84 protein-coding genes and 2 tRNA genes (1 of these 86 running past the window's edge) are annotated in these 97,804 nt (G+C 33.1%); 48 read left to right on the forward strand and 38 right to left on the reverse strand.

Features of this window, described 5'->3' with window-relative positions:
• The 4 genes from C8P70_RS02510 to C8P70_RS02525 form a co-directional block, all read right to left on the reverse strand.
• Nucleotides 1-1,562, reverse strand: the 5' portion of a protein-coding gene (locus tag C8P70_RS02510) for an aconitate hydratase (protein ID WP_133711781.1). Its footprint begins 700 nt before the window's first position; the window shows 1,562 of its 2,262 coding nt (coding positions 1-1,562); its start codon is at nucleotides 1,560-1,562; its stop codon lies off the left edge, out of view.
• A 39-nt stretch (nucleotides 1,563-1,601) separates the two neighbouring features.
• Nucleotides 1,602-4,364 (reverse strand): bifunctional aconitate hydratase 2/2-methylisocitrate dehydratase, encoded by a 2,763-nt coding sequence (locus C8P70_RS02515; protein WP_133711782.1) that lies wholly within the window; start codon nucleotides 4,362-4,364, stop codon nucleotides 1,602-1,604.
• A gap of 491 nt (nucleotides 4,365-4,855) precedes the next feature.
• Complete coding sequence (locus C8P70_RS02520; protein ID WP_133711846.1) at nucleotides 4,856-6,235, reverse strand: peptidylprolyl isomerase; 1,380 nt, start codon at nucleotides 6,233-6,235, stop codon at nucleotides 4,856-4,858.
• Complete coding sequence (locus tag C8P70_RS02525) at nucleotides 6,219-7,091, reverse strand: hypothetical protein (RefSeq protein ID WP_133711783.1); 873 nt, start codon at nucleotides 7,089-7,091, stop codon at nucleotides 6,219-6,221. Before C8P70_RS02525 ends, C8P70_RS02520 begins: the two co-directional genes overlap by 17 nt.
• Before the next feature lie 335 nt (nucleotides 7,092-7,426).
• On the opposite strand from C8P70_RS02525, the gene C8P70_RS02530 reads away from it, so the two are divergent.
• Nucleotides 7,427-9,019: a peptide chain release factor 3 gene (locus tag C8P70_RS02530; protein ID WP_133711784.1), complete on the forward strand. Its 1,593-nt coding sequence runs from the start codon at nucleotides 7,427-7,429 to the stop codon at nucleotides 9,017-9,019.
• A 63-nt stretch (nucleotides 9,020-9,082) separates the two neighbouring features.
• On the opposite strand, the gene C8P70_RS02535 is transcribed toward C8P70_RS02530, so the two are convergent.
• Both C8P70_RS02535 and C8P70_RS02540 read right to left on the reverse strand, forming a co-directional pair.
• Entirely contained in the window at nucleotides 9,083-9,598 is a 516-nt protein-coding gene (locus tag C8P70_RS02535) for a DUF2892 domain-containing protein (protein WP_133711785.1), read from the reverse strand.
• A 122-nt stretch (nucleotides 9,599-9,720) separates the two neighbouring features.
• Entirely contained in the window at nucleotides 9,721-10,374 is a 654-nt protein-coding gene (locus C8P70_RS02540) for an HAD family hydrolase (protein ID WP_133711786.1), read from the reverse strand.
• A gap of 96 nt (nucleotides 10,375-10,470) precedes the next feature.
• Here C8P70_RS02540 and C8P70_RS02545 point away from each other — a divergent pair, with 96 nt between their 5' ends.
• From C8P70_RS02545 to C8P70_RS02570, 6 genes are all read left to right on the forward strand, one after another.
• Entirely contained in the window at nucleotides 10,471-11,013 is a 543-nt protein-coding gene (locus C8P70_RS02545) for an RNA polymerase sigma factor (protein WP_133711787.1), read from the forward strand.
• A gap of 50 nt (nucleotides 11,014-11,063) precedes the next feature.
• Nucleotides 11,064-11,471 carry a hypothetical protein gene (locus C8P70_RS02550; protein WP_133711788.1) on the forward strand — a complete coding sequence of 136 codons (408 nt, stop codon included), beginning with the start codon at nucleotides 11,064-11,066 and terminating at the stop codon, nucleotides 11,469-11,471.
• A 1-nt stretch (nucleotide 11,472) separates the two neighbouring features.
• Complete coding sequence (locus C8P70_RS02555) at nucleotides 11,473-11,910, forward strand: hypothetical protein (protein ID WP_133711789.1); 438 nt, start codon at nucleotides 11,473-11,475, stop codon at nucleotides 11,908-11,910.
• A 90-nt stretch (nucleotides 11,911-12,000) separates the two neighbouring features.
• A complete protein-coding gene (locus C8P70_RS02560) occupies nucleotides 12,001-13,215 on the forward strand; it encodes an RsmB/NOP family class I SAM-dependent RNA methyltransferase (RefSeq protein ID WP_133711790.1) in 1,215 nt (404 codons plus the stop codon).
• A 26-nt stretch (nucleotides 13,216-13,241) separates the two neighbouring features.
• Nucleotides 13,242-14,183 (forward strand): endonuclease I family protein, encoded by a 942-nt coding sequence (locus C8P70_RS02565; RefSeq protein WP_133711791.1) that lies wholly within the window; start codon nucleotides 13,242-13,244, stop codon nucleotides 14,181-14,183.
• Nucleotides 14,184-14,206: 23 nt separating this feature from the next.
• Entirely contained in the window at nucleotides 14,207-15,214 is a 1,008-nt protein-coding gene (locus tag C8P70_RS02570; protein ID WP_243832647.1) for an endonuclease I family protein, read from the forward strand.
• Nucleotides 15,215-15,238: 24 nt separating this feature from the next.
• Here the strand turns inward: C8P70_RS02570 and C8P70_RS02575 are convergent, their stop codons facing one another.
• Together C8P70_RS02575 and C8P70_RS02580 are read right to left on the reverse strand one after the other, a co-directional pair.
• Entirely contained in the window at nucleotides 15,239-15,913 is a 675-nt protein-coding gene (locus C8P70_RS02575) for a sterol desaturase family protein (RefSeq protein WP_133711793.1), read from the reverse strand.
• Nucleotides 15,914-15,947: 34 nt separating this feature from the next.
• Entirely contained in the window at nucleotides 15,948-16,955 is a 1,008-nt protein-coding gene (locus C8P70_RS02580) for a 3-oxoacyl-ACP synthase III family protein (protein ID WP_133711794.1), read from the reverse strand.
• Nucleotides 16,956-17,097: 142 nt separating this feature from the next.
• On the opposite strand from C8P70_RS02580, the gene C8P70_RS02585 reads away from it, so the two are divergent.
• On the forward strand, nucleotides 17,098-19,515 hold the full coding sequence (locus C8P70_RS02585; protein WP_133711795.1) for an alpha/beta hydrolase family protein: 2,418 nt from the start codon (nucleotides 17,098-17,100) through the stop codon (nucleotides 19,513-19,515).
• 76 nt (nucleotides 19,516-19,591) lie between these two features.
• Here the strand turns inward: C8P70_RS02585 and C8P70_RS02590 are convergent, their stop codons facing one another.
• Together C8P70_RS02590 and trxB are read right to left on the reverse strand one after the other, a co-directional pair.
• Nucleotides 19,592-20,554, reverse strand: a complete 963-nt coding sequence (locus tag C8P70_RS02590) for an ABC transporter ATP-binding protein (protein WP_133711796.1) — start codon at nucleotides 20,552-20,554, stop codon at nucleotides 19,592-19,594.
• Nucleotides 20,555-20,659: 105 nt separating this feature from the next.
• Nucleotides 20,660-21,601, reverse strand: a complete 942-nt coding sequence (gene trxB, locus C8P70_RS02595) for a thioredoxin-disulfide reductase (protein ID WP_133711797.1) — start codon at nucleotides 21,599-21,601, stop codon at nucleotides 20,660-20,662.
• Nucleotides 21,602-21,766: 165 nt separating this feature from the next.
• Between trxB and C8P70_RS02600 the strand changes: the two genes are divergently transcribed.
• The 3 genes from C8P70_RS02600 to C8P70_RS13950 all read left to right on the forward strand — a co-directional run bounded on the left by C8P70_RS02600 (nucleotide 21,767) and on the right by C8P70_RS13950 (nucleotide 22,829).
• A tRNA-Pro gene (locus C8P70_RS02600) sits at nucleotides 21,767-21,841 on the forward strand.
• A gap of 299 nt (nucleotides 21,842-22,140) precedes the next feature.
• The gene (locus C8P70_RS13760; protein WP_243832648.1) at nucleotides 22,141-22,335 is read left to right on the forward strand and encodes an Arm DNA-binding domain-containing protein; all 195 of its coding nucleotides are present in this window, start codon (nucleotides 22,141-22,143) and stop codon (nucleotides 22,333-22,335) included.
• Between the two features lie 224 nt (nucleotides 22,336-22,559).
• Nucleotides 22,560-22,829, forward strand: coding sequence for a hypothetical protein (locus C8P70_RS13950; protein WP_166666162.1), 270 nt, complete (start codon nucleotides 22,560-22,562; stop codon nucleotides 22,827-22,829).
• Nucleotides 22,830-22,916: 87 nt separating this feature from the next.
• Here C8P70_RS13950 and C8P70_RS02610 read toward each other — a convergent pair whose 3' ends face one another.
• Nucleotides 22,917-23,648, reverse strand: a complete 732-nt coding sequence (locus C8P70_RS02610; protein ID WP_133711798.1) for a class I SAM-dependent methyltransferase — start codon at nucleotides 23,646-23,648, stop codon at nucleotides 22,917-22,919.
• 444 nt (nucleotides 23,649-24,092) lie between these two features.
• A complete protein-coding gene (locus tag C8P70_RS02615; RefSeq protein WP_133711799.1) occupies nucleotides 24,093-24,965 on the reverse strand; it encodes an energy transducer TonB in 873 nt (290 codons plus the stop codon).
• 265 nt (nucleotides 24,966-25,230) lie between these two features.
• Here C8P70_RS02615 and C8P70_RS02620 point away from each other — a divergent pair, with 265 nt between their 5' ends.
• Nucleotides 25,231-27,681 carry an ATP-binding protein gene (locus C8P70_RS02620; RefSeq protein ID WP_133711800.1) on the forward strand — a complete coding sequence of 817 codons (2,451 nt, stop codon included), beginning with the start codon at nucleotides 25,231-25,233 and terminating at the stop codon, nucleotides 27,679-27,681.
• A 43-nt stretch (nucleotides 27,682-27,724) separates the two neighbouring features.
• On the opposite strand, the gene C8P70_RS02625 is transcribed toward C8P70_RS02620, so the two are convergent.
• The 6 genes from C8P70_RS02625 to C8P70_RS02650 form a co-directional block, all read right to left on the reverse strand.
• Nucleotides 27,725-29,116, reverse strand: coding sequence for an efflux transporter outer membrane subunit (locus C8P70_RS02625; RefSeq protein ID WP_133711801.1), 1,392 nt, complete (start codon nucleotides 29,114-29,116; stop codon nucleotides 27,725-27,727).
• Nucleotides 29,117-29,143: 27 nt separating this feature from the next.
• The gene (locus C8P70_RS02630; protein ID WP_133711802.1) at nucleotides 29,144-32,293 is read right to left on the reverse strand and encodes an efflux RND transporter permease subunit; all 3,150 of its coding nucleotides are present in this window, start codon (nucleotides 32,291-32,293) and stop codon (nucleotides 29,144-29,146) included.
• 13 nt (nucleotides 32,294-32,306) lie between these two features.
• On the reverse strand, nucleotides 32,307-33,428 hold the full coding sequence (locus C8P70_RS02635; protein ID WP_133711803.1) for an efflux RND transporter periplasmic adaptor subunit: 1,122 nt from the start codon (nucleotides 33,426-33,428) through the stop codon (nucleotides 32,307-32,309).
• A gap of 179 nt (nucleotides 33,429-33,607) precedes the next feature.
• Nucleotides 33,608-34,471, reverse strand: coding sequence for a helix-turn-helix domain-containing protein (locus tag C8P70_RS02640; protein ID WP_133711804.1), 864 nt, complete (start codon nucleotides 34,469-34,471; stop codon nucleotides 33,608-33,610).
• 46 nt (nucleotides 34,472-34,517) lie between these two features.
• Complete coding sequence (locus C8P70_RS02645; RefSeq protein WP_133711805.1) at nucleotides 34,518-35,255, reverse strand: hypothetical protein; 738 nt, start codon at nucleotides 35,253-35,255, stop codon at nucleotides 34,518-34,520.
• A gap of 153 nt (nucleotides 35,256-35,408) precedes the next feature.
• Nucleotides 35,409-35,810 carry an acyl-CoA thioesterase gene (locus C8P70_RS02650; RefSeq protein WP_133711806.1) on the reverse strand — a complete coding sequence of 134 codons (402 nt, stop codon included), beginning with the start codon at nucleotides 35,808-35,810 and terminating at the stop codon, nucleotides 35,409-35,411.
• A gap of 190 nt (nucleotides 35,811-36,000) precedes the next feature.
• Here C8P70_RS02650 and dnaA point away from each other — a divergent pair, with 190 nt between their 5' ends.
• The 4 genes from dnaA to C8P70_RS02670 all read left to right on the forward strand — a co-directional run bounded on the left by dnaA (nucleotide 36,001) and on the right by C8P70_RS02670 (nucleotide 39,513).
• Nucleotides 36,001-37,440 (forward strand): chromosomal replication initiator protein DnaA, encoded by a 1,440-nt coding sequence (dnaA, locus tag C8P70_RS02655; protein ID WP_133711807.1) that lies wholly within the window; start codon nucleotides 36,001-36,003, stop codon nucleotides 37,438-37,440.
• Nucleotides 37,440-37,901: a low molecular weight protein-tyrosine-phosphatase gene (locus C8P70_RS02660; RefSeq protein ID WP_133711808.1), complete on the forward strand. Its 462-nt coding sequence runs from the start codon at nucleotides 37,440-37,442 to the stop codon at nucleotides 37,899-37,901. The genes dnaA and C8P70_RS02660 overlap by 1 nt, the downstream gene beginning before the upstream one ends.
• Nucleotides 37,902-37,987: 86 nt before the next feature.
• Nucleotides 37,988-38,788 carry a class I SAM-dependent methyltransferase gene (locus tag C8P70_RS02665; RefSeq protein ID WP_133711809.1) on the forward strand — a complete coding sequence of 267 codons (801 nt, stop codon included), beginning with the start codon at nucleotides 37,988-37,990 and terminating at the stop codon, nucleotides 38,786-38,788.
• An 11-nt stretch (nucleotides 38,789-38,799) separates the two neighbouring features.
• Complete coding sequence (locus tag C8P70_RS02670; RefSeq protein ID WP_133711810.1) at nucleotides 38,800-39,513, forward strand: SAM-dependent methyltransferase; 714 nt, start codon at nucleotides 38,800-38,802, stop codon at nucleotides 39,511-39,513.
• 4 nt (nucleotides 39,514-39,517) lie between these two features.
• On the opposite strand, the gene C8P70_RS02675 is transcribed toward C8P70_RS02670, so the two are convergent.
• Nucleotides 39,518-41,899, reverse strand: a complete 2,382-nt coding sequence (locus C8P70_RS02675; RefSeq protein WP_166666163.1) for an outer membrane beta-barrel family protein — start codon at nucleotides 41,897-41,899, stop codon at nucleotides 39,518-39,520.
• 172 nt (nucleotides 41,900-42,071) lie between these two features.
• Here C8P70_RS02675 and C8P70_RS02680 point away from each other — a divergent pair, with 172 nt between their 5' ends.
• Nucleotides 42,072-43,115 carry a sensor histidine kinase gene (locus tag C8P70_RS02680; RefSeq protein WP_243832649.1) on the forward strand — a complete coding sequence of 348 codons (1,044 nt, stop codon included), beginning with the start codon at nucleotides 42,072-42,074 and terminating at the stop codon, nucleotides 43,113-43,115.
• Nucleotides 43,112-43,828 carry a LytR/AlgR family response regulator transcription factor gene (locus tag C8P70_RS02685; RefSeq protein ID WP_133711812.1) on the forward strand — a complete coding sequence of 239 codons (717 nt, stop codon included), beginning with the start codon at nucleotides 43,112-43,114 and terminating at the stop codon, nucleotides 43,826-43,828. Before C8P70_RS02680 ends, C8P70_RS02685 begins: the two co-directional genes overlap by 4 nt.
• A gap of 132 nt (nucleotides 43,829-43,960) precedes the next feature.
• Here the strand turns inward: C8P70_RS02685 and C8P70_RS02690 are convergent, their stop codons facing one another.
• From C8P70_RS02690 to C8P70_RS02700, 3 genes are all read right to left on the reverse strand, one after another.
• The gene (locus C8P70_RS02690; protein WP_133711813.1) at nucleotides 43,961-44,725 is read right to left on the reverse strand and encodes a class I SAM-dependent methyltransferase; all 765 of its coding nucleotides are present in this window, start codon (nucleotides 44,723-44,725) and stop codon (nucleotides 43,961-43,963) included.
• 141 nt (nucleotides 44,726-44,866) lie between these two features.
• A complete protein-coding gene (locus C8P70_RS02695) occupies nucleotides 44,867-45,187 on the reverse strand; it encodes a DUF6787 family protein (protein WP_133711814.1) in 321 nt (106 codons plus the stop codon).
• Between the two features lie 94 nt (nucleotides 45,188-45,281).
• Nucleotides 45,282-46,307: a threonine aldolase family protein gene (locus C8P70_RS02700; RefSeq protein ID WP_133711815.1), complete on the reverse strand. Its 1,026-nt coding sequence runs from the start codon at nucleotides 46,305-46,307 to the stop codon at nucleotides 45,282-45,284.
• 47 nt (nucleotides 46,308-46,354) lie between these two features.
• Between C8P70_RS02700 and prfB the strand changes: the two genes are divergently transcribed.
• A protein-coding gene (gene prfB, locus C8P70_RS02705; RefSeq protein WP_133711816.1) for a peptide chain release factor 2 occupies nucleotides 46,355-47,456 on the forward strand; the annotation gives its coding sequence in 2 pieces (ribosomal slippage) (nucleotides 46,355-46,417 and nucleotides 46,419-47,456; 1,101 coding nt in all).
• A gap of 73 nt (nucleotides 47,457-47,529) precedes the next feature.
• Here prfB and C8P70_RS02710 read toward each other — a convergent pair.
• Together C8P70_RS02710 and C8P70_RS02715 are read right to left on the reverse strand one after the other, a co-directional pair.
• Nucleotides 47,530-48,627 carry an inorganic phosphate transporter gene (locus tag C8P70_RS02710; protein WP_133711817.1) on the reverse strand — a complete coding sequence of 366 codons (1,098 nt, stop codon included), beginning with the start codon at nucleotides 48,625-48,627 and terminating at the stop codon, nucleotides 47,530-47,532.
• A gap of 5 nt (nucleotides 48,628-48,632) precedes the next feature.
• Nucleotides 48,633-49,277, reverse strand: coding sequence for a DUF47 domain-containing protein (locus C8P70_RS02715; protein WP_133711818.1), 645 nt, complete (start codon nucleotides 49,275-49,277; stop codon nucleotides 48,633-48,635).
• A 174-nt stretch (nucleotides 49,278-49,451) separates the two neighbouring features.
• Between C8P70_RS02715 and C8P70_RS02720 the strand changes: the two genes are divergently transcribed.
• On the forward strand, nucleotides 49,452-51,095 hold the full coding sequence (locus C8P70_RS02720; RefSeq protein WP_133711819.1) for an acyl-CoA carboxylase subunit beta: 1,644 nt from the start codon (nucleotides 49,452-49,454) through the stop codon (nucleotides 51,093-51,095).
• A gap of 60 nt (nucleotides 51,096-51,155) precedes the next feature.
• Here the strand turns inward: C8P70_RS02720 and C8P70_RS02725 are convergent, their stop codons facing one another.
• The 3 genes from C8P70_RS02725 to C8P70_RS02735 form a co-directional block, all read right to left on the reverse strand.
• Nucleotides 51,156-52,097, reverse strand: coding sequence for a YeiH family protein (locus C8P70_RS02725; RefSeq protein WP_133711820.1), 942 nt, complete (start codon nucleotides 52,095-52,097; stop codon nucleotides 51,156-51,158).
• Nucleotides 52,098-52,165: 68 nt separating this feature from the next.
• The gene (locus C8P70_RS02730) at nucleotides 52,166-53,062 is read right to left on the reverse strand and encodes a LysR family transcriptional regulator (RefSeq protein WP_133711821.1); all 897 of its coding nucleotides are present in this window, start codon (nucleotides 53,060-53,062) and stop codon (nucleotides 52,166-52,168) included.
• A 59-nt stretch (nucleotides 53,063-53,121) separates the two neighbouring features.
• Complete coding sequence (locus tag C8P70_RS02735) at nucleotides 53,122-53,748, reverse strand: 2OG-Fe(II) oxygenase (RefSeq protein WP_133711822.1); 627 nt, start codon at nucleotides 53,746-53,748, stop codon at nucleotides 53,122-53,124.
• A 216-nt stretch (nucleotides 53,749-53,964) separates the two neighbouring features.
• Between C8P70_RS02735 and nhaC the strand changes: the two genes are divergently transcribed.
• The 11 genes from nhaC to C8P70_RS02790 all read left to right on the forward strand — a co-directional run bounded on the left by nhaC (nucleotide 53,965) and on the right by C8P70_RS02790 (nucleotide 65,229).
• Nucleotides 53,965-55,419: a Na+/H+ antiporter NhaC gene (gene nhaC, locus C8P70_RS02740; RefSeq protein WP_133711823.1), complete on the forward strand. Its 1,455-nt coding sequence runs from the start codon at nucleotides 53,965-53,967 to the stop codon at nucleotides 55,417-55,419.
• Between the two features lie 210 nt (nucleotides 55,420-55,629).
• The gene (locus C8P70_RS02745) at nucleotides 55,630-56,268 is read left to right on the forward strand and encodes a peroxiredoxin (protein WP_133711824.1); all 639 of its coding nucleotides are present in this window, start codon (nucleotides 55,630-55,632) and stop codon (nucleotides 56,266-56,268) included.
• Between the two features lie 18 nt (nucleotides 56,269-56,286).
• A complete protein-coding gene (locus tag C8P70_RS02750; RefSeq protein ID WP_133711825.1) occupies nucleotides 56,287-56,595 on the forward strand; it encodes a thioredoxin family protein in 309 nt (102 codons plus the stop codon).
• Nucleotides 56,596-56,617: 22 nt separating this feature from the next.
• Nucleotides 56,618-56,875, forward strand: a complete 258-nt coding sequence (locus tag C8P70_RS02755) for a DUF6952 family protein (RefSeq protein WP_133711826.1) — start codon at nucleotides 56,618-56,620, stop codon at nucleotides 56,873-56,875.
• A gap of 208 nt (nucleotides 56,876-57,083) precedes the next feature.
• Nucleotides 57,084-57,584 (forward strand): thiol peroxidase, encoded by a 501-nt coding sequence (tpx, locus tag C8P70_RS02760; protein WP_133711827.1) that lies wholly within the window; start codon nucleotides 57,084-57,086, stop codon nucleotides 57,582-57,584.
• An 86-nt stretch (nucleotides 57,585-57,670) separates the two neighbouring features.
• A complete protein-coding gene (locus C8P70_RS02765; RefSeq protein WP_133711828.1) occupies nucleotides 57,671-60,145 on the forward strand; it encodes an FtsK/SpoIIIE family DNA translocase in 2,475 nt (824 codons plus the stop codon).
• A 23-nt stretch (nucleotides 60,146-60,168) separates the two neighbouring features.
• Nucleotides 60,169-60,816, forward strand: a complete 648-nt coding sequence (locus C8P70_RS02770; protein WP_133711829.1) for a LolA family protein — start codon at nucleotides 60,169-60,171, stop codon at nucleotides 60,814-60,816.
• Between the two features lie 9 nt (nucleotides 60,817-60,825).
• Nucleotides 60,826-62,256 (forward strand): LptF/LptG family permease, encoded by a 1,431-nt coding sequence (locus tag C8P70_RS02775; protein ID WP_133711830.1) that lies wholly within the window; start codon nucleotides 60,826-60,828, stop codon nucleotides 62,254-62,256.
• Between the two features lie 25 nt (nucleotides 62,257-62,281).
• Complete coding sequence (gene ribB, locus C8P70_RS02780; RefSeq protein ID WP_133711831.1) at nucleotides 62,282-63,418, forward strand: 3,4-dihydroxy-2-butanone-4-phosphate synthase; 1,137 nt, start codon at nucleotides 62,282-62,284, stop codon at nucleotides 63,416-63,418.
• A 133-nt stretch (nucleotides 63,419-63,551) separates the two neighbouring features.
• Nucleotides 63,552-63,636 (forward strand) — tRNA-Ser (locus tag C8P70_RS02785).
• 273 nt (nucleotides 63,637-63,909) lie between these two features.
• On the forward strand, nucleotides 63,910-65,229 hold the full coding sequence (locus C8P70_RS02790; protein WP_071307423.1) for a site-specific integrase: 1,320 nt from the start codon (nucleotides 63,910-63,912) through the stop codon (nucleotides 65,227-65,229).
• Between the two features lie 110 nt (nucleotides 65,230-65,339).
• Here the strand turns inward: C8P70_RS02790 and C8P70_RS02795 are convergent, their stop codons facing one another.
• Both C8P70_RS02795 and C8P70_RS02800 read right to left on the reverse strand, forming a co-directional pair.
• A complete protein-coding gene (locus tag C8P70_RS02795; protein ID WP_071307422.1) occupies nucleotides 65,340-65,594 on the reverse strand; it encodes a MerR family transcriptional regulator in 255 nt (84 codons plus the stop codon).
• A gap of 139 nt (nucleotides 65,595-65,733) precedes the next feature.
• Nucleotides 65,734-66,945 (reverse strand): hypothetical protein, encoded by a 1,212-nt coding sequence (locus C8P70_RS02800; RefSeq protein WP_071307421.1) that lies wholly within the window; start codon nucleotides 66,943-66,945, stop codon nucleotides 65,734-65,736.
• Between the two features lie 295 nt (nucleotides 66,946-67,240).
• On the opposite strand from C8P70_RS02800, the gene C8P70_RS02805 reads away from it, so the two are divergent.
• On the forward strand, nucleotides 67,241-67,648 hold the full coding sequence (locus tag C8P70_RS02805; protein WP_071307420.1) for a helix-turn-helix domain-containing protein: 408 nt from the start codon (nucleotides 67,241-67,243) through the stop codon (nucleotides 67,646-67,648).
• A 284-nt stretch (nucleotides 67,649-67,932) separates the two neighbouring features.
• On the opposite strand, the gene C8P70_RS02810 is transcribed toward C8P70_RS02805, so the two are convergent.
• Nucleotides 67,933-69,636, reverse strand: coding sequence for a hypothetical protein (locus C8P70_RS02810; RefSeq protein WP_071307419.1), 1,704 nt, complete (start codon nucleotides 69,634-69,636; stop codon nucleotides 67,933-67,935).
• 392 nt (nucleotides 69,637-70,028) lie between these two features.
• Here C8P70_RS02810 and C8P70_RS02815 point away from each other — a divergent pair, with 392 nt between their 5' ends.
• The 15 genes from C8P70_RS02815 to C8P70_RS02885 all read left to right on the forward strand — a co-directional run bounded on the left by C8P70_RS02815 (nucleotide 70,029) and on the right by C8P70_RS02885 (nucleotide 88,810).
• Entirely contained in the window at nucleotides 70,029-70,577 is a 549-nt protein-coding gene (locus tag C8P70_RS02815) for a BfmA/BtgA family mobilization protein (protein ID WP_071307418.1), read from the forward strand.
• A 2-nt stretch (nucleotides 70,578-70,579) separates the two neighbouring features.
• Nucleotides 70,580-71,545, forward strand: a complete 966-nt coding sequence (locus tag C8P70_RS02820) for a DUF5712 family protein (protein WP_133711832.1) — start codon at nucleotides 70,580-70,582, stop codon at nucleotides 71,543-71,545.
• Nucleotides 71,546-72,076: 531 nt separating this feature from the next.
• Complete coding sequence (locus C8P70_RS02825; RefSeq protein ID WP_071307414.1) at nucleotides 72,077-73,564, forward strand: transglycosylase domain-containing protein; 1,488 nt, start codon at nucleotides 72,077-72,079, stop codon at nucleotides 73,562-73,564.
• The gene (locus C8P70_RS02830) at nucleotides 73,552-74,187 is read left to right on the forward strand and encodes a hypothetical protein (RefSeq protein ID WP_071307413.1); all 636 of its coding nucleotides are present in this window, start codon (nucleotides 73,552-73,554) and stop codon (nucleotides 74,185-74,187) included. Before C8P70_RS02825 ends, C8P70_RS02830 begins: the two co-directional genes overlap by 13 nt.
• A gap of 353 nt (nucleotides 74,188-74,540) precedes the next feature.
• Nucleotides 74,541-75,353 (forward strand): hypothetical protein, encoded by an 813-nt coding sequence (locus C8P70_RS02835; RefSeq protein ID WP_071307412.1) that lies wholly within the window; start codon nucleotides 74,541-74,543, stop codon nucleotides 75,351-75,353.
• 118 nt (nucleotides 75,354-75,471) lie between these two features.
• Entirely contained in the window at nucleotides 75,472-75,819 is a 348-nt protein-coding gene (locus tag C8P70_RS02840) for a hypothetical protein (protein ID WP_071307411.1), read from the forward strand.
• 334 nt (nucleotides 75,820-76,153) lie between these two features.
• Nucleotides 76,154-77,293: a putative phage abortive infection protein gene (locus C8P70_RS02845; RefSeq protein ID WP_071307410.1), complete on the forward strand. Its 1,140-nt coding sequence runs from the start codon at nucleotides 76,154-76,156 to the stop codon at nucleotides 77,291-77,293.
• A gap of 2 nt (nucleotides 77,294-77,295) precedes the next feature.
• Nucleotides 77,296-77,511, forward strand: coding sequence for a hypothetical protein (locus C8P70_RS02850; RefSeq protein WP_071307409.1), 216 nt, complete (start codon nucleotides 77,296-77,298; stop codon nucleotides 77,509-77,511).
• 223 nt (nucleotides 77,512-77,734) lie between these two features.
• On the forward strand, nucleotides 77,735-78,424 hold the full coding sequence (locus C8P70_RS02855; protein WP_071307408.1) for a hypothetical protein: 690 nt from the start codon (nucleotides 77,735-77,737) through the stop codon (nucleotides 78,422-78,424).
• Nucleotides 78,425-78,473: 49 nt separating this feature from the next.
• On the forward strand, nucleotides 78,474-79,844 hold the full coding sequence (locus tag C8P70_RS02860; RefSeq protein WP_071307407.1) for a hypothetical protein: 1,371 nt from the start codon (nucleotides 78,474-78,476) through the stop codon (nucleotides 79,842-79,844).
• A gap of 735 nt (nucleotides 79,845-80,579) precedes the next feature.
• Nucleotides 80,580-80,804 (forward strand): helix-turn-helix domain-containing protein, encoded by a 225-nt coding sequence (locus tag C8P70_RS02865; RefSeq protein ID WP_133711833.1) that lies wholly within the window; start codon nucleotides 80,580-80,582, stop codon nucleotides 80,802-80,804.
• Nucleotides 80,780-81,760 carry a restriction endonuclease subunit M gene (locus C8P70_RS02870; RefSeq protein WP_133711834.1) on the forward strand — a complete coding sequence of 327 codons (981 nt, stop codon included), beginning with the start codon at nucleotides 80,780-80,782 and terminating at the stop codon, nucleotides 81,758-81,760. Before C8P70_RS02865 ends, C8P70_RS02870 begins: the two co-directional genes overlap by 25 nt.
• Nucleotides 81,761-81,763: 3 nt before the next feature.
• Nucleotides 81,764-85,723, forward strand: coding sequence for an Eco57I restriction-modification methylase domain-containing protein (locus C8P70_RS02875; RefSeq protein WP_133711835.1), 3,960 nt, complete (start codon nucleotides 81,764-81,766; stop codon nucleotides 85,721-85,723).
• Between the two features lie 41 nt (nucleotides 85,724-85,764).
• Nucleotides 85,765-87,045, forward strand: coding sequence for an SIR2 family protein (locus C8P70_RS02880; RefSeq protein WP_133711836.1), 1,281 nt, complete (start codon nucleotides 85,765-85,767; stop codon nucleotides 87,043-87,045).
• Nucleotides 87,038-88,810: an ATP-binding protein gene (locus C8P70_RS02885; protein WP_208293374.1), complete on the forward strand. Its 1,773-nt coding sequence runs from the start codon at nucleotides 87,038-87,040 to the stop codon at nucleotides 88,808-88,810. Before C8P70_RS02880 ends, C8P70_RS02885 begins: the two co-directional genes overlap by 8 nt.
• A 202-nt stretch (nucleotides 88,811-89,012) precedes the next feature.
• On the opposite strand, the gene C8P70_RS02890 is transcribed toward C8P70_RS02885, so the two are convergent.
• The 8 genes from C8P70_RS02890 to C8P70_RS02925 all read right to left on the reverse strand — a co-directional run bounded on the left by C8P70_RS02890 (nucleotide 89,013) and on the right by C8P70_RS02925 (nucleotide 95,960).
• Nucleotides 89,013-89,501, reverse strand: coding sequence for a hypothetical protein (locus tag C8P70_RS02890; protein ID WP_133711837.1), 489 nt, complete (start codon nucleotides 89,499-89,501; stop codon nucleotides 89,013-89,015).
• A gap of 3 nt (nucleotides 89,502-89,504) precedes the next feature.
• A complete protein-coding gene (locus C8P70_RS02895) occupies nucleotides 89,505-90,419 on the reverse strand; it encodes a relaxase/mobilization nuclease domain-containing protein (protein WP_133711838.1) in 915 nt (304 codons plus the stop codon).
• Nucleotides 90,420-90,421: 2 nt separating this feature from the next.
• Nucleotides 90,422-90,721, reverse strand: coding sequence for a plasmid mobilization protein (locus tag C8P70_RS02900; protein WP_133711839.1), 300 nt, complete (start codon nucleotides 90,719-90,721; stop codon nucleotides 90,422-90,424).
• Nucleotides 90,722-90,816: 95 nt separating this feature from the next.
• On the reverse strand, nucleotides 90,817-91,767 hold the full coding sequence (locus C8P70_RS02905; RefSeq protein ID WP_133711840.1) for a toprim domain-containing protein: 951 nt from the start codon (nucleotides 91,765-91,767) through the stop codon (nucleotides 90,817-90,819).
• A gap of 218 nt (nucleotides 91,768-91,985) precedes the next feature.
• Nucleotides 91,986-93,221, reverse strand: coding sequence for a primase-helicase family protein (locus C8P70_RS02910; protein WP_133711841.1), 1,236 nt, complete (start codon nucleotides 93,219-93,221; stop codon nucleotides 91,986-91,988).
• Nucleotides 93,222-93,317: 96 nt separating this feature from the next.
• Nucleotides 93,318-93,617 (reverse strand): DUF3853 family protein, encoded by a 300-nt coding sequence (locus C8P70_RS02915; protein WP_133711842.1) that lies wholly within the window; start codon nucleotides 93,615-93,617, stop codon nucleotides 93,318-93,320.
• Nucleotides 93,618-93,792: 175 nt separating this feature from the next.
• Nucleotides 93,793-94,692 (reverse strand): hypothetical protein, encoded by a 900-nt coding sequence (locus C8P70_RS02920; protein ID WP_074746746.1) that lies wholly within the window; start codon nucleotides 94,690-94,692, stop codon nucleotides 93,793-93,795.
• Entirely contained in the window at nucleotides 94,689-95,960 is a 1,272-nt protein-coding gene (locus C8P70_RS02925; protein ID WP_133711843.1) for a site-specific integrase, read from the reverse strand. Before C8P70_RS02925 ends, C8P70_RS02920 begins: the two co-directional genes overlap by 4 nt.
• Nucleotides 95,961-96,395: 435 nt before the next feature.
• Here C8P70_RS02925 and C8P70_RS02930 point away from each other — a divergent pair, with 435 nt between their 5' ends.
• Nucleotides 96,396-97,733 carry a site-specific integrase gene (locus C8P70_RS02930; protein WP_133711844.1) on the forward strand — a complete coding sequence of 446 codons (1,338 nt, stop codon included), beginning with the start codon at nucleotides 96,396-96,398 and terminating at the stop codon, nucleotides 97,731-97,733.
• Nucleotides 97,734-97,804 lie beyond the last annotated feature (71 nt).

Here is a 97,804-nt window from a genome sequence, read left to right on the forward strand (position 1 = left end):
GGTGCTTGATATCCCGGGTCTTCAACATCAAATCCTTTTGTAGGCAATTCATCTCCTGTTGGAGGCACCAATTTTACCTCTTCTCCATTGTCATTGATTAAGGCATCTGTGATTGGATTAAATCCTAAATCACCGGCTATTGCTAATGCTGCAACCATTTCAGGAGAGGTTACGAAAGCATGTGTATTAGGATTGCCGTCAGCGCGTTTAGAAAAGTTTCGGTTAAAGGAATGAACAATCGTATTTTTTTCTTGTTTATCAGCTCCTTCCCGATCCCATTGTCCGATACACGGTCCGCAAGCATTTGTAAACACTTTAGTTCCCATTTTTTCAAATGTTTCTATAATACCATCTCTTTCGATAGTATAGCGAATTTGCTCAGATCCCGGGTTAATTCCAAACTCAGCTTTAGGCGTAATTCCATGCGCAACCGCTTGTTCTACGATAGAAGCCGCTCTTGACATATCTTCGTAAGAAGAGTTCGTACAAGAACCGATTAATCCCCATTCTACTTTTAATGGCCATCCGTTTTTAGAAGCTTCTTCTCTCATTTTAGAAACTGGTGTTCCTCTATCCGGGGTAAACGGTCCGTTGATATGAGGTTCCAATTCTGATAAGTTAATTTCAATCAACTGATCAAAATATTGTTCAGGATTTGTATATACTTCTTCATCGGCTGTCAGGTGTTCTGCTACTTTATCAGCAGCATCCACTACATCTTGACGACCTGTAGCTGCTAAATATCTTCGCATTGAATCGTCATATCCAAAAGTAGAAGTAGTTGCTCCGATTTCAGCTCCCATGTTACAGATAGTACCTTTACCCGTACAAGACATAGATAAAGCTCCTTCGCCAAAATATTCAACAATAGCTCCTGTTCCTCCTTTTACAGTTAGAATATCAGCTACTTTCAAAATTACATCTTTAGGTGCAGTCCAGCCATTTAATTTACCGGTTAATTTAACGCCGATCAGTTTTGGGAACTTTAACTCCCAAGCCATCCCCGACATTACGTCTACAGCATCTGCTCCTCCTACACCAATTGCAAGCATTCCCAATCCTCCTGCATTAACTGTATGAGAATCTGTACCGATCATCATTCCTCCCGGAAAAGCATAGTTTTCCAAAACAATCTGATGGATAATACCGGCACCCGGTTTCCAGAATCCGATACCGTATTTGTTAGATACAGAGGATAAAAAATTAAACACTTCTGACGACTGATTCAGAGCTGCTTGCAAATCTGCAGAAGCGCCGACCTTTGCTTGAATCAAGTGGTCACAGTGTACAGTTGTCGGTACGGCGACTTTTTCTTTTCCAGCATGCATAAATTGCAGCAATGCCATTTGCGCTGTTGCATCCTGGCACGCTACCCGATCCGGAGCAAAATCAACATAATCTTTACCTCTTTCAAAAGCTTGGGAAGGCAGTCCCTCCCACAAGTGAGTGTATAAGATTTTCTCAGAAAGCGTTAGCGGACGACCAACCAACTCGCGAGCTTTTGCTACGCGATCCGGCATTTTTTCGTACACTTTTTTTATCATTTCTATGTCAAAAGCCATTTTATTGTAGTTTATTTTGTTATTATATTTTGTTGCTATTTACTTAGTAGAAACGGGTTTAAATTTAGTTAAGTTAATGCCCTCTACTGATGTTTTATATTCTTCAATAGTCGGAATTCTTCCTAAAACTGCAGAAAGCACGACTACCGGTGTAGAGGCTAATAAGGACTCTCCTTTTTTGCGTTCAGAGTCCTCTACCACACGTCCTTGGAACAAACGAGTAGAGGTAGCCATTACCGTATCTCCTTTAGCAGCTTTTTCTTGATTTCCCATACACAAATTACAGCCAGGACGCTCTAAATACATAATATTTTCATATTCTGTACGAGCTGTATTTTTGGGCAATAAATCGCTAAATTCAAATCCTGAATATTTTTGCAGGTATTCCCAGTCTCCTTCTGCTTTTAATTCATCAATGATATTATAAGTTGGTGCTGCTACAACTAAAGGAGCATTAAATTTAACTGTACCATTTTGCTTTTCAATATTTTTAAGCATTTGAGAAACAATTTTCAAGTCATCCTTATGCACCATGCAAGAACCTACAAATCCCAAGTCTACTTTTTTATTATTGCCATAGTAGGATAGCTCTCTAATTGTATCATGCGTGTAACGCTTAGAAACATCTTCATTATTTACATCCGGATCTGCAATCATTGGCTCTTCAATGATATCTAAATCAATCACAACTTCAGCATAGTATTTAGCATTGGCATCCGGAGCCAACGCGGGTTTTTCACCTGATTTAATCTCCGCAATTCGCTTGTTAGCTTTGTCAATTAATCCTTGAAGCACTTGATTTTTATTATCCATTCCTTTATCAATCATGATTTGGATACGGCTTTTTGCGATTTCAAGCGACTCTATCAAGGTATCATCTTGCGAAATACAGATAGATGCTTTAGCTTTCATCTCTGCAGTCCAGTCGGTAAATGTAAATGCCTGATCTGCCAGAAGTGTACCAATGTGAACTTCAATAATTCTGCCCTGGAATACGTTTTCTCCTCCAAATTGTTGCAGCATCTGAGCCTGTGTAGCATGCACCACATCGCGGAAATCCATGTGCTCTTTCATGCTTCCCTTAAAAGTAACTTTTACAGATTCCGGGATCGGCATAGAAGCTTCTCCTGTTGCTAAAGCTAAAGCAACCGTTCCTGAGTCCGCTCCAAAAGCAACTCCTTTAGACATTCTTGTATGTGAGTCACCTCCGATAATAATCGCCCAATCATCAATTGTAATATCGTTTAATACTTTATGAATAACATCTGTCATAGAGTGATATTCTCCTTTAGGATCGCGTGCAGTAATTAAGCCGAAGTCATTCATAAACTTCATCAGTTTAGGAATATTAGCCTGAGCCTTTTTATCCCATACAGAAGCCGTATGGCATCCTGATTGATACGCTCCATCGACAATAGGAGAAATAACTGTGGCAGCCATTGCTTCTAACTCTTGCGCAGTCATCAGACCTGTTGTATCCTGAGATCCCACAATATTAACTTCTACGCGAACGTCAGAACCTGCATGTAATATTTTACCCGGAGTTATTCCTACGGCATTTTTGTTAAATATTTTTTCTACTGCAGTAAGCCCTTGTCCTTCAATTGAAATTTCTTTTGAGGGAGCATACACTGCAGAAGCTTCGATTCCTAATACTTTTGCTGCAAAAGTTTGAATTTTTTTACCAAATACAATAGCATACGAACCCCCTGCTTTAATAAACTCCATCTTTTGCGGAGTTAATGCCTTAGAAATATCTATCAGCTCTTTATCTCCGTTATAAAGTTTTTTGTTTTTTGTATTAATGGTAAGCACAGTGCCTGTAGCTACAGAATAAACTTCCTCTAACACAGGCTCTCCTTTTTCATTAAGAACAACTTTGCCGTCAGCATCAATTTTCTTTTCCCAGTTTTTAAGGTCTATACCAATCCCCCCTGTCACGTCAACAGTAGTTAAGAAAATAGGAGAAATACCATTTGTTCCTGCTACTATTGGAGCAATATTTACAAAAGGAACATATGGACTGGCTTGTTTCCCTGTCCAAAGTGCCACGTTATTTACTCCGGACATTCTTGATGAGCCCACACCCATTGTACCTTTCTCTGCAATTAACATCACGCTCTTATCCGGATGAGCACTCTGCAAATCTTTGATTTCTTGTTGTGCCTGCGGAGTAATCATACATTGTCCGTGAAGTTCGCGATCGGAACGAGAATGTGCCTGATTCCCCGGCGATAATAAGTCCGTAGAAATATCTCCTTCTCCTGCGATATAAGTAACTATATCTATTTTTTCCGGTACCGCCGGAAGTTTTGTAAAAAACTCAGCTTTTGCATAGCTTTCTAAAATATCTTTAGCGATTACATTTCCCTGCAAAAATGCTTCTTTTAACCGAGCGGTGTCTGCATCGTATAAAAACACTTGTGTTTTTAATACTTCAGCCGCTTCCTCTGCAATTGCAGGATCTTTACCCAATGCTAAATCCAAAAGTACTTGGATAGAAGGTCCTCCTTTCATATGGGATAATAATTCAAACGCAAACGCCGGAGTTATTTCTTTAACTATTGCTTTACCTAAAATGATTTCTTTTAAAAACTGGGCTTTAACTCCAGCCGCACTAGTTGTTCCCGGCAGTACATTATAAATAAAAAGCTTTAGAGAATCTTCGTGAAATTCATTTTTAACATCTTTTACCTGTGCTATAATTTCACTTAATAATTCGGCTCCGTCAATTGGTTTAGGACTCAGTTTTTGTGTTTTTCTTTCTTCGATTTCTTTGATGTAATCCTTATAAAGGCTCATATTTACTACCTGTTAAATTAAAAGTTGATTTCTTAGACAAATTCCTAATCAACCTATTCAATATTATTTTAGCTATATACCCGGTATGGCTTTAATATCAAAATTTCTCACAAATTTCAAAATTCTTCTGATTTAAATCCCTCTCTTTCCAAATGTCTGTATAAAGTGCTCAATGGTTGAGTTTATGTTATTGACATTACAAAACAGTGTATAACCGACTACTAAATTTTTGTCAGCACAAATTTAAGCAAAGTATTTAATATTCAAAAGTTATTAATGATTCCTTTAAATCGACTAATTATTATTTATAAACATTCTACTTTGATGAATAAAATTCAATAATTTTAATATACCAAACAACATTTATGGATATTATTTATTTTTTATAGCTAAAAATATCATTTTAGAAGCATTCCTCTTTATTTTATAAAAAAACGACATTTTAACCAATTGCTAAAATGTCGTTTTCAATCTTTTATAATATTCAATTCTTATTTTTTCAGCCAATTATTACGGAATTTACACTCAATAAATTCTCCCTGAATACTGATATAAGCATCTTTTATCTTTTTTCCTACCCATTTTTCCATTTCTTCACCTTGTTTTTTTTGCAAAGCGAATCCTTTTACTTTGCTATAATCTTCGGCAAAATCTATTTTATGAGCAGGATATTTTTTATTAATTCGTACAATGCGATAGCTTTTATCTCCTCTTCGATCTGTTTTTATTGCAGGCTGCGAAACTTCTCCTTCACTTAATCCGGAAACTAAAAAATAAAGCTCTCTGTCCTCCATATTATTCAATTCAAACCTCGGATCCATAGTCATAGGGTCTTTCATTACGCCCTCGTTAAACTTGGTTTCTTTTTCGTCAGATGATGCAGTAGCTGCTTCTCCAAATGAAATTTCTCCATTAACAATCTTTTCGCGAATATTTTCAATTTTTTTCTTTGCTTCATCCATAGCCTCTTGTGTAGGTTTCGGAATCAATAGGATATGTCTCAAATCTAACCGCTGTCCTCTTATTTTTTCGAGATAAATAATATGATAACCAAATTCTGTTTCAAACGGTTGAGAGATTTCTCCTTCTGCCATACTGAAAGCTACATCTTTAAACTCTTTAACAAAAGGATCCTTTTTAGTCATAGAGAAAAATCCTCCATTAGCAGCAGAAGCCTTGTCATCTGTAAACAAAACGGCTTTGCTGAAAAAACTGGCGCCATTTTCTAAGACATCTGTTCGCATTTCATTTAAACGGTCAATTACTTTCTGCTTTTGTTCCTTAGAAATTTCCGGTTTTATAACTATTTCTGCTATTTCTACTTCATCTCCCACCATAGGCAGCTGATCTTCTGGAATAGACTTAAAAAACTGACGGACTTCTTCCGGTGTAATTGTTACTTTTTCAACTATGTGCTGCTGCATGTTTTGCGTCAGCTTATTTTGTTTGACAATATCAAAAAAGTATTCTCTAAATTCGTCTTCCGATTTTTTATTGTAAAACTTCAATATTTTATCCATAGAACCAACTTCTTCAACCATTCTATTAATCTGGTCATCCATATAAGTGGTCACTTCAACGTCCGTTACCTCTAAACTGTCCTGAACTGCCTGATAGGCAAAAAGTTTATCTTCTAATAACTTTTCAAACAAATCACAACGAGACATATCTTCAATAGAAACTCTTTGCGCTTTCAGCTCTAAAAGAGTTTTGTCTATTTCTGATTCTAAAATCACATAATCCCCCACTACTCCTACTACCCCGTCAATTTTTCTCTTTTGAACAGATTGTTGTTCTTGTGCATATGCTGTTACTCCGAAAGACAAGGATAAAGCAAACAGCATCCCTATCTTTTTATTTAAAAATCTCATATCTCTTATTCTTTTTTGCATCTTTTAATATATCTTCTTCTATCTCTTTTAACATCCTCATTTTTCGATCATTGAGAACCATTTGCTTTAACGACGGCTTTAAATAATCATAAGGAGTTATACTGCCTCTTTCCAAAACCTGATTAATTTTTACAAAATAAGTACTATGGTCGTCCTGAACTTCAAAATAATTACCGCTTTTTAGATAAGTACTTTTATTATCAACGGTTAAAAAGGGCAATTTTTCGTAAACCTGATTAACATTTACCCAAATAGAATCATTTAAGGCATATGACTTCATTTGCAAAGACATATTCTCCAAATCATCAAACTCTTCTTTTTTGGAAGAAGTAAACTTCTTTTTTATTTTATTGTAATTAGTGTTGTCATTCAGCACATTAACATAAGCCATTTTCACTAACATATCATCTACCAAAAAACTGTTTTTTAAGTTATTGTAATACGTTTCCAGGTCTTTTTCCGATATAATTGTATCTATCGACTGCTGAACCAGTTTTTCCAAATAGGCTTTAATAAGCAAATCGCTTTTAAACTGCTCTACCAAAGCATTGATTTCGCTTTTTTTATCATCGGATAAATTAAATTCAGCTGCCTCGATCAACAGGCGTTTCGTTGCCCATTTGTCAATAAAACTATGCACGATTGCCACGCTGTCTTTATGAGTAGATTTTAAAGAAACTATATTTTGAAGTTCGGATCTGTCCAAATACTCCTTATTAACCCTTGCCACGGGATCTTCGATACTCTGATTTTCTTTTTGATTACAAGAAGCCATAAATAGTCCCCCTAAAAGAAGAACAAGCATAACTCTGTTTTTTATTTTATCTTGTATCATATTTAATTTTTGGCAGTTATTGGTTGAATAAAACTTGCCCATCGTGCAAAAATAGACAATTCATATTTTATAAATCTAATGTTTTACTTGAAATTAACCAGATTCAAATCATTTTATTTTTTCGAATGATTTCACAATATTAATAGTATCAGTTATAACCACACAGCACATTAACAATATATTTGCGTTTGTAAATAATTACTTTTGCCTTTATATACTTATTGTCCGATGTATAAACCTACTGCTTTAAAATCTCTTTTCTTGCGTGCCTTCTATTTATTTCCTATTTGTTTTCTATAAATAATAACTACTTTTGTAGCCTAAAATCAGAAAAAATGAGTTTTTTAAAGGAGATAGAACGCAGACGAACGTTTGGTGTAATTGCGCATCCCGATGCCGGTAAAACAACTCTTACAGAAAAGTTACTTTTATTTGGAGGAGCTATACAGGAAGCCGGAGCTGTTAAAAACAACAAAATAAAAAAGGGCGCGACGTCCGATTTCATGGAAATTGAACGACAAAGAGGAATCTCCGTGGCTACTTCAGTCTTGGCATTTAATTATAAAGATAAAAAAATCAATATTCTGGATACACCCGGACACAAGGATTTTGCGGAAGATACTTTCAGAACCTTAACAGCTGTAGACAGCGTAATTGTGGTAATAGACGTAGCAAAAGGCGTGGAGGAACAAACCGAAAAATTGGTTGAAGTATGCCGCATGAGAAATATCCCAATGATTGTTTTTATCAACAAACTCGACCGCGAAGGACGGGATGCATTTGATTTAATGGACGAAATTGAACAAAAACTCCATTTAAGGGTTACTCCTCTAAGCTACCCTATCGGAATGGGTTATGACTTTAAAGGCATTTATAACCTGTGGGAAAAAAACATCAATCTATTTAGCGAAGACAGCAGAAAAAACATAGAAGATGTAATCCGTATATCCGATTTAAATTCGAATGAACTGGATAAACTGGTTGGCGAGAAAGCTGCCGGAAGACTGAGAGAAGAATTAGAAATCATAAATGAAATTTATCCTGATTTTAATCGCGAAGACTACGTACAAGGCAATTTACAGCCTGTATTTTTTGGTTCCGCTCTTAACAATTTTGGCGTAAGAGAACTTTTAGACGGATTCATTGAAATTGCCCCTTCTCCTCGTGCCAAAGAATCCGATACCCGGTTAGTTCAGCCAGAAGAAGAAAAATTTTCTGGTTTTGTATTTAAAATACACGCCAATATGGATCCTAAACACCGCGACCGCCTGGCATTTGTCAAAATTGTATCCGGAACATTTGAACGAAATACTCCTTACTTACATGTAAGACAAGGAAAAAAGCTTAAATTTTCAAGCCCGAATGCATTTTTTGCGGAGAAAAAAGAAATTATCGACACCTCTTATGCCGGAGATATTGTAGGATTACACGATACGGGAAACTTCAAAATCGGAGACACCTTAACAGAAGGCGAGCTTATGAATTTTAAGGGAATTCCAAGTTTTTCTCCTGAACACTTCCGTTACATAAACAATGCCGACCCGATGAAGTCAAAACAGCTTGAAAAAGGAATTGATCAACTGATGGATGAAGGAGTTGCACAGCTTTTTACGTTAGAAATGAACGGCAGAAAAATAATCGGTACAGTAGGTGCACTTCAATACGAAGTAATTCAGTATCGTTTAGAACATGAATACGGAGCCAAATGTACATACGAAAACTTTCCGGCATATAAAGCTTGCTGGGTCAAACCAGATGACCCTAAAAACGAAGAATTTAAAGAGTTTAAGCGAATTAAACAAAAGTTTTTAGCTCATGATAAATCGGGACAGTTGGTGTTTTTAGCAGACAGTGAGTTTTCAATTCAAATGACGCAAAGCAAATATCCATCTGTCAAACTTCGGTTTACATCGGAAGATATTAAATAACAAAAAGGCACTGATTTTCTTTCAGTGCCTTTTTTATAATTTATTTTGTTCAACACAAGAATATTACATTCTCTTCATTTGTTCTTTCATCATTTTTACTTGCTCTTTCAACATTCCTTGTTTATCCAGCTTCTGGGCTTCACTTAATAATTTAGTAGCTTCCATCTTTCTGCGCTTTGTCATTGCAATGCCGGCAAGCTGTAATTTTGCCATTGCTAAATCCTGATCCATACTTAATCCTAACTCAACGGCTTTTTTCATATATTTTTCAGAAGCGTTTAAATTAGTTTGAGAAGTCATTATTCCCATCAGGTAATTATAATATCCGTTTTGCTTTCGTACCAAAGCCGTTTCCGGATTTTTAATTTTGTCCAACCATTTTTGCGCTCCTTCAAAATCTTGTTTTCTCAATTTAAAAAACGCCAAAATAATAAACTCATTTTTAAAATACAAAAGCACCACGATCAACATCAAAAACAGTAAAAAAATACCATTTCCTATGTTTCCCTCTACAAACTGCCAAACTGCCCATCCTAATAACCCTGTCGCTATTACTAACTTAATATACCTGTGAAACATCTACGTAAATATTGTTTTTTTAAGAATGCCAAAGGTAGAAAAAAAGTTATTATAATAAAAACTATCACACCAATTCTCCTTTCCAACTCTTGGACATAAATTAACCAAGGAATGATATAAAATTACAGACGAATTATATAATCAGCGTCTATGCCATTAAAGTCGCTGATAACATAGTCCGCTAAAGTATAATCCTGCTGTTTTGAATTAGCACTCTTATAGCCTATTACTCTAATATCGGCAGCTTTGGCGGCTTTTATTCCATTTGTACTGTCTTCTATAACAATACATTCATTTTTACCGTGCTTTGATAACCCAGCAGCACTTAAAAATATTGCCGGATCAGGTTTTGACTTCGGAAAATCTTCTCCGCTTAACAAATGAGAAAAATAAGGATATAAATTAAAGCGGTTAAAAACTTTTTCAATAGTACCCTTAGATGCAGAAGTTCCTAAAATTAGCTCCACCCCATTTTGATGAAGTTCTATTATTAAATTTCTCACTCCTGAAATAAGTTCCAAATCTGGTTTGGTATCAAAGGCATCGTTAAACAGTGCTCTTTTGCGGAGGATTAAGCTTTCTACATCTTCCTCTAACCTATATATCTCCTTCAATTTCTGATAGGTGTTTTTAGTAGAAAATCCAGTAAATGAATTATACACTTCAGAAGAAACAGCAATATCAAGCTCATTAAAGTGACTAAAATACGCATATCTGTGTACAGGCTCCGTATCAACTATAACCCCGTCCATATCAAAAATAACAGTTTTTACCATTTTTTAGCGCAAAATTAATCACTTCAGTGTTGTTTAAAAATAATATTAACTACTTTTATCCCTAGCTTTTTTTAACTAACCCGGAAAACTAACAAATTGACTGACGAAAAGGCTTTAATTGAGAGACTAAATCATATTTCGACAAAGAACGAGGCTTTCGGAGAATTAGTAAAACTCTACGATAAAAAGCTGTATATGCATATTCGTTCAATAGTACTGAATCACGATGATACCAATGACATTTTACAGGAAACTTTTATAAAAGTATACCAAAATATTGGCAAGTTTAAAGGAAAAAGCCAATTGTTTTCGTGGATTTACCGCATTGCCACCAATCAAACTTTGGATTTTATAAAACAGAAGAACAAAAACCAAAAAATTTCATCTGAAGAAATCAATCAGCGAATTATTAACAGTATAATCTCTGACCCTTTGTTTGACGGCGATAAAGCAGAAATTTTATTGCAAAAAGCTATTTTGCACCTGCCCGAAAAACAACAGTTAGTCTTTAAAATGCGATATTATCAAGAATTAGAATATACTGCTATTTCCGAAATTTTAGGAACTAGTACCGGAGCCTTAAAAGCTTCTTACCATCACGCAGTAAAAAAGATTGAAGATTTTTTAAAATCACATTAAACCTTTGTCTAAAAAAAAAGTCTAACTCAGTAACGAAAGAGGATTAAATTATGGAACATCAAAATTTACATCAGCGCTCAAAAAAAAATCCGTTTATCGTTCCTGATAATTATTTCGAAAATTTTGAACAACAGCTGTCTGATAAACTGAAGCTTGATAAAAAAGTAAAAAAAACAATCTTTTTTTACCCTAAATACTATACAGCTGCGGCTGCTATTGCTATTTTCCTGTGCATAAGTTTTTTTATTTTTCAGCCTTCCTCAAAGATAATCAATCCGCAAGAGTTAGATGCCTATTTTGAATATCAAAGCTCCTTTGGTTTATCTGATGAGATTATTCACGGCTTTAACCAAGAGGATTTAAGCGATCTTGAAAGTGCAATCCATCTAAACCAAAATGAAATAAACGAATATGTTTTAGGAAATATTGACCTGGAATATTATTTAAATGATCTGTAAAATGAAAAAATATATTATTTTATTGCTAACGATTCTGAGTATCCAAAACAATTGGGCCCAAAATAAAAAATCTCACGAACAAATACGCTCTTTAAAAGTTGCTCATTTAACAACAGCACTAAATCTGACTAAAGACGAAGCTGAAAAGTTTTGGACAGTTTATAATGTTTACGATAACAAAATTTCAGAGTTACACCACAACAGCACAATAAAATTTCTTAAAAAATCATCTTTTGATGAATTAGAAAAAATGAGCGATAAAGAAGCTTCATCCAAAATTCAGGAATTAAACGCTTTTGACGACGAATATTGCTCCACCCGTAAACAATTTCTTCAAGATGTCCAGAAAATACTCTCTGCCAAAAAGATTTTAATTCTGAAAAAAGCAGAAGATGAATTTAACCGACAGCTTTTAAAAAAATATAAAGAAAAAAAATAGCAGCGTTTCTCGTTGCCAAAAATATCGCAAAACTTAAATGTATAGCCTACAAAACCGTATATTTGTAGGCTATTTTTATTTCTAATTATAATGAGACTTCACAAAAACCTTGTATTTACAGTAATCGATTCTATATTAGCTATTTTTAATGATGGAGAATACGCCGATAAAGTAGTTGCCAGAGCTCTTAAAAAAGATAAGCGATGGGGAAGCACGGACCGAAAATTCGTAGCAGAAACAATTTATGAAATCGTACGCTGGAAGAGACTTTATGCTGAAATAGCAGAAGTAAAAGATCCTTTTACAAGAGATGATGCGTGGAGAATATTTGCCGTTTGGGCTGTTTTAAGAGGACATAAGCTTCCAGACTGGAAATATTTTGAAAACACCCCCATACGCCGCATCAAAGGAAGGTTTGATGAATTGAGCAAAATCAGAGTTTTCAGAGAGTCTATTCCCGACTGGATGGACGAGTTGGGCCTTAAAGAATTAGGAGAAAAAAACTGGACTAAAGAGATTGCTGCTCAAAATCAGCAGGCAGATGTAATTCTAAGGGTAAATACTTTAAAAGCAAACCGCAAACAAGTACATGCCATGCTCATGGATTTAGAAATAGAAACCAGTATGCCCGATGAATATCCGGATGCTCTAATTTTGAAAGAACGTGCAAATGTTTTTTTAACCGATGTTTTTAAAAACGGCTACTTTGAAGTTCAGGACGCTTCTTCTCAGTTAGTGGCTCCCTTTTTAGAGGTACAACCCGGAATGCGCGTTGTAGATACCTGTGCCGGTGCTGGTGGAAAAACCCTTCATATTGCCTCGTTAATGCAAAACAAAGGACAAATTATAGCCATGGATATTTACGAAAGCAAACAAAAGCAGTTAAAATTAAGAGCAAAGAGAAATGGTGCTTTTAATATCGAATATCGAATTATAGAAGGTACAAAAACAATTAAAAAACTACATGACAAAGCCGATCGGGTTTTAATAGATGCTCCGTGCAGCGGATTAGGCGTTTTAAAGAGAAATCCGGACAGTAAGTGGAAATTAAAACCGGAATTTATAGATGAAATCAGACAAACCCAAGAACAAATATTACTTGATTATTCCAAAATTCTAAAACCAGGCGGAAAAATGGTATATGCCACTTGTTCAATTCTTCCTTCAGAAAACGAAGAGCAAATCAAAAAGTTTTTAGCGTCAGATTGGGGAAAAAACTTTATCTTTATTAAAGATCAAAAAATTTTGGCAAGCACATCAGCATTTGATGGTTTTTATATGGCCTTGTTAGAAAGAAAATCCTAAAACAAATAAAAGTTGTTGCTCTAATTATGAAAAAAAGTTTTATTGTACTTCTCTCAAGCCTCTTTTGGGTTATCAGTAGTTGTGCTGGAGACTCTTCTGTTACACCGGAAAAAAATCCACCTGAAAAGGAAAACCCAACTCCTCCCGAAAAAGACGATGACAATCCCGATGACGGAGGAAATGACGATAACTTTTTTAAAATTCCAGCCGACCAGATTGCTTATTATAAAAGCGTTGACTTTTCTAAAACAGGATTAGAATTAAAATCACAGTTATCAAGTTTAATTACCACAACGCATACACAAAAACTTTCTTATACGCCGGGAGTTTGGGAAGCTATAAAAGCAACAGATTTAACGCCCGCAGGTAATGAAGTTTATTTGATATACGGAACGCCAAATACGAAAGACAAACCCAGTCAAACAGAAAAATACGCCTATACTCGAGGTAAAAATAAAAACGGAGGGAATCCGGGAAATTGGAACCGGGAACACACTTACGCCCGAGCCAACGGAACGCCAAATCTGAAGAATTCCGACTCAGGAGCAAATACAGATGTACATCATTTAAGAGCGGCTGACGTGGCATTAAATAACGACAGAGGAAACCTCAAATTTACTGACGGCAGTGGTATCGCGCAAAAAGTAAATTCCGGCTGGTATCCGGGTGATGAATGGAAAGGTGATGTTGCCCGAATGATGATGTATATGTACTTAAGATATCCCTCGCAGTGCCAACCCAAAAATAACGCAATCGGATCTGCCAACAGCATTGACCAAAATATGATTGATTTATTCTTAAATTGGAATGCTGATGATCCGGTTTCAGATTTAGAGAAAAAACGCAATGAATATCACGGCAATAAAAACAATACATATGCACAGGGAAACCGCAATCCATTTATTGACAATCCCTATCTTGCCAATGTAATATGGGGAGGAAAAAAAGCTGAAAATAAATGGAAGTAATCTTAAGGAAATAAAAAATTATCATGAAAAAACTCAGTATATTATTTTTGTTTTTTATAAATCTACTGACTATTTCTTGTTCTAACAGCAGTACAAACGGTGACAATCCAATAACTCCTCCACCCACAATTCCTCCTCCCTCTGAAATTGATACCTCACAAAATCCTTTATTAATTCCTGTTGAAAATAGTCAAATTGCCTATTACAAAGAAATTGATTTCAGCATTCGGGGTCTAAAATTGAAAAATCAACTGTCTCTACTTTTAAAAAAGACGCATAAGCATCTCACTTATACACCTGATATTTGGGAAGCGAGCATGATTACAGATATTAATTCTGATAATCCAAAAGAAGTAATTTTAATATATGGCTGGGTAGATAAAACGGAGAAAGAAATTACTCAAAAAAGAACAATGAATAAAGAGCAACGCAATCACGGCGGGTTTAACGATGATAGAAGAAAAAATTTATGGGAACGTGAGCATGTTTTTGCGAAATCCTTAGCCGTACCCAAGTTAATTACCTATGGTTCGGATGAAGATAATATGGGCTTGATCGCTGGAACAGATGCTCATAATCTGAGACCTGTTAATGGAGAATGGAATAACGTCAGAAGCAATAAAAAATTTATAGAAGGATCAGGTAATTCAGGTAGCGTAAACGGGGGCTGGTATCCCGGAGATGAATGGAAAGGTGATGTTGCAAGAATGATGATGTATATGTTTGTCCGATATGGCAACCAATGCCGTCCTGATGTAATTGGAAAAGGTAAACAGATTATTAATGTAAATACCGGTGAAAGAGACGGTATGATTGATTTATTCTTAAAGTGGAACGCCGAAGATCCGGTTTCAGATTTAGAGAAAAGGCGCAATGAATATCACGGCAATAAAAACAATCAGTATGCCCAGGGAAACCGCAATCCTTTTATTGACAATCCTTATCTTGCGAATGCTATATGGGGAGCAGAACAGGAATACCGGGCAGAAAATCTTTGGACTACAAAAGAACAACACCATATCAAAAAATAACCAAAGACTACAATGCATCTTTGGTTATTTTTTTATTTTCTTTTCGAACATCAATTCCTTTACTTTAGCTTTATCTTCTTTTTCTTTGGTTAGGTCAAATGCTGTTCCAAATATATGATCCCAAAAAATATTACTTACACCAAATCCCAAACTTTCATTTTTATAATGATGCAAATGATGGTTTCGCCATAAGGGCTTCATGAATTTAAATGGGGGTGCAAAAGCATGAATTGCATAATGCATAGAAGCATAGAGTAAGTAACCTATTATAAAACCCGGAAAAAAACCAAACACATAACTCCCCAACAGCACGTATTGTAAGACGAATAAAAAGGATGCTAAAATAACACTAGGCAAAGGAGGCATAAATAAACGCTGCCTATCCCGGGGATAATGATGATGATTTCCATGCATAACATAAGCTATTCGCTGTAGTTTTGGATTATCGCTAATCAAATGAAAAACATATCGATGTGCCAGATATTCAAAAAAAGTCCAAAAAAATACACCTGACAAAAACAATAACAGAAGGGAAGTTAAACTTAATAGATAATTTACGTGTCCGATATAAATCAGATATGACAAAATAGGAATATACATCCCCCATATAACCGCAGGATGACCCTTTGTTAAAAATTCTAACACCGGATTTTTAAACAATCTTGCTTGTCCTTTATTATTAATCTTATCAAACTTCATCTGCCATCAAATTTATTAACCTTTTTACTGCAAATTACCAGCGTAATACAACACTTCCCCAAGTAAATCCACTTCCAAAAGCAGCCAGAACTACCAAATCGCTTTTTTTAATCTTTCCTTGCTCCCATGCTTCTGTCAAAGCAATCGGTATAGAAGCAGCTGTTGTGTTACCGTATTTTTGAATATTATTAAAAACCTGATCATCTCTTAAAGCAAATTTTTGCTGAATAAACTGCGAAATCCGCAAATTTGCCTGATGGGGAATTAACATGTCTATATCCGAAACTTGTAAACCGTTAGCTTCCAACCCCTCCTGAATTACTTCGCTAAAACGCAATACTGCATTTTTAAACACATATTGACCGTTCATATAAGGCATATAACTCAAGTCATCGGGATTGTTATCTTTTAGAATATCCGTTACCCAACGTCCTCCCATCCCCGGAGCAATTAAAGCCAATTCTTCAGCGTGTTCTCCTTCGGAATGTAAATGGGTCGACAAAATTCCTGATGTTTCATCTGTTGATCGAGACACTACTGCAGCTCCGGCTCCATCGCCAAAAATCACAGAAACATTTCTTCCTCTCGTTGTCATATCGAGTCCCGCTGAATGAACCTCAGACCCCACTACTAAGATATTTTTATACATTCCGGTCTTAATATACTGATCAGCAATGGACAATGCATATATAAATCCTGAACACTGGTTTCTGATATCTAATGCCCCCACAGTATTTAATCCTAATTCTCTCTGCAATAAAACACCCGGACCCGGGAAATAATAATCCGGACTAAGTGTAGCAAATACAACAAAATCAATATCTTTAGCCTCTACTCCTGCTCTCTTCATCGCAATTATAGAAGCTTTTACTCCCATACCAGACGTTGTATCTTCTTGTAGTTTAGTATGTCTTCTTTCGTGAATACCTGTCCTTTCTACAATCCACTCGTCATTAGTATCCATAATTTTAGCAAGATCGTGATTAGTAACAACATTTTCAGGTACGTAATACCCCAGACCTGAGATTTGAGATCTAAACATTTTGTGAATTTTTATATACTACAAACAAAAATACATTATAAAAATAATTTTTCAAAAAATTAAAATATTCACAAAACGAGTAAACTCCCTCCCAGTGCCAAAAAATATATTATCTTGCTTTTTTAAACTAAGTTAATTTATAATGAGAATTTTAAAAACTACTTTGTTATCTCTTTTTTTGATTACTTCTATGTACGCACAAGAAAACATAACCTATCAAAAGCCCTCTCCCGAAATTTTGCAATTAGCTGAATTTGAGAGAGCCCCCTCAGTAACCATTGATGATAAAATGGAATACATGTTATTGAGTTATCGCAGTACCTACAAAACACTTCAAGATCTTAATCTGGAAGAAATGAGATTAGGAGGTTTACGCATAGATATAAACACCAATATTTCCAGTACAATTACTTACATTAATAATTTGAAGGTGAGAAAAGTAAAGGATCGCGACGAAATTCAAGTTAAAGGACTGCCTGAAAATGCAAGAATCACCTATCTGACCTGGTCTCCGGATCAATCTAAAATTGCTTTTACAAATACAGCTTCCACTGGAGTAGAACTTTGGATAGTAGATATCAAAAGCGCACAGGCAATTCAGCTATCCGATGCTGTTTTAAATGCTAACCTGGGCAATCCCATCACGTGGTTTAAAGACAGCCAGCATATTTTAGCAAATGTAATTCCCGCAAACCGCCCTGCACTCATCGACACAAAAAAACAACTTCCTAACGGTCCTATAGTATCCGTTGGAGAAGAAGGTGTTGTATCTCAAAACAGAACTTATCAGGATTTGCTAAAAAATAAAACAGATGAAGCTAATTTTGAAACTTTGGTAACATCTGAATTATATTCTTTTGATTTAAAAGGAAATAAAACCCTATTTAAAAAAGCAGCAATGTATGCGAGCGAAACTTTTTCTCCCGATGGTGAATATCTAATGATTACAACTTTACAAAAGCCATTTTCATACTTAGTTCCGCTTAGCCGGTTTCCTATGCTGACCAACGTTTATGACAACAAGGGAAATCTGGTAAAGGAAGTAAATAACATTGCTTTAAACGAAATTATGCCTAAGGGGTTTATGGCTGTCAGAGAAGGTAAAAGAAATATGGCGTGGAGAGCTGATTTACCTGCCAGTTTATATTTTACAGAAGCATTGGACGGAGGAGATCCTGCTCGTGAAGCCGAATACAGGGACGAAGTCTATACTTGGGATGCTCCTTTTAACAATAAACCAAAACCAATAGTAAAACTGACTCAACGGTTTGGAGGAGTTATTTGGGGAAATAACGATATAGCCATCATTAAAGACCAGTGGTATGACACCCGGAATATCAGGTCATTTTTAATTAATCCTTCAAAGTTTAATGGTACTCCTACAAAAATTGAGGACAGAAATTTTCAGGATGTATACAGTGATCCGGGAAATTTTGAAACTAAACGAAATGATTATGGTCGCTATGTGTTAGCTATTGATAACAATAAAATGTATTTAATAGGTGATGGATACTCAGAAAAAGGACAATTTCCTTTCATTGATGAATTTGATGTAAGAACTTTAAAAACAAAAAGATTATATCAATCTGCTTATATAGATAAAAAAGAAACGATCCAATCAATAGAAGATATAAAAAAAGGAATCGTTTTAGTCTCTATCCAGTCACCAACAGAGTACCCTAATTACTATTTTAGAAATATCAAAAGCAAAAAAGGATTACAGCAAATTACGTTTAACAAAAATCCTTTCGAAAGTTTAAACGGCGTGTATAAAGAAGTAATCAAATACAAACGAGAAGACGGATTAGAGCTTTCAGGAACGCTTTATCTGCCAGCTGATTACAATAGAAAAACAAAAACAGAAAAACTGCCTTTATTAATCTGGGCTTACCCTACAGAATATAAAGATAAAAACAGCGCCGGGCAGGTAACTTCAAATCCCAATGAATTTACATTTCCGTATTACGGTTCTTTTGTGTACTGGGTTGCCAAAGGGTATGCTGTTTTAGACGATGCGGCTTTTCCGATTGTAGGTGAAGGAGAAGAAGAACCTAATGATACTTATATTACCCAATTAGTAGCAAACGGAAGAGCTGCTATTGATGCAGTTGATGCTTTAGGGTACATTGATCGCACAAAAGTAGGTGTAGGCGGACATTCATACGGTGCATTCATGACCGCTAATCTTTTAACTCATTCCGATTTATTTAAGGTAGGTATTGCCCGAAGCGGTGCTTATAACCGTACTTTAACTCCTTTTGGTTTTCAAACCGAGCAGCGCAACTACTGGGAAGTACCTGATGTGTACAATACCATGTCTCCATTCATGAATGCAGACAAAATGAAAACGCCGATGCTGCTAGTTCACGGAGAGGCAGATAATAACCCCGGGACTTTTACCCTGCAAACCGAGCGCTATTTTCAAGCGTTAAAGGGATTGGGAGCACCAGTGCGTATGGTTATTTTATCTAAGGAAAGCCACGGGTATGTAGCCAAAGAAAATATACTGCACTTACTTTGGGAGCAAGAGCAGTTTTTAGACAAATATCTAAAAGAATAAATGAAAAATAAAAGACTGGTTCAAAACGAACTGGTCTTTTCTTCTTTTCCTCTTCTTCCTGATATATTTTCTAATTTTACTGGTATTTTTTTAGTGCCAGCTTTACGTTTGCACCCGGTTTTATTTCAAGTGGATGAGCAAAGTAAATTGTGCGGCTGTTTTTATATTTGGCTTGTAACAGATAGCCATCTCCCTTAAAATAGCACTCCTCTACTTCTACTTCTAGCACGCCCTTTTGTTTTGAGATCATCAATTGATGGGGATATAACAACAATATTTCATCATTTTTTGTATCAGGAGTAAAATCTGAAATATACAATTCATTTACCTCTCCAAATAACGAAGCTACATATACATCAGAGGGAAATTCGTAAACCTCCTGTGTATCTCCTGCGTCTATTATCCTTCCGTCTTTGAGTACAATTGTTTCATCAGCAAAGCCTAAAACATCCATACTGTCATGGGTAGCTATAATACAGCTTATTCCTTTTTGTTTTAAATAAGAGAATACTTTTCTTCTAAGTGTACTTTTCCTTGAATAATCAATATGACTAAAAGGTTCATCCAACAGTAATAATTCAGGTTCGGATGCCAGTGCACGTGCAAGAGCTACCCGCTGTTGCTGTCCACCACTCAGGTATTTTACCTTCATATCGGCAAAACTTTCTAAATCAACCAAATGAAGCAATTCATTTATCCGTTGTTCTTTTTGTTTGGGATAAAAATTAGACAAGTATTTTCCTATATTTTCAGCGACTGTTGTATAGGGCATTAAGTCAAAATCCTGTGCCAAATAACGCATACTATCTACTCCCGGAACCAGATTATGTGCCGGACCTAATACTTGTTTATTATTCCACAGAATTTCTCCGTTATCCAAATCATAAAGTCCATAGATGAGCTTTAGCAAAGTACTTTTTCCACACCCACTTTCACCCAGTAGCGCTACATTTTTTCCTTTTTCAACTATCCAATCTATATCTTTTATTGTGATATCGTTTGGAGTATAACTAAATGATATATTTTTAAGTAAAAGCATTTATTTGTTTTAACAGTTACAAAGATAACAATATAGCCTTCGTACATCAAAATTACCCTCAACAAAAAAGCCGCTTATTAGCAGCTTTTGAAATAGTTTATTATCTTATTTTGAGGCCAAATAGCGCTCGGCATCTAAAGCGGCAATACATCCCGAACCTGCGGCAGATATCGCCTGTCTGTAATCTTTATCCTGAACGTCTCCACAAGCAAAAACCCCCGGAATGTTAGTTATAGAAGTCTTTCCTTCTGTTATTAAATATCCTGTTTCATCCATAGTTAGCTGTCCTGCAAAAATATCAGTATTAGGTTTATGTCCGATTGCAACAAAAAAGCCGGTTGCTTCAATATCTTTAAATTCCTGCGTAATTCTGTTTTTCACTCTTACTCCTGTAACTACTTGTCCATCACCCAAAACTTCTTCAGTTTCAGTGTTCATTAGTATCTCAATATTTGGTGTTTGTTTTACACGTTCTTCCATAATTTTAGAAGCTCTGAATTTATCACTTCTAACCAACATGGTTACTTTTTTACACAACTTAGACAAATAATGTGCTTCTTCGCAAGCAGAATCTCCTGCTCCTACAATTACTACCTCCTGATTTCTGTAAAAGAAACCATCACAAACTGCACAAGCAGAAACTCCTCCACCTACCTGCAAATATTTTTGCTCAGACGGCAAACCTAAATATTTTGCTGTAGCTCCTGTTGAAATAATTACTGTTTCTGCTTCTATTTCAGTAGTTTCATTAACCCATATTTTTTTTATTTCACCAGAAAGGTCAACTTTAGTAACCCAACCGTCACGTACTTCCGTTCCAAAACGTTGAGCTTGCGCCTGAAACTGCATCATCATTTCGGGTCCGGTTACTCCGTCAGGATATCCCGGAAAGTTTTCAACATCATTAGTAGTAGTCAACTGTCCTCCTGGCTGCATCCCTTGGTATAATACAGGATTCATATTAGCTCTTGCGGCGTATATTGCAGCTGTATACCCGGCAGGTCCAGAACCTATAATCAAACATTTTACTCTTTCTATACTAGACATATTCAATATTATTATTTGTAAACAAAAATACTTTTTTTATTCTATCTGCCTAAGTGATTTTAATTTAAAAACTCAATTAGGAAATAATTTTTATTTATTGTCAAAAATATTTGTTAGAGAGAAAAATGTATTTATATTTGCACTCGCAAAGACAAAATAGGTCAGCGGGGTGTAGCGTAGCCCGGTCATCGCGCCTGGTTTGGGACCAGGAGGTCGCAGGTTCGAATCCTGCCACCCCGACTTTTTCGGCATCAGAATGTGTCTAAATCCGTAAGTATCAATTACTTACGGATTTTTTTATTTTTAAATATATCATAATAATCCATTGTAAATCAATCTAAATGTGAGCTATTAGGTGAGCTATTTTTAAAAGGTAAATTAGCTCACCGAATCAAGTTTAACTAATTGTATTTCAATAAATTAAATACAATTTATTTTAGTTTAATTCAGTGCTTTTTGGTCTTGTTTGAGTACTATTCAGGTGAGTAGTTTTTTAAAACCATATCAAAACAGTTCGGTTAACATTAAAATAGATTGATATGAAAACAAAAAACACATTTGGAATACACTTCATTATACGTGTTTCTAATTCAAACAAAACAGTCCCATCCCTTATATACGCAAGGATAACGGTAAATGGGCAACGAACAGAAATTTCTTTAAAACTAAAAATATCCCCTAATTCTTGGGATAACATTAAAGGAAAAGCAAAAGGAAAAAGAGCTGGACACTAATTTAAAGCTTCTTCGTTCGGGAAAAACGCAGGACTTACTACTTTGGAGTTGCACTTTGAAAATAGTAAAACGGCTTTGAAAACCATCCGACCAAACAGACTTTAAAATCAGCAGTTGCCATTGCTTTACAAGCAACATCTGACGAATTAAGATTTAAAAATCAATTAGGAGAACAGGGCATTAACGTGGTGGTTCGAAGAAATAATACTGGACGTATTTATGGTGTGACATTCATTGACCACAATTCTAAAACGTTGTGGAATGGTTCACGTTTGAGTAAGGGGCTTTCTGCTAGTATCTTTAATGATTATTGGAATAATAATATTAAACCAAATATCAAAGAACCTGCTATATCTCAACCTTCATTACCTACATTAAAGGATGCAGATCTTCTTAAAGAAGATCCTCATCAATTGTTTGACTTTTTAACTATAGACAAACACGAAGGCGGTTTGATTGAAGCGTTAGATGGTTTGCTCATTCCCAAAGCATAGGACGAAGAGCACGAAGAAAAGGATTTTACCAATCGTATGAAGAAAAAGAGAAAATACAAAAGATGAGAAAAGCAATAAAAAAAACATCTACTTTTCCACGGATATTAACAACATCATTGGCCGGCGCAATTCTTCTTTCATTTCGGGTATATTCTTCAGCAATTCTGCATCAGGTATAGGTTCTTTAATTTCTATGATTTTAAATCCCTGCTTTAAAAGTTCATTCAGGTAGGTACTAACCGTTCTGTGATATTTTAATACATTCTTACCTAAAAATGATGTATTCCTTTTATCCTCGTTAAAATATCGGTCAACAGCCCAATGCAACTTATTCCCTGTTCCATCATAAATCCAATCCTGACTGCCTTCTGCTGTAAAAACAGGATGTTCGACAGAAAAGACAAAATTGCCGTTTGGTTTAAGCCATTGATATATTTTACGGATAAGGATATCGTATGCCTTAATATAATGAAAAGTCAGGGAGCTGAATATCACATCAAAACTTTCCGTATAAAATTGAGCATCTTCAATCGCAACCTGCTCATAGCTAACACCATCCAATTGATTTATCTTTTTGGCTTTTTGCAGCATCTTTTCGGATATATCAACACCTTTTACAGATAAAGCACCATTTTCTACGGCATATCTGCAATGCCATCCGTAGCCGCATCCCAAATCAAGCACCTGCTTACCCGAAAAGTCAGGAAGCATTTGTTTTAGTGTATGCCATTCTCCAGCGCCATCAAGCCCTTTTAACGAACGGTTCATTTTTCCGTATTGCTCAAAAAACGATGGCTCATCGTATTTGTTTTCTTTCATTTCGCTATACACTAATTATTCATCATACAAAGATACGCCAAAAGATTTCATTCTACCTTATCAAGCCAAGTACCACCACGTAAAGCCATTGACCGCCAAATTCATTTACATAATGTTTAATATAATAGCCACTTGTTTTGGTATTTTTAGATTATATATTCTACACAATCCATCAGCTAAGTCATATGCCTTTTTTAATGTTTGAATATAAGTTAAAGAGGATACTCGCTCTTTCTTTGCTTAGCCAGTTCAAAGGCTTGCTACTTAAAAGCAGTACGTAGGCTTTTCTAATTCTTTTCATAGTCCAAAGATAAGTCTTTATGCATAACTCAATGTCCATGATAAATTAGTAAGTCCGGTCTAAACGATTATTTGATTCCTTTACTTTTTTTACATTAAAGTATTCTATCAAAATGAGTTTTAATATCTCTTTTTCATCTTGAATTAATGATTAACCTGAATTGTTATTGGCAAAGTAAACTGTGAGCGAACATTTTTTCCATTCTGCATGGCAGCTTTCCAATTGGGCATCGTTTTTAATACGCGAATAGCTTCTGCTCCTGCTCCGTAACCCGGATCACGCAAGATTCTTATATCCGTTAACGAACCATCTTTTTCAACTACAAAAGACAAAATAACCTGAATTTTTTCTACATTCATTCCTAAATCTAAATTTTTAAAACGAGAAACAAAACTTCGGCTGAATTTTGTCATCCCACCAATAGGTTCTGCCTTTATCTGCACAGCATGTATAATTGCATTCCCAGAATCTTCTGTATTTTCAGCGCCATCTTCTCCTAAAACATTTGTTCCAGCATTTCCGTTAATTACAATTTGACCTTCAACATTTCCTTTTATATTTTCTGCACCGACATTTGCATTCGCAAATACTGATTGAGGAGGTAATTCCTCTTTTACTTCTGAAGAGTTTGCAATATCCGGGGTCAAAAATTTTATCTGATCTACAATAGACGCTGGTGCAGCTGGCGGAGCTTCTTCTTTGATTGCCACAGGAATTTCCGCTGCTGCTTTTGGCTCTTCTTCAGGCAAAACCAAATCTTTCAGCTCTACTTCTTTGTCGATAATTTCGGGCAAATATTCTATTGTACCCGTATTCATCGCTATTTCATCTTCGAAATAAGAAGACAAAACTGAAGGAGCTAAAAACAAAACTCCAAAAAGGGCAATCCCGCCAAAAAAAGCGAATGTAGTTGTTCGCGGGCTTTCCATTCTCAATTTATAAGCTCCGTAACGCTTATTCCGATGTTCAAAAACCACATCTAACCAATCTTTTCTAAACAAATCCATCTTAGACATAACTTACCTATATTAAAGATTAAACATTAGTTATTGGTTTTCAATAGCTATAAGCACCAACAACTCTACAAATAAAACCGTCTCATAAAATCAGACTAAAACTATTTAAACAGATTAAATACCATTATTTTTAATAAATATATGAATTATTTTTATATATTAAATAATAAAATTAATTTAAATGTGTATTACGTTTATATTTTTAATCTGCCATCAATAAAAGTTCTTTTGTATTTTTGTTAAACGTAAAAGTTTAATATTAGTTATGAAACCTTCAAAATCCATAAAAGCAAAAATATTTTTCCTGTATATCATTCTGTTCGGAGCGGTTATTTTTTCGGGATTTTATATTTATAAAGAAGCTAAAAAATTTACAATCCCAGAAGAGCACATTGTAGAGGAAAACAACAAAATATTTTTAGTAAGCAGTGCTATCAATAGCTTGTACTCGTCTGAAGCTTATGGAAGAAATGCTATTTTAACCGGCTCGCGCAAGGATATTAATATCTATTACAAAGAACTAGATACAGTTGTAAAACAAATAGACATGATTCAAAGCGGTGTGCAGGATAAAACAATTGTACAAAAATTAAATAAAGTAAAAGAGCTTTTAGACAAAAAAAAGAGCAGTTTTGAAAATCTTATTCAAGCCAGAAAATCAATCGAATCACAAAACGATTATACTCAAGCTTTTTCTGAAGTCCACAATATAAGAGAAGAAATTGAAAAAAACATTCAACCTATTGTTATTCAAACCAGAGATAAAGAAAAAAGAAGTGCCTGGGCAAGACTTTTTAAGGGTGATAATACGGATACCATCAAAACTACGGTTAATTATCCTGATATTTCAGATTCATTAATCAACGCAATGGAACGCATATTCACAAATGCGCAAAAAAAAATAGATGAGCAACAAAAGAGTCTTTTTCTTCAAGAACAGCGTCTTCTTTTAGAAAACAAAAATATTACAAATGAACTAAGAGAAATACTTGAAAATGTAGAACAAAATATTCTTACTCTATCTTATCAAAAAATAAACGAATCTAAAGCCCGGATTAGTACAGCTTCGATAGATATTGCCTATATTGGAGGATCTGCCTTACTTGTAGTTATTATATTGGGCTGGATTATTATAAAAGACATTAATCAAACGCAAGAATACAGATTGGCTCTGGAGAAACTAAACGATGAAAAAGAAGTTTTGCTTCGCAGTAAAACAATGCTTTTGGCAACAGTTACCCATGATTTGCAAACCCCATTAGGCAGTCTGATAGGTTTTACCGATTTATTAGATAATACGGATTTAAAGAACAAACAAAAACAATACGTAAACAACATTAAATCGTCGTCACAGTACATCACTAACCTTGTAAATGATTTAACCGATTTTTCCAAGCTTGAAAACAACAAAATAAGTATTCAAGAAAAAGCCTTTAACTTTGAAGAGCTAGTTAAAAATACCTGCTCTTTATTGGTACCAACCGCAGAAAACAAGAAAATCAAATTAAAATGGGAAATTGCTCCAGACTTAAACCGACACTTTTTGTCAGATCCGTATCGGATTAAACAGATACTGACCAACTTAATCACCAATGCTATTAAATTTACCCAAAACGGCGGGGTGTATATTAGCGCTTTCAAAAAGTCAGATCAAATCATCATTAAGGTTTCCGATACAGGAATAGGGATTGCAGCAGATCAAATTGATAATATTTTCAAAGAATTTAAACAAGCCAACGAAGGAATTGAAAAAAAGTTTGGAGGAACCGGACTTGGGTTAAATATATCCAAACGAATGATTGAACTTCTTAACGGCACCATTTATGTAGAAAGCCAATTGGGGGATGGCTCCACGTTCACAATTGAATTGCCTGCAAAAGAATCTGATTTATCAGAAAATAGTTTTTCTAACAAAACAGATTTTACAGAAAACTTTAAGATTCTAAAAGACAAATCTATCATTGTAATTGATGACGATAAGTTACAATTGCAGCTTATGGAAGAAATTTTAGTTCCTATATTTAAAAATGTAACTATTCTCAATGATTCGACCGAAATAGAAAACACACTCGAAGAAAAGCCTTGCGATTTGATTTTGAGCGATATACAAATGCCTAAATTAGATGGTTTTGAAATGATTGAGCTACTAAAAAACAACGAAAAATACAAGCATATTCCCATCATTGCACTGTCAGGAAAAAGAGATCTGACGATTGAAGATTATCAACAAGCCGGTTTTGTGTCTGCCCATCAAAAACCAATACAAATTACTGAATTACTTTTGCTTATCACCTCTGTCTTATTTCCGGATTTTAAAGCCAAAGAAATATTACTTCAACCGAAAGGTGCAGAGGAAATTAAAGCAAACAAAACATACAATACGGGGTCTTTAAGACAGTTTATTGGAGATGACAAAGATGCTTTACAAAATTTATTGACTATTTTTGTAGAAAGCACTCAAGAAAACCTGTTGGATATCCAATATGCTAAAGATGATTTTGATATAGTAACCATCGGAAATATTGCACACAAAATGCTGCCGATGTTTAAACAACTCGAAATAATTACGATCGTTCCCAGATTAGAAGAGCTAGAAAATCATCAACTAACTTTTACTTCGCAAAAGAAGCTGGATAATTACATTAATTTACTTCTGGCAGATATTAGAACTATTCTTGATAAAATTACTAAAGAAAACACAGATACAATTATCTGATTACCCATAATTTGTAACAATACAGATAATCAGATAAAAAAGCTTATTCCTTCCAGCCGCCACCAAGGGAACGATATAGCTGTATTATTGCCTGCCATTTTTCTCCTTCATTTGTCGCCATTTCTAGTGCTGCATACAGATACGCTTGTTCAGAAGTCAATACATCTGTATACGTTGTTGTGCGATTATAAAGCATTAGTTTTTTAGTATAATCCACGGCTAACGCGAGTTTTTCTACTTGTACTTGACGCAAAGCTCGTTGTTCTTCTGCTATTTGATAAGCATAGAGGGCATTTGACACTTCTTTTCCTGCCTGTAACACACTTTGCTGAAAGCGATACAGCTGTTCTTGGTAGGTAGCTTTTGTCAAAGCCAGTCTGGTTTTATTTTGTCTTTTATTGAAAATAGGTTGGAGTAACCCCCCAGTTAATTGCGCAAATAACCCTGTAGGTGTAAACCAATCTTTCCACAGATAACTTGAATACCCAAAAGAAGCCGTCAGCATTAAATTAGGATAAAACGATCTTTTAACTACTTGAATATCTTCAAAATAGGCAGCTAAAGCAAGTTCTTCCATTTGAACATCGGGACGATTTTGAAGTAATTCTGCAGCCACACCAACGCTTATTTGATTCGGGATACTCTGTATTTCAAGTACTCCACGTTTAATTTCACCAGGTATTCTTCCAAGTAAAACGCTCAACGCATTTTCTATTTCCTGTCGTTGTTTTTGAATAGCTGGAAGTGCAATCTGTGCTTCTAAATAATTAACTTCGCTTTGCACTACATCTGCTTCTGTAACTATAGTAGAGGCTTTTAATTGCTTCATGGCATGCACATCTTGAGCCCTGTTTTCCAATGTACATTCTACGATATCAATTTGTCTGTCTAACACTAATAATTGATAGTAATATTGCGAAATTTGGGCAATTAATTGTGTTTGAATTGCCTGTTGAGCTACCTCTGTTTTTAAAAATTTGTAGTATGCTGATCGTTTAGCACTTGCCAGTTTTCCCCATACATCCAATTCCCATGTAGTACTTGCCTCAACTTCATGTAAAGTAGCGTACTTAAAAAAGCCAAAGCTCTGCGGGTAAGACATTCTCGCTCTTTGCATCGTTCCCTCTACTGTCAAATCTGGAAAAAAAGACGCCTTGGATTGAGATAAGTTGGCACGCGCAGCTTCTATTCGCGTCAAGCTCATCTTTACATCTAAATTATTAGTTAACCCTTCCTCTATCAATCCTTGTAAATATTCATCCCGAAAGAAAGTACGCCAAGGAATTGTAGCACTTGAAGTAGTATCAATGCCTTGATTACTCCGGAAGAGTTCTTGAGGTTGATAATCGGTTTGGTAGGTTGTCTTCGTTATCTGACAAGAAAACAAAATGCTCATCATGCCTAGAGTCGCTACATATTGTGGTGTTCTTTTCATTTTTCTGTATTTTCAATTCAATCTCGTTTATAACATCGCATTTTCTCTTTCTTCTGTTGTTTTCACCCCACTTAATTGCTCTTGAATTCCTTGAAACAACACAAATAAAGAAGGAATAACGAGTATTCCTATAACTGTTCCGGTTAGCATTCCTCCAACAGCCGCGGTACCGATTGATTTATTGCTCAATGCCCCTGCTCCTGATGCTATAACCAAAGGAAGTAACCCAAAAATAAAAGCAAATGAAGTCATGAGTATAGGGCGCAGTCTTACTTTAGCAGCCTCCATAGCGGCTTCTACGAGAGATAGACCACTGGCTCGTCTTTGTAAGGCAAACTCTACAATTAAAATAGCATTCTTAGCAAGTAACCCAATGAGCATAATCAAACTAATTTGTAGAAACACATTATTCTCAATACCAAATAGTTGAGCAAATAAAAATGCACCTGCCAATCCTATAGGAAGAGAAAATAATACAACCAATGGTGTGATATAACTCTTAAATTGAGCACTTAACAAAAAGTACACAAAAACGATTGACAAGACGAAAATAACACGCGTTTGATTTCCGCTCATTCTTTCTTCTCTTGATATTCCTGCATACTCAAAGCCATAATTTTTAGGTAACTTTTGAGCAGCGACTTCTTCAATTGCTCGAAGTGCATCTCCCGAACTAAAACCCTCCCCAGGGCTCCCGTTGATATAAGCAGAATTAAACAAATTGAATCGTGTTAAAAATTCAGGTCCATATACCTTATTAAGGTGGATAAATGACGTAATAGGTGCCATATTTCCTTCTGCATTTTTAACGTATAGCTTAGACAGTGCTTCAATATTTTCACGTTGATGAGGATCGGCTTGTATCACCACTTTATACTGTTTTCCGAATCGATTAAAATTAGTTGTGTAGATTCCTCCTAAATAACCCTGTAACGTCGTTAAAATTTCAGTAACTGTAATGCCCGCCTCTTTTGCTTTTTCAACCTGAATATCTACTTCGTATTGAGGGAAATTTGTATTAAAAGAAGAAGTTGCATATCTAATTTCTGGGCGTTGATTGAGAGCTTCTAAAAACTCCTCTATATGCACTTCAAATAATCGATAATTCCCTTCTCCCGTTTTATCTTGCAGTTGTACTTCAAAACCAGCATTATTTCCAAACCCCTGCAAAGTAGGTCCTGCAAAAAAAACCACTTGAGCATCTTTGATATGTCCCGTTTTTTCAAACAACTGTTGAACCACATGATGAATATTTTGTTTTTCTGTTGGACGTTCCTCCCAATGCTTCAACTTGATAAACAACACCGCATAAGAACTTCCATTTCCACTGAAGAAGTCCATTCCTGACAAAAGAGAAGTAAACTTAACCTCAGGCAAGGTGCTAGCAATACTATCGATTTGTTTCGCAATGCGTTCTGTTTTCTCTAATGAAGTTGAAGGTGATAGAATGATATTACCATAGATAGAGGCACTATCCTCATTCGGCACAAAAGCTGTAGGGGTTGTTTTCGACAGGTAAAAAAAGAGCATCCCAAAAAATAACACACTGCTAAAAGTTAGTATTCTTTTTTTGTTCAAGAAGTGCAATACAGCAACATAACGCTGCGTTATCCGATCAAAGCTACTATTAAATGCAGATTTAAAACGGGAAATAAAACCTCTTTTTTCAGTCGCAATACCAGGTTCCGGTTTAAGTAATATAGCACATAAGGCAGGACTTAACGTTAAAGCGTTTATGGCTGATATAAGAATAGCTACAGCCAGAGTAATACCAAATTCCTTGTAAAACACTCCTACGGATCCGCCAATAAATGCAACAGGAACAAATACAGCCGCCATGACTAAAGTAATTGATATAATCGCTGTTGTCAATTCATTCATAGCACGTAAGGTTGCTTCTTTTGTTGTTGTTACTCCTTCATATAACTTGGCATGTACGGCTTCTACCACAATGATAGCATCATCGACAACTATTCCTATGGATAAAATCAAAGCAAAAAGCGTTAATAAATTAATCGTAAAACCAAATAGATGTAAGAAGAAAAATGTTCCTATAATTGCCACAGGTACAGCAATAGCCGGGATTAACGTTGATTTCCAATCTTGCAAGAACACCAAGACAACGATAAATACCAATACAAAAGCTTCAATCAAAGTTGAGACTAATTTATTGATGGAGGCCAGCAAGAAGTCATTAGAATTGGCATATACTTCGAAAGCTGTTGCCGGGGGTAAGTTCTGTTGTGCTTCTTTCAAGATAGCTTCACATTCTTTAATTATCTCATAGGCATTAGATCCTGCTGTTTGACTTACAGCTATATAAGTCCCCTTTTTTCCGTAAGCAGTGATTGACATTGCATAGGAATAAGCACCAAGGTCAATATCCGCTACCTCTTTTAGGCGTAATAAGCGTCCATCTGCCGTAGTACGAAGAACAATATCGCCAAATTGTTTGGGTGTTTCTAAACGTCCTGTATATTTTAAAACATATTGAAAACTTTGTTGGCTGTTTTCCCCTACTTTTCCAGGAGCTGCTTCTACATTTTGTTCCTGTAGAGCCTGTATGATATCGGAAGGAGTTAATCCGTAATTAGCCATAGCACTGGGTTTTAACCAAATGCGCATGCTATAATCCATTCCTCCATAAATAGAAGCGTCTCCTACTCCGTTGATACGCTTCAATTGTGGAAGAATATTGATGCGAGCATAATTTTCTAAAAATGCTTGTTCATAGCGATCATCTACACTGTACAGAAGGAAACTAAAAATTTCACTACTTAATTTTTTCGTTGTTGTTACACCTTGTTTAACTACTTCTTCTGGTAATTGACTCATGGCTTGACTCACGCGATTTTGTACGTTAACAGCTGCCATATCAGCATCAGTTCCCTGATCAAAGGTTATGGTAATCACTGCAGATCCATCATTACTCGCTTTAGAGTTCATATACGCCATGTGTTCCACACCGTTAATTTCTTCTTCTAAAGGTACGATAACGCTTTTCATTACAGCTTCGGCATTCGCGCCTTGGTAATTAGCGGTTACCTGTACAGTAGGTGGCGCAATTTCCGGATACTGTGTAATGGGTAAAACAAATAATCCCAACAACCCGAGTATGACAATGATAATTGAAATTACAGTTGACAATACTGGATTTTCTATAAATTTCTTCAGCATAATTTCTCTACTTTTAATTCAGTATTTTCATTCCTTCTCGTGCCCCACCAATCTCTTCCTTAATAATAATGTCTCCTTCTTGTAACCCTTCTACGACAATATAGGAATTGCTAGAAGGATATTGATCCAATAGCGTAACGATTCTACTTTCTAAGACTCCATCTTGATTTACCACATAAACAAAGTGTTTGCCTTGGATGTTAAAGGTGGCTAATTGCGGAATAACTATTGCTTGTTTTAGCTCTTCTTTCACGCGAATCGTTCCTGTACTTCCACTGCGCAATAGGTGTTGAGGGTTGGGAAACTCTGCGCGAATATTGACACTCCCTGTCTTTACATCCATTTGCCCGCTCACGGCATTAATTTGCCCTTTTTCTTCATAAAGTTGTTGATCGGATATGTACAATTCAATCGTCGAAAATGTTTGAAAATACTTCAACATATCTTGATTTTCTGCTTTTTGAGCAAATGCGAACCATTCCTTTTCACTCATCGAAAAATAGGCGTTTATTGTCTTAATATCCGATAAAGTAGTTAAGGGCTCGACTGCTTGTGTTTGAACCAAAGCTCCTACTTTATAAGGTAATAACCCAATATAACCATCAAAAGGAGCAGTAATTTTAGTATACCCGACATTAACACTACTCTTATTCCATGCTGCATATACTTGAGATAAGTAGGCTTCTTTAGTCTTTAAGGTTAATTCTGCCGCTTCTAACTCATACACACTTATAATTCCTTCTTGCACTAAAGGTTTTGTTTTATTCACGTGTAATTGAGCTTTATTGACTTCGGCTTGAATCTCTTTTATTTTAGCTTGGGCAGCGATATGTTCTTCTTGGTACTGAGGGGCGTAAATAACAAATAATGTTTGCCCCTTTGACACAAATTGCCCTTCATCTACCTCAATTGATTCGATATATCCGTCGATTTTAGGTCGGATATCTATATCTCGAATGCCTTTTAGAGTAGCAGGATAGTCAGAATAAATAACAACTTTTTCTTTTTGAATGGTCAGCAAGGGAAATTGTTCTTCTCTGGTTGTATCCCCCCCTACTTGCTCTTCTTTATTTTTACAAGAAGATACCAATGAAACTATACAGATAGTTATTAGAAATTTAGAAAGTACATTCATACCTATTTTTTTAAATTAACATCATTCATCAGAAAGATTTCTTCTGATTTTGGTACAAATGTATTTTATAGCCACAATCAAATAAAGGGCTAAAAAGGAGGATTATTAGTCAAAAGGTTAGATTTAAAAATAAACCAGAGAATGTAATTAACAAAAAATAGTCTAAAGGCAAGTTACTCTTATAACGTATTTCTGTATTGTTTAGGGGTTATTCCTTCATAACGCTTAAAATATTTTCCAAAAGTACTTGCATCAGGAAAGTTCATATTTTCGGCGATTGAATTAATAGACAAACTACTGTCTTGTAATAATATCTTGGCTTCTAGCACAACTTGATTTTGAATCCACTCACTTGCAGTCAAACCTGTTTCCGCTGAAACCACTTGGCTTAAATACTTGGGATGCAAATGCAAATGGGCGGCATAAAAAGTAACGCTTCGCTCCGTTTTACAATAGTGAGCAACCGCTTGTCTGAATCGCAAATCAATTGTATTCAGCGCTTTAGTTTTATTTCCATATTTCTCGTACAAATACGCTATTTCATTAATCATACTATACACCATCCCACGCACAACTTCCACATGATGTGACGTTGCAATTTGATTTGCGTGTTCTATGATGCGAAAGATAGTTTTAAAATTATCAAATTCTTCATCAGATAACTCAGAGACGAATCCTCCTAGATTAGATAAGTCTGAAAACGCTGTAAGTACATTATTTTCTACTAATTTGTCTTGTAAGAAGTCTTCACTAAACAAAATGGTTTCCATTTCGTAACTCCTCCTGGTTTTGTCCCATCGTTTAATGGAGGTTGTATCTGCAAAAATAATAGCTGGAGCTTGTATGTGGTATTCTTTTAAATCAATATGAAAGATTATTTCCCCTTCTTGAAGCACACCTATTCCGTAGTAATTACAACGATACGGCTCAGCTGGGTAATACGCTAAATTAATTACGGGCATATAAATGTATCGATCATGAGAATCAAGTTCACTAAAACTGTTCTTTAATCGGTCTAATGTTTCCCATTTTATATTTTTCACTATACAAATGAAATAAAAACTATTTTTATCAAATAGAACTACTGATTTAATTCAATCCTACAAATTTTAAAAAATCATCATAGTTTTGCGCCAAATAGAGCTGATATCCTTCATTTCTCTCAACCTTTATTTTTTCAAAATCAGGCTGAGCAACTAAATAATACAAGAAAGCATCTACATAATCAGGTGATATACTTAAATCCTGTATCAATAATTCTTTGGGATATTCTTCTAAAAACGCTTTTCTTTTAATATCGAGTTTTTCATAAAGAAGTGCCCGCTTCTGTTTTTTCTTTTTACCAGACAACAGGCTAATCAGCCCGTCTATTGTAATACCCAAACCATAATTTGGTCCGGCACTAAAAACAGTCTGATCCTTATTAAACTGCCTTTCTAGAGAAGTAAGCTTTTTGGTATAATCCTGTTCAAAAAAATTTTCTCCAAAATCTTTTCTCGTTATTACAATTTCTTCCAGGCTTTGTCCTTGTCTTGTCATAATTACATTAAAGCGCCCTGAATTTAAATCATCTTCACCTATCACATAATTTACGGTCTGCAATCCTTTACTCACGAAACGAATGGTATCTCCCTGCTTTGATTCAATCATAAAATACCCTGTTTCATCGCTTTTAATTTTTTCAGTACTCCTCTTGTTTTCAATTTCAACAGGAACAACTCTATTGTCATACATACGCACTCTTCCATCTAACAAACTTGATTTCTGTGCCAAACAAGATAATGTGGATATCCCTGTAAAAAATAAAACCCAATGTAATATTTTCATGCTTAAACTTTTTTGTAAATATAATTAATTTACCCGGTTTTATATGCCAAACTATCTTTTATACATTCTCTTTTTTAAATTCAAAAGATGTAGAAATATACGCTATTAGTACTTGAGTTTTTTCTAATATAACCGCATTTAAAAATAGTTAATTTATAATTTTTCTATTTTATTTTTCACATAGTCCGGAGCCGTTGTTGGTCGTCCGGTTTTCATATCAACAAATACCAAAACAGAGTGTCCGATTGTTAATAACTCGTGTTGTTCATTATACAGTTCATAATCAAATTCTATCTTAACCGAAGTCAGTTTTTTGAAGATAGTCCGTACCGTTATCAATTCATCATATCTGGCAGATTTTTTATAGTTCATAGTTAAAGAGACCACAGGAAGCATTACTCCCATCTCTTCCATCTGTTTATACGAAACCCCCAGATTTCTAAGCCATTCCACTCTTCCTATTTCAAAATATTGTGCATAATTACCATGATACACTACCCCCATCTGATCAGTTTCCGCATATCTTACTCTTACTGTAACATCGAATTGTTTCATACTATTATTTATTAAAATTTGTTACTCCGGTTTTTTTATACTACTTAACAAATTATTTTGTTTTATACAAGTGCTAAAAAGTTTTTTTATCCAAAAAATTGTTCACATATTTGTCATGGTAAAAGCAATCGCTCTTTACCTCAAAAAACACTCAAAAGTAGTAACTGTTTTTTAAAATTCTAAATTAATAATGCACGAGTACACAACTAAAACGGCGGAATCTGTATGGAATAATTGTCTAAAATTTATTCAGGACAATATTCAGGAACAGGCTTTTAAAACTTGGTTTTTACCTATTAAAGCTATTGAACTGACAGATAACGCTTTGTACATACAAGTGCCAAGTAAGTTTTTTTATGAGTGGCTGGAAGAACACTATGTGAGTATATTAAAAGTGGCTTTGACCAAAGCTTTAGGTGCAGAAGCTAAACTTTTGTACAAAATCCGGATGGAAAATACTACTGGAAATAAACAGCCCTACACAGAACAGTTACCGAGTGCCAACCGGAGTCCGGTAAAAACTCAAGAGCTGGATATTCCTATTCAAAATAAAGATCCTGAACTCAAAAATCCATTTGTGATTCCGGGAATTCGAAATGTAAAAATAGAATCTCAATTAAACTCCAACTACTCTTTTGACAATTTTTTAGAAGGAGACTCAAATCGTTTGGCTCGTTCCGCAGGATTGGCTGTAGCCAATAAGCCGGGGGGAACATCTTTTAACCCCTTATTGATTTTCGGCGGAGTTGGTTTAGGCAAAACGCATTTAGCTCATGCCATTGGAGTAGAAATCAAAGAATTGCATCCCGAAAAAACTATTCTTTACATTTCTGCCGAAGTATTTACACAGCAATATGTAGATTCTGTACGAAAAAAAACCAGACATGATTTTATCTATTTTTACCAGTTGATAGATGTATTAATTGTAGATGATATTCAGTTTTTATCCGGAAAATCCGGTACACAGGATGTATTTTTTCACATTTTCAACTATTTACATCAAAACGGTAAACAGGTTATCCTGACCTCAGATAAAGCTCCCGTAGATATGCAGGATATTGAACAGCGTTTACTCTCCCGTTTTAAATGGGGATTATCGGCAGAAATTCAACATCCTGATTTTGATACAAGGGTAAAAATTGTAAAAAGTATTTTATTCCGCGATGGTGTTGAAATGCCGGAAGAAATTATTGAATATGTCGCCAAAAATGTAAAATCAAATGTTCGAGAATTAGAAGGAGCTATTATTTCTCTCATTGCACAATCTTCTTTCAACAAAAGAGAAGTTACGCTTGATTTAGCAAAACACGTAGTTGAAAAATTTGTCAAAAACGTAAAGAGAGAAATTTCCATCGATTACATTCAGAAAGTAGTTTCAGACTATTTTCAGATGGACATTGAAACGTTGTGCTCTAAAACCCGAAAAAGACACATTGTTCAAGCAAGACAGCTCGCTATGTTTTTTGCTAAAAAATATACAAAATCATCTTTGGCAAGCATAGGTTCTCAAATTGGAGACCGCGATCATGCAACAGTATTACATGCCTGTAAAACAATTGATAACTTACTTGAAACTGATAAACAATTCAAAAAATATTACGAAGATATCAATAAGAAGTTCAGTTTGTAATGAAAACTAAAGTATTAATGGTTTGCCTAGGCAATATATGCCGTTCACCTTTAGCTGAAGGAATCTTAAAATCAAAATTATCTGATTCTGCTTTTTTAGTAGACTCAGCCGGCACAGGCGCGTGGCACGCAGGCGAACAACCTGATAAACGCTCAATTGCTATTGCAGAAAAATATGGTATTGACCTTACCTCACAGCGAGCCAGACAATTTAAAATAGCTGATTTTGAAATATTTGACTACATTTACGTAATGGATCAATCGAATTATGACAATGTAATAAAACTGGCAACAACTACGGATGCCATTAATAAAGTTAAATTGATTTTAAACGAAGTTCATCCTGATAAAAATCTCGAAGTACCCGATCCCTATTTTGGCGGAGACCAAGGTTTTGAAAACGTATATCATATGTTGGATGAAGCTTGCGAGAAAATTAAATATAAATTAGAGAATATTTAAAATATAAAGAAAGCCAATGCAAATCTGCATTGGCTTTTTGAGTAATTTAGCAACAGATTTAAAATAAACTCTATATTCAGTATACAATGAGAATTAATAATGATTTTATTGAAACAAATCAAAAGAGTTGGAATCAGCGTACACAAGAGCATTTTGAATCAGATTTTTATGATGTAAATAGCTTCTTACAAGGCAAATCTTCTTTAAATCAAATCGAAATAGAATTATTAGGAGATATAAAAAATAAAAAAATTTTGCACCTGCAATGCCATTTTGGAATGGACTCTATTTCACTTTCGAGAATGGGAGCTAAAGTTACCGGAATTGATTTAGCTGATGAAGCAATTAACAAAGCAAAATATTTAGCTGAAATAACAAAAAGCAACACTGAGTTTATATGCTGTAATATTTTTGATCTGCCTGATCACTTAAACGATACATTTGATATTGTTTTTACAAGTTACGGCGTTATCAGCTGGTATCCTGACCTTAACCAATGGGGAAAAATAATTAATCAATACTTAAAACCAAACGGAAAGTTTATTATGGTTGATTTTCACCCTATTTTATGGATGTTCGACACCAAATTTAAAAAAATAGAATCAGCTTATTCAAGTAAAGAACCATTTATAACTAGTTCTGAAACTTATACAAATCATTCCGACAAAAAACAACAATACGAAGAAATAACGTGGAATCACGGATTATCAACAGTTTTTAAAGGCTTGCTGAATAACAATCTACAGATATTAAATTTTGAGGAATACGATTATTCTCCTTGTAATTTATTTGGAAATATGAAAGAAGAGAACGGAGAATTCAGAATACCTGAAATGGAGCATATGCTTCCAATTTTATTTTCCATAATTGCTAAGAAAAATTCTTAATCCAATAAATCATGACAACCTTTGGTACTTTATATTTAATTCCGGTTATGCTGGGCGATACAGCAGCTAATGAAGTATTACCAGCGAGCGTACTGCGCGCTATTGCATTAATTGATGATTATGTGGTGGAAAACAGCAAAACCGCACGCAAATTTATCAAAGCGATGTGTCCGGAGAAAAAACAATCTATCCTTAATCTGTTTGAACTAAACAAACATACCGATGAAAAAGACATTCAATCCTTTATGCATCCATTATTAGAAGGTAAAAATATGGGATTAATGAGTGATGCCGGGTGTCCCGGAGTTGCTGATCCCGGTGCTGTAATTGTTGCTTTAGCACACAAAAAAGGGATTAAAGTGGTTCCTATGGTCGGACCGTCTTCTATTTTACTTTCATTGATGGGCTCGGGAATGAATGGGCAGTCATTTACCTTTAACGGCTATTTGCCGATTGACAAAAGCGAAAAAAGGACAATGCTAAAAAATCTTGAAAAGTGGTCGTTTGAACGAAATCAATCACAAATTTTCATTGAAACGCCGTATCGCAACAATCAGCTGATAGAGGAAATGACACAGATTTTACATCCAAACACCTCATTATGTGTTGCCTGTGATTTGACTTTGCCAACCGAAATTATGTTGACCAAACCTGTTAGCTTCTGGAAAAAACACAAAATAGATTTACACAAAAGACCTTGTATTTTTATTATTCATAAAAAGTAATTTTTTATATTCTATTTAGCTCATCAGTATTACTTGTCTGGCGCTCATTTGTTTTTATATTTGTATTTCCAAAACGATAAGTAAGGGTAACAGATATGCGTTGTGTATCCCAAATATTTTTAAATCGTTGTTTTATCCCATTCATTTCCTGTGAAACCGATTCTCTGCCATTAAAGATATCAGCTCCTTTTACACTTAATTCTAGTTTCTTATCCAACATTAAATATTTTATACTTGCATAAAATTTAGCATAAGGTTTCAATTTATAATTTTGAAACGTTTCTCCAAAGTTTTGAAAATAGCTGATGTTTACAAAAAGAGTTTGAGCAGAATTCAGTACAAAATCATTACTTGTATAAAGAGAAGATGACATTCCCGTATGCTTTTTATCTGAAATAACCGTATTTGCTTCTGAATAGGCTAAATCAAAAGTATTAATACTTGTCCACCAGGCAACTGGTTTTACAGTATAAGATTCTGATATTCCAGCTTGTTTTGAATTGACATAATTCATCCAAATGTAATTATTTTCTTTCGTATCCGGATCTAAAAGAGAAGCCTGATTTACTCCATTCTTTAAACTTGAAAAGTAAATTTTACTATCCAGCGTTTTATAAGTAAAGGTTAGTTCTATATTATGAGTAAAAGCCGGCTCTAAAAATGGATTTCCTTCATTGTAACTAAATTCGTTGTTAATAATCCTAAACGGATTTAAACTTTCGTAATGCGGGCGATTAATTCTTCGAGAATAATTAAGTCCAACACTTTTGTCATCTGTAAGATGATGTAAAATATAAACTGAAGGAAATAGCTTTATATAATCATTTTTGTGCAAATTATCATTTTCTCTTGAATATCCTTTGGTTTGCGTAGCTTCCATTCTCAAACCTGCATGAACTGACCATTTATCACTGAATTCCTTACTGCCTGACAAATATAAAGCTTCATTATTTTCTGTATATTCAAAAAAATTAGACAAATCAGTATCATAAATAAACTCTCCCGTTTCATTTTGTTTAAATGCTGCAATCAGATTTTCGGATTTTGACTGTGAAAATCGCGCTCCTACATTAAATTCCGCAAATTTTAAAGGCAATTCAAAATCTGTTTTTGCTGAAAAATTCCGAATTTTAATATCCACTTGATTAGTTCCTGCATGAGTAGAATTTAAAATCAATTGATTATCCGCATCAAAAGTGGAATAAGAAAAGACTCGATTTGAAGGCGAGTGATAATTGACAAAATCGAAATCAACGGTCATTTTCTTACCCAGTGAATCTAACAGATATTCTGAATATATATTATAAACACTTTGACTGGTTTTATGATCAGAGGTAGCATTATTTTTAAAAAACTGCTGAATTTTTCCGTTTTCATGATCAAAAACAGTTGTAATTTGTGGTTGAATATCGCTAAATCTAATTGTATAAACAGACGTCTTCCCTCCTATTTTCCAGTTATTGGCGATTTGATAATCAAGTGCAAAAAGTGCATTTAAATTATTGTTTTTAGCGTCAGAATAATCTTCATTTTGCCAAAAAGCATCCTTGTAATAAATATCATTATTCCAGTTTATGAGCGAGCGCTTAAAACCAAAGTTTACTGATGTGCGCAATGTAATTTTATTTTTTTGAAGGTTAAACCCTGCATTGTATTGATGCTCATTTCTACGACTACGTTGATACATTGCTCCAATAGTTGAATTCCAGCTGTTTTGATTGATTTTTTTTGTTATAATATTAATTATCCCGCTATTTCCTTCCGCTTCATATTTAGCAGGAGGTGTTGTAATCACCTCTATTTTTGAAAGATTGGCAGTACTTATGCTTTCCAGATAATGTATTAATTCATCTTGATTCATATAAGTTGGCTTGTCGTCAATCAGAACCAAAACGGAATTTTTTCCGGAAATACCTATATTCTGATTATTTACTATAACACCCGGAGTATTTTTTAATGCATCTAAAGCTGTTCCGCCAGAGGAGGAAGTCGTATTTTCAACATAAAAAATAAATCGGTCTGCTTTGCGTTCTACAATTTTTTTATGAGCCTGAATAACAATTTCATCCAAATTGGCAAAAGTAGTAATTTCAACATTTCCCAAGTCAATATCTTTATTCAGAATAATTATTGAGTGATAAACTACTTCATTAAAAAACAAAACATCAAATTGATAATCTTTTTGCGGGACTACAATATCGAATTTTCCGTCATCATCTGTAGTAAATCGTAAGATTGTATCGTTTGCCGTTAGTGATAAATTGGTATATGGTAGTGAATTTTGTCCTTCTGTGATTATTCCAGTTAAACGGTGATTTTGTGTAAAAGCAATGGTAGAAATACACATCATTATACAGATAAATAGGTATAATATAAATTTTGCCATGATGATATTTTTTTGGCAAAAATGCATATCCTATCTTTTTAAAACTTTATATTTCGACCAATCTGATAAATAATCCGACCAACCCATTGATCGGAAAAAAACAGAGCTTCGTCGAATAACCATTATTTATCTGAACTAAAAATCTATTTTTACATTCCAAACAAATGAAACAATGAAGAAAAAATATGTAGTTCTGTTACATCTTTTGTTTTGGTTTTATTTTGTCATCAATTATTTTTTGAGAGTTGATTTCGAAACCGGAACATTAATATTTCCTGACTTTTCTGTTGACATTCATCAACCGGAAATTGGGTTAACATATACTTTCTTTTTTATATATATTCTTGTTTTTTATTTAAATTATTGGATAATTATGCCAAAATTTTTTGACATAAAAAATATACAGAAAGTACTCCTTGCTTTATTCGGATTATTTATTCTATTTACGGGTTTAAGATTTTTGATTGAAGAAATTCTGATTTTAAAATTATTGGGATATCACAATTATGCCCAAGGAGTTTCCGGCAATTTTTATATTTGGGACAATATGTATTACGGCAGTTTGCCTATTATAGCTTCTTCTGTTTTATGGTTTGTTGTCAATACCTTGCATTTACAAAAAAAACAAATCGAATTGATTGAAAGTAAGCGCGAGGCAGAAATTAATTTTCTAAAATCGCAAATCAACCCTCATTTTATTTTTAATACGCTAAACAATATTTACTATCTCGTTTTTGAAAAATCAAATAAATCTCTAAAAGCAATAGAACAATTAAGTGGCTTGATGCGTTATATGACATATGAAAGCCTGAATGACACGCTTCCCATTCAGCAAGAAATAAAGTATATCGAAGATTTTATTCAATTAGAAACCATGCGCATCTCCGGCAGATCAAATATTCTCTTTAACACAGAAATTGAAAATATAGAATTTCGAATTCCCCCACTGTTACTCATTCCGTTTATTGAAAATGGTTTTAAACACGGCATTGTCAATGATGAAGCTAATCCATTTGTAATTAAAATCAGTCAAAAAAATAAAGTATTAACTTTAGAAACTTCTAACCTGATAAATAAATACGCAAAAGATTCTCACACAGGTATTGGTATAGACAATATAAAAAAGCGATTACAGCTCCACTTTCCCAACAATCACACTTTAAAAATTACAATAACGGAAAACATATATCACGCAAAATTAGTCATAACACTATGAAAAAAATATCTTGTATCATTTTAGACGACGAGCCTATGGCAGTTTCCCTGCTATCAAAATACATAGAAAAGGTTTCCATTTTTAATTTGGTAAAAGCAACTACCAGCCCGTTTGAAATAGCAGAGTTAGTGACACATACAAATATTGACGTTCTGTTTATAGACATTCAGATGCCCGAATTAACAGGCATCCAATTAATGAAAATGATTGGTCATAAGTCTAAATTTGTCATCACATCCGCATACAGTGAATACGCTCTGGAAGGATATGAACACAATGTGGTTGATTATTTATTAAAACCTATTTCATTTGACAGATTTTATAAAGCAGTTTTAAAAATAAACGATTTGTTTAAAGATGACTTCTTAAAAATTGCAATCAAAGCCGAAGAAAAAAGAGATAATTTTTTATTTGTAAAAACAGATGGTAAACTGGTAAAAATCAATTTAGAAGATCTTCTTTTCATAGAGGGATTAAAAGATTATTTATATCTGCACTTAAAAAGCGAAAAATTAATTACTCTTGATACTTTAAAAAACTTTGAAACAAAGTTATCTCAAAAAAAATTTATGCGGATTCACAAATCGTACATTGTAAACTTAAATGCAGTAGAAACAGTAGAACGAAATCGGGTTTTTATACAAAATAAAATTATTCCGGTAGGAGAAAGCTATAAGGTCCTATTTCAAAAATGGATTGAGGATTGTGTTTGAAGTAACCAAACATAATAATGAAAGGGTTTCAATTTATAATTTTGAAACGTTTCTACAAAGTTTTGAAAACAACTGATATTTACAAAAAAGAGTTTGAGTCAAAATTAATACAAAACCTTTATTTTCTAAAGACTAGCTAGCCTCAAAAGTCAAAGTATGCGTTTCGTTTGTCGGAGCTTTTAGATATTCATAATTACTGCTAATGGAAATATTAACAAAACCAGCAGATTTTAAAGCTAATTCAAATTCTTTTACTCCCCAATAACGCAAATAGAATAAATCTATCTCGTTTTTTACGAGTCCTTTATTAGCATCCCAATGCTCATACCTTAATTGAGAAAGTACTGTTTGTTCAATATAGTTTATTTCTTCCCTGTCCTCCGTCAAAGTAAGTATTCCATCGGGAATTCTCCATTGTCTCGCTTGCATTGGAGGTTCTGATAGTGAGGCTATCGTGGATAAATCTAATATTAATCTACCTTTTTCTTTTAATGCTAATTTAAAACGTTTTAGAACATCAATAGCTTCATTAACATCTGTTATCAATTGAAAAGAACCTGCTGGTATAATAATAGCTCCAAAAGATTTTGAATAAGTAAAAGTATTAAACATTTCTTTTCTAAATTTCCCTTTTAATCCTCTCTTTTCACACTCTATATCACAATACCTCAGCATTTCAATAGAAGCATCAAACCCTTCCACATCCAGCCCCCTTTCTAATAACGGAATCAATATTCTGCCATTTCCACAAGCTGGTTCTAAGATTGTTCCTTTACAACCTTTTAATCTTTCCAAATAATATTCAACATCTCCAAATGATTTTCCGATAGGCTTATCAATATGATATACCCAAGAAGCCAGTGATCCGTATCTGTTTATTAAATATTTTTTTTTCATATTCTCCAGCTAGATTAAACGCACAATAATCAATAGAAAGAAATCTATGTTTTATTTGTAATAAAATATTCTTTTAAAAAAAGCTATGAAGTTTTATTTCAAAAGGGATGAATTATCTGTTTAAACAAAGCATCGCTTTGATTAATATATATCTTTTTCATTTGGCAGTAAAAAACCTAACTTCATTCCGCGAAGCATTTTTTTGACAAAATTCCAAAAAAAAGCATGTTGACCAAATAGAGTTCCGATACAAACCAACAATACTTTATAAACAGGTAGAATCAAAATAATATATAAAATCCAATACAAAACAGGATGCATTACTCCTCTTTCTATACCTAAAAAAGACAAAATTGGCTTTGAAACCAAAGAAGAGGTTGTTCCCGTAATAGCGAATACAAGTATTATAATCGCTAACTGAAAATTAGATGTAAGACCCCAACGTTGTTTTAACTTTTCCATTTATTTAATTTAATTCTAAACAACAAAAATAGTTCTTTTTAGAGTAGTAAAAAATTAAAACGTCATAAACTTTATTCACCACATAATCATCAGTTTATAGCTCCAGTTTACTTAGTGTTTCCATTACGTATTCATGCATTACCTCCCGATAATCTAAATGAGTAACAATTCTCAACCAACCTTTGCCCATCTCACTGATTAAAATATTTTTTTGGCGTAACTTACTAATCAACAAAATATCTTGTCCTGACTCTTGACAATTAAAAATAATGATATTAGTTTGAACAGGTAAAATCTCTTTTATCCACGATTTTTTCTTCAACATCATTTCTATTTGTTTTGCCCTGTAATGATCTCTTTGCAACCTGCTCACATTATTTTTTAACGCATATAAAGCTGCTGCTGACAAATATCCTGTCTGCCGCATTCCTCCGCCCATTAGCTTTCTGTAGCGGAGTGCTTTCTGAATATTAGCTTTAGAACCTAATAAAACCGAACCAACCGGAGCCCCTAACCCTTTGGAAAAACAAACTGAAATAGTATCAAATATTTTCCCAAACTGAGCCGGATGCTGTGATTTTGCCACTAATGCATTCCACAGTCGGGCACCGTCTAAATGCAAATTGATATTCTTTTCTGTGCAAACTTCTCTTATTTTCTCCAGTTCTTTCAGCTCATAACAAGCTCCTCCTCCCATGTTGGTAGTATTCTCTATACATACCAAGGAGGTTTGGGGGGTATGAATATTACTTGCGTCTGTACAATATTCTTCAATCTGTTCAGCAGTGATTCTACCTCTGTTTCCCTCAATCAAAGCACAACTCACTCCGCTGTGAAAAGCTGCACCTCCTGCTTCAAAAAGATAAACATGTGAAGTTCGTTCACAAATAAGCTGGTCTCCAGGCTGCGTATGAAGTTTTATTGCTACCTGATTTGCCATAGTTCCCGATGGAAAAAATAAAGCTGCTTCCATTCCAAAAAGCTCCGCTACTGCAATTTCCAACTCATTTGTGCTTCCGTCCTGTTTATAAACGTCGTCCCCTACTCTGGCTTTAACCATATAACTCAACATTTCAGGAGTAGGTTTTGTAACTGTATCGCTAATTAAATTAATTTCCATAAATTGAAAAGGAATAAGTATTTTTGTGGGATAAAAATATTAAAAATATGGTAACTACAGAACAACAAAAGGACATTATTGATCGCCTTGGTGCGTTAAGGAGGTATCTTTGACATCGATAAAAAATTAATAGAAATTGCCAACGAAGAAGAAAAGACCTTTGCACCAGACTTTTGGAACAACTCCAAAGAAGCAGAAATAATTGTAAAAAACCTGAAATCCAAAAAAAAATGGGTAGAAGGATATAATGAAGCTGTAAATAATAGCGACGAACTTCAAATATTAGTTGAATTTTTTGCAGAAGGAGAAGCTACAGAAAAGGAAGTTGTAGAGCAATATCATAGGACACTTCAAATTATTGAAGATCTGGAATTTAAAAATATGCTTTCTGATGAAGGAGACAACATGAGCGCTATTTTGCAGATTACTGCTGGTGCAGGCGGTACAGAAAGCTGTGACTGGGCATCTATGCTGATGCGGATGTATATAATGTGGGGAGAAAACAATGGGTTTAAAGTGAAAGAATTAAACTATCAGGAAGGGGAAGTTGCCGGCGTAAAAACCGTTACACTTGAATTTGACGGGGAGTTTTCTTTCGGATACTTAAAAGGAGAGAACGGCGTCCATCGTTTGGTTCGCATCTCGCCCTTTGACAGCAATGCTAAAAGACATACTTCTTTTGTATCTGTATATGTATATCCATTAGCAGACGACACTATTGAAATAGATATCAATCCATCTGATATTTCATGGGAAACTATGCGTTCAAGCGGAGCAGGAGGACAAAATGTAAATAAAGTAGAAACTGCTGTTCGGTTGCGTCACCATCCTACAGGCATTATTATTGAGAATTCTGAAACCCGTTCTCAGCTAGACAATAAACTCAAAGCTATGCAGCTTTTAAAATCTCAGTTATATGAAATTGAGCTTAAAAAAAGACAGGCTATGCGTGATGAAATCGAGGCAAATAAGAAAAAAATAGAATGGGGTTCACAAATCAGAAATTACGTTATGCATCCTTATAAACTGGTAAAGGACGTAAGAACCCAATACGAAACTACAGATGTTGACTCTGTCATGGATGGAGAAATAGATGAGTTTTTAAAAGCTTATCTCATGATGATGGGACAACAGGAAGAAGAAAATTGATTTTTTCATTTATATCACAAAAAAAAGCCTGATGAGAATCCATCAGGCTTTTTTACATATCTAGGTTTAAAAACTAAAAAAGCAATGTTATAATATAATAAACTGCCATAGCAATAGCGGCAGAAACAGGAATGGTCAATATCCAAGCCCATAAAAGATTGATTGTAACTCCCCATCTAACGGCAGAAACTCGTTTCGTAATCCCCACCCCGATTATAGATCCAGTAATAGTATGCGTAGTAGAAACCGGAATTCCCAAATGTTCTGTAACGTATAAAGATACCGCTCCTGCAGTTTCTGCTGCAACACCTTCTAATGGAGTTACTTTGGTAATCTTAGAACCCATAGTTTTAACTATCTTCCATCCTCCGCTCATCGTACCTAATCCGATAAAGATAAACGATGCAAGCGGTACCCACCACCAGTGTTCTACAAACACCTTAAAAGTATCTACGTTCTCAACTAAATAAGCCGGATCCTGATCAACATTAATGTGATAAAAAATAACCGCTGCTCCAATAATTCCCATTACTTTTTGTGCATCATTTCCTCCATGTCCCAGCGAGAAAAGAGCCGAGGATACCAATTGCAGGCGCTTAAACCAAATTTCACACTTGTGAGGATTTTGTTTTCTGCAAATCCACATAATGGCAACCGTAATAAAATAGGCTAATACCATTCCTAAAATAGGTGCTCCAAAAATAAATAGAAAAATAGGGATTACTTTTTCATATACAATCACATTAGCTCCATTAGATACAAATCCTCCTGCATTTGCTATAGCAGCTCCGATAAACCCTCCGATTAAAGTATGTGAAGAAGAAGAAGGAATTCCCAACTTCCAAGTCAGTAAATTCCAGATAATAGCCGCTACAAGTCCTGCAAAAATAACTTCCAGCGTAATAACGCTTCCATCAACTGATTTGGCTATGGTATTACCGATCTTAAACTCTCCAATAATATAAAGTGAAATAAAATAGGCTGCAAAATTAAATACTGCAGCCCACAATACAGCCTGAAAAGGCGTTAAAACTCTTGTTGTAACAATCGTGGCTATTGAATTAGCAGCATCGTGAAATCCATTAATATAATCAAACCCCAAAGCCAGAATGATGATAACAATCAACATAATCCCTTGAGGATTGCTTAACATTTCTGATAAAAACTCCATACTGATTAAGAATATTTTACCGTAATCGTTTCCAATATATTAGCAACCTCTCTACAGCTATCGGTAGCTGTTTCCAAGGCAGTCATAATTTCTTTATACTTGATGATTTCAATAGCATCATTTTCATTTTCAAAAATATCTGCAACCGCTTTATCAAATACTTTATCAGCTTTGCGCTCCAGCCTTGAAATATTTTTACACACTTCTGCAAGTGCCGGTAAGTTTTTCATGCTATTCAATCCCAAAAGCCCGCGAGAAACCTCGTTACAAGCTTCTAAATTTGCTTCGGTCAGCTTTCGCAAAGGTTTAGTTACTTTATCTATCTGATACAATCTCATTCGAGAGGCAGCATCTGACAGGTTGTCTGCCACATCATCTACGGCAGATATCAAAGCGTGAATATCCTCTCTGTCAAACGGAGTAATAAAGTTTCTCCCTAGTTCAACCCGGGTTTTCTGAGCAATAGCCTCAATATCTTGTTTTAGAACTTCAACTTCTTTCAACATTTTTTCTCTTTCTTTTGCGGGAGCATTTACTGCTTCATTAAGAGTTTGTGAAAGAGTTCTAATTTTACTGGCAGCCTGCTCAAACAAAGGATAAAACACTTTGTCTTTTGGCACTAAAAACTGAAAAATATTATTTAAAGACATTATATATTAAATATAAATAAAACACAGCAAAAGTAAAAGATTTAATGTTTTCCAATGTTTCCTAATTGTTAAGTTTTCTCCCCAACAAAAAACGTGCCCCAAGTTTTCAAAACGTTTTTTATTTTGTAATTTAGCCAATGTCAAAAATGACGCTTAGAAATAACCGATCAAACTATGGACTTAAACTTCAATAAAAACGAAGATCACAACAAACTTTTACTTTCGGATTTAAAAAGAAAATTATCGAAGGTAAAATTAGGCGGAGGTGAAAAACGCATCGCTAAACTTCACGAACAAGGAAAATTAACAGCCCGAGAAAGAATTGATTACTTACTTGATGAAAAAGCACCAAGCATAGAAATAGGAGCTTTTGCGGGTGAAGATATGTATGCCGAGCACGGCGGGTGCCCTTCGGGCGGAGTGGTTGTAAAAATAGGGTACATCAAAGGAAAACAGTGTATTGTTGTTGCCAATGACGCTACCGTAAAAGCAGGTGCATGGTTTCCGATTACAGGAAAAAAGAATTTAAGAGCACAGGAAATTGCTATTGAAAACAGGTTACCTATTATTTATTTGGTAGATAGTGCAGGTGTTTATCTGCCAATGCAAGATGAAATTTTCCCAGATAAAGAACACTTTGGACGTATTTTTCGCAATAATGCCGTAATGAGCAGTATGGGAATTACTCAAATTGCAGCTGTAATGGGAAGCTGTGTTGCCGGAGGGGCATATTTGCCTATTATGAGCGATGAAGCACTCATTGTAGACAAAACCGGAAGTATATTTTTAGCAGGAAGTTATTTGGTAAAAGCCGCTATTGGCGAAAGCATCGATAACGAAGCATTGGGAGGAGCTACTACTCATTGTGAAATTTCGGGGGTAACCGATTATAAAGCCAAAGACGATAAAGATGCTTTAAACACAATTAAAAACATTATTGATAAAATTGGCGATTTTGAAAAAGCCGGATACAATAGAATTAAACCCCAAAAACCAGCTTTAGATCCAACTGACATCTACGGCATACTTCCTAAAGCCCGTTCCGAACAATACGACATGAGGGAAATCATCAAGCGGTTGGTAGATAACTCCGAATTTGAAGAATATAAAGAAGGATACGGACAAACAATCATAACAGGATACGCGCGAATTGATGGCTGGGCGGTTGGCATTGTTGCCAATCAACGCAAAGTAGTTAAAACTACCGGAGCCAAAACCAAACCAAGCGAAATGCAGTTTGGCGGCGTAATTTATTCTGATTCTGCAGACAAAGCCACTCGCTTTATTGCTAATTGCAATCAGAAAAAAATTCCTTTGGTATTTCTTCAGGATGTCACCGGGTTTATGGTAGGCTCAAAATCAGAACACGGCGGAATTATTAAAGACGGAGCAAAAATGGTAAACGCTGTAAGCAACTCCGTTGTTCCTAAATTTACGGTTGTTGTAGGTAACTCTTACGGAGCAGGAAATTATGCTATGTGTGGAAAAGCCTACGATCCAAGGTTAATTTTTGCCTGGCCGAGTGCAGAATTAGCTGTAATGGGCGGAGCACAGGCTGCAAAAGTATTATTACAAATAGAAGCGTCTTCTTTAAAAGCTAAAGGAGAAGAATTGACTCCTGAAAAAGAAGAAGAACTCTTTACAAAAATAAAAGCGCGTTATGATAAGCAGGTTTCTCCTTATTACGCAGCTGCCAGACTATGGACAGATGCCATTATTGATCCTTTAGATACCCGAACGTGGATTTCTATGGGAATAGAGGCTGCAAACCACTCACCTATTGAAAAGCCCTTTAATCTTGGAGTAATTCAAGTATAAATATAAGGATAAAGACTGTCTCCAAAACCAGACAGTCTTCTTTCCTTTTAGAAACCGACCTTAGCCTATATATAGTATATATAATAACGAAGTAACGGATATAAATAACCATAACCCCACTCCTTCCAACAAAGGTTTTATGCCTATTGATTTTACGGTTTTAAAAGACAAAGACGTTCCAATTAAAAACAAGGTCAGTGTTAAAACTGCTTTGGACAATTGGACAATATAACCTCCTATACTTTGTATGGCAGGAATATAGGAATTGGCAAGCATTGCTAAAATAAAAAGACCTATAAAATAAGGCAAACGTACCTTTTTACCTTTATTATTAAATATTATCGTTGATAAAAAAGCTACCGGAATTACCCATAATGCACGTGCTAACTTCACTGTAGTGGCTACTTCCAATGCCTGATTTCCATATTTAGCTGCCGCACCCACCACCGAACTGGTATCGTGAATAGCAATAGCTGACCACAAACCAAAATCTGTTTGACTTAATCCAAGCAAATGACCCATAGGCGGAAAAACGATTAGTGCAATGGAATTGAGAACAAACACAATACCCAGAGCTACCGACACCTGTTTATCGTCTGCTTTAATTGCAGGAGAAACGGCTGCTATGGCACTGCCTCCACAAATTGCGGTGCCCGAAGAAATCAGGTAAGATATTTTTTTATCTATTTTAAGCATTTTGCCTAATGCAAACCCTAATATCAAAGTTAAAAAAATTGAAAAAACGGTTAATACAAATCCTTCTTTTCCGGCAGACAACGCACTATATACATTCATTCCAAACCCAAGTCCCACAACTGCTATTTTAAGCAATAATCCGGTTGCTTTTTTAGTTTGTTGCTGATAGGGATTTTCAAAAATCTGTGCATACACGATACCCAAAATCAAAGCAGTTGACGAGGATATAAAAGGAAAAAGACACAAAATAACTAAGCCTGCGAATATAATTTTACTGAACGAATGGTTTTGATTGCTGTTAAACATATACTTTCTTTTTACAGTACAAATTTCCTGTGAAAAGAAAGGAAAAGAAAATATATAATACTTATGAGTTATAACTTAAGGTTATAATTTTGAACAAACCGGACAAATAATTCCACTAAAGCACTTTCCTGACCTTGCCGTTGAATAATGGAAAATTTTCTTGTAATATCAGTATTTTCAACATCTAAAATACTCAATTCATTATATCTCAACTCTTTTAATATGGCATGAATTGACAAAAAAGCTACACTGTCGGAATGCATTAAATACATTTTAATACTCTCTGTGCTGGAAAAACTCATCTCACTTTTCAAATCGCCTAACTTTATACCGAGTTCTTTTAGCTTAGCGGCAACCACGTCTAAGGTTCCCGATCCTGTTTCGCGCAATAAAAAGGAAAGATTGAGTAATTCTTTCGGCTTTATATTACTTTTTTTAGCCAACGGATTTCCGCTTCCGCATACCAACACTATTTCATCTTCAATAAAATCAATATATTTTATCTGTGGATTTTTTGATACCCCTTCAACCATACCTACATCTATGCTTTTATTTAACAGCTGTTCTTCAATAATTGCAGTATTATCTGATAAAACATCTAAATGCAGACTGGATACTTTTTTTCTAAACTCGGCTAATAGTGGGGGCAAAACATACTGGGAAACTGTCGTACTTGCTCCGATGCGCAACACTCCTTCTGTTTTGGCATTTAACGTATGAATATCAAACTCTAAGTTTCTGTAAACAGAAAAAATTTCTTCTGCATAGTGATACAGCAAATGCCCCGCATCGGTCAGATTTATTTTCATACCATCTCGCACAAACAATTTGGTTTGATAATTAGATTCAATTTCCTGTATATGTTTAGTTACTGCGGGTTGTGAAATCAGTAGTTCTTTTGCCGCTTTGGTAAAACTTTTTCTCTTGGCAACGGTATAAAATACTTTCAGACGAAAATCAAACATAAACTCAGATATATTACAAAACTAATTTAATTCTATTTCAATAGAAATAAAAATATTAATCACCTTGTTTTTAACCATCCTGTAATACTGTAACGTGGCTTGTAAACCATTTGTACTTCGTGTTCAATTTCTTTGCTGTCAAAAATTACTAATCTGCCGGGCTGTGCATGAATCAGCTCTTCTTTTTCACGTCCCGCAGCATCTTTAAGATACAATGCCAGTGCTCCGCCGTTGTCTGGCTGCCAATCGGGTGTATTTAAGTACAAAACAACTGATAAAGTTCTTCTGACATCGGTATGAAAAACATCGAGATGTCTTTTATAAAAAGTACCTTCCGGATAACACGCATAGTGAAACTCCCCTTCCTGAATTCCAAGATAACAGGTTCTGTTTATGTAATGAATAAAATTATTAATCTTATTAAAATACATTTTTTCAATCTGATCAGAACTACTTTCATCCATCCACAAAATAAAGTCTCCTCTTACTTCTTCAATAATCTGTTCATTGGACAAAGGTCCCACGGCGGCTTTTTTAAAAGTTGTCAATGATTGTTTTATCAGCAAATTGGTTCTTAGCAAATCAATCTCTTCTACTGTAAAAAAAGTATCTGTTACGCAATACTTTCTATTAATTAAATCATCTATAATTAACTCATAAAATGCATTAACAGCAAACTCAGCCATATTTTATAAAATAAAAAACACACAAATGTAGTTTACTAAATAAAAAAATAATCTTTTTTAAATACTTTTTTCACCTCAAAAGATGTTAATTTTTTATATTCCCTTTCTTATTCTTTATTCAAAATTACCTGCTGTTATTTTCTCTTTAGTAAACTCACCGGAATTTAATTAAACGATAATATTGTACTTTCGTATTTTAAACCCAATATTTATTCGATGAAGAAAGAAAAAGAGAAGTCCGAAAAAAAAATCACTCTGTTTCAGGCATTAATACCGGTTATTATTCTTGTTGGTTTATTAGCTGTCAATGTTTTTATTTTTCGGGATGATGCTTTATCCGGTACCAATCAGTATATTTTGTTGATTGGCGGCGCTGTTGCAACAATTGTAGGGCTATATAATCGTATTAGTTATGACAGCATAATTCTTCAAATTACCAATAATGTACGGGATACCTCTAAAGCAATTTTTATACTACTCCTAGTAGGTGCGTTGTCGGGAACGTGGTTGTTGAGCGGAATTATCCCAAACATGATTTATTATGGATTAAAAATTCTGCACCCTTCTATTTTTTTACCTGCATGCTTAATTATATGTTCTATCATTTCTATTGCTACAGGAAGCTCATGGACAACTTCTGCTACAGTAGGAATTGCACTAGTCGGTATAGGAAATGCTTTAGGATTACCTTTAGGAATTGTTGGAGGCGCCGTGATATCAGGAGCCTATTTTGGAGATAAGCTTTCTCCCCTCTCCGACACGACCAATCTGGCACCTGCAATGGCGGGTACAGATTTATTTACACACATCCGATATATGCTTTATACAACCATTCCTACCTATATAGTTACACTCTTATTATTTGTTGTATTAGGAGTTTTATACGATGCGAAAGGAGAAACAGATACTGCTGAAACCCTAACTGCTATTGCTGATACTTTTACTATTTCTCCTTGGCTATTTTTAGTTCCTGCTTTTGTTATCTTTTTAATCGTAAAAAAAATACAGCCGATAGCTGCCTTATTATTAGGAGGATTACTCGGCGTTGTTTTTGCATTGGTATTTCAACCCGAAGTTATACTTTTTGTATCGGGAGGAAAGGAATTAAATTTTTACAATGCCTATAAAGGAATTATGCTGGCACTGACTACCGATATCAAAATAATCTCGCCTGTTGAAAGTTTAAACCATTTATTTGAAGCCGGAGGAATGGCAAGTATGCTTAATACAGTTTGGCTTATTCTTTGTGCTATGTTTTTTGGAGGTGCAATGGAAGCTATAGGTGCTCTACAAAAAATAGCTGCCGCCCTGCTCCGACTAGCAGACAGTATTTTTGGGCTTTTTGCAAGTACGGTTGCCAGCTGTCTAGCCGTGAACATTGTTACCTCTGATCAATATTTATCTATTGTAGTACCCGGGAAAATGTTTTCAGAAGCTTATAAAATTAAAGGATTAGCACCTGAAAATTTAAGTAGAACACTTGAAGATTCCGGCACGGTTACTTCTGTTCTTGTTCCCTGGAACACGTGTGGAGCCTATCATGCAGGAGTATTGGGAGTACCTACATTATCTTATCTCCCTTATGCATTTTTCAATTATTTAAGTCCTTTTGTTACTTTGCTATATGCTGCTCTAAATATTAAATTGAGACGATTAAATCACTTTAATTAGCATTTTAATAACAAAAGCTTTTTCAGCTATTCAATTTTTATTCATATCTTTCAGTACTTTAATATATCAGGGATAAATCATTCTTTGCTATAAATTATTTTTATCATACAATAAAAAACAATAATCAAATTTAATAGTTTAACTAAGGAAGCTAACGTAAATTTGTAATACAAAAAATAAGAGGAATATTAACTTTTAAAATAAATAATTATGTCTTTAGTTGGAAAAAAATTTCCGAATATTACTGTAGATGCAATCTCTGAAATGGGAGATGATTTAAAAATCAACATTTTTGAAGAAGCTACAAAAAACAATAAAAAAGTATTATTGTTCTGGTATCCAAAAGATTTTACTTTTGTATGTCCTACAGAATTACATGCGTTTCAGGCTGCTTTAGGTGACTTTGAAAAAAGAAACACAATGGTAATAGGAGCTTCATGCGATACTAATGAAGTACACTTTGCCTGGTTAAATACACCAAAAGACAATGGCGGTATTGAAGGAGTTACTTATCCTATTATTGCAGATACGCAAAGAAACCTGTCTTCTATGTTAGGGATCTTAGATGTTACAAACCAAACTTTTGACGAAGAATACGATACTATCCTTACAGAAGGTTCTAACGTAACTTACAGAGCTACTTATTTAATTGATGAAGATGGTAAAATTTTCCATGAATCTGTTAATGATATGCCATTGGGAAGAAACGTAAACGAATATTTAAGATTAATTGATGCTTACGCTCACGTACAAAAATTTGGTGAGGTTTGCCCGGCAAACTGGGAAGAAGGAAAAGATGCTATGAATGCAGACCGAAAAGGAGTAGCGGATTATTTAAGTAAACACTAATCTTTAAAAAACAAAAAAATGCTAGTAGAATTAGACAAAGACAATTTACAAGAAATTGTAAACTCAAATAACAAAGTAGTAGTTCAATACTCGGCTTCTTGGTGTGGAAATTGCAGAATTATGAAACCGAAGTTTAAAAAATTGGCTAATGAAAAAGAAGGAATTGCTTTCGTTATTGCCGATGCAGAAAACTTTCCGGAATCAAGAAAATTAGCTGACGTTACTAATTTACCTACTTTTGCAACTTTCGTTGATGGAAAATTAATCAATCAAACCCAAACTAATAAGGCAGAAGTATTAAACGAACTAGTAAGCGAAATTGCTTAATTTCATAAATTATAGATAGATTATGAAACTACCTGTTATGAAACATTTATCTCAATTTGTTGAGGAAAATGATCAAGATTACATTATCGAAGCAATAGAAGTATTGGAACACCTCACTGAACTTCCTTCTATAAAAGATGAAGAACTAGACGTTATAGGAGAATTGATTTCCAATATGTACGGTACGCTTGAGGTACAAAAACTTGTAAAAGAAGGGGCAACTCAAAAAGAGGCTTTAAACAGCTTTATGCAAAGAGTGCTAGGTGCTATCGACAAATAATATCGTGTATAAATAATTTAAAAAAGGAGAGTTACAAAAAACAACTCTCCTTTTTTTATTTATTCCCTTTTTACGTCCTCTATTCCTCTATTCTTAGCATATAAAAACTAACCTTATAATTATCAAACAATTAATACATACCCAGTGAAAAGCTATATTAGTTTTTAAATTTTGACTATTTTTGTATGAATCAAAAAAAAATAGTATCATGGCAACAGTAACATTAAAAAACAATCCCATTCATACCATTGGAGAATTGCCTTCAAAAAATACCTCTGCGCCGGACTTTACACTTGTCGGTACAGATTTATCTGAAAAAACACTTAGTAATTACAAAGGCAAAAAAGTAATTTTAAACATTTTCCCTAGTATTGATACCCCTACATGTGCAACCTCAGTACGCCATTTTAACCAAGATGCAGCAAAACTAGACAATACTGTAGTATTGTGTATTTCACGTGATTTACCTTTTGCTCAAGGGCGCTTTTGCGGTGCTGAAGGAATTGAAAATGTAGAAATGCTTTCTGATTTCAGAGAAGGTAAATTTGGAAATGATTACGGCATTATTTTCACAGACGGTCCTTTACAAGGGTTACTTTCCCGTTCAATAGTCATTATTGACGAACAAGGAAAGGTTATTTACACCCAACAAGTAGCCGAAACAACAGAAGAGCCAAATTATGAAGAAGCTCTAAAAGCTGTACTTTAAAATTTTAATTCCAATGTGTTTATAGTATAAATACATTGGAATTATATCAAAAAGCTAAAAGCCACGCCTATTTATTGTCAGTAAAAATGGAAAAAGAAAATAAAAAAAGTAAGAATAAAAACAGTAAAGACACCACTAAAAAGCACGATACCTCTATTTTAAAAAACAGTAAGTTTTTAATTACTATCCTGCTCATTATTAGCGGATCTGCTTTAGCTTTAAGCTTTATTTCCTATCTTTCCTCCGGAATTGAAGATCAAAGCAGTGCTGAATTACTGACCAATAGAAGTGCTGATGTAAACAACTGGCTTGGAAAACTAGGAGCATATCTTTCTCATACCTTTATATACAAAGGATTCGGAATTGCTTCTTTCTTTTTTGCCAAACTGCTGGTTCATTGTGGTGTTTACGCTTTCTTTGGAATTGCCGCAAAAAGAATAAACCGCGTGATTTTTTGGGATTTAGCTTCCATGTTATTAATTTCTGCATTATTCGGATTCTTCTGGAATACAAATCCTTTATTGGGAGGAGTAGTTGGTTTTGAAATCAATCAGTTTTTTGTAGATTATTTAGGTACAATAGGCACTGTTTTTTTACTCCTTTTCTTTGCTTTGGTTTTTGCTCTTTTCCGTTTTAAACTATCGCCTTCCGGCATAAAAGAATCTTTAAAAGCAATACCTAAACTATTTAAAAAAATTAAAAAAGGAGATCCGAATTTTGATTCAGTCAATGTTGCTACTTCCTCTAATCCGTCAGAAGAGATTTCATCTGTTAACGAGATTAAAGAAGAAATTACAAAAAGCAGCATCACAGATAAATCTGTCAAGAGCGATACTGAATCCAAAACCAATCAGGATATTTCCTCTTCATTCATTCTTGATCAAAAAAACCTTAAACCCACCATTGAGCACAGCTCTGAAATAGCTTTCAAAAAGGAAGCCGAAAAACAGCCAGTATCGACTGAAACTGAAGATAGTGATTTTGTTGTGGAAGCCGCTAAAGATGAAGATACTTTAGAAGAAAACCTCGCAGCAAGTTTAGTTCGGGATTTTGGAGAATTTGACCCAACATTAGAATTATCTAATTATCAATTTCCATCCATCGACTTATTAAAAGACTATGGAACAGGGGGAATTACAATCAATCAGGAAGAACTTGAGGAAAACAAAAACAATATTGTAGAAACCCTCAAAAACTACAAAATAGATATCGCTCAAATCAAAGCAACCGTAGGGCCTACCGTTACTTTATATGAAATTGTTCCGGAAGCAGGTGTAAGAATTTCAAAAATTAAAAACCTGGAAGACGATATCGCCTTGTCCCTTTCGGCTTTGGGAATTCGTATCATTGCTCCTATTCCGGGCAGAGGAACCATCGGTATTGAGGTACCAAACAACAAACCTTCCATCGTATCTATGCGCAGCGTTATTGCTTCGCCTAAGTTTCAAACAGCAGAAATGGAACTTCCTATCGCCTTAGGAAAAACTATTTCAAATGAAACTTTTGTAGTGGATTTAGCAAAAATGCCTCACCTTTTAATGGCAGGAGCTACCGGACAAGGAAAATCAGTAGGTTTAAATGCAGTACTTACATCACTCCTTTACAAAAAGCACCCGGCAGAAGTTAAATTTGTACTAGTTGACCCCAAAAAAGTAGAGCTTACCCTATTCAATAAAATAGAACGCCATTATCTGGCAAAACTTCCAGATTCTGAAGATGCAATAATTACAGATAATTCGAAAGTAATCAATACCTTAAACTCTTTATGTATTGAAATGGATAACCGGTATAGCCTGTTAAAAGATGCTATGGTAAGAAATATAAAAGAGTATAACGAAAAATTTAAACAGCGCAAATTAAATCCTGAAAACGGGCATCGTTTTTTGCCTTATATCGTGTTAGTTGTTGATGAATTTGCCGATTTGATTATGACTGCCGGAAAAGAAGTGGAAACTCCGATTGCCCGTTTGGCTCAATTGGCAAGAGCAATCGGCATTCATTTAATTATCGCCACACAGCGTCCATCTGTAAACGTGATAACCGGAATTATTAAAGCCAACTTCCCTGCAAGAATTGCTTTTAGGGTAACGTCAAAAATAGATTCCCGAACCATTTTAGACGGACAGGGAGCCGACCAGCTTATTGGTAGAGGAGATATGCTATATACGCAAGGAAATGATTTAGTAAGAGTGCAATGTGCTTTTGTAGATACTCCGGAAGTTGAGAAACTGACTGAATATATTGGTTCTCAAAAAGCCTATCCCGATGCCTATTTACTGCCAGAATATGTAGGTGAAGAAGGCAGTTCTAATCTGGATATTGATATCAGCGAAAGAGACTCTTTATTTAGAGATGCTGCCGAAGTAATTGTAACCGCACAACAAGGTTCCGCTTCGCTTCTACAGCGAAAACTTAAACTGGGTTACAACCGAGCCGGAAGAATAATTGACCAGCTTGAAGCAGCCGGAATTGTAGGACCGTTTGAAGGAAGCAAAGCAAGAAGCGTATTAATACCGGATTTAATTGCTTTGGAACAATTTTTTAGAGAAGAAGAACAATAATTTAATCGTTCAAAATGACCATTATGAAAAAAATAACAGCTTTTATACTCATAGCTTTTACCTCTTTTAGCATACAGGCACAAAGCAGTCAGAGAGCAAAAAATTTTTTGGCAGAAGTAACCAAAAAAGTCAACAATTACAAAAATATCTCCATTGACTTTAGTTACAATATCCAAGACGGAAAAAATGATAATTACAACCAAAACGGAAGCGGGCATATCGATATTCAAAAAGATTTATACGTTTTGAATTTTATGGGAATGAAAAAAATATTTGACGGCAAATATGTTTATACTATTACCTCAGAAGACCAGGAAGTTACTATCTCTAAATACGATCCAGAGAGCATAGACAATGTACTTCCTACGCAGATGCTTACTTTCTTTAATCAGGGATATGATTTTCAATGGGATATTTTACAAAATATACAAGGAAAACAAATTCAATATGTCAAACTCACTCCTACTGATCCCAAATCAAACATCAAAGAAATTTTACTGGGTATTGACAATCAGAGCAAACATATATACAACAAAATTCAGGTTAACAAAAACGGCTCAAAATCGATATTGACAGTTAATTCTTTTAAAACAGATCAACCAATATCAAAAAATCATTTTACCTTTACAGAATCTATGTATCCTGATTATTACATTAATAAAATAGATTAATTTCTCTTGGTGAAAATACTTGATCGTTATATTTTAAAAAGCTTTATATCAACACTTTTTACAGTGTTTATTATACTGTATTTTATTTTTATTTTACAGGGAATATGGCTTTTTATTTCTGAATTGGCAGGAAAAGATTTAGATATTTGGATAATTACTCAGTTTTTGCTGTTTTATTCTCCAAAAATGGTTCCTATGGTTTTGCCTTTATCCGTTTTACTGGCATCTATCATGACATTCGGAAGTTTTGCTGAAAATTATGAATTTGCTGCCATGAAAGCCTCCGGAATCTCTCTAAAACGCGCTATGCGTCCCCTTTCAATTTTCATTTTCATTTTGGCAGGTATCTCATTTTGGTTTGCCAACGATGTAATTCCTAAAGCCGAGTATAAGTTCATAAACCTCCGAAAGGAAATTTTACAGACCAAACCTGCGATGGCAATTGCTGCAGGACAATTTAATGATTTGGGAAACGTCAATATCAAAGTAGATAAAAAATCAGGTGATAAAGGACAGTATCTGGACAATGTGACTATGCACGTTAAATCATCGTCCGGTTATGAAAATAAAACCGTTATCCGATCCATCAACGGAGAATTGGAAACAGACGAAACCAGCAATATTTTGAAATTGCACTTGTTTGACGGAAATTATTATGAAGACGTGACAGCAAAAACCTATTCTCAGGCAAAAAAACATCCGTTTACCAAAGCTCATTTTGAAAAATATACTATGAATATTGATTTAGGCAGCTTTCAAAATGACGGAAAAGATCAAGAAAAAATCACTAACACCCATGGAATGCTCAATGTAAAAGAGTTGAATTACACCATAGACTCTTTAGACAATATTCTCAATACTGAAAAAAAATCTAATACTGATAACCTGACACTCCGTGTAGATAACATTTTTAAATTTAAACCAAACGACAGTATTATTTTGCCGAGTGCACCTGAAAAGATAGTTGAAGAATTTACTCCTAAAAATCAGCAACGCATTTTGCAATCCGCTATTGACTATGTCAATAATATCTCATTTAACGCAGAAAGCAACGATTTATCTATAACCAACCAAATTAAAAAAATAAACGATCATTATCTGGCGTTATACGAAAAATTTGTCATTGCTTTTTCATGTTTCCTCATGTTTTATATAGGCGCACCATTAGGAGCTATTATTAGAAAAGGCGGCTTAGGATTGCCCATTGTATTTGCAGTAATCATTTTTATTGTTTATCACTTTATCAATACATTTGGAAGAAAGCTTGCCCAGGAAGATGGAATTGTGCCATTTCTAGGTTCATGGGTTGGAGCATTTACCCTTACTCCTCTGGCAGTATTTTTAACTTATAAAGCTACAAATGATAGTGGTATTATAAACTTTGATTCTGTTTTTTATCCTATAACCAAATTATTCAAGAAAAAACACACTAAACAATAATCAATACATATTAAATATAACAATAATGTCAAACAATCATATTCAACTCAATACTATTGAAGAAGCCATCGAAGATATCCGCGCAGGAAAAGTAGTCATTGTTGTAGACGATGAAGACAGAGAGAATGAAGGCGATTTTATTGCTGCCGCAGAAAAAGTAACTCCGGAGATGATTAATTTTATGGCAACTCATGGTAGAGGTCTTATTTGTGCTCCTCTCACCCAAAAGAGATGCAAAGAATTAGACTTGCACCCTATGGTTACTAATAATACTGTTTTACATCAAACTGCATTTACCGTATCTGTTGATTTAAAAGGACATGGATGTACAACAGGGATATCTGCGTATGACCGAGCAAAAACAATTGAATTTTTAGTAAAAGACGAAACTAAACCAGATGACCTAGGTCGTCCCGGACATATTTTCCCTTTAATTGCCAAAGAAGGCGGAGTTTTAAGACGAACCGGACATACCGAAGCTACTGTAGATCTGGCTCGTCTTGCCGGTTTTAAACCTGCAGGGATTTTAGTAGAAATTTTAAACAAGGACGGCTCCATGGCAAGATTGCCTCAGCTTGTTGAAGTAGCTCAAAAATGGAATTTGAAAATAATTTCTATTGAGGATTTGGTGGCTTACCGCATGAAACACGACAGTCTGATCCAAAAGAAAGAAGATTTTGAAATAAAAACCAGATTTGGCAGCTTTAGATTGCGAGCATATTACCAAACAACCAATAAACAAGTTCACATTGCACTAACCAAAGGTACATGGAACAATGGTGATACTGTTTTGACCAGAATCAACTCAGTTACCGGCAATGATGATGTATTAGAAGCACTAAGCGGCAAGCTCGACCAAAGAATGGAAGCCTCTTTCAAAAAAATTAACGAAGAAGGAACTGGAGCAATTTTATTTATCAATCAGGAAAATCAAACTTCAAACTTATTAAAACGCTTAGCTCTTATTAAGGAAGAACACAACGCAACCTTAGATATCAATACTCCTAAACTGCCGAGTGATTCAAAAGATTTTGGTATCGGAGCACAAATTTTACACGACTTAAACATCAGTAAAATAAAGTTGATGACAAACTCCGGACACACTAAACGAGTAGGAATGATTGGTTACGGTTTAGAAATAGAAGATTATATTACCTATTAAAAAAAACAATTATCTGTATATTAATATTTTACATTTTTATCAAAAAATATTATTGATTTTATACAATTTTAATTTGCATAAGTTATACAGATAATCTACATTTGCACTCGCAATACAGAACAAGAGTTCGACTGGAGAAATGGCAGAGTGGTCGAATGCGGCGGTCTTGAAAACCGTTGACTGTAACAGGTCCGGGGGTTCGAATCCCTCTTTCTCCGCGAAATTATAAATAGTAACTTTTTAAAAGTTATTAAAAAAGCACAAAACCTATGATTCACAATGAGTTATAGGTTTTTTCTTTTTTAGGGGTATCACATTATTTTTAAAAGTGCACCCAAAAAAGTTACAGATTCGGTGCACAAAAAAATTTCCTAGTGATGCGCACCTTTGAACTTAACGAACCCTTACGCCAAAAGGCGCCAGAGAGTTTTAAACTGTGATTTTGGAACGTTTTAATTCGACATTTATTAATATTTAAAAACAGTTGAATTATGTTAGAAAAACAGTTATCAATTAATTTCTTTCTCAAACCAAGTAGGAAGAAAAGTGATTTAAGAGGTGTTTACCTTCGAATCACAGTAGATGGTATTCGCAAAGAGACTTCTTTAAGTCATAGATGGGATATCAAAAGATGGAACCAAAAAGCAGGTCGTGCCAATGGCGCTAAAGAAGACGCTAAAACGCTAAACTACATCTTAGATACAATCGTATCTAAGATTACCAAGTACAAATTAGAGTTATTAAGTAATGAAGAGCCTATTACTGCTTCTGTGCTTATGGATTATATCCAAGGCAAAGGAACTAGTAGGATTAAAGTTTTAGAAGAATTCCAAAAACACAATGATGAAGTTTTTAAACTAGTACCTAAAGAGTATGCTATTGGAACACATGAAAGATATGTAACAGCTAGATCGCATGTTGGAGAATATATCCGTTATGTATATGGTAAAGAAGATATAGAGTTTAGAGAACTCAATTATGAGTTTGTAATTGGCTATGAGCACTATTTAAAGACCGTTAGAGCGTGTTCTAACAATACTGCTATAAAGTATATCTCAAACTTCAAGAAGATTGTTTTACGGGCTGTTGCGAAGGGAATAATATCTTCTAATCCTTTTGTACAATACAAACCTAAAAAGACGAAACTCAATAAGAAACCATTAAGCAAACAAGAGCTATCTATTTTAGAAAACAAAGAGTTTCAAAATGATAGAGTAAGTACGGTAAGAGATGTATTTGTATTTCAGTGCTATACTGGTCTTGCTTATATTGATGTATTTCAACTAAAGAAAAGCGATATTACTAAAGATGAGGAGGGCAATCTGTGGATTAGAACCAACAGACAAAAGACAGATGCTAATATAACTATCCCTCTACTTCCAAAAGCAATAGAGATAATGGAAAAGTATAAAAATCATCCTGATTGTATTGGTAAAGATATCGTTCTTCCTGTTCGTTCTAATCAAAAGATGAATGAGTACTTAAAAGAGATTGCCTCACTATGTGAGATAAGTGAGTTAAACACCCATAAAGCAAGAAGAACTTTTGGAAGTACTGTAACTCTTGGAAATGGTGTACCTATTCATGTAGTAAAGGAAATGTTAGGACATCACTCTGTTAAGCAGACTGAGGAATACGCTCTAACAGAAGAAGAAGCTATTAAGACTGAAATGCAGATTTTAAAAGGTAAACTTGAAGGGAAATCAAATAAGCAAAGTGATAATTACACAGATTTACTAGAGAGTTTAAAAAAGCTAAACCCTGATAAATTAACTCAACTAACTAATTTTATTAATCAGTTAAATGGATAATAGGAACTCCCTTAAATTCTCTACACTTTCTAACAATTCAACTGTAGTTTTGCAAACAAGAAATTTAAGGGAGTCAATTTCCAACCTTTTTAATGAGTAAAAGTAAACTTCTACTCATTAAAAAGGTTCATAATATCTTTTCTGTTGTAGTAATACGAACCAAGTATTTTGCGATACTGCAATTTACCACTAATGCGTAGTGTTTGTAGTGAAGCTGGCGAGATACTGAGTAATTGTCTTGCTACTTTAGCCTTTACCCATTCAAGAGAAGTTTCTTTGTTTTGCTTGACTAATAGATCTTTTAACTCTCCAATGATTGTTTGAGCAAACAATCTCAAATCGTCTTTTGTAATTTGACTTTCCATGATAGTTATTTTTTTGGTTAAACAACTAAACTACAATCAAAACAGATGATACTCTATTTTTGGCAGTTTCAAAGTCTATTTGGCTTTATCTTACTAAGTTTAAGATAATATACGAGTTAGAATTATTACCTTTAATTCATTATGTTTTTTTATAATTCAACCTATCTTTTATTCTTCTCTTGCAAAAATCAGTAGCCAATAAGGTTATAACATCTAAAATTTTAAGTAAGGTGGTTTCAATATTTAAATCGGAATCATTTATCTCTATAGCTTGTTTATTAGCAATATATTGGATTAGTCGATCTTCTACTTCATATATAAATTCCCTAACATCAATATCGTGATACAGTATAGAAAGAGTTATATTGAGGTTTTCACTTTCTGCTGTACTTAGATATTTAGGTTTCCAAATACGCAGTTCCTCTATGGAAAATGGACAATTAATGTAGTCTAAAATATCAGGATTAAGCCAAGTAGTTGGATAATAGTCAGTTTGTAGTAGTACCCATCCTGTTTGTAGCAACCACTTTAAGGTAAATCGAAAACTAGTAACATTTTGTATAAGGAAAGTATCTTCTTTTTTTGAGTTAGAATATATCACTTTAATAACTTCTTGAATTTCATAATAACTGTTTGTATTGAAGATAAGAATGATATTCTCAAAAGGATTACTGGCTTGGTAACCTTCACATGGACTGCCTAAATAGTGTTCCCATACGTGATTATTTGGGGGTAAATAACTGTAATCAGCCCAGCTTATAGCTAAGTAGCTAGCTTCAAATAATTTCAATATAGCATCATATACCTTATAAGGAGGAGGTCCCATAATATCAGTGATGTCCTGATTCCTCTCTAAGGCTTCTTTCCAATGATCTAACATCTTTATCCAAAGGGATAAGTCCATTGGTTTAAAAAAGTCTTTAAATACTTTTTGAAAATTCTGCACTTCTTTGATGCTTAGCAAGGTATAAGAATCCTCTAAATGAGCAAGATGATGATTGATTTTGAAATCCTCTCTAGAGCGATACTCAAACACACAGCGATAAGGATTTTTAACCCATGGAATATCAATCCAATCATTCCAATATTTGAGTTTTTTTTTCTGATGAATAAAAAAATGACATCCCATAACCATCATTTTAATATCTAGTATAAAAGGGATTTGTCGCTCACAAATTTGCTTTCGTTTTTTTTTGCTAGTGACTGATTCATTAAAGCGTTCTAGTTCTTTTAATAGTTCTCGAAAAGATTCTAAAGTATATGAACTCAAGGCTTCGAATATACCTCCATTGAGTAAGAATTCAGGAATTTCTAATTTGTCGTCAGGTGGGCACCAGTAAATATCTTTCATAATGTTTTTTTTTAGTTCAACTTATATATTTTAGTTTTCTTAGTTTAAAAAGTGATAGTCCATCTCTCTTTGTAGACAATTCGAGAGTAGTTCCTTTAGTAAATTTTTATTGTAATTGTGTTCAAAGTTGTTCACTTTCTAAAGAATAAAAAATTCTCGAAAAGGATATTATATCCTTTGTATTTGCATTCTATTTTAGATAATTTAGAATTCTATTTATTTTTAATAACTTTACAATTCAATCTTTTTAAATCATTGGCTTTATTTTTGAGCCTTCTTAACTCAGCTATTAATTATGGAACATAAAATACATCAAGGAAGAAATGTAAAGCGTTTTAGAGAAATGCTTGGAATCAAACAAGAAGTTCTTGCTTTTGATTTAGGAGATGATTGGAATCAAAAGAAGATATCTCTACTTGAACAGAAAGAAGTTATTGATAATGCTTTATTACAACAGATTTCTAAGGTGCTTAAAATACCTGTAGAAGCAATTGAGAATTTTGATGAAGAGCAGGCTGTTTATAATATTGCTTGTAATTTTTCTGATAATGCTATCAATAATAATGGCTTAAATATTCAAAATAACAATTCCATTGATAAGATAGTTCAACTTCACGAAGAAAAGATTGCCTTATATGAGCGTATGCTAAAGGAGAAAGACGAAATGATGATGCGTTTAGAGAAGCTGATTCAAACTAAGTAAATGGAGCATTAATAAAAATATGAAAACTTAACCTTATAGTTAGGCTTTTTTTGTGTCTATATAAAATAGAAAAAGCTAGAGTACATATAATTTTGTACTCTAGCTTTTTTGCTTCTTGTATTCTGGTAATTAATACTCTTTTCTCTTTACCAATTTTGCGACCTTCGGGAGAAAAACGAGTGGTCTTTGTTCCTGTTCAAATTTTTCAATTTGTAAGGACAAAGACACATCTCGATAATTTAAACGTCATTTCGCTGTGGATAATAATCCATCACTTTTACACTTTACTCCAAAGAAGAGTTATCTCCCAATTCTTTTTTTGTAAATGAGTATATCATATCACAGAATGAGTCTAATTCTTTAATGTCTTCTACTGTAGAATCAACTATAAAATCATTTGGTTTAGGGTAATATTTTACAAAACAGTCCTTATTAAATAGCATTTTTTTCACTGTGGGTAACTCATTTATGTCTTTATAGACCGAGGGATAACACCACTGAATTAAATCCCATAAATAATTTAGATCAATAATACTGGAAATAAAGTCAAGTTTTCTATAAATAAGTAATACAAGTGATTGTTGTATGACAAAATGATAAAGCATCGCTTGTGCTTCACAGAATGTTGCATTACTATTTTCTTTAATATTCAAATAAGCTCTATTAAGTGATTCTAAGCATTCTTGAGTATATTTATTCTTATTGTGTGTTATAGTATCTTCGTCCTTATCATAGCTTATGTAAATTGAATTGCCATAAAATAAGTTTTGGCTAGTAAAATACTTTTTATAAAACTCAAAGAACATAGGAATATTTCTTGTCCAATTACTTGCTTTTTGAAGTAAGACCGTAACTTTAACTTGTCCACTAGTTTGTTTAGTAATTAAATTACTAAACTGCCTAATTTCCTGATAAGTTCTTTTTTGAGTTAATACTACAATAAACAAGTGAATGCCTCTTTCATACTTAAAATCAGTCAATGGAATATTAAAGTATCTCTTTGAAAGAAGAAATACAGATTTAGGTCTATAAAAAATTTTAAGAGTTTCTTTTACTTGATTCTCTAAGGTGTCTTCCCATGATTCTACACTAGCTTTAGCTTTTTCTATTATATTATAGGTTTCTAATTGCTTAACACGATGTTTAAAAATATCCGAACAATCATTTTTAAAATCTATTGTTAATGCTTCTGCAAATAAATTTAGATTGTCAATTAATAGCTTTATATCATAAACGTCTTCTTTAATAGATGACTGATAGTTTAATATAATTAATAAATATTTAATTGATAAAGGTGGTTTTGTTAAATCATAAAAATCTATACCAGCAATGGTTGTATTTTTATCGAATTTGTTCTTGACTGTATTTGAGTGTGCGACTAGAAATGATAGTACTTGCTCTGTAGTATAGTTTTTCAAAAAAACATCCATAGGAAGAAATATAACTTTAAAGTCTGTTATTATCTCTTGTAATAATTGTTGTAGTCGTTGCAGTATAAAAACAATATTGACACTATCTTGTTCCTCGCTACTAGTATAAGGTTGAAGTAATTTAGTATAAGACTCCTCTTTTTGTTTTAGCCACCTTTTTGTTTTCTTAAGAAAATTCCTTTCTCCATCATTCTGAATGTTTTCAATCTCTTCATCATAAAAGCCATCGTTACAAAATATTAACTGATCTAATTGACAGTTTAAATTATAGTAGATATTATGAGGTGTTTTTTTATTAAGGATTAGTTGGTCCATTTCAATTACGTTAATAATGGTATTATATAATTCAATACTATTATTAACCCAATCTTGATTTACTAATTCCTTCAGAACTTTACCTTCTCCAATGATTGTTATTGTTGGTAGAGTTAATATGTTTGCTTGTGCATGAAATACATAATATATCCAATTATCTGGCTTAGATATAAATTCACTAAGGTTCTCTTTAATATCCTTATGAATACTTGAACTTGAAATTAGGTTTTTACTTGTCAACATAATGTTTGATTTTTAAGTTATTCACTTGCAAGTTGTTTGGATTTTAGTGGATAATATATTCTTACAAAGGATTAATTATTCCTCATTATTTTCTATGGCTCTATTTGGCTAATTATGTCTTACAATGTTTTGAATCACATTGATTTACTTTGCCTTAAGAAATATTAAAAGAGTAGTATATCACTACTCTTTTCTTTTACGGTAATATATGGTTTTGAAAAAAGCAAGCGGGACTTGGGCAGAGCCCTAGTCGCTTGCCTTTTCACTAGCGTTGCAAAGGGGTTGAGTATACCTTAAGTATACTCTTGGGCTTTCAGCCCTTATAAAGATGTGATTTGGGTATACTTAAGGGTATACTCTCTTTTAAGATTAATAAACTAAAAAAGATAAATATGAAACAACTAGATACAAGTAGTATTCGCTTTTCAAAACCAGTTAATGAAAAGTTTGAAAAGCTCGCTTTAGGATTTAAGCGAAGCAAGAAGGAGTTATTTACTCAGATGGTTGATTACTTCTATAGAAGTAAAAAAGATCCATCAGACTTTGGAGATGAAGTTTTAAAAAAGGAATTATCCTTAGGAATCAGTCGGATAATCTCTTTTATAAAACAACAAGAGAAAGATTTTCTATTGCCAAGCTATACTGATGTAGGACTTTTAAAGGTTGCTATGGCTCAAAGTAATGATAAGCTTAGTAATATTGATACTCATTTAGCTAGAGAAAGCGAGGTAAATACTGCCCTATTAAAGTACACAAAAAGTATAATAGGTGGAATAAGAGTACTAGTAAATCATCAAAGACAAAAAGATGAGCTCAAAGAGCAGTTTAGAGAGCTTTTAGAGTATTACATCCATTCACGTGAAGAAATGGGTTGGACAACAGCTAATGCAAAGAAAGAACAGCTAATAGAGCATGTAAGACAATCTTTAAATAATATGTAATTATGTTTATAAATATTACTAATTCAGAAACAGGAAATAACAAAGGGAGCTCTGCAAGACTTGTTGAATACTTAGAAAAAGAAAACAAACTAAAGAATGATAACAGAGAGAAAGAGCTTTGGTTTACAAATGACAGATACGATGTACCACATCAAGAAGTACGAGTTAAACTTGATAACAACATAGCTAAGCTTAGTAAAACAGACGATAAGTTTTTCTTAGTAAATATAAGTCCAAGTGAAAAAGAAATTCTTTTTTTAAAACAGAAATATACAGAAGATTTGTTACAGCAGAAACTAAAAGAGTATGCTATTGCTGTTATGGATGCTTATGCACTTAACTTTAAAAAAGATAGTATTACAAGTAGTAAAGATCTACTTTGGTTTGGAAAGCTTGAACACTTTAGGTATTATTCTAATACAGGTGAAAAAGTGAAAAATGCAGAAGTGAGTGTTGGTGATATTAAAGAAGGCGAACAAATGCACTTACAGATTATAGTTAGTCGTAAGGATATAACCAATAAGATAAAACTAAGCCCTAAGAATAATTCAAGAGGTAAAAACATAGCACATTCTGCTAAGTTTGGACAATTTGACAATCTTGCTTTTAAAGAAAATAGCGAAAAGCTTTTTGATAATATGTTTAATTATCAAAGAGGACTTAAAGAGAAGCTTATGTATTCTGTAACTATGGATAAAGGAAGTGTTGAAGATAAAAAAGTATTAAACATCTTAGAGCAGATTGAAGATAAACTAAACGAACCTAGTAAAGAAGAATACTTTCAAGTTATAGATAATATCTCATTGGAGTTCTCATTAGATTTAAACAACATTATTGAAATATTTGACTCCAAAGGTACTGGATTATTTGCAAGTCTATTAACTACAGAAAATAATGAGTGTAATGAGAATATACAATTTTCTAAAAAGAAGAAATTGAGAAAAAATATAGATAGAAGGATTAATTAAGTGCTTGTAGAATAAATGAATTCCATGAAAAACTTATTCTATTTAAACTATTGGTATCTAAAATAGATAATACGTAAAAAGAAAATGTTTAATTGATTCAACAAACTATGAAGGCATTTCAATTACTTGAAAATATAATAAAACAAGTAACTAATAAGATAATAAAAAGCTATGTTTTTAAGTACTCCAGATTAAAATTGAGCTTTTAAAACAACTTACTCTTATAAAAGGAGGATAACTTTGAAGTTGATTTTTTTCTAAAAAACAACTATACTCAAAATATTAAAGGGTTTACGGATTTCCGTATTTATAATGAAAATATAAATACTATGTTTGGGTATAAAATAGTACAACCACTCTATCCATATTCTAAGGAGGTTATATTAATTTGGATAGATTTGCTAAGCGTAATAAACTAGTTTGTTAAATATCTGATTTACAAAAAAACTAAATTATGATAGTAACAAATTTAACGAAATAAGCACATAAGTGTTATGTGTAATTAATCCCTAAAAAAAAACACTGAAAAATATGAATAACGAAATTGACGGGTTTGTTATTTACAACAAATCGGGAAAAAAACAAAAAGCATTTGCAGTTGTATCCGAAGATTATGAGTGCAATGCTAAATCTTCTAATTTACCAAGTTTATTTAAAGAATTCATTGTTCCCATTGAAGACAAAAGATTTTTTGAACATAATGGAATTGATTATCGAGGGATTTCAAGAGCTATGATTAGAAACCTAATTAATTTAAAAGTTTTAGAGGGAGGTAGCACTATTTCTCAACAACTTGCTCGAAATATTCTACGAGATAATAGTAGAACTATCTATAGAAAAATAAAAGAGTCCTTTAAAGCATTAAATCTTGAAAATAATTTCTCTAAAGATGAAATATTAAATCTATATTTTGACAATGTATACTTTGGCAAGAATTTAAGGGGTGTTAGAACTGCTAGTATTTTTTACTTTGATAAAGAACTTGAACATTTAAATAAGTCCGAGGTTTTATACTTAATTACAATTTTAAGAGGACCTAATTACTACATTAAAAACACTGATAAAGCACTCATTAGAATGAAAATTTTATCAAATCTATTATACCAAAATCGAACAATAAATATAAATCAGTTTCGTAAAATAAATCGTCATCCTTTACATTTTAATGAAAATAAATTATTTTCAATTAAAAAGAACGTAATACCATATATCACAGAAAGTATAAATTTCAAAAAAAAGAAAATAGTATCTACTCTGATTCCAAAATTTCAAAACTTTGCGAAACAAATTGTTTCAGATTCTAAATATCCATTATCTGTAATTATTATCAAGAACGGAAAGTTAGTTGGCTTTTCAAGCCATTATGGTTCGGACTATCCTTTTGTTTTTAAGTCTAATGTGGGATCTACTTTGAAACCATTTTTATACTATCTGGCTAAAAAAACAGGAATCACCAACGACGAAAAGTTTGACGCCTATCATAATAGTTTAAATTGGGATGTAAGAGAAGCAAGTTACACTGATAAATTTTTAAATATAGATGAAGCATTATTTCATTCAAATAACAATAGTTTTATTAATATTAGTAATAGAATTGGAATAGATAAATCTTTAGCTTTTTTATCTACATTATTAAGTATTCCATCTAATGAATTATTTTCTTCTACTATTTTAGGAGCAACAAAATATGGAATATCACTTTATCAATTAGCATTACATTACAATGTTTTTTTTACTAATGATATTGACTCAGAAAAACGAATGTTAATGGAAGTTCTTAATAAAATTTTCACATCTAAAACAGACATTCAAATTGAAAATGTTTTTTTAAAAACTGGTACAACAAACAATAATGATGAAAGAATTGCAGTATTCCATGAAGCTGATACAACTTATGCATTTTTAAGAAATGAAAATCCTGAAAATGACTATTCAAAAGAAGGCAATTTCATACAAAGTATATCAAATAAAATTATTGCATTTTTCAAACCAAATAAAGAATACAAATGGATGTCTTAGAAACTTTAAAACAGGTAGATTCAAATTTGTTAGTATTTCTACTTACTAGTTTAATTGCATTTTTGACTTGGGTAATCAAGGGGTCTATAGAAAAACCAATAAATGATTCGAAGCAGACATTTGAAAAAACTTTCAACATCCGTATCGAAATTATGACAGAAATAAAAAATAGGCTTAGTTTAATCTTATATTTTAAAGAAGGGGAAAACAACTTAAAATTTAAAGAAGAAATCCAAAGTATATTACTTAAAGATGGAAAATCTGCATATTTAAGTAAAAATATATTAGATAATTTATTAAGGCTGTCTATTGAAGAAAAGAATAATGAAGAATTAATTAAAACGACTATCAATTTAATAGATTCTGAATTATACTTAATTATTTCTAAACTTGAGGATGAAATTAGTTTTTATAGAAAATTTTCCAATTTTAATCCTTTAAAAAAAATAATAGGAATAATATTATTAGCGTTACAAAACATTATAACAATATTAATTGTAGGATTTATTACATACCTTTTAATTACAACTTTTATTAGTAGTACAATTTGTGTCAAGATTTTAATATCTCTTTTATCTATAGGAATATTACTATTTGCTAATTGGTATCTATCAAAAAAATAATAAGCCATATCTTCAAATCTAAGTTTAAAACTTATAGTATTCATGAGATATTACATTTGTTTAAGAGTAAGTCTTTTAAGAACTTATTTAATGTTTACTACAGCGCAACTATAATAATGTTAACACTATCAAATAATGCTATTTTTCTATAATTAAAAATTTTTAGGGAAGCCTACAAAGGCATTTAGACTTTAGAAATAAATTTAAAAAATCAATTATTAAATGGTGTAAGATTATTTTTTCATGTCTTTTATTTAGATAAATTAGCGTAAGATATTACTAAAAATAATTATAGGTTTCATTTTACAAAACTATGCTATGTTTCATGAAGCAACGATATTATCTGAAATTTTATGAAAAATATTACGTTTAAAAATATTGCTCAAAAACAAGTGGAATCAATACCAAGAATTCGTTCTTATACTTGTCCTTTATTGAAAAATAAAACTAACTACAAACAACATGGAACTGGAGTCTTTGTGAAAATAGAATCTAAGTATTTTCTATTTACGGCAGCTCACGTTTTGGATGACATAGAAGATATTTTTATTCCATTAAAGAACGGTTTTGATTTATTAAAACCGGGAGGAGAAATCATTAAAAATGAAGCTACTGATAACAGAGCTACTGATGAATTAGACTTAGGTATATTGATTTTAGATGAGCTTTCAGTTAAAGATATATTAAATGATTTTATATTCTTAGAATGTAGTGACATTGAATTAAGCCATACTCCATCTCATTTTTTAAATTACTTGATATTTGGTTATCCGACAAGTTGGTCTAAAAAATCAATGACAAGAAATTCTTTTCATACAAGATCGTTTATTCATCAAACCAATTGTATTAAAACAGAAGATTACACACAATACAATAGAAAGGAATTTCTAAACTTAATAGTTGAATATGATAGACAAAACACACTAAATCTAAAGTCAAACAACTTAAGTTTTGGTCCTAATTTGTTTGGAATTAGTGGTTGTGGTCTTTGGTACATAAATCCTAACGATTTAAATAGTAGTCCTAAATTGGTTGCTATCATGAATGAGTGGTCAATATCAAACAGAAGTAAACTATTTGCGACAAGAATCGATGCATTTACTGAAATATTAAGGAAAAATAATATAATAAAATATAAAGAATCATCCTTATTTGGATTCACATAAAAATTATAGACAGTAAAGGTTTACATAATCAAAGTCTAAGGCTTAAATTTAAAGTTTAAGCTTTTTAACACACTATTATCTCCAATACACTTTTCATTAGTAATAAACTTTATAAAAAATGCAGATAAACATACAAGTATTAAAAGACTTGATTGAAACTTCAAAAACAGAAAGAGAAGTTTTAGGCAGAATAATTAATCCAATTATAGAGAAATTCAATTTGCCACAAAAAGAAATTTTAGAAGTCTGTCAAATAGGGAAATTTGTATATAAAATAGATTGCGAAATAAATATTATAGATAAACCAAAACCGCCAAGGCCAGACTTTATAATTGAATATGACTCAAAACTAGTAGGATTAGAACACACAAGAATATTTAGTGATAATGCTGGTAATTATAATCGTACTAAATCTATTATAGAATATTCAGAAGTCGATAGTTTTTTGATTAAAATAGAGCCTTAACTCAAAATATTGAGAGGTTTACGGATTTCCGTAATAATATTAGAGAAAGTTTTAATATGTTTGAGTCCGAATTATAAGATACTAATTGAATATTTTGGAATACGATAGGTTGTACATATAACAGGTAAGGGGATACTGATTTCATATTATTATCTTTATTTACACAAATAAATAGTTTATTGAATTACTTCGTTATAGATCAAACTATTCTTTTTTTAAATATCTTATTCACATAAAAACAATTAGCTTAACATACTGATTTCACGAAACGGATAGTTGTATTCTTCTTGAAAAAAGATGTTAATGGTAATTATTAAAACTACGTCCTTAATTTATGAGAATACGAATAATTCTATCCTACATACTTACTATTATCGGTTGTATAATAATAGTTTGGTTTTTAATACGAGGGATATATTTTGAAGATTTTATTAATTCTAAATATAATTTAGATTTAGATTCGTCCGCAAAATCAGGAGATTTCATAGGAGGATTTGTAGGAGCAATATTTACAATAGTAGGTATTGTTCTTTTATATGAAACATTATCTTTACAAAGACAAGAATTTATAGAAAGCAGAAATGTATTTGAAAGACAACAATTTGAAAATAAATTCTTTTCATTACTAGATGTATATCAAAGTATAACAAATTCAATGCATTATGATATTCCACATTCTTCTCAAATATATAAAGGAAAAGAATTTTTTCAAAAGCATAAAGAAGATTTATACAATAAGTTTCAACCAACGAATTCCTTTTATAAAAATCGTAAAATTGCCATTGATTTATATACAATTTTCTATATAGTAAACAAAGAATCCATTGCGCACTATTATCGAACTTTGTATAGAATTTTTAAATTAATTAGTGAATCCAATTTTAATGATAAAGAAAAGTCAAGTTATGCAAAAATAGTTCGTGCTCAGCTTTCCGAATCTGAGTTATTCTTTATAAATTATAACGCTTGTACTACGTATGGGAAGAAATTTCAAACTTTAATAAATAATTATAATCTTACAAAACACTTACCTCTTTTAGAAAGAGTAGAGTTTAAAGAGTGGAAACAAAAGCTAACAGATGAAAAAGTTAATAGTATAAATATTCTTTTAGAAGAACTTTTACATTTTATAATTTCTGAAAATACTACATTTTACAAAACATTTTTAAAAGGAAGATTTGCTTTTAAAGGCGAAAAGTTATTTGATTCTATAAGCCTATCAGTTACAAGGAATAATCTACAAAATTTTAATCAAAATTTACAAGAAGGTTATGGTCTAGATGATTTTTCAAATGAGGAAATTGAAAAACTTTTAAAATGTTGGGCATTAGAAACCTATTCCTATAGAACATACAAGCCAAAAGATTCTACAAGTAACTTAAAATTCAAAGTAGATATCATTGATTTAACCAATAATAAATACAAAATAACTTGCGATATTTTTACAAAAGATAAAACAGAATTAAAATATTAAATATGCAAAAAGTAATTACAGTAACAGTAACTTCAGGCGCTGGTCGAGTTTCTAAACAAGAGAAAAAAGATGACAGATTTGTCGGTGAACACGAATTTGACCTTGTGAATAATGCTTTAAATGAAGGTTTTAAAGTCAAAGAAGTTATACAGACACCTGGGAGTAATACTGGTAGTTTACACCCAACAGTAGTTATAACTTTCGTCTTAGAAAAATAATAACTATAACACTAGCATGGACTTTGACAAAATGGCCGTTTTCTCTTAAGATTAAAACATAATTTTATAATTCTCAAAAAACAATTATATTGACTTTTCCCTAAATTTAGCCAAATAAAGGTTTTTTGCTCAAGTTGTGCTTAATTGAAACTTTTGTTTTCAATTCCAGCCACTTCGCAAAATAAAGGCATGTTATAGATGTTTTTTTAAAACTTGATACAAAATGAGTGAATTACAAAATTTCTCAAATTCATTAGATGAAACCATAAAAGATAGTAATCTGACAGAAATCAATACCGATTTATTTGAAGTGTTGGTAGATAGTTTTCTAGAAGATGGTGTTGCAAAAGATATTCCTATCATTGGTACTATCTTGAAATTAGGCAAGTTTTCTATGAGTCTAAAAGAACATTTATTTCTAAAAAAAATTGTTTATTTTATTTCAGAACTTAAAGATATCCCTCCTAAAAAAAGGAATCAAATGGTTTCAGAAATTGACGAATCAAAAACTTATCGAATTAAAGTTGGAGAAAAACTTATTTATATTATTGAAAAATGTGAAGACCATATTTCAACTGAATATGTTGCAAAATTCTTCAAAGCTTTTTTATTAGAGAAAATTTCATACTCTGAATTTCTACGCTGTACATCTATTATTCAAAATATCTTTATAGAAGATTTTGAATATTTTGTTCAAAGTGACAATTTAGAACGAGAAAATCGTTGGAATGAATACTTTTCAGATATTGAAATGAATCTTGTTAATGCAGGATTATGTGGAAAGGATTTAGGAGAAATTAGTGTTCGAGATCAGGATGATTGGAAAGCATCAGATAAATATGTTGTGGAAGGTGGAAGAGAAAGTTTGTATATTACTGATATAGGAATAAAAATAAAAAAGATTTTAAAATAATAAAGAATCGAACACAAAACCTTTGTTTACGCAAATAAAAAGAAACTCCATGACAGAGCATCAGATTCAAACTTACCTTTGGGAAAATCGTGAGAGATGGGAAGAATTAATTGATTACATAGAATTCCCTGAAAAATACTCATTTGATAAAGATGATGAAGCGATTTATGAACGAACACCAGAGAAAGTCTTATTTAATGAAATTGTTGACCGTTACTCAAGACTCTATAATAATCTTTTCGGACTTAGGTTATTCGGTTGTGAAGTTCCCCTTAAACGTGAAGGTGACAGTACAATAAGAGCAGATTTACTCGGTTTAATCGAAGGAGTATCAGGGGTAGCAATTGTAGAAATAAAAAAAAGCGCTCAAACGGAAAGACAAGCATTTACAGAGTTATTTGCATATGCTTCACATCTACAAGCGATTTTCCCTACAATGACAAATGAAGACATACATTATATATTGATTTCCCCAATGCAAGAACGAATTGTTAGAGAAGCCGCAATTTCAAGCTTCCTTTTTGACGAAAAGCCAGTATTTGCATACATCCCAACTTACGAAAATGATGATGTAAATACAATTAGACTAAAACCATGGATTCCAACAATTACTGACATTATAAAAATAACAGAATCAGCCTTCTCTCAGAAAAATTTTGAAATATTCAAAGTCACTTGGGATGAAATAGAGGATTGGAATGCAAAGAAACATGAAAATCCTTCCGACTATATGATTGAAAGAATGAACCGAATTTCGTCATATGCAACGCAGTTAATGGAATCAAAAAGAATTCATGGTTTTGTTTTTACATCACAGGGATATCCAGAACTACCATATTTAAACAATGCTATTACTTTAGCTGGATTAAATCCATTTAAAATTGCTAAAGACAACTATTTAATAACTGAGAACAATATCTCACCTCATAAGCTTGATGAAATTAGTGATGACGAAATCAAGCTTACTCAAATAATCCCTGAACTTCTAAACAAAGTAAAAGAAGCAAATGAACAAAACGAATTCTTCTATGACTTAGTATCTACTTGGGATAATACACTTTGCGGAATTGCTTTTGAAACAATCAAAACTATGACTACCAATGACAAAGGTCTAAAATTTGAGCGTGGTTGGGGCGGAATGACTTGGAAGCAGTATCAAGGTATAATGCTTGAAGATGCTCTATGTTTCAATTACGATATTAAACCTACTGGACTTATTAGGAAACTATTTATAAGTTACTCTGTTGAAGATTACAAATACATGGAAAAATTCGGCACTGAAAAGCACCCGTATTTAAATCATGGTGACGTACCAGATTTCATGGTTGATTACATTAATCAACAAATTTATTTCAGAGATTTCCTTTACAATATCTTTGAAAGTTATAAGGATATTTATGAAGAATTTGATAAAGACTAAAAAGCTAGTACCTAACATGGGTAACTGATGCACAACTTTATTTTTGACTTAAAAAATAAGATATATGACCTCATTTTTTTTCGATAAACTCAATAACCGATTTAAGGTGAGTTTTTTTTAATGTTAACTAAATGAGGCCTAGATTCAACCAAAAAATACTACAGCAGTAATAAGATTGGTAAGTGATTCGTTATTTTTAAAAATTAGAACTTTTACCTAATTTGGTAATGACATATAATTAACTTTAAGATAGTCTTAGAATTAAATTGAAAAATTATCTTTGGTCAAAAATCAATTTATAAACAGTATATTTGACATAAGAATCAAACGATTCCAATCATAGCATAAAACTTTCCGAATAAGGTGCGTACATCAATTTAAAAAAGTGAACATCCCTATTTATAAAGCATACGGCATAAAAGAGGCTAACCCTCTTTCTCCGCAATAAACACTGATACTTAATCAGTTAAAGCATAAACACCCAATTTTACACCCAAAAATGTAAAGTTGGGTTTTTTTATTATAGATTATAAAAATCTAATTGACTTCGTGTCTATAAAACTCAATGCAGAAATAGTTGCCGATACCTAAGCTAACACTTAAAAAATCCAATAGAACCATTTTTTGCCAATCCAAAGACAAATAAAAAGATAACTATTTAAATATTTTTTATCTTGAAAAATGAGATGTTTAAAAAGAAAGGCTACATTTGTTATTTGACACCTTTAGATAACAATGAACAGAATTAAAGAAGTACTTGAAGAAAAAGGAATTAAGCAAATTTGGTTGGCAGAAAAACTTGGCAAAAGCTACAATATGGTAAACGGTTATGTGCAAAATAGACAACAACCAAGACTTGAAGTATTGTATGAAATAGCTGATATTCTTCAAATTGATGCTAAAGAACTTTTAAGAACAAATGAAGAAGTATATAAATGGAAGTACTTATCGACATATTAGAAAATGAACTAATCGAGAAGTACCCCAATATTCTCGATATACTACTACTTGATCAGACCACTCAAAAAAATATCTTTTGGGCAACAGATAATTACGAACATTTAGGAGACTTATATAGATTCAACTCAGTAATTTTACCTGATTTAATTACAGGAGATAATGGTAATGTAATAATGCCAAGAGTTCATAAAAACAAAACTTTACAATTATCCCGCTCCAAAGAAATGGCAGAAGTCTTTACACCATCTTGGATTTGCAATGCACAAAATAATGCGGTGGACAATTCTTGGTTTGGTAGAGAAAACGTATTCAACAAAGAAATCATATTAGAAAACGGAACAAAATCTTGGGAAACAACCAAACAGAAGATAGTTTTCCCAATAGGCAAAGATTGGCAAGATTATATTTTTGACACTCGGTTGGAAATCACTTGTGGAGAAGCTCCATATTTGGTCAGTAGATACGACACCACAACAGGAGAGTCTATTAAAATCGAAAACCGAATCGGACTTTTAGACCGAAAAATTAGAATAATAAACGAAAATGTAAACACTGAAAAAGAGTGGGTTAAATACATAGAAATCGCATATAAAAACATTTACGGTTTTGAATGGCAGGGAGACAGTTTGCTTTTGGCTCGTGAAGCATTGCTTATCACTTTCATAGAAAATTACAAATATAAATTTGAGACCGAACCAAGCCTTGATAAGTTAAAAAATATTGCACACATTATTTCTTGGAACTTATGGCAAATGGACGGGTTAAAAGGCGTTGTTCCGAATAGTTGCAAAGATGAAATCATAGAAACGGCAACATTTTTTGAAACCCAAACAGAAGTCAGAAAATGTAAAGGTTGCGAAAAGCAAAACATAAAATCGCACAACGGGGTTTATTGCAATATTATGGATTGGGAGGTTGAAAAACCGATAAGATTTATTGACCTTATGAAAAATTAAAGAATGAGTGAACTGAACAATATAAATGTAGATATACTTGATAATTTAATCATCGGTAGAGTTGAGCCACAAATCTATGCTTTTACTACCGAAACCATTCCAAATTATCTGAAAGTTGGCGATACTTATCGTCCGCTTGAAACGAGATTGAACGAATGGCGAAAACATTTCCCAAACCTTGAAAAGAAGTTTGAAAATGTAGCAAAAGTAGATGACGAAACTTTTTTCAGAGATTATGCAGTTCATCTTTTCCTTGAAAACGATTTGAAAAGAAAGCGTTTAGCACGTGATGTTTTTCAAAGTATTCCCTATTATTCCAATGAGTTTTTTGAGAATGCAACCGAACAAGACCTGCAAAATGCGATAAAAGATATTGAAAACGGACATAAAAACAATGACCCTAAATATCAATATTATCGTTTTGACGAAAGTCATATTCCGATTACACACACCTACTTAAGAACTGAAAACTACAATCCAAGACCTAACCAACAAGAAACAATAAACAAGTTTCGTGAAGCAATCAACAAAGGAAGAACCAATTTGTTGATGTACGCTGTAATGCGTTTTGGCAAATCATTTACCTCTATGTGTTGTGCTGTTGAAATGGGAGCTAAATCAGTAGTGGTGGTTTCGGCAAAAGCCGATGTAAAAGAAGAATGGAAAAAAACGACTGAAAGTCATATTAAATTTGACGGATACAGCTTTTTGGATAGCGATTCGCTGTTGCAAAGCGATTCTGTAATTACAGAAAAACGACAAGCTGATGAAAGGTTTGTCGTTTTTCTGACCTTACAAGATTTGCAAGGCGATGAAGTCAAGAACAAACATAAAGCACTTTTTGAAAGTCAAATTGACTTGCTTTTAATAGACGAAACGCATTTTGGAGCAAGAGCCGAAGAATACGGCAAAGTTTTAAAAGAAGAAAAATTAAGTGCGAAAGAACTAAGAAGCGAACTAAAACTCAACGATAATACAATTGACGATTTAGAAATAACTAATAAGATTTTTAATGCAAAAATCCGTATTCATCTTTCAGGAACTCCATATCGTATTTTGATGAACAGCGAGTTTACCGATGATGATATTATTGCGTTTTATCAGTTTACAAACATTGCCGAAGATCAAGAAAAATGGGATTCAGAAAACCTAAACAAAGATGAAGTTAAGGAATGGGATAATCCTTATTATGGCTTTCCTCAAATGGTTCGTTTTGCTTTTAATCCTAACGAATCTTCTCGAAAGAAAATGGAGCAACTGAAAAAAAATGGTGTTACTTACGCTTTTTCGGAACTTTTCAAACCGCAATCTATTACGAAAGACAACAAAACAAATCTTCATAAAAAGTTCGTACACGAAGTCGAAATTTTAGATTTACTGAAAGTCATCGACGGTTCGGAAACCGATGAGAATTTATTGAGTTTTATGGATTATGACAAAATTAAAGAAGGTAAAATGTGCCGTCATATCGTTTGCGTATTACCTTACCGCGCTTCCTGTGATTCCTTGGAAGAACTCATCAATAAACACCATTTCAAACATCTTTCTAATTACGAAATCATCAATATTTCAGGTGTAGAGAACGAAAGAAGTTTTAAAGACACACAAGCCGTACAAGCCAAAATTAAAAGATGTGAAAGTGAAAATATCAAAACAATCACTTTGACAGTAAACAGAATGCTTACAGGTAGTACAGTTCCCGAATGGGACACAATGCTTTACCTGAAAGATACTTCTTCTCCGCAAGAATACGACCAAGCCGTTTTTCGTTTACAAAATCAGTACATCAAAGTTTATAAAGAACCAAATGGCGATGTGGTTAAATTCAATATGAAACCACAAACTTTGTTAGTTGATTTTAACCCAAACAGAATGTTCCAAATGCAGGAACATAAATCACAGATTTATAATGTAAATACAGAAGCTAACGGAAACAGTCTTTTGACAGAAAGAATAAAACGAGAACTTGAAATATCTCCTATCGTAGTATTGAACAATAACAAAATGGTAGAAATTCAGCCAACCGACATTTTGGACGCGGTTCGTCAATATTCTAACAGCAGAAGTGTTTTTGATGAAGCTACAACCATTTCAATTGATTATTCTTTGTTGGATATTGAACCCATCAAAGCCGAAATAGAAAGACAAGGAAAAATTGGTTCTCGTCAAGGTATTGAAGTAAAGGCATCGGAAGGAGAAGGAGATGAAATTGAAGTAGATGATATTCCTAAAGATGATGAGAACGAAAATCAAAGCAAACAAAAATCGAAAACAAAAGATAAAGAACCTGTAAACGACTACAAAGGGCAGTTTGCAATGTATTATGCTCGGATTTTGTTCTTTGCATTTCTCGCAGATTCAAGAGTGAAATCATTACAAGAAATCATCAACGAGATTGAAAAAAATGCAGATAATCAGAGAATTTCCAACAACTTAAATCTTGACAAACAAATACTTTCTCTGTTTCAACAATACACCAATCCGTTTGTATTAAGCGAACTGGATTATAAAATCCAAAACATCAATTCATTGGCAAACGACACTTCTATTTCTCCAATAGAAAGAGCGAGTAATGCAATGAAAAAATTTAGCCGTTTGTCGGATTCAGAAATTGTAACGCCCGAGACAGTTACGAAAAAAATGGTAAGCGCATTGCCAAAAAATGCAATTAACGATAGTACGCAACTTTTGGATATTGCTTCTAAACAAGGTGAGTTTGTGTATGCTATTTATAAGAAATTCGGAAAAGACGTAGCAAATAATTTTTATTCCATACCCACCTCAAAAATTGCGTATGAATTCACGAGAAAAGTCTATAATTTATTAGAATTAGATATGAAAAATATAGAAGCCAATTATACAAGTTATGATTTAATCAAAGAAAATAATTTGGTTGAAAAAGATACACTCCAAGTCAATGGAAAGAAACTGAAGTTTGACGTAATAGTGGGAAATCCGCCTTATCAGGATAGAAGAGAAGGAACAAGTGATAATCCTATTTATCATCTGTTTATGGATGTTTCTTTTAGCTTGGCTGGAAAAGTTATTTTAATTACACCTGGAAGATTTTTGTTTAATGCAGGAAAAACTCCAAATCAATGGAATGAAAAAATGTTAAATGATAAACATTTAAAAGTCAAATCATACTTTAATAAAAGTAGTGATGCATTTCCAGAAGTGCAATTACCAGGAGGAATGGTAATTACATTAAGAGATAACCAACAAAACTTTGATAAAATTGGTGTTTTTTCAAAATTTGAAGAACTTAACACTATTTTACATAAAGTAACTAATGCTAAAGACTTTGAAGCAGTTGATAGTAAAATATTTACACAAAATAAATTTGAATTAGAAACTTTATACAAGGATTATCCTGATTATAAAAATATTATTGGAAGTAATGGTAGAGAGAAACGATTGACAACTTCGATATTTGACCAATTATCAATTTTTACCGAAAATTTTAATAACGAGAATGATGTATGCATATTTGGCTTAATTAAAAACAAAAGAACTTATCGATTTATTCCTGCCAAATACATTGAAGAACACATAAATACTAAAAAATATAAAGTTATACTTCCTAAAAGTAATGGTTCAGGTGCATTAGGAGAAGTTGTTCCTACTCCTTTAATTGGTGAGCCTTTAATTGGAGAAATTGGAACTGGTTATACTCAATCATTTATAAGTATTGGTTCGTTTTCAACTAAAGGAGAAGCAGAATCTTGTTTAAAATACATTAAAACAAAATTTGCTCGTATAATGCTTGGCACTCTGAAAGTAACACAAGATAATAATAAAGATGTATGGAGGTATGTTCCTAATCAAGATTTTTCAAATAATTCTGATATTGATTGGAGCAAACCAATTATAGAAATTGACAAACAGCTATATGCGAAATACAACTTATCCAAAGAAGAAATTGAGTTTATAGAAAGTATGATAAAATCAATGTCTTCATAAATTTAAGGAATTATGAATAATAATTTTAAAGCGTTTTAGAAATGGTAAATGAGGTAAAAGAAAGCTGGAAATACCTTTTAATTAATGGAAAATCTAAAACATTAGAGGTTAAGGATTCTGAATTTGACAAGGGAAAACTTGTAAGTATTTCAGAAATAAGAAATCATCCCAAAAAGGATTCTGAAGATAGAGACATAGAACATACAGCAGACCTTGCGAATGAAATAAAGAGAAAAGTATATAAAGAGTTTTTTCAAAAACCATTCAAAAATTTAGTGTTTCTTTCAGGTGCAGGGTCTTCTATGGATGTTGGAGGTTTGTCTATGTGGCAATTATGGGAAGAAACAAAGAAATTGTATTTAATTGAAAAAACAGAAGAAGCGGAAGAAGTTGATGGCTTTAAGATAATCCGAGAGAAAGTCAATTATATAGCTGACGATACAAATCTAGAAGCTCTGCTTTCTCAAATTGAAGGGTTTTGTAAATTTTCGGGAGATTGTGAAATAGAATGGGGAATAAACAAAAAGAAGCTTTCTGAAATCAAAGAAGAAATTTTTAATTTGATTAAAAGTAAATGCACTATTCCGACTCCTCCGAAGGAAGCGTTTCCTCACAAAGTGTTACTTGAAAAAGTTTTACAACGTAAACAAACAAGCTCAAGAGTTAAAGTATTTACTTTAAACTACGACCTGCTTTTTGAAGATGCGGCAACTGCTGTAAATGCAGTTGCTATAGATGGATTTTCATTTACTTTTCCTCGTACTTTCAGCGGTAGATATTTTGATTATGATATTGTACAAAGAGAAGGCAGTAAGTTAAAAGAAGAAGATAATTTTGTACAGCGTGTCTTTCATTTACACAAATTACACGGTTCTATCAACTGGGAAAGAATTGAAGAAACTGGCTGTATAGTAATTAATGATAAACCTAAAAAGGCTTTGATGGTTTATCCTAGAGAAGCCAAATATGAAGATTCTTATGAACAACCATTTTTTGAAATGATGGCTCGATTTCAAAGAAACCTTAGGTTAAATGATGATACTTTATTGGTTTGTATAGGTTACAGTTTTAACGACAAACATATCAATGCGGCTATAGAAGAAGCTTTAAATCAAAATCCAGGATTTAGATTGGCAATAATTGACCCTGGATTTGACAATGAAAGTGCATCTAATTCACTTAAAACAATAAAGGAGAATGCATTGCAAACCGAAAGAATTTTAATGGTATCAGAAACTTTTACAGATTTCGCTAATCATTTCCCAGAGATAAAAACTTATGAAAACGTACAGCAAGTAACTATAAATCTGAAAAATGACTAATCAAAAGATAAATCCTTTCAAGCACGAATATTTCCTTGGCTATATCAATCAGGTGTTACCACAATTTGTGAAAGTACACTTCCCGTCTTCTGTGCTATTAAATGGATTCACTCATTTTGGTAAAGAATTTAACGGTGGTTTGGTGGGTAATTTTGTTGTAATCGAAGGCGATAAATATGGTTTTTTAGGTAGAATTACAGAATTATCATTACCTGAATCAGAACGCCTTTCTTTGAATGAGAAAGCATTTCAAACCAGTGATTTTCATCCCACAGGAAAGATTGAAATTCTTTTGTCCTTTGATTTATACAACCCTTTTGATGTTAAAAAAGGATTGACAGCCTATCCCAATATTGGAGCAAAAGTATTTGTAAGTTCAGGAGAGTTGGTGCAACAATATATGTCAAGATTTGGTGTGAGAAGTGGCGAAGTTGTAAATACTACTGAAATAGGAAGTTTAGTGTCAAGTCCTGATACGAAAGTTAAAATAAATCTACAATCTATTTTTGGTCGTCATTGTGCGATTGTGGGAACTACTGGAGGTGGGAAAAGCTATACGGTAAGTAAATTGGTAGAATCATTAATAGCGACAGGAAACAAAGCTATCTTGATTGATGCTACTGGGGAATATAGTGGTAATTATGAGAGTGTTGAAAGTATTGATATTGGTGACGGAAAACACGTTTTTCATTACTCGCAATTGACAGTTGATGATTTGTTTTATTTGTTTAGACCTTCTTCAAAAGTTCAAGTGCCAAAACTAATGGAGGCTATTCGTTCTTTAAAAATAGTCGCTTTAAATAATGGACAAGATTTAAGTAAGGAAATTGAAGTGGATGGAGTTAAGGAAACTGTTTTTACTAAAATAGAAAATGGATTATTAAAAAAAGCTGGTTCAGATAAAAGACCTTTTGAAGAGTTTTACTTTCGAAAAAATTCTGAAATAGAAAACAATTCATCTAATTTTGATATTGAAAAGCTAACATTTCAAATCACCCAAGAATCTATTTGGGATACAGCATCAGAATGGATAAGTGGTAAAAAAATAATAATAAATGAAAGATGGGGAGAGAGGAATGATGGAGATGTTTCTAATTGTATAAGCCTTATAGCACGAATTAATAATATCATTTCAAATTCAATTTATCAAAACATATTTGGATTTAAAAAGAAATTTAATGAGGATGATATTACAAGTGTTTTAGGAAAATTCATTAACGGAGATGGTAAATTATTGCGTTTGAATTTCGAAAATATTCCCTTTGATTTTCAAATTCGTGAAATTTTAGCAAATTCTATTGGGAAGTTTTTATTAAATAAAGCCCGAAATGGTGATTTTAATTCTAAAAATAAGCCTACTAATACACCAATAGTGGTTTTTATTGATGAAGCCCACCAGTTTCTAAATAAGTCTATTAAGGATGAATATTTTGACAGTAAACCTTTAGACGCTTTCGATTCTATAGCCAAAGAATGTAGAAAGCACGGTTTGTTTCTTTGTATAGCAACTCAAATGCCAAGAGACATTCCACAAGGCACACTCAGTCAGATGGGTACATTTATATCACATCGACTAATTAATCATTATGATAAAGAAGCTGTAAGTAACGCTTGTAGTACAGCTAATAAAAATACATTGGATTTTTTACCCATTCTAGGAGAAGGAGAAGCTATTTTAACAGGCGTTGATTTTCCAATGCCAATCATAATGAAATTTGATGAACCTAATATAAAACCAGATTCGAGTACACCTAAGTTAGGTTGAGAAGTATATTACAACATTCATATTAAGATGATATATCATCTTAATATGAATGCTTACTTAAAAATACCAGTCCAGTATTGATGGGTATCATCTTGCGTTCTAAATATTTGCGACACAATCCAACAAAGTTATTCCGTAAAATTTTGAGCCCTCACAGCTCTAAAAATTTTACGGAATAACTTTGATAAACATTTTAGAATTTTTATTGTTTTTGATTCCAATCTTGGAAAGTCTTAGAAATCTTAGGGTTTTCGATAAAAAACTGATTTACATTTGCTAGTTGATTTATTAATTGCTTCTTTTCATTTGTTAACCGCTCGTATTGGGATTTATCAATAGTATTCTTAATAGCTATATACATAGAAAACCCTGTTGTTAAAAGTAGGAAAATGTTCAGTACTATCAAGTACAACAACTTTTTAGAGCTAACAGCCTTATGAAGTTTTAAAAGCTTCTCATTATTTTTTGTTATCTCTCGATGAAATTGCTCGAAGTCATTCTGTAATCGTTGCCTTTGTTCTTTTTCTATCTTTTGTAGCTCAGCAACATTTACTGTTATTTTGATATTGCTTAATTCCTTGATTGTATCTAAATGAGTTTTTTCGCTTTGTTTTATTGTTTGCTCTAATTGTATGACTTGCTGAAGTAATAATTCAGTCATATCTGTTAGCTTAGGTTGATTCTTTGCCATAATTTATCTTTTTAATGTTCTTCGTTTGCGTTTTTTCTGTTCATTATCTTCATCGTTACCGCTAATTTGAAAAACAGATAGCATACTAAATAAAACATACACATCTGTTTTCCAATTCTGCATTTGTGGTTCGGATGATTCTTGATTGGTAAATAGTTTTTGTACTTTATCCTTAGGTTCTGCACTTGTTGTATTTTTAAATAAATCATTAAGCTTCATATTTCGGTCAATTTCACTTGCTTTTAGGTTTGTACCTGTTGGTAAATGAATAAAGCGATACCCTTGAATATTCCCCTGTTTATTAATCGTAGGTTTAACTTCAATCTGTTTTTCTAGCATTAAGCGAATGTACTCTTGTAAATCTTTTGGTTTCTGTCTTAAAACTTCTCTGTGAGCTGTTTTAATAGCGTTTTTAGCAATTAAATTAGTATTGCTGGTTATTTGCTTCTTGTTCTCATTTTCTTGCCTTATAGAAGTCCATCCGTATTTAAGTGCTATTTCGTGAGCTACTCTTTGAGCTTCAAAACCTATGTAATTATCTTTTAAAGCCTTTCCGTTTTCATCTATTCGATTAGCAATGATGTGAATGTGCTTGTGCTCTTTTTCTGTATGAACAAAAGCGATGAATTGAGCTTTGGTAGGATCGATTTGTAAACCAAGTAAAAACTCAACTGCTAATACTCGTAAATCTCTATCGCTCATCTTTTGACTATCTGCAATAGTTGGAGATATAACAGCTGATATGGTATTGTTTTTACATCTGTTGTTTTGATTTTGTAATATCTGCATTGTTTGAAACATATCTTTCGGAGTTTCCCCCGAAAGATTATTGCGGATAAGTTCATATCCTTTTTTAACATCAATTACATAATTGAATAATGCTGTACCACCAACACAAGATTTTGCTTTAGCTATCATAGTTACAGTAATTTTTGTAAGTGAGTACGAATTAGATTAGCTGTTTCAATGGAGTGTTCTTTAACTCCTGTTGTATCGCCAAGCTTAAATAGGTTGCTTATTCGCCTAAAATTATCAGCGTATTTGTTGAGCAGTTTGTAAACCTCTACTTCGTCTGGAGTTAATTTATACGCTAAAGAATAGTCGAGTGCGGTGTTTCGGATGTATTCTGAAACGCTACATCCCACTTTTTCTGCTTTGTTTTTTATGATTAGAGCTTCTGTATGGGTAACTCTAAATTCTATCTTCTTTGTTTTTTTCATCGTCTTACCCATTTTGCGACCTTCGGGAGAAAAACGAGTGGTCTTTGGCTGTCAAATTTCCAATTTGTAAGGACAAAGACACATCTCGATAATTCTCACGTCAAATCATTGTGGTTAATAGTTAGTAAATAATCATTCAAATCTTTGTAGTTCTCGTACTTTTTGCGTCCATCAAAAGCATTTTGATACTTCTGTACAACTTTTAGAGTTGCATTATCTCCAGCTTTATCATTGTCGAAACAACAAATAATTCTTTCATACTTTAATTCTTTGTACAAAGCATTATTGATACTTTTATCCATTTGTACATTGATACATTTATACAATTCCCCATTTGTACATTTGTACAAATAATTATTTGGTGTTTTAATTATTGTATTATTCAGCATTGATACGGAATTAATAATCAAGTAATCATATTGTTTTTCAGTGTTGGGATAAAGGGTTAAAAAGCTGATATAATCACTCCAAGACTCAAACAAGACAATATTTGTACTTTTATTTTCAAAGTAGGTCACTGCCTTTTTACCCAAACACATTTTTACATACTTGTTTCTAAGCTCGAAACCGCCTAACTCATTTTGAAACCCAACAGCGTAATAAGCTTTGTCGTTTAGTGTATAATGTACCTCTTTACAAAAAGTTTGAGCTATTTTAAGACTAAGATTACGTTCGTTGATATATTGTATCAAGTTTGGGTGTGTTAGTGGCTTAATCGCTTGAATTGTATATGTTGGTTCTTGAGTAATGTTAGAACTCACAATAATAGGCTGATGAAAAGAGAAAGAATCGTTTTTGAGCAATTCTAAAGCTGATTTAATATCGCAATTATTGTACTTTATCACGAAATCAAGTGTTGTTCCACCAAATCCCTCTGCGTGGTCATAAAACACATTTTTAGCAATATTCACTTTAAATGATGCTGTTTTTTCAGTTCTAAAAGGACTGAGATACCACCAATCAATTCTCGTTGTTTTGGTTGGGGTACAACCTAACTTTTTAAGTAAGTCTGTTAGGCTAATTTGTTTAGCTAATTCACAATTCATACGTTTTGAAATAGTCGGGTTAAAAATTAGTTTTTTTTGATGCAATGATGCAGAAAGGTGTTAATTAATTGTAGTTCAATAAAATACTCTGCATCACTCTTGCATCACTGCATCAAACTCATTTTGTTTCTTGCATCACTCTTGCATCAAACTTGACGTGTTTTTAGTTTGATGCAGACTTTGATGCAGTATAACTTACTATTAAACAATAGTTTAATCTATTCTTGCATCATTGCATCAAATATTTTATAGAATAAATCTTTTTTAATGATGTAGTAACGTCCTCTACGTTCTATTTTAACAAATTCTCCGTGAGATAAAAGCTCTATTCCTTGATAAGATTTTGTGTTGTTTTGTGGTTCAAAATTCCATTTCTTTAAAATCTTTCTTATTTCACTAGCAGATATTATTAGTTTTGGGTTTGTCTTGCGTAATAACAAGAGTAAATCATTGGGAGCTACGCAAATTTCATCCTCGGCAACCTTTTCAAAGCACAGGTTTAAAAGTTCTAAAAGTGAAATCTCTATTTTGTTTTTACTAATTAGCTTTAAAAGGGAAGCTGTAAGTATCTGTTTAGGTGTAAACCACATTCGGGTTTGTTGCGTGGTGTAATAAGGTCGTAGAAGTAAGTATTTAATGAAATAAGGAACTTCACTTGTTAGCTTCTTGATAAAGTGAACGTCTTCTGATTCAATAGGTTTAATCTTTCGAATCCAAAAACGTATTTCTTCTTCGTCTATTTGAATGAAATCATCCTCATTATTAGAGCAAAGAATAAACTTGGCAAAAAACTCTATTTCCTGTCTGTCTTTTCCCTTTGCTTCAACTTTGTCTTTGTCAGTAGTAGAAAGGTACTTTAAACGCTCTGTAATCTCTTTCTTATCAAAGAATACTTCATCTATGGCAACTAATAACATACTTGCCCAATCAGCGTTAAATTGAGAACCAAAAGAATCTCCTTTGATATAAGTCATATTGAGCCCAAAAATATTTTTAAGCCATTTGATAAAAGAGCTTTTTCCTGTCGCACGTTCTTTACTAACAAGGCACAATATTGGTAAGGTTTGCGTTGGCTTCTCATACAATAGCTTTAGATAGTCTAAACCATATTCGTATTGTTCACTTCCGAATATGTGCTTTACAAAGTGTAGTGAGTTTGGAATCAATTGTTCTAATTCATTTATGCTAAAGTTTTCTTCTATTGGTTTCATATTTAATTCATTATAGGTATTAAAAAAGTTTTCTACGATTGGTTGATAGTTAAGATGGTCTGGAATACAGCAAAAGCCATCTAATTTTAAGACGTTCTCTAAGTAGGACTTTCCGTGATCTGATACAATCGTTTCACGAGTCCAACGCACCATTACTTTAACTTTATCACCTGATATCAAAGGTTTTTCGATGATTTTAAAGTAAGCAGTTCCTACTCGGATATAGGTTATATCTAAGCTCATATTTACTTGTGTTTTAATAATCCTTATCTTTGTACGATAAGAGTTGAGTTATACTTTAATTGGATATTAAGGGGCGATTTGCACAAGTTGTCCCTTTTATTTTTTAGCGAATAGTTCTAATGCCAAGTCAGCATCGACTATAATTTTTCTACCTCTTTGGATAATCGCTTTTTTGATGTGACCTTCTTTCTTGATTTTATTAGCAGTGGTAATACTGCACCCAAGTAGGTCTGCTATACCACGTATTCCGTAAACATAACGCTTTGTAGTTGGTTGCGTTTCTTGTGGAGTATTAAGCTGTTGGAACTCCTTTATAGATACTGTTTGTAATAACTGTAATAGTTCTTCTCCTGTCATTTGCCAAACTGGCTTTTCTTTTAATTCACTTATATACATAGTTTTAGTTTTTAAATTATACGATTTTGTGATATTCGAACAATTCAAAACTACGATGTGTGTAAGGTGGAGAGGGGGTGGAAAAACACACTTTATTGCACAAAAAAACCACTTTAGTAAAATTCTAAAGTGGTTCAAAGGTGGATTTATAAATTTTAAAGGCTTTTATAGTACTTTATTGTTTAAAAGCTGAATCAATGAGATTGCGATACTCTTTTAATGTATCATTGGCACTGCTACCTGTTATGTGTTTATACTTAGAGTCATAAGTTGCTTTCTTAATCTTAAATTCTTTTAATATTTGAGCAAACCACTTTTTCTTTAAACTTTTGTTTTCTATGTTATTATGTAAGCAATGAATTACATAAAAGAAAGTGTATAGAAAATCCTCTTTGATTTTTATTTTATTCACTGTATGTAAGATATTTATCTCTCTATAAAAATCATATTCTGATATATCTTCAATAAATTGATTGTTTACAATACTATGTAGTTTACTAATAAGTCTCATTGAAAATATAGGCTTGTCATTAATAAAAAGATAATCATTGTCATACATTTCATAGTCCTTAAAATTTGATTTCACATCTTTTAAAAGCCTTTTACTATGATTATATATCTCTTGGTGGTAGTCGTAGTTTAAAAAACCTATCTCTTTGTAAAAACTTGACTCAAAGTAGGTTTTACGTTCAGGCAATTCCGTTTCTCTATACAATTCCATTGTTAAATCATTATCTGACAAACTATTTTTATTTCTTTCTCGGTATTTCTTTAACCGAAGTCCATCTCTATCAAGATTAGTGAAGAAATCAGAATTTTTTTCATACAACTTAATTATTGTCTCCAAATTTTCTCTAACAATAGATAAAATTTCTTTTCTTTCTTGTGTGTCTTTTGCAGAATCTATTCGGTCTTTAAAATCAAACATTAAGATATTAATCATATATTGTCTATAAATATCTTGGGAATCGAAATTAAACGAATTTCCTGATGTGTTTAATTCTTTTTCCCACATCACTATTGTGTTATCAGTCATAAATCTTGTCAATTCTAATTGGGCATCTACTGTATTCATATCATATCAAATTTAGTCATTGCATTCGCTTTAATCGTATCAGCTACATCAATATAAGGTTTTATTGATTTGTAGTCTGAATGTCCTGTCCATTTCATTACAACCTGTACAGGTATCCCTAATGATAAAGCAGTACAGATAAATGTTCTTCGCCCTACGTGAGTGCTTAAATGTTCGTATTTGGGTTTTACTTCATCTATTCTTTCATTGCCTACATAGTAGGTTTCTCTAATCGGTTCGTTAATCTCTGCTAACTCTCCAAGTTCTTTTATGTAGTCATTCATCTTTTGATTAGAAATAACAGGTAGAGCCTTTCCTTTTTCAAAAGGTACATCTTTGTACTTCTCTAATATTGCTCTACTGTGTTTGTTTAATTCAACTCTCAGCATATCATTTGTCTTTTTGGTAACAAACTCAATAGCATCATTTTTAATGTCGTGTCTTGTTAGGCTAAAGGCATCTGAATAGCGAAGTCCTGTATAGCAACAGAAAAGCAATACATCACGTACACGTTCTAAGTACGACTTTGTGCCTAAATCCGTTGATTTAATCTGTTCGATTTCCTCTTGAGTTAAAAAGATTATCTTTTTAGATGTTTCCTTTAGTTTTGGTTTAAACTCTTCAAAATTGTAATCGATTGTATAATTGTTGTTTTTACACCACTTCAAAAACCACTTTACAAAACTAATTTGCTTTTCGATGGTGCTATTACGCATCTGTTTTTCAATGCGTAAAAATGAAACGTAGTCTAATAAGGTCTTTTCATTAATATCAGTAAACTGAAAATTGCTTTTGAAAGAAAAAAGATGTGAACGAACAGTATTAAACTTGGTGTAAGTAGCAGTTGTCCAATCATTGCGTTTACCACTACTTTTTACAAACTCGTCAAAAGCTGTAAAGAGATTCTTTTCTGTTGCTGATATGGTTTGTTTATCTGAGTAGCGTTTTATTTCATCTTTTAAGAGTTCAAAAGAAGGTACTTCGTTTTTCAATTCATACTCTTTAAAGATTCTATCAATCGTAGTAGATAGCTCCTGTATTGCTGTATTGATTTCGGAAGAGCTTTGTTTTAGCTTATTGGTACACCCATTGCGTACCTTTTCTTTTGCTTCATCCCATTTAGAAGCATCAATGCGGTAGCCTGTAAAGAGTTCTACACGGCCACCATTATATACCACTCTTGCACGAATTGGAACGTTCTCTGTGATTAATACACCATCTTTCTTTCTCTTTTCAATAGCAATAGTTATCTTTCTTTTTATAGTCATAGTTATTTGTAATAGCACCCAAATATACACCCAATTTTGATACTATCATATAGTATTTTAAGGTATTTAATCGACTTAATAAAAACATAACTACCAATAAATCAAAATAATAGTATTTTGTCACACTCTATTTATATATAGGTTATATTCCCTCTTTCTCCGCTGATTTATAAAAGACGACTTATTCAAAAGTCATCAAAAAAGCACAAAACCTATGATTCACAATGAGTTATAGGTTTTTTCTTTTTTAGGGGTATCGCATTCTGTTCAAAAGTGCACCTAAAAAGGTTATAGATTCGGTGCACAAAAAAATATTCAAGTGATGCGCACCTTTCAACTTAGCAAACCCAGACGCCAAAGGGTGCTAGAGAGTTTTAGACTGTGATTTTGGAACGTTTTAATTCGACATTTATTAATATTTAAAACAGTTGAATTATGTTAGAAAAACAGTTGTCAATTAATTTCTTTCTCAAACCAAGTAGAGAGAAAAGTGATTTAAGAGGTGTTTACCTAAGAATCACAGTAGATGGTATTCGCAAAGAGACTTCTCTTAGTCACAAATGGGATATCAAAAGATGGAACCAAAAAGCAGGTCGTGCCAATGGCACTAAAGAAGATGCTAAAACGCTAAACTACCTCTTAGATACAATCGTATCAAAGATTACTAAGTACAAATTAGAGCTCTTAAGCAATGAAGAGCCTATTACTGCCTCTGTGCTTATGGATTATATCCAAGGTAAAGGAACAAGTAAGGCAAAAGTATTAGAAGAATTCCAAAAGCATAACGATGAAATCTTTAGGCTCGTGCCTAAAGAGTACGCTATTGGAACACATGAAAGATATGTAACAGCAAGATCGCATGTAGCTGAATATATCCGTTATGTCTATGGTAAAGACGATATAGAGTTTAGAGAACTCAACTATGAGTTTGTAATTGGTTATGAGTACTATTTAAAGACTGTTAGAGCGTGTTCTAACAACACAGCTATAAAGTATATCTCAAACTTTAAGAAGATTGTTTTACGGGCAGTTGCTAAAGGAATTATCCCTTCCAATCCATTTGTACAATACAAACCTAAAAAGACTAAGCTGAATAAGAAACCATTAAGCAAACAAGAGCTATCTATTTTAGAAAACAAAGAGTTTATTAACGAACGATTAGAAACTGTAAGAGATGTCTTTATTTTTCAGTGTTATACTGGTCTTGCCTATATCGATGTGTTTAAGCTTAAGAAAAGCGATATTACAAAAGATGAAGAGGGCAATTTTTGGATTAGAACCAACAGACAAAAGACAGATGCTAATATTACCATTCCATTACTTCCAAAAGCTATACAGATAATGGAAAAGTATAAAGATCATCCTGATTGTATAGGCAAAGATATAGTACTTCCCGTTCGCTCAAATCAAAAGATGAATGAGTATTTAAAAGAGATCGCCTCACTGTGTGAGATAAGCGAATTAAATACACATAAGGCAAGAAGAACTTTTGGAAGTACTGTAACTCTTGGTAATGGCGTACCTATTCACGTAGTAAAAGAAATGTTAGGTCATCACTCTGTTAAACAAACAGAGGAATACGCTCTAACAGAAGAAGAGTCTATCAAAACTGAAATGCAGATATTAAAAGATAAGCTTGAAGGAAAAGCAAATAAACAGAGTGATAATTACACAGATTTATTAGAGAGTTTAAAAAAGCTAGATCTTGATAAATTAACCCAACTAACTAATTTTATTAATCAGTTAAATTGTAATAGCCACAACTTCATCTGACAGTTAGGGGTTAAAAATAATTGTCAGTTATTCTCTAAAATCCTTACTACCAAAAGTAAGGATTTTTTGAT

This window comes from Myroides indicus, assembly GCF_004364575.1.
Taxonomy (GTDB): Bacteria; Bacteroidota; Bacteroidia; order Flavobacteriales; family Flavobacteriaceae; genus Flavobacterium; species Flavobacterium indicum_A.

Coding starts and splice junctions, on each gene's coding strand:
- C8P70_RS02515 (WP_133711782.1), bottom strand. CDS start 4,364: ATGAGCCTTTATAAGGATTACATCAAAGAAATCGAAGAAAGAAAAACA.
- C8P70_RS02520 (WP_133711846.1), bottom strand. CDS start 6,235: ATGAGATTTTTAAATAAAAAGATAGGGATGCTGTTTGCTTTATCCTTG.
- C8P70_RS02525 (WP_133711783.1), bottom strand. CDS start 7,091: ATGATACAAGATAAAATAAAAAACAGAGTTATGCTTGTTCTTCTTTTA.
- C8P70_RS02530 (WP_133711784.1), top strand. CDS start 7,427: ATGAGTTTTTTAAAGGAGATAGAACGCAGACGAACGTTTGGTGTAATT.
- C8P70_RS02535 (WP_133711785.1), bottom strand. CDS start 9,598: ATGTTTCACAGGTATATTAAGTTAGTAATAGCGACAGGGTTATTAGGA.
- C8P70_RS02540 (WP_133711786.1), bottom strand. CDS start 10,374: ATGGTAAAAACTGTTATTTTTGATATGGACGGGGTTATAGTTGATACG.
- C8P70_RS02550 (WP_133711788.1), top strand. CDS start 11,064: ATGGAACATCAAAATTTACATCAGCGCTCAAAAAAAAATCCGTTTATC.
- C8P70_RS02555 (WP_133711789.1), top strand. CDS start 11,473: ATGAAAAAATATATTATTTTATTGCTAACGATTCTGAGTATCCAAAAC.
- C8P70_RS02560 (WP_133711790.1), top strand. CDS start 12,001: ATGAGACTTCACAAAAACCTTGTATTTACAGTAATCGATTCTATATTA.
- C8P70_RS02565 (WP_133711791.1), top strand. CDS start 13,242: ATGAAAAAAAGTTTTATTGTACTTCTCTCAAGCCTCTTTTGGGTTATC.
- C8P70_RS02570 (WP_243832647.1), top strand. CDS start 14,207: ATGAAAAAACTCAGTATATTATTTTTGTTTTTTATAAATCTACTGACT.
- C8P70_RS02575 (WP_133711793.1), bottom strand. CDS start 15,913: ATGAAGTTTGATAAGATTAATAATAAAGGACAAGCAAGATTGTTTAAA.
- C8P70_RS02580 (WP_133711794.1), bottom strand. CDS start 16,955: ATGTTTAGATCTCAAATCTCAGGTCTGGGGTATTACGTACCTGAAAAT.
- C8P70_RS02585 (WP_133711795.1), top strand. CDS start 17,098: ATGAGAATTTTAAAAACTACTTTGTTATCTCTTTTTTTGATTACTTCT.
- C8P70_RS02590 (WP_133711796.1), bottom strand. CDS start 20,554: ATGCTTTTACTTAAAAATATATCATTTAGTTATACTCCAAACGATATC.
- trxB (WP_133711797.1), bottom strand. CDS start 21,601: ATGTCTAGTATAGAAAGAGTAAAATGTTTGATTATAGGTTCTGGACCT.
- C8P70_RS13760 (WP_243832648.1), top strand. CDS start 22,141: ATGAAAACAAAAAACACATTTGGAATACACTTCATTATACGTGTTTCT.
- C8P70_RS02610 (WP_133711798.1), bottom strand. CDS start 23,648: ATGAAAGAAAACAAATACGATGAGCCATCGTTTTTTGAGCAATACGGA.
- C8P70_RS02615 (WP_133711799.1), bottom strand. CDS start 24,965: ATGTCTAAGATGGATTTGTTTAGAAAAGATTGGTTAGATGTGGTTTTT.
- C8P70_RS02620 (WP_133711800.1), top strand. CDS start 25,231: ATGAAACCTTCAAAATCCATAAAAGCAAAAATATTTTTCCTGTATATC.
- C8P70_RS02625 (WP_133711801.1), bottom strand. CDS start 29,116: ATGAAAAGAACACCACAATATGTAGCGACTCTAGGCATGATGAGCATT.
- C8P70_RS02630 (WP_133711802.1), bottom strand. CDS start 32,293: ATGCTGAAGAAATTTATAGAAAATCCAGTATTGTCAACTGTAATTTCA.
- C8P70_RS02635 (WP_133711803.1), bottom strand. CDS start 33,428: ATGAATGTACTTTCTAAATTTCTAATAACTATCTGTATAGTTTCATTG.
- C8P70_RS02645 (WP_133711805.1), bottom strand. CDS start 35,255: ATGAAAATATTACATTGGGTTTTATTTTTTACAGGGATATCCACATTA.
- C8P70_RS02650 (WP_133711806.1), bottom strand. CDS start 35,810: ATGAAACAATTCGATGTTACAGTAAGAGTAAGATATGCGGAAACTGAT.
- dnaA (WP_133711807.1), top strand. CDS start 36,001: ATGCACGAGTACACAACTAAAACGGCGGAATCTGTATGGAATAATTGT.
- C8P70_RS02660 (WP_133711808.1), top strand. CDS start 37,440: ATGAAAACTAAAGTATTAATGGTTTGCCTAGGCAATATATGCCGTTCA.
- C8P70_RS02665 (WP_133711809.1), top strand. CDS start 37,988: ATGAGAATTAATAATGATTTTATTGAAACAAATCAAAAGAGTTGGAAT.
- C8P70_RS02670 (WP_133711810.1), top strand. CDS start 38,800: ATGACAACCTTTGGTACTTTATATTTAATTCCGGTTATGCTGGGCGAT.
- C8P70_RS02675 (WP_166666163.1), bottom strand. CDS start 41,899: ATGGCAAAATTTATATTATACCTATTTATCTGTATAATGATGTGTATT.
- C8P70_RS02680 (WP_243832649.1), top strand. CDS start 42,072: ATGAAGAAAAAATATGTAGTTCTGTTACATCTTTTGTTTTGGTTTTAT.
- C8P70_RS02685 (WP_133711812.1), top strand. CDS start 43,112: ATGAAAAAAATATCTTGTATCATTTTAGACGACGAGCCTATGGCAGTT.
- C8P70_RS02690 (WP_133711813.1), bottom strand. CDS start 44,725: ATGAAAAAAAAATATTTAATAAACAGATACGGATCACTGGCTTCTTGG.
- C8P70_RS02695 (WP_133711814.1), bottom strand. CDS start 45,187: ATGGAAAAGTTAAAACAACGTTGGGGTCTTACATCTAATTTTCAGTTA.
- C8P70_RS02700 (WP_133711815.1), bottom strand. CDS start 46,307: ATGGAAATTAATTTAATTAGCGATACAGTTACAAAACCTACTCCTGAA.
- C8P70_RS02710 (WP_133711817.1), bottom strand. CDS start 48,627: ATGGAGTTTTTATCAGAAATGTTAAGCAATCCTCAAGGGATTATGTTG.
- C8P70_RS02715 (WP_133711818.1), bottom strand. CDS start 49,277: ATGTCTTTAAATAATATTTTTCAGTTTTTAGTGCCAAAAGACAAAGTG.
- C8P70_RS02720 (WP_133711819.1), top strand. CDS start 49,452: ATGGACTTAAACTTCAATAAAAACGAAGATCACAACAAACTTTTACTT.
- C8P70_RS02725 (WP_133711820.1), bottom strand. CDS start 52,097: ATGTTTAACAGCAATCAAAACCATTCGTTCAGTAAAATTATATTCGCA.
- C8P70_RS02730 (WP_133711821.1), bottom strand. CDS start 53,062: ATGTTTGATTTTCGTCTGAAAGTATTTTATACCGTTGCCAAGAGAAAA.
- C8P70_RS02735 (WP_133711822.1), bottom strand. CDS start 53,748: ATGGCTGAGTTTGCTGTTAATGCATTTTATGAGTTAATTATAGATGAT.
- nhaC (WP_133711823.1), top strand. CDS start 53,965: ATGAAGAAAGAAAAAGAGAAGTCCGAAAAAAAAATCACTCTGTTTCAG.
- C8P70_RS02745 (WP_133711824.1), top strand. CDS start 55,630: ATGTCTTTAGTTGGAAAAAAATTTCCGAATATTACTGTAGATGCAATC.
- C8P70_RS02750 (WP_133711825.1), top strand. CDS start 56,287: ATGCTAGTAGAATTAGACAAAGACAATTTACAAGAAATTGTAAACTCA.
- C8P70_RS02755 (WP_133711826.1), top strand. CDS start 56,618: ATGAAACTACCTGTTATGAAACATTTATCTCAATTTGTTGAGGAAAAT.
- tpx (WP_133711827.1), top strand. CDS start 57,084: ATGGCAACAGTAACATTAAAAAACAATCCCATTCATACCATTGGAGAA.
- C8P70_RS02765 (WP_133711828.1), top strand. CDS start 57,671: ATGGAAAAAGAAAATAAAAAAAGTAAGAATAAAAACAGTAAAGACACC.
- C8P70_RS02770 (WP_133711829.1), top strand. CDS start 60,169: ATGAAAAAAATAACAGCTTTTATACTCATAGCTTTTACCTCTTTTAGC.
- ribB (WP_133711831.1), top strand. CDS start 62,282: ATGTCAAACAATCATATTCAACTCAATACTATTGAAGAAGCCATCGAA.
- C8P70_RS02790 (WP_071307423.1), top strand. CDS start 63,910: ATGTTAGAAAAACAGTTATCAATTAATTTCTTTCTCAAACCAAGTAGG.
- C8P70_RS02795 (WP_071307422.1), bottom strand. CDS start 65,594: ATGGAAAGTCAAATTACAAAAGACGATTTGAGATTGTTTGCTCAAACA.
- C8P70_RS02800 (WP_071307421.1), bottom strand. CDS start 66,945: ATGAAAGATATTTACTGGTGCCCACCTGACGACAAATTAGAAATTCCT.
- C8P70_RS02805 (WP_071307420.1), top strand. CDS start 67,241: ATGGAACATAAAATACATCAAGGAAGAAATGTAAAGCGTTTTAGAGAA.
- C8P70_RS02810 (WP_071307419.1), bottom strand. CDS start 69,636: ATGTTGACAAGTAAAAACCTAATTTCAAGTTCAAGTATTCATAAGGAT.
- C8P70_RS02815 (WP_071307418.1), top strand. CDS start 70,029: ATGAAACAACTAGATACAAGTAGTATTCGCTTTTCAAAACCAGTTAAT.
- C8P70_RS02820 (WP_133711832.1), top strand. CDS start 70,580: ATGTTTATAAATATTACTAATTCAGAAACAGGAAATAACAAAGGGAGC.
- C8P70_RS02825 (WP_071307414.1), top strand. CDS start 72,077: ATGAATAACGAAATTGACGGGTTTGTTATTTACAACAAATCGGGAAAA.
- C8P70_RS02830 (WP_071307413.1), top strand. CDS start 73,552: ATGGATGTCTTAGAAACTTTAAAACAGGTAGATTCAAATTTGTTAGTA.
- C8P70_RS02835 (WP_071307412.1), top strand. CDS start 74,541: ATGAAAAATATTACGTTTAAAAATATTGCTCAAAAACAAGTGGAATCA.
- C8P70_RS02840 (WP_071307411.1), top strand. CDS start 75,472: ATGCAGATAAACATACAAGTATTAAAAGACTTGATTGAAACTTCAAAA.
- C8P70_RS02845 (WP_071307410.1), top strand. CDS start 76,154: ATGAGAATACGAATAATTCTATCCTACATACTTACTATTATCGGTTGT.
- C8P70_RS02850 (WP_071307409.1), top strand. CDS start 77,296: ATGCAAAAAGTAATTACAGTAACAGTAACTTCAGGCGCTGGTCGAGTT.
- C8P70_RS02855 (WP_071307408.1), top strand. CDS start 77,735: ATGAGTGAATTACAAAATTTCTCAAATTCATTAGATGAAACCATAAAA.
- C8P70_RS02860 (WP_071307407.1), top strand. CDS start 78,474: ATGACAGAGCATCAGATTCAAACTTACCTTTGGGAAAATCGTGAGAGA.
- C8P70_RS02865 (WP_133711833.1), top strand. CDS start 80,580: ATGAACAGAATTAAAGAAGTACTTGAAGAAAAAGGAATTAAGCAAATT.
- C8P70_RS02870 (WP_133711834.1), top strand. CDS start 80,780: ATGGAAGTACTTATCGACATATTAGAAAATGAACTAATCGAGAAGTAC.
- C8P70_RS02875 (WP_133711835.1), top strand. CDS start 81,764: ATGAGTGAACTGAACAATATAAATGTAGATATACTTGATAATTTAATC.
- C8P70_RS02880 (WP_133711836.1), top strand. CDS start 85,765: ATGGTAAATGAGGTAAAAGAAAGCTGGAAATACCTTTTAATTAATGGA.
- C8P70_RS02885 (WP_208293374.1), top strand. CDS start 87,038: ATGACTAATCAAAAGATAAATCCTTTCAAGCACGAATATTTCCTTGGC.
- C8P70_RS02890 (WP_133711837.1), bottom strand. CDS start 89,501: ATGGCAAAGAATCAACCTAAGCTAACAGATATGACTGAATTATTACTT.
- C8P70_RS02895 (WP_133711838.1), bottom strand. CDS start 90,419: ATGATAGCTAAAGCAAAATCTTGTGTTGGTGGTACAGCATTATTCAAT.
- C8P70_RS02900 (WP_133711839.1), bottom strand. CDS start 90,721: ATGAAAAAAACAAAGAAGATAGAATTTAGAGTTACCCATACAGAAGCT.
- C8P70_RS02905 (WP_133711840.1), bottom strand. CDS start 91,767: ATGAATTGTGAATTAGCTAAACAAATTAGCCTAACAGACTTACTTAAA.
- C8P70_RS02910 (WP_133711841.1), bottom strand. CDS start 93,221: ATGAGCTTAGATATAACCTATATCCGAGTAGGAACTGCTTACTTTAAA.
- C8P70_RS02915 (WP_133711842.1), bottom strand. CDS start 93,617: ATGTATATAAGTGAATTAAAAGAAAAGCCAGTTTGGCAAATGACAGGA.
- C8P70_RS02920 (WP_074746746.1), bottom strand. CDS start 94,692: ATGAATACAGTAGATGCCCAATTAGAATTGACAAGATTTATGACTGAT.
- C8P70_RS02925 (WP_133711843.1), bottom strand. CDS start 95,960: ATGACTATAAAAAGAAAGATAACTATTGCTATTGAAAAGAGAAAGAAA.
- C8P70_RS02930 (WP_133711844.1), top strand. CDS start 96,396: ATGTTAGAAAAACAGTTGTCAATTAATTTCTTTCTCAAACCAAGTAGA.